Here is a 112069-nt window from a genome sequence, read left to right on the forward strand (position 1 = left end):
CGAACCTCGCACTTCGCTGGCTTCATCCACCTCGCCGCAGCAATGATCTGGAACCAATGAATGTCGATCGGCCCTAGTGTGGATAAGAGCTGGTCCGGCACCGCCTCCGCGGTGCTTAACTCGGCACGGCAGGCGGGAGGCGCGCTCGGCGTGGCCGTGTTCGGTGCGCTGATTGCGGGCGGCAACGAACACATCGTCTCAGGCTTGCATAGCGCCGCTATGCTTTCCGCGGCCCTGCTGACGGCCGCCGCCGCCATCGCCTGGACCGGCATCCGCTGAACGCGCCACGGAAATTTCCCTGATCGAAAATCGGTCGATCACGATGCCGGCAATTCCACGCCCAGGCGGCGGAATTGACGCCCCGTGTCCATGCCGGCATGGGCCAGCGAATGGATATTCACCGTATCGCCCGCGAAATACGCCCGCGCCACTTCGCAGAAGCCGGTGATATCAGCGCTCGAGGCCCCTGGCTTTCTGGAGACGGAAATCTGAATCTTGCCCAAGGGCGGCAGACCCTGTGCGGGGCTGATGATCCTGATCCACGGATCAACGACGGACAGCGGCAGAATTGACACGGCAACGCCCGCCTTGACGAGCGCAATGACCCCCGCGAGATGACTGCTGGCGCAGACGACCTCATGATCGATCTTGGCATCGAGTAGGCTCTGGATCGCCGCAGCCCGGTCGAGGCAGCCGTCCCCGAAAAGGGCAAGCGGCAACGGGCGCATCTGGTGAACGCTGGAGTGCTGCGCGCTCACCCATACCAGCGGTTCGACATACAGCATTTCGCCGGGCACTGAGTCCGGGCGCGCCTGTGTGATCGCCATGTCGATTGTTCCTTCCGCGAGGCGACGCCATATCGCAGGGCTGTAGTCGCACACCAACTCGGTCCCCACATGGCCGAATGTGTCGTTGTAGCCTTTGAGGATGCGGGCGAGATGATGATGCGCGTAGACATCGGAGGTGCCGATGGTGAGCTTTTTCCTGCTGCCCTTTACCACCAGCCTGCCAACGGTCTCATCGTTCAGATCGAGCAACTTGACCGCCATAGGGTATAGCGTTTCCCCCAATGTAGTCAGTTCGAAGCCGCGCCTGGTCCTGCGGAACAGGGGAGCACCGACCTGTAGTTCGAGCTTCTGGATCTGCTGGCTGATGGCCGATTGCACCCGGTGCAGGCGCTGGGCCGCCTTTGATGCGCTCTTGAGGTCGGCAACCGCGATGAATGAGCGCAACAGTGTGAGGTCCAACGTGGCTGGCATGGCGGTTACCGCTTGCAGGTCTGTCCCAGTACAGTCACGCGCAGTGGAGATGCTCTGTCGAAACTGCGAGATCCGATGATACCGGTAAATTGGGCGGATAGCGTGGTCAGGCCTTTCAAAGTGAGGCGGCCGCTCAGCATATCTGCATTGAATGCAATGCCGGAATTGCAATCACGATCTTTTGGCGGGCGGAATAAAAAACGGCGGATCTTGCGATCCGCCGTTTTGGTTTTCGGACTCTGCGAAGCGAGGCCTTAGCTGCGCTTGGCGATGTCCACATAGTCGCGGCGGGCTGCGCCGGTATAGAGCTGGCGCGGACGACCAATCTTCTGCTGCGGATCGCCGATCATTTCGCTCCACTGGCTGATCCAGCCAACGGTGCGCGCAACCGCGAACAGCACGGTGAACATCGAGGTCGGGAAGCCCATCGCCTTCAGCGTGATGCCCGAATAGAAGTCGACGTTCGGGTACAGCTTGCGGTCGATGAAATACTGGTCCGACAGCGCGATCTTCTCGAGCTCCATCGCAACGGCGAGCATCTCGTCGCCGCCGTGGCCGGTTTCCTTGAGAACCTCGTGGCAGGTCTGCTGCATGATCTTCGCGCGCGGATCGTAGTTCTTGTACACGCGGTGACCGAAGCCCATCAGACGGACGCTGGAATTCTTGTCCTTCACCTTGGCGATGAAGTCAGGAATCTTGTCGACGGTGCCGATCTCGGCCAGCATCTGCAGCGCAGCTTCGTTAGCGCCGCCATGCGCGGGACCCCACAGGCAGGCGATGCCGGCGGCGATACAGGCGAACGGATTGGCGCCGGATGAGCCGGCAATACGAACCGTCGAGGTCGAGGCGTTCTGCTCGTGGTCGGCGTGAAGCGTGAAGATCTTGTCCAACGCCCTGGTGAGCACCGGATTGACCTTGTAATCCTCGCACGGCACGGCGAAGCACATCTTCATGAAGTTCGCCGCGAAGTCGAGCGAGTTGGTCGGATACACGAAAGGCTGACCGATCGTGTACTTGTAGGCCATCGCGGCGAGCGTCGGGATCTTGGCGATCATGCGGATCGACGCGATATCGCGCTGCTTCGGATCGTTGATATCGGTTGAGTCGTGGTAGAACGCGGCGAGGGCGCCGACCGATGCGACCATCACGGCCATGGGATGCGCGTCGCGGCGGAAGCCCTGGAAGAAGCGGCTCATCTGGTCGTGAACCATCGTGTGGTTGGTGACCAGCGCGTCGAACTCTGTCTTCTGCTTCTTGGTCGGGAGTTCCCCGTACAGCAGCAGGTAGCAGGTCTCGAGGAAGTCACCCTTCTCCGCGAGCTGCTCGATGGGGTAGCCGCGGTATTCGAGGATACCGGCATCGCCATCGATATAGGTGATTTTGGACTGGCAGCTGCCCGTCGAGGTGAAGCCCGGATCGTAGGTGAACATCCCGGACTGGGCGTAGAGCTTGCCGATGTCGATGACATCAGGGCCGACGGTCCCGCTGTGGATCGGCAGGTCGAAGCTCTTGCCGTCGACTGTCAGCGTTGCGGATTTGGTATTGGTTTTTGCGTCCATCGCGTGGTCCCCGATGAGATCGTTGAGGGGCCGGCAAACCACCGACATTTCAGGAGAAATGGGGAGGCTAGCCGGGAATTCCAGAGCATTCGCCAGAATGCGTAGCGTATTGCTGTGTGCGCTGCAAGGCGGGCAAAAGCGGCCTACAGCTATGCTAAATAGATGCCTGATCGGCCAGCCGGTCCAGACATTCCTGCCGCCCCAATACTGCCAGAACGTCGAAGATTCCGGGCGAGGTGGTCTTGCCGGTCAGCGCGACGCGCAGCGGCTGTGCGGCTCCGCCGAGCTTGATGCCTTCGGCCTCGGCAAAGGCGCGTGTCGCCGCCTCGGTATTCGCAGCGGTCCAATCCGTAACGCTCTCCAGCGCCGTGCGCAGTTTGCCGATCAACACCCGGGTTTCCGGCGTCAAGGCGGCCTGCGCCTTCGGCTCCATCGCCAGCGGGCGATCGGCAAAGATGAAGTTGGCGCCGTCGATCAGTTCGATCAACGTCTTGGCGCGTTCCTTCAGGCCCGGCATGGCGCGCAGCAATTGGGCGCGGGTGGTGTCGTTGAGCTTCGGCTTCAGGTCTAGGCCGCCGGGGACGTAATTCAGTACGTCCTCGAACATGGTCACGAGGGATTGATCGTCGGTGTGACGGATGTAGTGACCGTTGAGATTTTCGAGCTTGGCGAAATCGAAACGCGCGGCGGAACGGCCGATCCCCGACAGGTCGAACGCGTCGATCATCTCCTGGGTCGAGAAGATTTCCTGATCGCCATGGCTCCAGCCGAGCCGTACCAGGTAATTCCGCAGGGCGGCCGGGACATAGCCCAGCGCGCGATAGGCTTCGACGCCAAGCGCGCCGTGGCGCTTCGACAGTTTCGAGCCATCCGGTCCGTGGATCAGGGGAATGTGCGACATGCTGGGGACGGTCCAGCCGAGCGCGTCGTAGATCTGCTTCTGGCGGGCGGCGTTGATCAGATGGTCGTCACCGCGGATGACATGGGTCACGCCCATGTCATGGTCGTCGACCACCACGGCCAGCATGTAGGTCGGGTTGCCGTCGCCGCGCAGCAGCACGAGATCGTCGAGGTTCTCGTTCTGCCAGACCACGCGGCCCTGTACCTGATCCTCGATCACGGTCTCGCCAGTGAGCGGCGCCTTTAGGCGAATTGTCGGCTTGATATCGGGGCGCGGATCGGAGGGATCGCGATCACGCCATAGCCCGTTATAGAGCTTGGACTTGCCCTCGGCGCGGGCCGTCTCGCGCATCTGCTGCAGCTCCTCGGCACTGGCATAGCAATAATAGGCCTTGCCCTCGGCGAGCAATTGCTCGGCGACCTCGCGGTGCCGGCCGGCACGGGCGAACTGGAAGACCGTGTCGCCATCCCAGTCAATGCCCAGCCACTTCAACCCGTCGATAATGGCGTCGATCGCGGCATCCGTGGAGCGCTCGCGGTCAGTATCCTCGATCCGCAGCAGCATCTTGCCGCCGGTCTTCTTGGCATAGAGCCAGTTGAACAGCGCGGTGCGTCCGCCGCCGATATGGAGGAAGCCGGTCGGCGAGGGAGCGAAACGGGTAACGACGGGAGTGGTCATAGCAAAGGGTTCGATCAATTCGGGGGTGACTGTTGGCGGGCGTTTATCACAACGACAGGGCGCTGTCTCACGGCGAATAAATGCGGATTTTGGGCCGGAACCGGATCGGAAAATGCCCTTTCGCGGGATCCGGCGCCTGATCCGGCCCTTGGCGCGGCCTTCCGGATTTGGCACATAGGGCGCAGCTTGAAAGGCAGCAAATGACAGACGAATCGGTATCCGACGCAGGCCGTGACTTCATCCGCGACATCGTTGCGGCGGACCTGCAATCCGGCAAGCACAAGAGCGTGGTGACGCGCTTTCCGCCGGAGCCCAACGGCTACCTGCATCTCGGCCATGCCAAGTCGATCTGCCTGAATTTCGGCGTTGCCGAGGAATTCGGCGGCCACTGCAACCTGCGTTTCGACGACACCAATCCGACCAAGGAAGAGCAGGAATATATCGACGCGATCCAGCGCGATGTGCGCTGGCTTGGTTTCGACTGGGGCGAGGGCAACCTGCATTTCGCCTCGGACTATTTCGAGCAGCTTTATGCCTGGGCGCAGGACCTGATCCGCGCCGGCAAGGCCTATGTGGACGATCAGTCGCAGGAGGAAATCCGCGTCAAACGGGGCACGCTGACCGAGCCCGGTCAGAACAGCCCGTTCCGGGATCGCAGCGTCGAGGAAAACCTCGACCTGTTCACCCGCATGCGCGCAGGCGAATTTCCGAACGGCGCACGTGTGCTGCGCGCCAAGATCGACATGTCGTCGGGCAACATCAATCTGCGCGATCCCGTGATCTACCGCATCCTGCATGCGCATCATCCGCGCACCGGCACGGCATGGAGCATCTATCCGTCCTACGACTTCGCGCATGGCCAGTCTGACGCCATCGAGCATGTGACGCATTCGATCTGCACGCTGGAATTCGAGGACCACCGTCCGTTGTACGACTGGTGCCTGGAAAACCTGCCGGTGCCGTCGCGCCCGCACCAGTACGAATTCGCGCGCCTCAACATGACCTACACGCTGCTGTCGAAGCGCGTGCTGACCGAACTCGTGCGCGGCGGCCATGTCACCGGCTGGGATGATCCGCGCATGCCGACGCTGGCCGGCTTGCAGCGCCGCGGCATTCCGGCCGAAGCGGTGCGTGAATTCATCAAGCGTATCGGCGTCGCCAAGGCCAACTCGACCGTCGATATCTCGATGTTCGATTTCGCCGTGCGCGAGACGCTGAACCGCACGGCGCAGCGCCGCATGGCTGTGCTGAAGCCGCTGAAGGTGGTGATCGAGAACTATCCCGAGGGACAGGTCGAGCAGCTCGAAGCGGTCAATCATCCCGATGATGAAGCGCTGGGCACGCGGCAGATCCCGTTCGGCCGCGAACTCTACATCGAGCATGACGACTTCATGGAAGAGCCGCCGAAGAAATTCTTCCGCATGGCACCGGGCCGCGAGGTCCGTTTGCGCTACGGCTATTTCATCACCTGCAAGAGCGTCATCAAGAACGATGCTGGCGAGGTGGTCGAACTGCGCTGCACCTATGATCCGGAAACCCGGGGCGGTAATGCGCCGGACGGCCGCAAGGTCAAGGCGACGATCCATTGGGTGAGCGCCGCGGATGCCGTGCCGGCGGAAGTGCGTGTCTATAACCAGCTGTTTGCCGATCCGCAGCCCAATGCGGCCGAGTTCGCATCGCAGATCAATCCGGAGTCGCTGGAGACACTCAGCGGCGCCATGCTTGAGCCGGCGCTGGCGAGTGACAATACGAGCGACGTCGTGCAGTTCGAGCGTCAGGGCTACTTCTGCCGTGACAAGGATTCAGCGCCGGGCAAGCTCGTTTTCAACCGCACCGTCGGTCTGCGCGACAGCTACGCCAAGCTCGCCTGAGCTCAGGTGTCGGATGGGTAAAGCACCGGGGCGCTTGCGCCGGTGCGAAACCCATCACGGTCATGTTTGGTGTTGATGGGTTTCGCGAAGACGCTCTACCCATCCTACGGCCCTCGGCAGCCCCAGGGATTAGTTTTCGGATTCTGCATCCGTTCCGCTAGTCGCCGGCAGCCCTTCCGATAGCATTCGGGAGGGCGAGCGTGGCGTGCGGGCGTTCGATGGCGCGGGGCGGGGATCAGCAACAGCGGCGGGGCCGATCCGGTACGGCGACCACATGGCCGCCGCCGGCCACGGCAGGCACTGCTCTTCCGTCAGCGTCGTCGTCAACTTTGCGCTTCGAGAAGCTCCGGACATGGGTGCAGGCCGAAGCCGGTCCCGGTCGTTTGCTGCCCTGGGTGCCGATCGCTTTCGGCACCGGTATCGCGCTGTATTTTGCCGCCGAGCGCGAACCGGTGGCCTGGGTTGCCGCCGCGACAGCGAGCCTTCTTTGCTTGGCCGCGTTTCTGCTGCGGCGACAACGATGGTTTCCACCGATCATGCTTGTTGCAGCCATCGCAGCCGGCTTTGCGGTGGCCGCCGTGAAGACCTCGCGCGTGGGGCATGAGGTTCTGGCGAAGCCGCTCTATTCCGTCGCGTTGACCGGCTTTGTGGAAACCCATGAAGAGCGGGAGCGCACGGATCGCTTCGTGCTGCGCGTCGCGACGATGGACAGCCCGCGCGCCGCACCAAAGCTGACGCGTGTCCGGCTCTCGGTGAAGAAAGGGACGGCGCCTGCCGTCGGTCGTTTCGTCGAATTGAAGGCAAGGCTGCAGCCGCCGCTGTCGCCGCTCCGGCTGGGCAGCTACGACTTCGGACGCGATCTGTATTTTCAAGGGATCGGCGCGTCCGGTTTTGTGACGGGCGGCATCAAGGCCGTCGATCCGCCGATACAGCCGAGTGTGACGCTACGCTATTCGGCGACCATGCAGGGGCTGCGCGACGCCATCGACGCACGAATCCGTACCGCGCTTACAGGCGACAACCGCGCTATTGCGACAGCGCTGCTCACGGGGCGCCGCGATGCAATTTCCACCGACGTCAACGACGCGATGTTCATCTCCGGCCTCGGTCACGTACTTTCGATCTCCGGCTATCACATGGCCGTCGTCGCCGGCGTGGTGTTCTTCGCGATACGCGCGCTGCTGGCGCTGATCCCCGTGCTGACGGTGACATTCCCGATCAAGAAGGTCGCGGCAGCGGCGGCGCTGTTCGCAGCGCTGTTCTATCTGCTGCTGTCCGGCGGCGAGGTCGCGACGCAACGTTCGTTCTTCATGACGGCCGTGGTGCTGATCGCCGTCATGGTCGATCGCCGCGCGGTGACGTTCCGCACGCTGGCGGTAGCCGCGATGATCGTACTGATCGTGGCGCCCGAAGCGTTGATTCATCCGAGTTTCCAGATGTCATTCGCCGCGACGCTGGGGCTGGTCGCATTGGTGCAGATTGGCATGCCCGCGCTGTTTGCCTCGCCCGATCATTCCGCGACAGCGCGCGTGGCGCTATGGGGTGGACGCGAGATTGCAATGCTCGTGCTGGCCTCGCTGGTGGCAGGCCTCGCCACGACGCCCTATGCCGCGTTTCACTTTCATCGCGTCACGCCTTACGGCGTCCTCGCCAATCTGCTGGCGATGCCGGTGGTCTCCGCGCTTGTGATGCCTGCCGGCATTCTCGGGCTCGTGGCCATGCCGTTCGGCTTTGACGGCGTGTTCTGGGGGATGATGGATCTCGGCATCCAGTGGATGATCGTGGTCGCGCAATGGGTCGCCGCGTTGCCCGGGGCCATCGGCCGGATGCCGGCCTTCGGGACCGGACCACTGATATTAGCCAGTATCGGCATCATCGTCCTCGGACTGCTGCGCACGCCGTTGCGCTTCGTGGGGGCTGGCGTGCTGGCGCTCTCGATTGTCTGGGCGTTGCTAGTCAAGCAGCCGGATGTGCTGATCTCGGGTGACGGTCACAGCGTCGCGGTACGGGGCAGGGACGGGCTTCTGCGCGTGATGCGCAGCGCCAAGGATACGTTTCTGCTGAAAGAGTGGCTCGCCGGCGATGCAGATGCGCGTCTGCCGACGGATGGCTCTCTCAGCCATGGCGTGTCCTGCGACCGCGACGGATGCATCACGCCGCTCGCTGATGGTGCTTTGGTGGCACTGGTGCTGCAGCCGGGGGCATTCACAGATGACTGCGAGAAAGCGGCGCTCATCATCACGACGAAACAACCGCCAAAGGATTGCCGTGCGTTGGTGATCGATCAGGATCGCCTGCAACGAAATGGTGCGATGAGTGTGCAGCGAACGGCGAACGGCTTTGCTATCGACGCTGTGCGGCCGCGCGGCCTGGATCGCCCGTGGTCGCGTGCCATTCCCGATGAGCCATCACCCGACACGCCACAGACGGGGCGTCCGCGGCAAAGCCGGCCGCTCGATGCGACGCCGGCGGAAACTGATCTTCAACCCGAAGATCAGTAGCCCGCCGATGCGACATCCTCAGTAGCGCCGGTACAGGCCGATCAGCTTGCCCTGAATGCGGACCCGGTTGGGTGGCAGGATGCGGACTTCATAGGCGTCGTTGGCCGGCTCCAGCGCGATCGACGCGCCGCGGCGACGGAAGCGCTTCAGCGTGGCTTCCTCGTCGTCAATCAGGGCCACCACGATGTCGCCGGTGTCGGCGCTCTCGTTGCGCTGGATCAGCACGGTATCGCCGTCCAGAATGCCGGCGTCCTGCATGGAATCGCCGCGCACTTCGAGCGCGTAATGTTCGCCGGAGCCAAGCATGTCCGCGGGCATGCTGATGGTGTGACTGCGGGTCTGCAGGGCCTCGATCGGCGTACCTGCCGCGATCCGGCCCATCACCGGGATGGCGACAGTCCGACCGTTATCATCATCGCCGCTACCGATGCTGGCGGCCGGACGCACCCTGCCGAGCGTGCCTTCGATGACACTGGGTGTGAAGCCGCGGCGGCCGGTACCGCCAGTAACCGGCGCGCCGAGCTCTGGCAACTTGATGACTTCGATGGCGCGGGCGCGGTTCGGCAGCCGGCGGATGAAGCCGCGTTCTTCCAGCGCCGTGATCAGACGGTGAATGCCGGACTTGGAGCGCAGGTCGAGCGCATCCTTCATTTCGTCGAAGGAGGGCGGGACGCCGGCTTCCTTCAGCCGTTGATCGATGAATCGCAGGAGTTCGTATTGTTTGCGCGTGAGCATCTGAAGCCATCCTCAGTTGACGGTGTCGGCCGCCGCGTGCGTTTCAAAGGGCCTTCGAACGGTGAGCCTCCATCCAGAGGCGATCATTCGAAGATCGGTTGCGCGAGTTCGGGCACTCTCAAACTACTCAAAGCCACAGAATCTCGAAACAAATCATGAACGAACACTATATGTTCCATATGTGTTCCGCAATGCTTAATTTGCCGTCAACGGAAAGCGCGTTGAGCGCGGCTGAGGGCTGTTCCTGGCCGGTCGTCGATCTCTTGCCGGATACCGAAAACCTCCTGCCGTAGCTTGCGCTATGCGGACGTCACGCGCCCGACGGGCGGCGGCGGAGTCGTGGAGCCGGTGGCCAGCGAGCGCTGAACCATAATCGTGTCGGCCCAGCGGCCGGAGCGATAGGCGACACCGGGTAGCAGGCCCACGCGGGCAAAGCCGAAGCTCTCATGAAGGCCTAGCGAGGCCGTGTTGTCGGCATCGATATAGCCGATGATCTGCCGGAAGCCGGCCGCCGCGCAGACGTCGATGAGTTCGCGCATCAACAGTCGGCCGATGCCCTGGCCGACGTGTCCGTGGTGGATATAGATCGAATGCTTGACCGTGTAGCGATAGGCCGGTCGTTTGCGGAACAGCACCACATAGGCGTAGCCCACGACCTCGCCGCCTTGCGTGGCGACGAGATGCGGGAACCGTTTGCTGCGCAGGTTCTTGCGCCGGTCCCTGAGATCGTCGGGCTGCGGCGTGTCGGAGTCGCTGACGCCTTCCTCGACGCCTTGCCGGATGTGCCGGCGATAGATCGCCAGCATGGCATCGACGTCGGTGTCGCGTGATGGTCGAATGACGACCGGCTGTTCGAGTTCCGTTGGCAAATCAGGCTCCTTACGTGCTCCCTATTCGGAGACCACGTAAGTGTAAAGCCGGATCCGGCCATTGGCGTCGACCTTGCGGTAGATGCCCTGAATTTCGACGTCGAAGCCCGGGAAGGTGTTGAAGCAGGTCTCGAACATCCGGAGATAGTCGATCATCGGCTTTGAGCGGTCGGTGAGCCGTTCGCCGGGGACGATCGTCGCGATGCCGGGCGGATAGACAACGAATGGCGTCGTCGCGACGCGCCCGAATATTTCGTCGATCGGGAGGTAATCGACGTCGTTGCGTACCAGACAGCGCGCGGCATCGTGAGGTGACATGGCGATCTCCGGCAGATGGTCAGCGGAGAATTGCTTGGTCTGGAGTTCGCTCACATTGGCCTCGCGGAAGAACCGGTGCATGTCGCCGCACAGATCCCGTAGACGTATGCCCGCATAACGCGCGGGCCTGCGCCGGGCGAATTCCGGGATGACGTCTTCAAGCAGCGCGTTGTCGTCATGAAATTTCTTGAAGGCGACAAGGCCCGATATCAGCGTGCCGGCCTTGCTGGCTTCCACACCGGGTGTCAGCAGGAAGAGCAGCGAGTTGAGGTCGTTCTTCTCGGGGACGATACGGTTCTCGCGCAGGAACTGAGCGACCACCGGAGCAGGGATACCGTGATCGGCATAGGCGCCGGTGGTGCGATCGAAGCCCGGCGTCAGCACCGTCAGCTTGTTCGGATCGGTCATGGCGAAACCAGCGACCATGCCGGGGAAGCCATGCCAGGCGGCGTCAGGTGCGAGCTGCCAGTAGGACGGATTGGTGGCCAGCTGGTCGGTGCCGATGCTTTCCCAGGGCACATTGTGAACAGCGCCTTCGCTGGCTGCGTCGGGAATGGCGACGCGCTCGGGCACGAAGGGTTCGAAAAACCAGCGGCGCTCGGCGCGGGTTTCCTTCTCCTCGAACTCGCGGCGCACCGCGCGCATCTTCTTGCGCAGTTCGATGCCAAGGCGGATCGTGTCGTCCCACAACACTTCGCCGGAGCGGCCCTTCATCATCTGCGCGCCGACATCCAATGATGCGAACAGCGGATAGAATGGTGAGGTCGAGGCGTGCTGCATGAAGCTTTCGTTGAAGCGCCGATGCTCGACGCGGCGCTTCTGCCCGCGGATATGCCGATCCTTCATGTGGATCTGCGACGCCTGCGAAAAGCTGGCGAGCTGCTTGTGGGTCGACTGCGTGGCAATGATGCCTGGCGAATCGGGGCCGAGCTCCTTGAGCCCCATGGCGAAGCGGCCAGCATAGAGCGGGTGGAATTTCATGAAGCCGGCCCAGGCTTCGTCGAACAGGATGTAATCGCAGAGATGGCCGATGCGCGCGATGATCATCTCGGCGCTGTAGATGGTGCCGTCATAGGTGCACTGTTCCACGACCGCGACACGGAAAGGGCGCGGGCGTTTCCACGCCTCGGGATCGGTGACGAGCGGATTGGTGCGGATGCGCTCGCGCAGCGCGGCCTCATCGGTGGCGTCCCAGTCCATCGGGCCGATCAGGCCCCATGGATTGCGCGACGTCGGCACATAGATCGGCACACCGCCCGAAATCATCAACGCGCCGTGCAAGGCCGCCTTGTGGTTGTTGCGATCGAACAGCACCAGATCGCCATCGGTTACCAAAGCCGACAGCGCGACCTTGTTGGAGGTCGAGGTGCCGTTGAGCACGAAATAGGTCTTCTCCGCGCCAAAAATCTGCGCGGCTTCCTTCTGCGCCTGCAGCGCAGGACCCTCATGAGTCAGCAGGTCGCCGAGATCGAGCACGGAATTGTCGAGGTCATCGCGAAATACCGCTTCGCCGAGATGTTCCATGAACACGCGCCCGATCGGGCTGCGGCTGTAGAACACGCCGCCATTGTGCCCCGGACAGGTCCAGAGCTGGTTGCCTTCCTCGGCATAATCCACCAGCGCGCCGAAGAACGGCGTCTTCAGCGTCTCGGCATATTGCTTGAGGCGGCTGATCAGGTTCTTGGCGATGAACGGTGGCGTTTCTTCGGAGAGGAACACATAGCCGTCGATGAAATCGAGCACCTCGACCGGGACGTCCTCGAACCGTTTGCGGCGGATCAGCAGGATGATGGGAAAGTCCAGGCCGCGTTTGCGCATCAGGTTGATCAGTGCCGCGGTCTTGCCTTCGAGGCCCTTCTTGCCCCAGTCGACTACCATGCAGCCAATCGCCGCGTCGGTCTGGACTGCGATCGTGGCGTCTTCAAGCTTGCGCGCCTTGACGACCTCGAAGCCGGAGCGCTCGATCTCATCGACGATCTGATTGAGGCGAATGCCCTCGAGATCGTCGGCGTCGAATGTTGGCATCGCAAACAGGAAATTGAAGCGTTTGAAATAGTCCATTTGTCCACCGATCTTGTTTCGCTGCGATCTCTCGCTGCGTTACGTGACAATTCAGTGACTGAAACCGCGTTGAGGTATCTCAGTCAGGAAAAAGCTTTTGGGAATATGCCGTGAGCAGGAGTTTCGACGGCGGCGGCGTTCTGTGAGGTGTTTTGTCAGCTAGATTGGCAGACGAATGATCGCACAGGAATCGCCGGCAACCGCGGCCGGTGCGAATGGCTTGCGGATCAGAAGTCCTTCGGCAACAGCCAGATTTCCCAGCAGCGATGAGTCCTGTTTCATCACCGGCGTCGCCACCACGGTGCCGTCCGCGCGCGTTTCCAAACGCGTGCGCAGATAATCTTCGCGCTGGTCGTTGGCGGCGAGGTCCCGTCCGAGCACCGCCGGTTCGAGCGCGTGAGCGATTTCGTTTCGGCCGGATAGCGCGCGCAGCAGCGGCACCATGAACAGGAAACCGCAGACATAGGACGAGACGGGATTGCCAGGCAGGCCGATGACGCGCATTCCCTGGCGGCGCCCGTGCATCATCGGCTTGCCGGGGCGCATGGCGATGCGCCAGAACGCCATCTCGACGCCGGCATTGATCAGGGATTGCTGCACGAGGTCGTGGTCGCCGACCGACGCGCCGCCGGTGGTGATCAGCACGTCGGCCCTCAGATCGATCGCGCGCTGAATGGCTGCCGTGGTCGCCTCCAGCGTATCCACGGCGATGCCTAGATCGACCACCTCGGCGCCTTCGGCACGGGCCAGCGCACGCAGCGCGAAGCCATTGGAGAGCACGATCTGGCCGGGGCCGGGGACCGCGCCGGGCATCACCAGTTCGTCGCCGGTGGCAAGCACGGCAACGACCGGCCGTCGCCGCACGGGCAATGACGGATGGTTCATGCCCGCGGCAAGCGCAAGGTCGCGATCGGTGAGGCGGGTGCCGGCGCGCAGCAGCACGTCACCTTCGTTGAAATCGACGCCGGCCGGGCGGATATGCTTGCCGGAGATGGCGGCCTCGTTGATCTCGACGACGTCGCCATCGCGCGCGGTGTCTTCCTGGATTACGACGGCGTCGGCACCAGCGGGCAAGACGCCGCCGGTGAAAATTCGCAGGGCTTCGCCGGTCTGCAGCGGGCGGTCGAACGGCTTGCCCGCGGCGATCTCTCCGATGACCCGGAGCTTGGCGCCCAGTATCGCATCGGCAGCGCGCACAGCATAACCGTCCATCGCTGACATCGGCTCTGGCGGCTGCGTTCGCAGCGAAGCGATGTCGCGGGCGAGCACGCGGTGGAACGCGTCTTCCAGCGGCACCATCTCCTCAGGCAGCGCATCGGCGCCCGCGAGAATCGCGGCCATGGCATCGGTAACCGGCATCAGGGCCATCGCGGGGATCTCCGGCAGTGTGGGCGCCCGTCATAGCGGAGAGCGGGAGCGGACGCAAAACCACGGTAGCTTTGGCAAGGCCGGGAAACACGATAGACATCGGCGATCATGACCGACAACCACGCTGAAACCGACGATGAAGCGCCTGTCTGGCGGGCAGATGTCGATGCGCTGGCATTCCGGCCGCCCGGCCATCGCGGGCTGTGTATGGTGCACCGTCATGCGTTCCGGACGCTGCTCCGGCGCTACCCGTCGCCGGAGGAATGCGCAGCCTATTTCCGCGACCACAGAGGGGTGTTCCAGGCGGCGGCCGGCGCCAAGCTCGTGCGTGCCTCGGTGGAGGCTGATGCGAATTTCCATCTGACCAGCCGCGATCTGGCCCGCGCGATGCAAAATTAGCGGTCGCGCCGCCGGTACAACTCGGCTAAATTGACCTTCTATTTCGCGAGGATTCCGATGCAACAGACCCAGACCGCCCAGATCTCCGCCGTCGCCACCGACGTCAATGTCGTCGTGCAGGCCGTTCTGGCCATGGCGCTCGGTCTGTTCATCGTCGGCGTGGTCGGGTTCTCGCATATCAGCGCCGTCCACAATGCGGCCCATGACACGCGCCACGCCAACGCGTTCCCCTGCCACTGAGATATGTCCGTCTTCAGGTCGATCGTTTTCTCGGCAGCGCTGGCTGGCGTGATCACTGGCGCTGCCGTCACCGGCGCACAGATGGTCGGGACCATTCCGCTGATCCAGAAAAGCGAAGTCTATGAGCGCAAGGCGGAAGCTCCGGCTGTTGTTGCGCCGACGGCTTCTGCGCAGCCCGCCCATACGCACGATCACGGTTCGGCCGCCCATAGCCATGAGGCCGAATGGGAGCCCGCTGAGGGCTTTCAGCGCAATGCCTTCACCACCGGCGCCAATATCCTGACTGCCATCGGTTTCGCATTGCTGCTGGCCGGAATCTTCGCGCTGCGTGGCCGTGCGGTCGAATGGCGCGAAGGACTGTTCTGGGGCCTCGGTGGCTTTATCGTGTTCACCATGGCGCCCGGACTTGGCCTGCCGCCGGAGCTTCCGGGCATGCCCGTCGCCGACCTGACGCTGCGCCAGACCTGGTGGATCGGCACCGCCTGCGCCACCGCCGCGGGGCTTGGCCTGCTGGTGTTCCGCAAGGCGTCATGGGCTGCCATTCTCGGCCTCGGCCTGATCGTGCTGCCGCATCTGATCGGGGCGCCGCAGGCACCTGCGGGCCACACCGATGTCCCGGAAGCCCTGTCGCACAGTTTCGCGGTTGCGGCGACGCTGACCAGCCTGCTGTTCTGGGCACTGCTCGGCGTGCTCACCAGCATCGCCTTCCAGCGCATCTCGCGGGCTTAAAGCCCGAGTGCCGTCAGCGCCTCGGCGACGGAAGTCGGCGAGGTGACGTGGACGGCCTGCAATCCGCAAGCGCGGGCAGCGTCGATATTATCGGCAAGATCATCGAAGAACACGATGCGGCCGGCGGGGATGCCGATTTGCGCGATGACGTGCTCATAGGATTCTGAGTCGGGCTTGCGAAGCCCGATTGAGGACGACAGAAACACCGTTTGGAAGTGGCCGAGCAGATCGGCATGGTGTTCCGAGAAATGTGTGACATGCGCGACATTGGTGTTTGAGAACGCGTAGAGCGGCCAGCGCTTCGCGGCACGCGCGAGGAGTTCGGCGATGCCCGGCATCTCCCCGACGAAGATCGCGTTCCAGCCTTCGAGAAATTGTGCCGGCGTCAGATCGATACCGAGTGTGTCGTGCAGATGCGCAAAGAATACGTCGTCGGAAATCTCGCCGCGCTCGTGTCGCATATAGACGTCGCCGCGTGCAAACCGACTCACGATGTCGTCCGGCGCACAATGCGCATAGTCCGACCAGACCTTCAGCACGCGCGTGAAATCGATGTCCAGCACGACGCGACCGAGGTCGAACAGCAGGGCGTCGGCGGAATTTGGCGTAAGCGGCATCGTCATCTGTCTCTTTTGGGTCAACGATTGAACATGCTGCAGCGCAGGTTAGCGGATGGTGGCAGAAAATCCTTGCCCCTCGTGACAAACCGTCCCGATAATTTTTGTTGCCGAGGCAACTAATTCATGAGAGCCTTTCCAGAGAGGGCGCGTAAGAGAGCAGTCAACTGCCGCGCCCCGCAGGGAGAGGAACGATGGTGGACCGCTTGTGCGGGACAGCGCCTGATGCTGCGTGCGCGATCCGTCCCGGCTTAACCGGTCACAGCGCCGAGATTGCTGTGAATGCGTCGCAGCAGGTCGACGAGCACTTCGCGTTCGCTTTCCTCCAGACAGGACAGCAGCTTTCGCTCGCGTTCCAGCGCGGTCACGATGACGGCGTCATGGGTCGTGCGCCCCTTCGTGGTCAGCGTAATCGAATGGGTCCGCGCGTCGTCCGGGTCGGCGTTGATGGCGACCAGGCCGCGCTCTTCCAGCATGGCCAGCGTGCGGCTGACAGGCCCCTTGTCGAAACCGATGACGTGGCAGATGCGCGAGGCGGGAATGCCGGGCTCGATCGCCAGCAGCGACATGATGCGCCACTCGGTGACATTCACGCCAAACCGCTTCTGATAGAGGACGGTCGCGTTGCGCGAGAGCTTGTTCGCAATGAAGGTGATGAAGGCCGGCACATAGCGCTCGAGATCGAGCAGTTGCCCGCCTTTGGAAGCGGGCGCTCTCGCGGCGACAGTCCTGACATTGGCCTTTGTCGCTTTCGCCTTGGCGGGCTTTCGAGCCGATTTGCCCGATCCAGTCTTGCTCATGCGCCACGATCCTGCCTGCCTGCGTGATGCCGTCGAAATCGGCGAGATCACGTGGTCCTGAGGAATAGAGATACGCAGCCGCAATTGCCAACAAGAAAATACGGGAGGTTTACATGGTTGCCACGGTTACGACGGCGCCGCCCCACACCACGCAGGTGCTGTCTTTTGGCAGCCCGATGCCGAACGGCGCGGGACCCCAGCCTGTCGTCCATCTCGACGTCGATCCCTTCGCCATGGACTTCTTCGCCGATCCGCATCCCACCCACGAGGTGCTGCGTGAGGCGGGACCGGTGGTGTATCTCGACAAATGGAACGTCTATGCGGTCGCCCGCTATGCCGAAGTTCATGCGGTGCTGAACGATCCCGCGACGTTCTGCTCGAGCCGCGGCGTGGGTCTCAGCGATTTCGCCAAGGAGAAGCCGTGGCGGCCGCCGAGCCTCATTCTCGAAGCCGACCCGCCGGCGCATACGCGTACGCGCGCGGTTCTCAACAAGGTGTTGTCGCCGGCAGTGATGAAGCAGTTGCGGGCCGGGTTTGCCGCGGCGGCTGATGCAAAGGTCGATGAGCTCCTGGAGCGGGGCAGTTTCGACGCCATCGCGGATCTCGCCGAAGCCTATCCTTTGTCGGTGTTTCCCGATGCGGTGGGCCTGCAGCAGGAGGGCCGCGAAAACCTGCTGCCCTATGCAGGTCTCGTCTTCAATGCCTTCGGCCCACCGAACAAATTGCGTCAGGACGCCATCGAACGCTCGGCACCGCATCAGGCCTATGTGCAGTCGCAATGCCAGCGCGAGAATCTCGCGCCCGGCGGCTTCGGCGCCTGCATCCATGCGCGGGTCGACACTGGCGACATCACCGCGGACGAGGCGCCACTGCTGGTGCGCTCATTGCTGTCGGCAGGACTGGACACGACGGTGAACGGTATCGGTGCCGCGGTCTATTGCCTGGCGCGCTACCCGCAGGAATTCGCGCGGTTGCGCAGCGACCTGTCGCTGGCGCGCAACGCCTTCGAGGAAGCGGTGCGTTACGAAAGCCCCGTGCAGACCTTCTTCCGCACCACGACGCGCGACGTCGAGATCAGCGGCTGCCGCGTCGGTGAGGGCGAGAAGGTGCTGATGTTCCTGGCCGCAGCCAACCGCGATCCGCGCCGCTGGGCCGATCCCGAACGGTACGACATCACCCGCAAGACATCGGGCCATGTCGGCTTCGGCTCCGGGATCCATATGTGCGTGGGGCAACTCGTGGCCCGGCTCGAGGGCGAGGTGATGCTGTCCGCACTGGCGCGCAAGGTCGCAGCCATCGAGATCATCGGCGAGGTCAAGCGCCGTTACAACAACACGCTGCGCGGACTGGAAAGCCTGCCGGTTAGCTTCACGCCTGCCTGAGGATTCCATGCCGAGCATTACGTTCATTCATCACGACGACCGCGCCGAGACAGTCAGTGCCAATGACGGCGACAGCGCCATGTATACGGCGCTGCTGCATGGCATCGACGGCATCACGGGGGAATGCGGCGGCGGCGCGGTCTGCGCCACCTGCCATGTCTATGTCGACGACAGCTGGCTGGGCAAGGTTGGCGCAGTCGGTGCCGACGAGGATGAGTTGCTGGAAGGTGTCGCCAGCGAGCGGCTGCCGAACAGCCGGCTGTCGTGCCAGATCAGGATCACCGAGGCGCTCGACGGCCTCGTGCTCCGGCTGCCGGAGCGACAGGTGTAACTCGCAAGCAAGACCGCGACCGGCAACGTCCGGACCCGCGTAACAAAGTCAGAGGGGGAAGACGACAATGAAGGGCTTGAAGACAGTTCTGGCGGCTGCGGCATCCTGCGTGATGGCGACGGCGGTGCAGGCGCAGGTGTCCGACGATGTGGTGCGGGTCGGTGTGCTCAACGATATTTCCGGCGTGTTCCAGGACACCAACGGAATGGGCTCGGTGGAAGCCGCGCGCATGGCTGCCGAGGATTTCAACGGCGGCGGCAAGAACATCAAGGTCGAGATCGTCTATGCCGACCATCAGAACAAGGCCGATGTCGGTTCCGCCATCGCGCGCAAATGGCTCGATGTCGAGAAGGTCGATGCCATCGTCGACGTGCCGAATTCGTCGGTCGGTCTCGCCATCAACAATATTGCCCGCAACACCAGGATGACGTTCCTGGCATCGTCGACAGCGACCTCGGACCTTACCGGCAAGGACTGCTCGCCGAACACCATCCAGTGGGTCAACGACGCATGGGCCACAGGCAACACCACGGCGGCAGCGATGATGCAGCGGGGCGGTGACGACTGGTACTTCCTCACGGTGAACTACGCGCTGGGGCAGGGCATCGAGGCCGAAGCCACCAATTACATCACGAAGAATGGCGGCAAGGTGCTGGGGTCGTCGAAGCACCCGCTCGGCACCTCCGATTTCGCCTCGCTCTTGCTGCAGGCGCAGAGCTCTAAGGCCAAGGTGATCGGCCTCGCCAATGCCGGCGCCGATGCCATCAATGCGGTGAAACAGGCCAGCGAGTTCGGCATGCAGGACGGCCCGCAGAAACTGGTCGCGTTCCTGATCTTCATCAACGATGTTCACGGCATGGGCCTGAAGACCGCGCAGGGCCTGTTGCTGACGGAATCCTTCTACTGGGACATGGATGACGACACCCGCGCTTTTGGCAAACGCTTTGCGGCGCGGCCGGGCATGAACGGCAAGATGCCGAGCGCCAATCAGGCGGGCGTCTATGCCTCCACGCTGGCCTATCTCAATGCCGTGGCCGCCAAGGGCAGCGACGATGCCAGTGTTGTCGTACCGCAGATGAAGACCTTCAAGGGCAAGGACAGACTGTTCGGCGAGGTCACCATCCGTGCCGATGGCCGCGTCATCCACCCGATCTATCTGTTCGAGATCAAGAAGCCGGCGGAGTCGAAAGGACCGTATGACTATTACAAGCTGCTCTCGACCATCCCGGCCGAAAAGGCGTTCCGGCCGATGGCCGAAGGCGGCTGCCCGATGATCAAGTAGCCAATTGCGCACCGATGCCGGCAACGCGTGTTGTGTCCGGCCGCAGCGGAGCCGGCCACGTCTCGTGCGTAAACATCGCGATGACACCGATCGCTGAATCCGCCCCTATTGAGGTTACCGCAAAACTTACAATGCGCGCGCGTAACTATGTAGCGCGCATTCACACCAGGCCTCGTCCGGCTTGGTAATGCAGATCCCGCCACGAGAGCCAGCCTGGATGTCTCATCCGTCCGGGTTGGTCGCTTGATGTGGCCCGGGACCGCCGCCAAACACCCCCCATGTCGCGCGCGGTCCCGGTTATTGTTCGTAAACAAGATCGACGATGGCGCAGGATCGCGATTTCGCAGCGATGATGCGCTCTGGAACTTCATGAGAAGTTGCGCGTCCTGCTCGCCGCGAAGATCGCCGCGCAGCGGCGGCGGCTCGATGAGAGCGGCTGCGCGATGTCGAACAGTTTCGGTGTCCCTGGCGATCATCGGGAATTATTTGCGGCAACCGGGGTTCTGAGGATGGGGGCCCACACCTGCGACAGGAGTGTGCCATGCTCAGGAAAATGTTGATCGGACTTGCCACAATTGCGGCCATCGGCATGACGTCCGTGCCGATGGATGCTTCCGCGCGCGGCGGCGGGGGCGGCCATGGCGGTGGTGGTTTCCACGGTGGTGGTGGTTTTCACGGAGGTGGTGGTTTTCACGGAGGTGGCTTCCATGGCGGCGGTATGGCCATGGGCGGCCTGCGCGGCGGCGGGTTCGGTGCAACTCGTTTCGCCGCCATGCCCGGTGGAGCACATTTCGCCGGAGTGTCCAATCGAGGCTTCAACCACTTCGGTCACCACAATCGCCACTTCCGGAATTTCGCGCCGTTTGCGATCGGATTCGGTTCGTCCTACGCCTATATGGGCTATCCGTATTACGACAACTGCTATGACGTTGTACGGGTACGGACTTATCACGGTTGGCGATGGCGGCGCGTGTATGTCTGCGGCTGACGCCGGGCGACCGCGGGGTATTCAATTCGCGGCGTTGTCCGTCACCAGATAGTGCCCGGACTTGCCCCCCTTTTTCTCGACGAGGTGGATGCCCTCGATGCGGACACCGCGCTCCACGGCCTTGATCATGTCGTAGATCGTCAGGCACGCGATCGACACCGCAGTGAGCGCTTCCATCTCGACGCCGGTCGGGCCACTGACCTTGACGGCGGCACGGACGCGGCAGCCCGGCAGTTTCTTGTCGGGCGTGATGTCCAGGGTGACTTTCGACAGCGCCAGCGGATGGCACAGCGGGATCAGGTCCGATGTGCGCTTTGCCGCCATGATGCCGGCGATACGCGCCGTGCCGAGCACATCGCCCTTCTTGGCATTGCCGGAGACGATCATGTCGAGCGTCGCCTTGCTCATGATCACCAGACCTTCGGCCACCGCGATGCGTTCGGTCGCCGGTTTCTCTGACACATCGACCATGCGGGCTTCGCCCGAGGAATCGATGTGGGTGAGGGCGGGGGCCTGCTTCGAGTTCTTCGTCTTGCCGGCCATGATCAATGCGTTCCGTTCGCGCGCTTGAGCAGCGTTTGCGTTGCCGCCGTCACATCCGCCTGCCGCATCAGGCTCTCCCCGACCAGGAAGGTGGAGATGCCGACGCGCTCGAGGCGCGCAAGATCGTCCGGCGTGAAGATGCCGCTTTCGCCGACCTTCAGACGATCCCGGGGGATCATCGGCGCGAGCGTTTCGCTGGCGGTCAGCGTGGTCTCGAAGGTGCGCAGGTTGCGGTTGTTGATGCCGATCATCGGCGAGCGCAGATTCAGTGCCCGCTCCAGCTCCGGCTGGTCATGGATTTCGATCAGCACGTCCATGCCGTGGTCGATGGCGGCGTCCTCGATATCACGCGCCTGCGCATCGTCGAGTGCGGCCATGATGATCAGGATGCAATCGGCACCGTGGGCACGCGCCTCGACCACCTGATAGGTGTCGAACATGAAGTCCTTGCGCAGTACCGGCAGTTTGGTCGCGGCGCGCGCCGCGACCATGAAGTCGAGATGGCCTTCGAACGACGGCGTATCGGTCAGGACCGAGAGACATGCGGCGCCGCCGGCCTCATAGGCCTTGGCCAGCGTCGGTGGGTCGAAGTCTTCGCGAATGAGCCCCTTGGACGGCGAGGCCTTCTTGATTTCGGCGATCAGCGCGAACTCGTTCTTGTCGAGCTTCCTGTGGATCGCGGTCATGAAGCCGCGCGGCGCCGACGCAGCCCTGGCCAGCGCTTCGACGGAAGCGATGGGATGGGCGCGTTTCGCCGCCGCGATTTCTTCGCGCTTGTAGGCTTCGATCTTGGTCAGGATGTCGGACATCGTTGTCTCACACCTTGGCGTTGGAGACGGCGACCAATCGCTTCAGCTTCTCCAGCGCCGCGCCGCTGTCGAGCGACTTCTGACCGAGTGCCACGCCTTCCTTCATGTCCTTGACCTTGCCCGCCACGATCAATGCCGCGGCTGCATTGAGGAGCGCCACGTCACGGAAGGCACTCGGCTTGCCGTCGAGCACGGCCTGCAGTGAGGCGGCGTTTTCCTGCGCGTCGCCGCCCTTCAGGGAATCCGGACCGGTGCGCGGCAGACCAGCGTCCTCGGGCGAAATCTCGAAGCTGCGGATATTGCCGTTTTCCAGCGCCGCCACGAAGGTCGGGCCGGTGAGGGTGATCTCATCGAGGCCGTCGGAGCCGTGCACCACCCAGGCGGATTCCGAACCGAGGTTCTTCAACACCTGTGCGAGCGGCAGCACCCACTGCCGCGAGAACACGCCGACCATTTGCCGCGTGACGCCGGCGGGATTGGACAGCGGCCCAAGCAGATTGAAAATCGTGCGGGTAGCGAGCTCGACGCGGGTCGGGCCAACATTCTTCATGGCCGGATGATGCGCCGGCGCAAACATGAAGCCGATGCCGGTTTCCATCAGGCAGCGGCTGACATCCTCGGGGGTGAGGTCGATCTTGACGCCAAGGGCCGCCAACACGTCTGCGGCACCAGAGCGCGATGACAGCGCGCGATTACCGTGCTTGGCAACTGGCACGCCGCAGCCGGCGACGATGAAGGAGGCGCAGGTCGAGACGTTGACGGAGCCGGAGCCATCGCCGCCGGTGCCGACGACATCGACAGCGCCGGCCGGTGCGTCGACCCGCAGCATCTTGCCGCGCATCACCTCGACCGCGCCGGTGATCTCGTCCACGGTCTCGCCGCGCACGCGCAGTGCCATCAGCAGGCCGCCCATCTGCGACGGGGTGGCTTCGCCCGACATCATGCTGTCAAAGGCCGCCGAGGCTTCCTCACGCGAGAGGGAGGCGCCGGTCGCGACCTTGGCGATGATTGCCCTGAGATTGTCCATCGAATGCTTTCAGAGTGATGCAATGAGGCCTTGTAGGATGGGTAGAGCGTTAGCGAACCCCATCACCTGCGATGCGGGGAGATGGCTTTCGCCTTCGGCTCTACCCATCCTACAGCCTAATTGGTGTTGCTGTTTGCGGCGCCGGTGGCGATCGCAACGGCTTCTGCGTTGATCTTGGTGCCGATCTGCGTTTCGAGCCTGGTGACATACTGCGCGACCTGTTCGTCGGTCAGTCCGCGCTGCAACGTCTCCTTCAGCTTCTTGGCATCTTCGGACGCCATGTCGACCGTCGGTGCGGTGATATCGGTGATCCGGTAGACGATCCATTCCGACGGCGTGGCGCCCTGAGCCTGTCCGGCCGAATCCTTGACGCCGCGGAACACGGACTGGATCACGCCAGCCGACAGGGCAGGGTCGCTCGCGTCACGCTTGAACGGCGCAGAGGTGACGACCTTGAGTCCGGCTGCAGCGGCTTCGTCGGCGAGCTTGGCGCCGCTTTCGAGCTTCTTCGCCATATCGACGGCCTTGTCGCGCAGGCGCGTGGTGATCTGCTCTTCGCGCCAACGCGCCTCGACCTGGGCCTTCACTTCGTCGAGCGTGCGGTCGCGCGCCGGCGTGACGCCGAGCACGTCGTACCAGATGTAACCCCCACCGGCCTGCAATGCGTCGTTGTCGACGCCGACATCGCTGTTGAAGGCCTGGGTCACGACGTCCACACCCGCGGGCAGGCCCGCAACTGGCTGGCCGTCCGGCGCCCGGCCGGAGCGATCGACGGCCTCGATGGTGACGGCGGTGAGGCCAAGCTTCTTGGCGGTATCGACGACATTGGCGCCGCCGCCGCGTTCGTCCTCGATCTTGTTGTGCATGTCGGATACGACGGCACGTGCGCGTTCGATGGCGATATCGCGCTTCAGGTTGGCGGCCACACTGTCATAGCTCGGCGTCGTTCCGGCCTGAACCTTGCCGACCTTGACCACCGTGACGCCGAATCGTCCGGTGATCGGCTGGCTGATGCTGTCCGGTGCCAGCGAGAAGGCGGCATTGGCGACGGAGGGGTCGAGAATACCCGCTTTGGCAACCATGCCGAGATCGATGTCGGAGGCGGACAGGCCGCGTTCCTTGGCGAGATCCTCGAACTTGAACGTATCGTTCAGCTTGGCGCGACCGGCTTCAGCGTCTGCCGCGTTCGGGAAGACGATCTGCGAGATCTGGCGCTGCTCCGGCGTGGAAAGCTTGTCCTTGCGCTCCTCGAACACTTTCCGGGCGTCGTCGTCCGACACTGTCGACCACTTCGCCATCTCATCAGGCGTCAAGGCGAGGAAGGCGATCTTGCGATATTCGGGCGCACGGAACTGGGTCTTGCGCTCGTCGAAATAGGCGGCGAGGGCTTCGGGCGAGGGCGCCTCAATGGTTCCGGCCTGCGCGGCATCGAGCTTCACGTAGTCGATGGTGCGGGTCTCGTTCTGATAGCGGCTCAGCGCCTCGATCATCGTCTTCGGCGGCTCGACGCCGGTAGTCACGGTGCCGGCGATCTGGCGGCGCAGCGAAACCTTGCGCTGTTCGGCGATATAGCGCTGTTCGGTGAAGCCGAGCGAACGGATCAGCTGCTGGAAGCGCGGCGCATCGAAGCCGCCGGTGGGACTCTGAAAGTTCGGATCCGCAACGATCTGCCGCATCACCTCGGCATCCGCCACACCCAGACCCTTGCGGCGCGCGTCCTCGTCCAGAGCGGCTTCGGCGACAACCTGCTGCAGCACCTGGCGGTCGAGGCCGAAGGCTCGGGCCTGATCCGAGGTCAGCGGGCGGCCGAACTGGCGGCCGATCTGCTGCAGCTTGTCGTTATAGAGCTGGCGGAACTGCTCGGTCGTGATCTCGGTCGAGCCGATGGTCGCGAGCTTGGATTGGCCGTAGCCCTTGAATGCGTCGGCGATGCCCCAGATGCCGAAGCTCACGATCAGCACGCCCATCACGACGGCCATAATCGTCTTGCCAATCCAGTTGGATGAGGCTTTGCGCATTCCTCGAAGCATAGGGTCTTCTTATCTGTCAGGAGGGGAATCGGCTCGCACCAGCAGCCCATGGGGCCGGAGGGCGTCGCCAAATAGGAGGCGCATCATAAAGTGGCAAAAGCCCCGTCGCAACCGGCTGGGACGGGGCGGATTGAAGCGGTTTCCGGCGCTTCGGCGGGACGTTACCGGCAGATGGAACTTTCCGGCCTGCTGCCGCTTTGTTGAGAGGGGCTGTCTTGGCCTGTCGGGGAGGGATCATGCGGGTCGGATGGCGATCGGGAGTTGCCGCCTGCGGCATCTGGATGGTGTTGATGCCTGCATGTGCACAGCAAAATCCTGCGATGCAGAACCCCGCTGTGACCGAGTCTACGAAGTCGCAGGCGAAAACAACGACGCCACCCCTTCCCGGAGCCAATAGTTTCGCTGAGGGGCAGGCCCGCAAGCTCTTGGAGTCTCAGGGCTATGCTGAAATTTCGCCGCTGGTGAACGACAGCCAGGGGATCTGGCGCGGCACCGCCATGAGCGGATCCAGGAAATTCCATGTCAGCGTCGATTACAAAGGCAACGTCTCTGCCACTCCGGAATGACCACAGGGACAGCACGATGAGCAAGGTGACGATCTCCCGACTGTTCGATGATTATGCCGACGCGCAGACGGCGGTGGTCCGTCTGCGTGAGGCCGGCGTGGCCGAGGACGACATCAGCATCATCGCCAACAATGCCGACAAATGGTACGCGCCCGACTATGCCGCAGGTGCCAGCAAGGGCGCCGCGATCGGCGCTGGTTTCGGCGGCTTCGGCGGGCTTCTCGCAGGCCTTGGCTTGCTGGCGATTCCCGGCCTCGGGCCGGTGGTCGCGGCGGGGTGGCTCGCCGCTGCAGCGGCGGGCGCGGTAGCCGCAGGCGCTGCCGGTGGCGTAATCGGAATGCTGGCGGAAGCCGGTGTTGCCGTGAACGATGCCGAAGTCTATGCCGAGAGCATCCGCCGCGGAGGTAGTTTGGTCAGTGCCAAGGTGGAGGTGGCCGACAGGGATCGGCTTGAGGCGCTCCTGCATCCATCCTCCGTCGATATCGCCAAGCGCCGCAGCGATCTGGCCTTAACGGGCTGGAGCAAGTTCGATCCTTCGGCGCCTGACCTCACGGCTGACCAGATCAAGCAAGAGCGCGGGTTGAGGGGCACTAAACCTGCCTAAGCTGCGAGTCAGCTTGAGCTGACGGATCGCCTCTGTTAGCTCAAACAACCTCTTTCAATCACAGGATACTCTCATGACTGATGCCGTTCGGCCGCTGATCGCTGGCAACTGGAAAATGAACGGCCTCAAGGCGTCAATGACCGAGTTCGAGGCGATGCTGCGCGGTGCGCCCGATGTGCTGGACAAGGCCGACCTGCTGGTCTGTCCGCCGGTCACGCTGTTGGCGATGTTTGCGTCGAAGGCATCGAGCTTTGGACAGGAGGGCAATCATGTCGTCTCAGTCGGGGCGCAGGATTGCCACAAGAAAGTCTCAGGCGCGCATACCGGCGATATCGCGCCGGAAATGCTGGCAGATGCCGGCGCAATCGCGGTTATCGTTGGACATTCCGAGCGCCGCGCCGATCACGGCGAGACCGACGCTGTGGTTCGCGAAAAGGCGCTCGCCGCCTGGCGCGCCGGGCTGACCGCCATCGTCTGCATCGGCGAGACCCAGGCCGAGCGCGATACCGGCAAGACGCTCGACGTCTGCGGCACCCAGCTCCAGGGCTCGCTGCCGGACGATGCCACCTCAGGCAACCTGATCGTGGCCTATGAACCGGTCTGGGCGATCGGTACGGGATTGACCCCGACAGCCCAGGATGTCGAGCAAGTTCATAAGTTTATCCGGGATCGTTTGATTGAGCGCTTTAAGAGCGAGGGGGTCTCGATCCGCATTCTCTATGGCGGTTCGGTCAAGCCATCCAACGCCAGGGAGTTGATGGCGGTTCCTCACGTGAATGGTGCGCTGGTGGGCGGCGCCAGCCTGAAGGCTGCCGATTTCCTTGCGATCGCGGCGGGCTGTCCTTAACTAGCTCGAATTGCTGGACTACGCGGGAAGCAATGGCGGCTCTGGGAGCGCTCCCTTCACACGGGAGCGGTCAAAGGCTGTCCCTTCCGGGGGTGACAATCCCCCGGTCGATCGTGTAGACACCGCTGGATTCAAACCCCGCAAGCTCTCAGACTGCAGCCGGCGATCGGCGCTGCGTGCTTGCGATGGAAGGACACGATGCAAAGCGTCATTATCGTTATCCACCTCATGATCGTCGCGGCCCTGATCGGGACGGTGCTGCTGCAGAAATCCGAAGGCGGCGGCCTGGGCGTCGGTGGCGGTGGAGGCGGCGGCTTCATGTCGAGCCGTGGCACGGCGAACTTGCTGACCCGCACCACAGGTTTTCTGGCGGTCGGCTTCTTCCTGACCAGCCTGTTCCTGTCGTGGCTCGCGACCTATGAGCGCAAGCCAACGTCGATCCTGCCGGGCTCGACCGCGCCGGTGTCGCAGCCGGGTTCCCCGCTGGCGCCGCCGACCTCGGGCGGCCTGCTGGATACGCTCAAGAAATCCGACGAACAGCAGGCTCCTGCAGCCCCGGCACCACCACGCTCGCAATAAAGCAGAGGCGCCATGCAGGACGGGGACTACCGTCCTGCATCAGCAGATCCCATCAAGGGGCTGCAATCATTTCGTTTTTCACGTCACCCACAGCCTCACCGATTCTCGGCTGACGGCTGCGATTCGTTTTGGCGAATCGGTTTCGGAGCCTTAAAGGTTAAGTCCCATGGCGCGGTACATTTTCATCACCGGCGGCGTGGTTTCCTCGCTCGGTAAAGGTCTGGCTTCAGCGGCGTTAGGCGCGCTGTTGCAGGCGCGTGGCTACAAGGTCCGGCTTCGCAAGCTCGACCCCTATCTCAACCTCGATCCCGGGACCATGTCGCCGTATCAGCACGGCGAAGTGTTCGTAACGGACGACGGCGCCGAGACCGATCTCGATCTCGGCCATTACGAGCGGTTCACCGGGCGGCCTGCCACCAAGCAGGACAACATCACTACCGGGCGGATCTATCAGGACATCCTCACCAAGGAACGCCGCGGCGACTATCTCGGCGCCACCATTCAGGTGATCCCGCACGTCACCAATGCCATCAAGGATTTCGTCCTGTCAGACAATGACGGCTACGATTTCGTGCTGGTGGAGATCGGCGGAACCGTCGGCGACATCGAGGGCCTGCCGTTCTTCGAGGCGATCCGTCAGCTCCGCAACGATCTGCCGCGCGGCGACACCGTGTTCGTGCATCTGACGCTGCTGCCTTACATCCCGAGCGCCGGCGAATTGAAGACCAAGCCGACCCAGCATTCGGTCAAGGAGCTGCGCTCGATCGGCATCCAGCCCGACATCCTGCTGTGCCGCTGCGACCGCGATATTCCCAAGGAAGAGCGCCGTAAATTGGGGCTGTTCTGCAATGTTCGCGAAAGTGCCGTGATCGAGGCGCGCGACGTCGATAACATCTATGCGGTGCCGGAGGCCTATCACGTCGCCGGGCTCGACGACGAAGTGCTGGCGGCATTCGGCATGACGCCGAAGGCGCTGCCCGAACTGAAGACCTGGAACACCATCAACGAGCGCGTCCGTCATCCGGAAGGCGCCGTGACCATCGCCATCGTCGGCAAATATACCGGCATGAAGGACGCCTACAAGTCGCTGACCGAAGCGCTGTCCCATGGCGGCATCGCCAACAAGGTGAAGGTCAATCTCGACTGGATCGAGAGCGAGGTGTTCGAGAATGAAGATCCCGCACCGTTCCTCGAACACGTCAACGGCATCCTCGTGCCCGGCGGCTTCGGCCAGCGCGGCGCCGAGGGCAAGATCCGCGCGGCGCAGTTCGCGCGCGAGCGTAACGTGCCGTATTTCGGCATCTGCTTCGGCATGCAGATGGCTGTGATCGAGGCGGCGCGGAATCTCGGCGGCATCAAGGACGCCAACTCGACTGAGTTCGGCGATACCAAGGAACCGGTGGTCGGCCTGATGACCGAATGGCTGCGCGGCAACGAACTCGAGAAGCGCAGCAATGCCGGCGACCTCGGCGGCACCATGCGGCTCGGCGCCTATCCGGCGACATTGACCAAGGGCAGCAAGGTCTCGGAAGTCTATGGCGGTGCCACCGAAATCTCCGAGCGCCACCGCCACCGCTACGAGGTCAATACTGTCTATAAGGACCGTCTCGAAAAGCACGGTTTGAAGTTCTCCGGCATGTCGCCGGACGGTGTGCTGCCGGAAATCGTCGAATACGAGAATCATCCGTGGTTCATCGGCGTGCAGTACCACCCCGAACTGAAGTCGCGTCCGTTCGAACCGCACCCGCTGTTTGCGTCCTTCATCAAGGCTGCAGCGGCGCAGAGCCGGCTGGTGTGATCGCGAAGAACGGATGATGCTTCGCTCGTCCGTTCTTCAGCAATCCGGAAAACGGCGTTCGCCGATCCCATGTCTGCTATCGACCGAAGTGATCGCTCACGGTTTCAGCGAAGCGAAGCGTCAGCTCGGTGAGGGGCGCGTCCAGCGGAGCCGCCTGCGACGATACCTTTGCGATGACCAATTCTTTCGCGGGCTCGACAAAGACGTTCTGACCGTGGATGCCGAGGCCGAGCGCCATTTTGCGGTCTCTCAGCACATACCATTTGTTGCGATAGTGCATCGATCGGCCGCCGAAATAGGGCGCGAGATCGCCGGCCGACCAGGCGGCCGGATCGCCGTTGGCAAGGATGTCATCGATCCACCCGGATGGAATGATGGACGTGCCGTTGCGGCTGCCGCCTTGCAGCATGAGCTGACCGACGCGCGCAAGATCCATCACGGTGGTGCAGATGCCGCCGGCGCAGCGCGGCGCGCCGAAACGGTCGACGGTGACATAGGCAGAGTATTGCGCGCCCATCGGTCGCCACAGATGCGTACTCATCAGATCCGCAAACCGCACGCCGCTCGCACGTTCCAGAATCCAGCCGAGCAGATCTGAATTGGGCGAGACATAGTGAAAGGGACCGCCATCCGGCCCCTCGCGATCTGTCAGCCCCGTCAGGAAGCTGCGCAAGTCGCTCGGACTCTCGCCCGGCCCAAGAGGGTTCCAGCCGGTCGCTTTGCGATATTCGACGATCGGGCCAGAGGTTGCGAGGTAGTTCTCGTCGAAACGAAGACCGACGCGCATGTCGAGCACGTGGCGGACCTTGGCGTCGGAATAAACGGATCCGCGCAGCTCCGGGATGATCGAGACAACCGGCTGCTCGGGATCGAGGATGCCTTTCCCGACAAGGATGCCTGCGACAAGTGCAGTCATTGATTTCGACACCGACATCAGGATGTGCGGTGTGTCCGCGCTCATGCCATTGGCGTAGCGCTCGAAGATCACTTTGCCCCGGTGCAGGATGGCGAGGCCATCTGTGTTGGTCGCATCAAGCAGTCGGTCAATCGAATAGCTGGTGCCGTCGTGTTCGACGGACAGCGATGAGAGGTCGCGGGGATCGGACTCGAACTGCCAGATGTCGCCGGGCGTATTCGGGATATCGGAGGAAGGTACGATGTCCCGGACATGATGGAATGCCCATTTGTTGTAAGGGTCGGTGCGCCAATTGGCCAACGTCGCCTGATCTTTGGGAAAGGATGGAAAGCCGGACATCAGCGCAGACGACATCAACAAAATCTCCAGTCAACGAAGCAGGGCACTCTGGCCGATTGCACCGCAGACGTCGAGAGACGTTGATCCCGCGCACAATGATGCGGAAGCACAACAGGCATGCGCAGGAGCGATGGGGAGAGAGCGTTGGCGACGGAAGCCCGGTCTGCTAACCCAGCAACCGACCGAAGGAGATTTTCATGCGTGCTTTCTATCACCCGGAGCAGGCGCTTCATTCGCCGCAGCAGTTCATGCGCTATGGCCGCTTTGTGCCCGTGAAGGACTCGCCCGTTCGCACCGAGCGATTGCTGGGCGCCCTGGCGCGTCATGGAATTAAGCCTGAAGAGCCGGCTGCCTATGGCACGGCGCCGGCGCTCACGGTTCATACGCCGGCCTATGTCCGCTTTCTGGAAACGGCCTGGGAGAACTGGGCGCAATTGCCGGATCATGGCCCCGAAGTCTGGCCACAATATTTCCCCTACTGGAGCGGGCGTCCGGAAGATGCTGCGCGGCCCGATTGCCCGGCCACGGGCTTCATCGGTCAGGTTGGCTGGTATCTCGGCGATCTGTCGGTGCCGATGGGACCAGACAGTTGGGGCTCAATTCTGCGCTCGTCGGAAACGGCCACCGCGGGCGCCGATGCCATCCTCGCGGGTGACCGTGCAGCCTATGCATTGTGCCGGCCATCCGGTCATCATGCCCGCGCCGATCGTGGCACCGGCTTCTGCTATCTGAACAACAGCGCGATCGCGGCGCAGCGCTTGCGCAGCCGCTTCGGCAAGGTCGCGATCATCGATGTCGATGTTCACCACGGCGATGGCACGCAGCAGATTTTCTATACGCGGTCAGATGTTCTGACGATCTCGGTCCACGGCGATCCGACCGACTTCGGGCCCTATTATACCGGTTATGCGAACGAGACCGGCTATGGTGCTGGGGAAGGCTTCAATCTTAATCTGCCGCTGCCTCCCGGCGCTCGCGGCGCCGAGATGAATGCAGCCCTCGATACGGCGATCGAACACGTTCGCGCATTTGGTGCCGATGCCCTTGTCGTGGCGCTCGGCTTTGATGCCCATCGCGATGATCCGATCGGCATCCTGAAGCTTGACGCAAAGGACTTCGGGAACGTCGGGAGCAAGATGCAATCGCTGGGTCTGCCGACGCTCGTCGTGCAGGAAGGTGGTTATGGGATCGATGCGATACAGGACTGCCTTGATGCGTTCCTGACCGGCTTCAGGCAAACGTAGCCTGCGTGGCGCGTAGGGCAGAGTACGCATCGCTCATCTGCGCTGGGCCGGCTCAGCTCTCGAAGGCCGTCGCCGGCTTGCAACAACGCGGAACGCCTCGTTGATACGATCCACTCCGATGCCGGAGGAGATGGTCGTCCGGTTTCACTTGCAGCCCGATGTGCTGTCTCCGGCACGGGCCATCGGCTTGCCGTTGATGAACACGCCAGTGCTGCCGGAGATTGTCTTGCCGCCACATTCGGTGCTGCCGCCGACGACGGCTGCAGGCTTGCCGTTGATGTAGACGCCTTTCGCGCCTTCGATGATCTTGCCATCGGTCGTGGTGTCGCCGACGCGCGCCGCCGGCTTGCCATCGACCATCACGCCGGTGGCGCCAGACGTGATCTTGCCGGGCTGTTGCGCAGCCGCAGGCATCGTCAGGATCATCAAGGCGAGTAGCGACAGCAGGGGCTTTTGCATCGTGAGTCCAAGTCCATTTGCCAAGTCAGTTGCGCCAGTGGCGGCATGATGTAAGCCTGACGGTACGCAGGCAAGGGACGATGCCGCAACGAGCCATGCGTTAGAGCCCGATAAGGCCGACAAAAGGGAAGGAACCAAAATCGATGATCTATGAATTGCGCGTGTATCGCTGTTTGCCGGGGCGTTTGCCGGCGCTGATGAAGCGATTTGAATCGGTCACATTGAAGCTGTGGGAAAAGCACGGGATCCGGCAGTCCGGCTTCTTCACTACGGTGATCGGCGAATCCAATCAGGAACTGACCTACATCCTCAAATGGGAATCGCTCGCGGAGCGCGAGAAGGTGTGGACTGCTTTCATGTCCGATCCCGAGTGGATGTCGGCGCGCGCCAAGTCCGAGGAGGACGGCCAGATCGTCGGCAATATCGTCAGCCAGCTGCTGGCGCCGACGGCCTTCTCGGCGCTGAAATAAGCCTGGTCCCGGGGGCAGGCCGGTCCGGCCGGTGCTGAGGCCGCCCTGGTCGGGTTGGAGGCGGCTTCCGCCGCAACCCTGATATTCCGACGGGCGGGATGGGCCTGATCCGGCTTGCATCCCGCCCGGTCCTGCGGTCATGGTCGCCGGAATAAGGAGACCATTTTGACCGCATCGTCCACAGCCGCGCCCGTCGTCGCACTCGGTACCGTCCGCTTCGGCAACAGCTTGCCGATCTCGGTGATCGCCGGGCCATGCCAGCTGGAAAGCCGGGCGCATGCGCTCGAAGTGGCATCGGCACTGAAGGAGATCGCGATCCGGCTCAAGATCGGCCTCGTCTTCAAGACCTCGTTCGACAAGGCCAACCGCACCAGCGCCTCCGCAGCGCGCGGCATCGGCCTCGATGACGCGCTGCCCATCTTTGCCGAGATCCGCGAGACGCTGGGCCTGCCTGTTCTCACGGACGTGCATGAGAACGATCAATGCGCCCGTGCCGCCGAGGCGGTGGACGTGCTGCAGATTCCGGCCTTCCTGTGCCGGCAGACCGATTTGCTGCTGGCCGCGGCAGCGACCGGCAAGGTGGTCAATGTGAAGAAGGGGCAGTTTCTTGCGCCTTGGGACATGGCCAATGTCGTCAGCAAGCTGACATCGTCGGGCAATGACAAGGTGCTGGTGACCGAGCGCGGTGCATCCTTCGGCTACAACACGCTGGTCTCCGACATGCGGGCGCTGCCGATCCTGGCGCGCACCACCGGGGCGCCGGTGATCTTCGATGCCACGCATTCGGTGCAGCAGCCGGGCGGCAAGGGCACGTCATCGGGTGGTGAGCGCGAATTCGTGCCCGTGCTGGCGCGCGCGGCCGTTGCCGTTGGCGTCGCCGGTGTCTTCATCGAGACCCATCCCGATCCGGACAACGCGCCGTCCGATGGGCCGAACATGGTGCCGCTGCGTGACTTCGAGGCGCTGGTGAAGAACCTGATGGCATTTGATGCGCTGGCCAAAGAGACGGCGGCAAAGGCCTAATATGCAATTCCGGTCCGCGGCGCTGGCAGCGACCTGATGCCCCCCGTTCTCAACATTATCGCACTGGCATCCTTCGCCGCCGCGCTGTCGATGCGTGCGCTCGACCCGGTACTGCCGCATGTCGCAGACGATCTGTCCATTACGGTGGCAGTCGCCGCGGGCCTGGCATCAGCGCTGGCCTTCACCTTCGCCATCGTGCAGCCGGCGCTTGGTGCCGCTGCCGACCTGTTCGGCAAACCGCGCCTGATGATCGTCTGTCTGGTGCTGCTCGGCATCGCCAACATCCTCGGCGCGATCACCACCGACTATCCGCTGCTGCTGGCGACGCGCGTGCTGGCCGGCATCGGGGCAGGCGGGGTGTTTCCGGTTACCCTCAGCCTCACCAGCGATCTGGTCGGGCCGAAGCTGCGTCAGGTGGCACTCAGCCGCGTGATGGCCGGCGCCATGACCGGCAATCTGCTGGGTTCGACGGCATCGGGCGTTATCGGCGATTTCTTCGGCTGGCGCGGCGTGCTGGTCATTCTCGGCGGCCTCGCGATCGTAGCGTCAGTTGCGGTGGCGTACGGCTTCAAGGGTGCCGCGATCATCAAGCCGACTGTGAAGGCCGACTTCGGCAAGCTTGCCCAAGGCTACAGGGTGATCTTCCGCAACCCGAACACGCTGATTGTCTACAGCGCGGTGTTCATCGAAGGCTGCTGCATCCTCGGCCTGTTTCCCTATATCTCGTCATTCCTGTTCGATCGCGGCGTCACCAGCCTCTCAATCGCGGGCCTCGTGATCGCCTGCTTTGCCGTCGGCGGCCTGTTCTATACGGCGACCGTGTCGCGCATGCTGGCACGGCTCGGCATCAACGGCATGATGATCTATGGCGGCATCGTGATCGCGATCCAGCTCGCCGCCACGGCCTTCAGCCCGAACTGGCAGATCCAGGCGCTGAGCCTGCTGCTAATGGGCTGGGGCTTCTACATGCTGCACGGCTCGCTGCAGATATTCTCGACGGAGCTGTCACAGGAAGCCCGCGCCAGCGCCATGTCGCTGCACGCCTTCTGCTTCTTCATGGGCCAGTCTGTCGGCCCTATCGCCTACGGCTTCGGGCTCGCCCATGCTGGCAAGATGCCGACGCTGCTGATGAGCGCAGCGATCGTCTTTGTGCTCGGCTTTGCGGCCGCGAAGCTGCTGAAGCAGCGCAAGCCTGCGGATGCCATCGAGCCTGTCTGACCAAGTTGATTGAGGTGGCGTCGGGTCAGTCGTGATCGAGCAAGAGCTCGCCACGCAACATCAGCTGTGCGGCCTCCGCCTTCAACAAACGAACGAATTCATCGGCCGCAGGCGATAGTGAGCGGCTGACGCGATGCGCGACCTCGATCTGGCGGGTGACGGATGGTTCCACCAGCGGGCGCGCAACCAGCGTGTCTTTCGCTAGCGCGGTGATGGCATAGAGCGGCAGGACGGTGACACCGAAGCCAGCGTCGACCATAGCGACGATGGTTGTCAGTTGATCCAGTTCGAATGTCGGTTCTGCAGCGAGGCCCGCTGTCGCAAATCCGCGTTCGAGTTGCTCTCGAATGCCGTTGCCGCGGCGAATGGCGATCAGGGGAATGCCTTCCAGATCCCGCCAGCGCACCTGCGCAAGGGCGGCAAGCGGATGGTCGGGCTTACACAGCAGGGCAAATTGATAGGGTACGAGCGGGATGCGGGTAATCGCGTCCTCGTCATGCCGGAACGTGCCAACAGCCAGATTGATCTCGCCATCGAGCAGCAGTTGATAGATCGCCGACACCGCGCGATCGATCAGGGTCACGCTCACGCCCGGTGAGGATTGCGCGAATTCCGCCATCACCGGCGGCAGCAATGCAGCTGCGAGCAAAGGCGGCGCGCCGACGATGATGCGGCCGCGCTGGCGCTTTGCAACTTCGCGCGCCCGGCGAATGGCGGCATCCATATCCCCCGTCAGTCGCTTGGCGTCCTGGAGGAATTCGGTCGCAGCTTCGGTCAACTCCACACGCCGAGTCGAACGGTCGAACAGCCGGAAGCCGACTTCGGTCTCGAGATCGCGGATGAGACCCGACACCATCGGCTGCGCCATTCGCAGCCGCTCCGATGCGCGCGTGAAATTCTGAGTCTCCGCCACCGCGAGAAGGGCTTGGAGCTGGCGAAGGGTCACACTCATGGCTCACGCCCGTGATGTTGATTTATATCAATTTCATATCACTTGATCAATGAAAGCCGAATTGTCAAATAAATAACAGCGGCTTAGCTTCCCCACAGCGCGGATCACAACGGCGCATGGGAGGAAGAATGAGCAGTTCGGCCGTAGAAGAACGTCTCGCCTCATCGATAGGTCAGGATCGCGCGTCCACCGGATGGTGGGTGGTGTTTGGTTCGACGCTGGCGCTGATCGTCGGTAACGGGCCGATCATTCTGTTTACCTTCGGTGTGCTGTTGCAGCCGATCAGCGCAGAGTTTCACTGGCCACGCGGCGCGCTCGCCGCTGCAGTGGTCACGTCTCACGTCGCCGGTGCGCTGATGATGCCGTTCGTCGGCATTTTGATCGATCGTTTCGGCGTCAAGCGCATCGCGCTGCCAGCGATCACGCTATTCGCTGCGACGACGGCCTATGCCGGAACGCTGGGTAACAATCTCACGGCGTTCATTGCACTCTACGGATTGCTGGGAGTTTTCGGTGCCGGACATTCCACGCTGATCTATGCCCGCGCCGTCTCAACCTGGTTCGATGCGCAGCGCGGACTTGCGCTCGGGATCACGCTGGCTGGCATCGGCATCGGCGCCGCCGTTGTTCCGAAATTTACGCATTACTTCGTCGGCAGCTATGGCTGGCGCGAAGCCTATTTCGCGCTCGGCGCGTTGCTTTTCGTCGTGGGCTTCACATCGGTTTCGTTGTTCGTGAAAGATCGTCCCGTCCAGAGCAAGGCTGACGTGGCATTGCTCGAAGGCCTGACACTCAAGCAGGCGCTGACCGGATATCGCTTCTGGTTTGCATCACTGGCGATGATGTTTGCCGCCGCGGCCATCAACGGAACCATCGCGCATATCGTGCCGGTGCTGTCCGACCGCGGCATTGCGGCTGGCACTGCGACCACGGCCGTTGCCGCGTCCGGGCTGTCGCTGATCATCGGGCGGATGTTGTCAGGCTTTGCGATGGATCGCTATCAGGGACCGCACGTCGCCGCGTTCTTCTTTCTCATTCCGCTTGTCGGGATGGCACTGCTTGGCTTCGGCGCGATCGGTCCGACGGCCATCGTCGCTGCTGTTCTTCTCGGTCTGGGCATCGGCGCCGAAGGCGACATCATGGCGTACCTCACCGGTCGCTATTTCGGCATGAAACATTACGGCCTGATCTATGGCTGCGTCCTTGCGTTCTTCACGCTGGGCTCGGGCCTCGGGCCCTGGCTGATGGCTCACGCATTCGATCTCTATCACAGCTATGCCATCGGACTTATCGGCCTTGGTCTGACACTTTCCGCAGCCGTCGTGCTCGTCGCGACGCTGGGCGCCTATCCGTATCCGCCGCGGCAACGCTGACACACAGACAACGACTGGAAGAGAGAGTGTCATGAAGCACAACGAGAACCCGATTCCAAAAATCCACGCTGCCATCGTCGGAGGAGGCATTTGCGGGCTCGCAGTGGCGAACGCGCTCAGGTTTCGCGGCATCGACGTCACGGTGTTCGAGCAGGCGCCCGCACTGGGGGAAGTCGGTGCCGGCGTGTTCATCTACCCGAACAGCCTTCGCCAGCTGGAGCGGATGGGTCTGGGCGATGCGCTCGCGCGGGTCGGCGCGAAAGTCGGACCGGGGTCGCAGTACTATCGCATGGACGGTACGGTCGTGGGATCGATCCTCACCACTGACTCCGCCGGCTGGAACGGCATGTACGGCATGCACCGTGCCGACCTGCTGAACACCCTTGCTGCAGCATTACCGCCAAGCGCGGTGCGCACCGGGCATCGCTGCATAGGTTTCGAACAGACCAGCGAATCCGCACGGCTCACATTCGCCAACGGCGCCGTATTCGACGCCGACATCGTCATCGCCGCGGATGGCATTCAGTCGACGCTGCAAAAATACGTTGTTGCGCCGCAGCCGCCTGAATATTCCGGATCGCGCGCCTATCGCGGTCTGATCGCGCGCGACAAGCTCACGGACTGGCGTCCCGAGGCGCATCAGGTCTGGATGGGCGACGGAAAGCACTTCATGGTCTTTCCGGTGCGCAGTGGTCACCTTCTGAATTATGTCGGCTTCGTTCCGACGACGGATCAAACCGTCGAGTCGTGGTCTGCAGTCGGCGATCGCGACGAACTGGCGTCATCCTTCGCCGGTTGGGATCCGCGGGTGGTGGATCTGCTCGGCAAGGTCGAGACCTGCTTCTGGTGGGGGCTGTATGATCGCAGGCCGTTGCCGACTTGGACCAACGGTCGCCTCGTGCTGCTCGGCGACGCCGCCCATCCAATGCTGCCGCATCTGGGGCAGGGCGCCAATCAGGCCATCGAGGACGGTGTCGCGCTCGCCAAGTTTCTGGAAGGCCGGAGTCCCGACGAGATCGTTGGCCTGTTGCCGCGCTACCAGCAATTTCGGCGCGTGCGCACGGACATGATCCAGGCCGAGGCACGCCAGAACGGTCTGCGCTACGACTCCAAGTACAAGAGCCTGGAGCAGCGTGACAAGGAGATCGCCAATTCGGCGGCGTTCCGCAAGTCGCTGTACGACTACGATGTCGAAAAGGCCGCTGTCGCAGAGCTAGAAGACAACAACGTCCCGGCACTCTGACGGACACGGGTGCGCGAGACGGCGTTCACCCCCGCCCGCGATAGGGCGCAACGCCCTGCTCGGGGACCCAGACGCCCTTGGGCAGCGTTCCGGTCTGCCAGAACACGTCGATGGGGATGCCGCCGCGGGGATACCAGTAGCCGCCGATGCGCAGCCATTTCGGCTTGATGGCCGAGGCCACGCGTTTGCCGATCTCGACGGTGCAATCCTCATGGAAGGCGCCGTGATTACGGAATGAGGCGAGATAGAGCTTGAGCGACTTTGACTCGACCAGCCACTGGCCCGGCACATAGTCGATCATCAGATGGGCGAAATCCGGCTGGCCGGTGATCGGGCACAGCGAGGTGAATTCCGGCGCCGTGAAGCGCACCACGTAATTGGTGTCCTTCTGCGGATTTGGTACCCGGTCGAGTTTGGCCTGTTCGGGGGAGGTCGGCCATTCCACGGCACGGCCGAGCTGCAGGTCATCAGGCAATTTCGGGGATTTGCGGGGTGTTTTTGACATAAATATCTCCGTTACGGCGGTTCATAGCCAATCCCGGGGCCGCCGTCACGCCAAGCGGGGTTTTCCCGCCGGGAGGCTTGCTGTAGAAGCGGCGCCAACCACCCACCCCCAGCACAAAGAGGGCATCCATGACCGCCATCGTCGACATCATCGGCCGCGAAATTCTCGATAGCCGCGGTAACCCCACGGTTGAAGTCGACGTCGTCCTCGAAGATGGGTCGATGGGCCGCGCCGCGGTTCCGTCGGGTGCCTCCACCGGCGCCCATGAGGCGGTCGAGCTGCGCGACGGCGACAAGTCCCGCTATCTCGGCAAGGGCGTGCAAAAGGCTGTCGATGCCATCAATGGCGAGATCTTCGACGCCATCGGCGGCATGGATGTCGAGAACCAGGTCCAGCTCGACGAGATCATGATCGAGCTCGATGGCACCCCGAACAAGTCGCGTCTTGGCGCCAATGCCATCCTCGGCGTCTCGCTGGCCGCTGCCAAGGCGGCAGCGGAATCCTTCGACATGCCGCTGTATCGCTATGTGGGTGGTACCTCGGCCCGCACGTTGCCGGTGCCGATGATGAACATCATCAATGGCGGCATGCATGCCGACAATCCCATCGACTTCCAGGAATTCATGATCATGCCGGTCGGCGCGTCCTCCTTCGCCGAAGGCCTGCGCTGCGGCGCCGAGATCTTCCATACGCTGAAGAGCGAGCTGAAGAAGGCCGGCCACAACACGAACGTGGGCGACGAAGGCGGTTTCGCGCCGAACATCGGCTCGGCCGAAGCGGCGCTGGATTTCGTGATGGCCGCCATCGGCAAGGCCGGTTACTCCGCCGGGAAGGACGTGATGCTGGCGATGGACTGTGCCGCCACCGAGTTCTTCAAGGATGGCGCCTATGTCTATGGCGGCGAGAACAAGACCCGCAACATCTCCGAGCAGGCCAAGTATTTGGCGCAGCTCGTGGCCAACTATCCGATCGTCTCCATCGAGGACGGCATGTCGGAAGACGACATGGACGGCTGGAAGCAGCTGACCGATCTGATCGGTTCGAAGTGCCAGCTGGTTGGCGACGATCTGTTCGTTACCAACGTCACGCGTCTTGCCGACGGCATCAAGAATGGTCGCGCCAATTCGATCCTGATCAAGGTCAATCAGATTGGCTCGCTGACCGAGACGCTGAGCGCCGTCGAGATGGCCTACAAGGCTGGTTATACCGCGGTGATGTCGCACCGTTCGGGTGAGACTGAAGACTCCACGATCGCCGATCTCGCCGTCGCCACCAATTGCGGACAGATCAAGACCGGCTCGCTGGCACGCGCAGACCGGACCGCCAAGTACAATCAGTTGCTGCGCATCGAGCAGCAGCTCGGCACCCAGGCGAAATATGCCGGCAAGGCTGCCCTGAAGGCGCTCGCGTAACGCGCGCCGCGGCTGCCTCGGCGGCGGAAATCTACGTGATCAACGCCGTTCGCTGAAAGTGCGAGCGGCGTTTTTCATTGAATGTCCCTGACCGCGCAAGTCGACAACGCTATTCAATTTGTAGACGTCATCATGATACCCCATTGCGGTCGCGAAGGTATCACGTTGCGAGTTCAGCCTCCCCAGGCAATGCCGATGGGAGAGCGCAAATGCCCAACATCTTTAAGGTCCAAGGTTTCGGTGCACTGTCGGAGTGGAATGGACAGTTCTCCAGTGCGTCGGCCGATCAGGCGTTTCAGACGATAGCGTCACTCGGATCGAATTCGATCGCGCTGACGACGCGGATATGGACCGACAGCCGAACCGGCAATGACGTGCTCGCCGTGCCGGCCAAGACCGAAAGCGATGCAAGCCTGCTCGCTGGTTTTCAGAACGCACATGCCGCTGGGCTGGACGTTGTTTTCAAGCCGGGCATTACAGGTCTCGACGGTACGATCTCCCACAGTCTGGCGCCGTCGAATGTCGATGCATTCTTTGCGTCCTACAAGGCAGAGATCGTTCACCTGGCTGAAATTGCAGAGCAGGGCGATGTCGCCAGTTTCGCCATCGGCAATGAGATGAGCAGCCTGTCGGGCGAGGCCTATCGCAGCTACTGGACCGATATCATCTCGGCCGTGCGCGGCGTCTATCATGGCGAAGTCACTTACGCGGCGGCAACCGACGAGGCCTCCAAGGTCAGCTTCTGGGACCAGGTCGACACGATCGGCATCAACGCCTATCCGCCATTGACGTCGAGTACGACGCCGACGGTGGCCGATCTTGTGCATGCCTGGAACGAGGTGCCGTTCAATCCGTATTACGCCAAAGCTTTCGGTTACCAGTCGCCCGTCGATTTCTTTCACTCGCTGGCATTGGACTACGGCAAGCCGGTGCTGATGACCGAGGTCGGCTATCGCAGCATCGATGGCACCGCGATCAATCCTGGCGGCGGATCATCCAAGGCACCTGCGGATATTGCGGAGCAGGCTGATGCCTATAACGCGTTCTTCCAGGTCTGGAGCGCGCATGGCGGCAGCTGGCTGAAGGGCGTTGAGTTCTGGCAGTGGGATCTCAACAACTTCTACTCCGAGACCGGCTATTCGGTCATGGACAAGCCGGCGCAGGACATTATCGATCAATACTTCCACGGCAATGGCACGATCCCCGGCCTGACGGTGACGGGGTCATCGATCGGGGACACCATCGATCTGGGGAGTGGCAATAACGTTATCTACGGCGGGCGCGGTCATGACGAAATTCGCACCGGCGCCGGTAACGACATCATTGTTGCAGGACCAGCGACGGCGGAAAAGCTGACGAGCACGACGATTACGCTGACCGGCTATGGCTCCGTGGTCGACGGCGTTGGTGCGCAAGCGCAGATCATGGTGAACGGCCAGCCACTCTCTGGCATGCATGAGTTTACTTCGGCGACGGACCCGTCCGGCTATCAAACCTGGACGGTGACGTTCGACAATCCGGCGCAAATCGCCAGTATCGACGTCAATCTGGCGAATTCTGCGCCGGGGAGAGCCTTGCACTTCAAAGACATCGCCATCAACGGGGTTGAACTCCATCCGAGCGACGGCACCAATGCCAGTTCGCCCGGCTCGTTTGATCTCTATGTGCGGAGCATCCACTTTGATACCGCCCAACATCAGGACTGGTTCTTTGGGGCGTCGAGCGACAATGATGTCATCCGCGCCGGCGCTGGCGACGACATCATTACGGGTGGTATCGGCAACGATATTATCAACGGCCAGGCTGGTATCGATACTGCGGTGTACTCCGGCAATTTTGCTGACTACACGATCAGTCACAGTGGAAACCAGATCGTCGTCGCAGATGGGGTCGTAGGCCGTGACGGCACCGACTATCTCATGAATGTCGAATTGATGAAATTCGCCGACGGTACCTATGCCACCGACACGCTGGCGAAACAGACCGGGGCATCGACAACGACCGCCGCGACGCCAGTCGCACCGGCGGCTACGGTCACTGCGAGTGACGTCATCAGTCGGGCTGCCAGCGATAACTTCGCGTTCAAGCCATCAGTGACGTCTAACATCGTTCCACACGGTGAGACAGGTGCGGTGCATGCGGTCGATGCCACTGCGCTGGTTTCGAATGTCGGGATCAATGCGGCGCTTCATACCGACGCCGCGCCAGATCACCTTGTTGATCACACGGCTTCGGATTCTCCGAGTGAGGCGGCAGCGTCAACGACCCATCACGACGTCTTTCTCGTATAGGACAGCTCGCGGCGGGGCTGGAATCAATCAGCCGAGGTGATGGCCACCTCGGCTGATTTTCAGTCAGGACTTTTTGAGCGGCTATTGTGCCGGAGCGGCCGAGACTTGTGCAGGCTTCGGCGTGGCTGGTTTGCGGCGGATGCCGCTGCCGGTGACGGCCAGCACGCGGGCGATCGCCTGGCGCTGCAGGCTGTCGTCCTTGTCGATCGAGAAGTGATTGGTGGTGCTGCTCTCGTTGACATTGGCAAGCTTGCCCTTGAAGCGGGGATCCGCAGACACCGCGCGTCCCCACCCAGCGGGTACGTAATAGTTCACGATCTGCTTCACGTTGTTGGGGACGGCATCCGGCGCCACCGGATCGAAGTTCACGATCAGCGCCACCGGAACATTGTATTGCGCGAGCTTGCGGGCGACCGAGATGGTCGCATCGGCGCCGGCCGAATGGCCCATCAGGATGATCGGTTCACGGTTACCGGCCTTGTACTTGGCGATCATGTCGTCCGCCTGGCCGCTCCACAGCGTATGATTGCTGACAGAAGAGGCGACGCCAGCAGCCTCGAGCTTGTAGGCAAGCTGATCCATGCCGAGCGAGAACACGTTCATGAGGCCACGATAGAGATAGACATGGCCGGGGCGGCGCCCGGGTGCGGCATCGGCATCCCCGGAACTCGCGAGCGCGGCCGCAAAGAGCGACGACAGAATCAGCAAAACGGCCGCCGGAGAGGTCCACGACGGCCGTTTGAAGCCCTTGAGAGCAATCGACATAGTGCTTTCTTTCTTCGAAAAAACCCGCGACATGTTCAGACATAAGACCCTGCCGTCAATCACAGTCCTGCCTCGATTCCCGAAATTGTGATGGGAGCAGTTGCAAAAGGGGGGCTGTGTGACCTGCGGGCGACAAAATCCTGCCTGACGCTTCCGTTTTGGGCATGGGCAGGTGTTTGTCGGCGCGGGCGAATTTGCTATGCACCGGATCAGAACGGTGTGTGATGCACTCGGGAGCGAACGGACGATGATCGCGCGGCGGCATGTCTTCCACATTGGCGGGTACGACCCGATTCTGCCGGACACGCAACTCGAGCGGTTCCGCCGTTCGCTGTCGAGTTTCGAGAAGACGTGGAGCGTGTCCGCGAAGGCGTCCGGCGTGCTTGACGCTACGGATGTGAGCGCATCCTGGCGGGCCGAGACCTCCGGGCCGAACTGGACGACAGAAACCACCTACGAAATGCTGCGCTGGGATGACCTGATCCTGCAGGATCACAGCCGGGGCATGCTGTCGCGATTGGGCGCCGCCTTTGTCACGCTGGGCGACTGGCTGGTGACGGGAACCCTGTTCCGATTCTTTTATGCGAGCTGGAAATATGCCGGCTTCTTCCTGTTCTCTTACCTGTGGATCGCGGGCTTCGCTGCGGGTGGCGCGGCGGTCGGCTATGGGTTGACTTGGCTGCTCGGTATCTCAGGCGCGGCTGGATGGATCGGCGGCGGCGTCGTGGCCGCAGCCGTGTTCACGGCGCTCCTGCATCATTACGGCTGGCGCAAACCGATCAATCACGTGTTCGACGACTGGATCTTCTCGCGCCAATATGTCCACGGCCAGCGCCCAAAGATGACGGCGCGCGTCGATGAATTCGCCAGGGTGATCGCGGCGCGCGCGCAGAAGGCCGATGTCGACGAGATCGTGATCGTCGGGCATTGCCTTGGCGCGGCGCTGGTGATGGAGGCGGTGGCCCGCGCACTCGCGCTCGACCCGGATCTCACCAAACACGGCCCGACAATCTGCGTGATGACGGTGAGCGCTACTATCCCGAAATTCGCGTTGCATCCCGCCGGCAAGAGCGTGCGCGCGGCGACGCGCCTCGTCGCCGATACCCCGGCGATCCGCTGGACTGAATATCACGCCCGTGACGACGTCATCAGTTTCTACCGCTTCGATCCGGTGACCTTGAAGCGTCGCAGCCGCGATCGCGACGAGGGTCGGCCGAACATCCGGCGCGTCCAGATGCATGCGATGATGGGCATGGAGCAGTTCAAGCGCTATCGCTTCAACTTCATGCGCATCCATTATCAGATGGTGATGGGCAATCAGTGCCGCGCGCCTTACGATTATTGCATGGTGATCTGCGGTCCTCTTGATTTCGAAGAGATCACCGCGGGTGAAGGTGGCCTCAAACGCTTTGGTGCGGACGGCGCGTTGCTGGACACGCCGCTGTCCAAAATCACTTCCTCTCAATCGCAAGCCGGGGCATCCGTGAATGCCGCATGATGGCTTGAACGGACCACAATGACCGCGTCACTTCTTGGAACATATGTCTGGGCGATCGGTCTGATCGCCTGGTTCATCATTCGCTATCCCTATGCGCGCAAGGCACGCCGTACGGCGACGCTGCGCGCGGTCGGCTGGAGCCGCGAACGCATCCTGCTGGCGATCGCCACCATCGGCCTGTTCGTGGTGCCGCTGATCTGGCTGGTGACCGGCTGGCCGGTCGCGCTGAACTATCAGCTGAATTATGCGGCGGTCGTGGTTGGCGCTGCGCTCTATGTGCTGTCGCTCTGGCTGTTTCGCCGGTCGCACAAGGATCTCGGCCGGCAGTGGTCGGCAAGCCTGGAAATCCGCGAGGCTCACCAGATCGTGCGTGCCGGCGTCTATCGCAGCATCCGCCATCCGATGTATGCCTCATTCTGGTTGTGGGCACTGGCGCAGGCATTCCTGCTGCCGAATGCCATGGCCGCGCTGGGTGGGCTGGTCGCAATCGCGATCCTGTTCTTCACCCGCATCGACTATGAAGAGCGGATGCTGATCGAAGCATTCGGCGACGACTACCGAGCCTATATGCGCGAAACCAAGCGTATCATTCCGGGCATCTACTGACGCGGCATCAGACCGCCGGACACATTGAGGGGGATCGACGATGACTGACATCACCACCGGACTTGAACTGCGCTCGCTCATCAAGAGCAGCGGCGAACTGGAAATTTCGCTGCAGCAGGTGACGATCCCGGCGCCGGGTCCCGACGAGGTCGTGGTGCGCATCGAGGCTGCGCCGATCAATCCGTCGGATCTCGGTCTCCTGCTCGGAGCGGCCGATCCGGCGAGTGCGAAAGCCTCCGGCTCTGGCGCGTCTTCGGTGGTCACCGCGACCGTGCCGCAGGCCAATATGAAAGCGATGGGCGGCCGTCTCGACGAGTCGATGGCGGTCGGCAACGAAGGCGCTGGCACGGTGGTGAAGGCCGGATCGTCTGAAGCCGCGCAGGCGCTGCTTGGCAAGACCGTCGCGATGATCGGCGGCGCCATGTATGCGCAATATCGCGTCATCAAGGCCAAGGAATGCCTGTTGCTGCCGGATGGCACCACGGCGGCCGAAGGCGCATCCTGTTTCGTCAATCCGCTGACCTCGCTCGGCATGGTCGAGACCATGATGCGGGAAGGGCACACCGCGCTAGTGCATACCGCAGCCGCGTCCAATCTCGGCCAGATGCTCAACAAGATCTGCCAGAAGGACGGTATCGATCTCGTCAACATCGTGCGCAGCGAGGAGCAGGAGAAGCTGCTGCGCGGGATCGGCGCAAAATATGTCTGTAATTCGACGTCGCCGAATTTCATGGAGGACCTGACAGCTGCATTGATTGCCACCAATGCGACGCTGGCCTTCGACGCCACCGGCGGCGGCAAGCTGCAGGGCCAGATCCTGCAGGCGATGGAAGTCGCGGCCGTCAAGGCCATGAAGGTCTATAGCCGCTATGGCTCGACGACGCACAAGCAGATCTACGTCTATGGCCGGCTGGATACGCGTCCGATCGAATTCGTCCCCGCCGGCATGGCCTGGGGCATGGGCGGCTGGCTGCTGTTTCCGTTCCTGCAGAAAATCGGCGCGGCCGATGCCGCCAGGCTCCGCGCCCGCGTGGTCGCCGAACTCAAGACCACCTTCGCCAGCCACTACACCAAGGTGATCTCGCTCGAAGGCGTGTTGCAGCTCGACAATCTCCGGGCCTATGCGAAGCGTGCCACCGGCGAGAAGTATCTGATCAATCCGAACATGCCGGGATGACACTCGCCGATCAGTCTGCCGGCGTCGTCACGGATGGTGCACGGCTGTTGCTGCGCCATCCGCCGTATCTGTACTACATGGTGTCGCGCAGCTTCTCGCGTTTCGCTTCGCAGATCGCCGCGGTCGCGGTCGGCTGGCAGATTTATGATCTGACCGGCAGCGCGTTCCAGCTTGGCATGGTCGGCCTCGCGCAATTCGTGCCGATGCTGGCGTTGGTCTTCGTCGCCGGCCATATCGCCGACCGCTACGACCGCCGCCGCGTGGTGCAGATCTGCCAGATGCTGCAGGGGCTGACGGCAATCCTGCTGGCCTGGGGCACCTATGCCGGCTGGATCACTGTGCCGCAGATTTTCGTGGCGCTGGTGGTGATCGGCGCGGCGACCGCCTTCGAGGCGCCGGCCGGTTCGGCGTTGCTGCCGGGCGTCGTGCCCGAAGGCCATTTGCAGAAGGCGACCGCGCTCTCGACCGGCGTGTTTCAGGTGGCAATGATCTGCGGCCCCGCGCTTGGCGGCATTGCCTACGCGCTATCGCCTTCGACGCCCTATGTGCTGATGGCAGCATTCTGGCTGATCGGCGGCCTGCTCAACAGCGCCATCAAACTTGCGCGCGAGGTTGCGGTGAAGGATCCGCCGTCGCTGCGGACCTTGTTTGCCGGCGTCGGCTTCGTGCGGAGCAATCCGGCGATCCTCGGCACCATCTCGCTCGATCTGTTCGCGGTGCTGCTCGGCGGCGCCACCGCGCTTCTCCCGATCTATGCCCGTGATATCCTGCAGACCGGTCCGTGGGGCCTCGGCCTCATGCGCGCGGCGCCGGCAGTCGGCGCGCTGCTGACGACCGTCGTGCTGACGCGCTGGTCGATCAATCGCCGGGTCGGCATGCGGATGTTCCAGGCCGTCATCATCTTCGGCCTCGCGACGGCGGTGTTCGCGGTGTCGCAATGGCTGTGGTTGTCGGTCGCCGCGCTCGCGGTACTCGGCGCCGCCGATACGGTCAGCGTGGTGATCCGGTTCTCGCTGGTGCAGCTCGCAACTCCTGACGACATGCGCGGCCGGGTCGGCGCGGTGAACTACCTGTTCATCAACACCTCGAACCAGCTCGGCCAGTTCGAGAGCGGCGTCACCGCGGCGCTGTTCGGCACGGTCCCTGCCGCACTGATCGGCGGCCTCGGCACCGTTGCCATAGCGTTGCTGTGGATGCGGCTGTTCCCGACGCTGCGCAATGTCGAACGGCTGGAATAGGCAGCGTCAACGCTCGGCGAAGGCCAGCTTGGCACCTAGCGCAGCAAACGCGCCGGCAAAACTGCGCCGCATCCAGGTCAACACCCGTGGTCGTGTGATCACGTGGTTGCGGATCGATGCCGCGAACAGGCCGTAGAGCGCGAACACCACGAAGGTCATCAGCATGAACACAGCGCTGAGCAGCAGCATCTGCGACAGCGGATGCGCTTCGTCGGCACTGATGAACTGCGGCAGGAAGGCGAGGAAAAAGATCGACAGTTTCGGATTGAGGATGTTGATCAGGATCGCTGTGGTCGTGACCTGCAGCGCGGACTGCGGGCTGTTGTCGGTTTCCACCTTCAGCGTGCCATGCTCCTGCAGCATCTTCCACGCCATATAGAGCAGGTAGGCGATGCCGACATATTTGAACACCTGAAACGCCAAGGCGCTGGCGTGCAGCAATGCCGCGAGACCAAGGATCGCGGCGGCCATATGCGGAACGATGCCGAGCGTGCAACCGAGCGCGGCGACGACGCTGCTCCGGCCACCGCGCGAAAATCCGGTTGCCAGTGTGTAAAGGGCGCCAGTGCCCGGCGACGCCACCACGATCAGCGAGGTGATGAGAAATTCGATGGTCACGATGACGGCTCCGGCTCGCAAATTTGGATCGTCAGAATGTCGTTTGCGATCCCGTCAGGCAAGCACGTCGTCAGTTGCACACCTCGACATTGGTGAGGCCGATCCGCACGTCGCGCGACACCAGGCGGCAGCCGGGACGTACCGGACGGCAGCCGGCATTGTCGCAGACGATCCGGGAGGATGGCTGCGCGCGTGGCGTGCGGGCCTGAGCCTGCGGACGGTCCAGGTTCTCGCGGTCGGGACGCTCCCGGCACTCTCTGCAGGTTCGACCGCAGCGACGTTCCGCGCGTCATCCATTTGAGCGATATCAGCATAACGAAGATGTGTCTGGGCGAGCGAGGCGGTCGTGCCGGTTTGGCCCGATTGCGGCAGTCAAATGCAATTCATGCACTTGCATCTTTTGCCGGGATAGGTGACAGGTTCCAGATGCGCTCCGCGCTTTTGGAAGCAGTTATTCAGGGGATATCTCATGACCACCTCCCGCGTTGCCGTCATTGTCGGCAGCCTCCGTAAACAGTCATTCTCGCTCAAGGTTGCGCACGCATTAGCCAAACTGGCGCCGGCGTCGCTGCAGCTCAATATCGTGACGCTGAACGATCTGTCGTTCTTCAATCAGGATCTGGAAGCTGCCCCGCCGGCTGACTGGGTCAAGTTCCGTGAGACCATCCAGTCGTCTGACGCTGTCATTTTCGTCTCGCCGGAATATAATCGTTCGGTTTCGGGCGTCCTGAAGAACGCCATCGACGTCGGTTCGCGGCCGTATGGCAAAAGCTCGTTCCTCGGCAAGCCCACCGGCATCGTGGTTAGCTCGCCCGGTCCGATCGGTGGCCTGGGTGCAGCCCTCAGCTTGCGCCAGAGCCTGCCGGGAATTGTCGGTCCCATCATGCAACAGCCTGAAATCTATCTGAATGCCATCGGCGATGCATTCAACGAACAGGGCGAAATCGTCAAGGAATCGATCCGGCCGGTGCTGCAGGCCTATATCGACGCCTTCGCCGTCTGGGTCGACAGGCTGAAGAAATAAGCCGCGCAAATTCAAGCTGCGGCCCGGTTGTTAGGCTAGCCTTAACCGGGCCGTCGCATTTTCGGGCATGGTCAAGCATACCCGCCTCAAATCGATCCTCACCGGGCTCGTGCTCTATGCACTGGCCGCGATGATGATCAGCTATTTCGGGGTCAATGCCTATACCGGCAAATACGGCCTCAATGCCCGGCAGGAGCTCGATCAGGAGATCGTGGCGCTGACCTCCGAACTGGTGCAGTTGAAGAAGGAATGCACCAAGGCCGAGCAGCGCGTGGCGTTGCTGCGATCTGGCGGACTCGATCCCGACATGCTCGACGAGCGCGCGCGCTACCAGCTCGACTACGCGCATCCACGCGACCTCGTGAAGGTCATCAAACCAAACTGAGATTGTCTCTTCGGCGGCGAGTCGTCCTCGCGTGAAGCAACACAGCTTTGCATCAAAGCTATGGATCGCTTGCGCCTGCTCATCGTGACAGCAACGTGACCACGACACGCGCTTTCATTCCTCAAATTACAAAACCGATCCAATTCGGTTTCGAAAGTTTCGCGTCTTCGCTGCAGTGCGAAACAGCCGTGTGGCATTCCGCCCGACGCAATCCCTTTCATGGCGCAAACACTTGGAGTAGGAAGAACCATTCACTCTCGCATCCGGAATTTTCATGGCCGCACCAAAGAAAAGCGTCGCTCCCGCAGGGCAGGCAACGAGCAATGGCGCAACCCCGTCATCGCCGCCAGATTTCACCCGCGATCAGGAGATGCACGCGCTTCGCGACATGCTGCTGATCCGACGCTTCGAGGAGAAGGCTGGCCAGCTCTACGGCATGGGTGCGATCGGCGGTTTCTGCCATCTCTATATCGGCCAGGAAGCCATCGTCGTCGGCATGCAGATGGCGCTCAAGGAAGGTGATCAGGTCATCACCGGCTATCGCGACCATGGTCACATGCTGGCCTGCGGCATGGACGCCAAGGGCGTCATGGCCGAACTCACCGGGCGCAAGGGCGGCTACTCCAAGGGCAAGGGTGGCTCCATGCACATGTTCAGCCGCGAGAAGAATTTCTACGGCGGTCATGGCATCGTCGGCGCGCAGGTCTCGCTCGGTACTGGTCTGGCTTTCGCCAACCGCTACCGCGGCAATGACTTCGTCAGCCTCGCATACTTTGGCGATGGCGCGTCGAACCAGGGCCAGGTCTATGAGAGCTTCAACATGGCCGAGCTGTGGAAGCTCCCGGTGATCTACATCATCGAGAACAACCGCTACGCCATGGGCACCTCGGTGACGCGCTCCTCGGCACAGACCGACTTCTCCAAGCGCGGCGTCTCGTTCAACATTCCCGGCGAGCAGGTCGACGGCATGGATGTCCGGGCCGTGAAGGCTGCCGGAGATCGTGCGGTCGCCTGGTGCCGCGCCGGCAAGGGGCCGTTCATTCTGGAAATGCAGACCTATCGCTATCGCGGCCACTCGATGTCCGATCCCGCCAAGTATCGGACCCGCGAGGAAGTGGACAAAGTGCGTCACGACTCCGATCCGATCGAGCAGGTGCGCAACCGCCTGCTGGCCGCCGGTGTGACGGAGCAGGACCTCAAGGCGATCGACGCTGAGGTGCGCGACATCGTCAATGCTTCCGCCGATTTCGCGCAGCACGATCCCGAGCCGGACGCGTCCGAGCTTTACACCGATGTCTACCGATAAGCGCGCAGCTTAAGACTGATCCGGAGTTACAATGGCCATTCAAGTTCTGATGCCCGCGCTGTCCCCGACCATGGAGAAGGGCAACCTCTCCAAATGGCTCAAGAAGGAAGGCGACACCATCAAATCCGGCGACGTGATCGCTGAAATCGAAACCGACAAAGCGACGATGGAAGTCGAGGCGACCGATGAAGGAACGCTCGGCAAAATCCTGATCGCGGAAGGTACCAACGACGTCGCAGTTAACACGCCGATCGCGACCATCCTCGCCGATGGCGAAGATGCATCTGCCGCCGCAAGTGCACCGGCACCGGTCAAGCAGGAGAAGGTCGCAGAATCCGCGTCACCTGCCACGGAAGCAAAGTCTGCTCCGGCTCCGAAGGAAGAGGCTGCTGCACCGGCCGCTCCAAAGGCGTCGATTTTGCCCGATCCCGAAATTCCTGAAGGCACCGAGATGGTGACCATGACCATTCGCGAAGCTTTGCGCGATGCGATGGCTGAGGAAATGCGCAGGGATGAAGACGTCTTCATCATGGGCGAGGAAGTCGCCGAATATCAGGGCGCATATAAGGTCACCCAGAACCTGCTGCAGGAATTCGGTGCCCGCCGTGTGATCGATACGCCGATCACCGAGCACGGCTTTGCCGGCGTCGGCGTCGGCGCGGCGATGTCCGGTCTGAAGCCGATCGTCGAATTCATGACCTTCAACTTCGCGATGCAGGCGATCGACCAAATCATCAACTCGGCTGCCAAGACGCTCTACATGTCCGGCGGCCAGATGACCTGTCAGATTGTGTTCCGTGGTCCTAACGGCGCAGCCGCCCGCGTCGGTGCGCAGCACAGCCAGGATTACTCGGCCTGGTACTCGCAGATCCCGGGCCTCAAGGTCGTCGCGCCCTATAGCGCCGCCGACTACAAGGGCCTGCTCAAGGCCGCGATCCGCGACCCGAACCCGGTGATCTTCCTCGAAAACGAAATGCTCTACGGGCATTCCGGCGAGGTGCCGAAGCTCGACGACTACATTGTGCCGATCGGCAAGGCCAAGGTCGCGCGCGCGGGCAAGGACGTGACGCTGATCTCGTGGTCGAACGGCATGACCTATGCACTGAAGGCTGCGGAAGAACTCGCCAAGGAAGGCATCGAGGCGGAGGTCATCGATCTGCGCACGCTGCGCCCGCTCGACACTGACACCATCATCGAGTCCGTGAAGAAGACCTCGCGCGCCGTGACGGTGGAAGAAGGCTGGCAGCAGTCCGGTGTCGGTGCCGAAATCGCGGCGCGGATCATGGAGCATGCCTTCGACTATCTCGATGCGCCAGTCGCGCGCGTGTCGGGCAAGGACGTGCCGATGCCTTACGCCGCCAATCTTGAAAAGCTGGCGCTGCCGTCGGTGGCCGATGTCGTGGCTGCTGCCAAAGCCGTTTGCTATCGGTGAACCATGGCGGGTCCGAAGGAACAGCCACTGCCGCCGGATGTCATGGACCGCGAGGACGCCACCGAGGTGTTGCGTGCGTTCGTTCTCGACGGCGGGCTGTCCATCGCCTTCATGCGCGCCTTCGAGGAGCCCGATATGTGGGGGCTGCTGCTGGTCGACATCGCGCGCCATGCCGCACGCGCCTATGCGCGTGAGGCCAACTATTCCGAAGACGAGGCGCTGAACCGCATCGTCGAAATGTTCGAAGCTGAAATCGCGCGTCCGACTGACATGGGCAACACCACGCCGCGGTCGCAACAAGGTCACTGACAATGCCAATCAACATTCTGATGCCTGCGCTGTCGCCCACCATGGAAAAGGGCAACCTTGCCAAGTGGCTCAAGAAAGAGGGCGACAAGGTCAAGTCCGGCGACGTGATCGCCGAGATCGAGACCGACAAGGCGACGATGGAAGTCGAAGCCGTCGACGAAGGCACCATCGCCAAGATTCTGGTGGCGGAAGGTACGCAGGATGTTGCGGTGAACGCCATCATCGCGGTGCTCGCTGCCGATGGCGAGGACGTGAAGGCTGCGAGTTCGGGGGCAGGGGCCGACAAGCCGAAGCCCGCGCCTGCTGCCGAGGCTCCCGCGCCGAAGCCCGCGGCTGCTGCACCCGCCCCGGCTGCTGCTTCCGCAGCGAAAGCAACGGCACCGGCGGCTGCGCCAGCTCCGCAGCCGGCCGCTGCACAGAGCAATGGCGCGCGTGTATTCTCGTCACCGCTGGCGCGTCGTCTCGCCAAGGATGCCGGCATCGAACTCGGGCGTATTGACGGGTCGGGTCCGCATGGTCGTGTGGTCGCTGCGGATGTCGAGAAGGCGAAGTCCGGTGGTGGCCTGAAGGCGCCTGCCGCTCCTGCTGGTGCTCCCGCAGGTGCAACTGGCGCGATCGGTGCACCCGCAATGTCCGATCAGCAGATTCTCGGGCTGTACGAGCAGGGCGCTTACGAGAGCGTGCCGCATGACTCGATGCGCCGCACGATTGCGCAGCGTCTCACCGCCGCGACCAATTCGATGCCGACCTTCTATCTCACCGTCGATTGCGATCTCGGCAAGCTCTCCTCCGCGCGCGAGGAGATCAACGCCGCGGCCGGCAAGGATAAGGACGGCAAGCCGCTCTACAAGCTCTCGGTCAACGACTTCGTCATCAAGGCGATGGCCGTCGCGCTGCAGAAGATTCCGGAAGCGAACGTGTCGTGGACGGAAGCTGCGATGCTCCGCCACAAGCACTCCGACATCGGCGTCGCGGTGGCGCTGCCGTTCGGCCTGATCACGCCGATTATCCGCCAGGCCGAGATCAAGTCGATTTCGTCAATCTCCAACGAGATGAAGGAATTGGCCGCGCGCGCCAAGGCCAAGAAGCTCAAGCCGAACGAATATCAGGGTGGCGCGTCATCCGTGTCCAATCTCGGCATGTTCGGCATCAAGGACTTCACGGCGGTGATCAATCCGCCGCAGTCCTCGATCCTGGCGGTCGGCACGGGCGAGGAACGGGCCGTGGTGAGGGGCGGTCAGATTGTGGCGGCGACCATGATGAGCGTGACGCTGTCCTGCGATCACCGCGCCATCGATGGTGCGCTCGGCGCGGAACTGATCACTGCATTCAAGAAGCTGATCGAAAATCCCGTGATGATGATGGTGTAAGTGCGCGAATTTCGCGCGCCTCACATTTTCACCGGCTACCAAACACATCGAGTGAGTCAAAATGGCTGATACATCCTTCGACGTCGTCGTCATCGGCTCCGGCCCCGGCGGCTATGTGACGGCCATTCGTGCCGCGCAGCTCGGCTTCAAGACGGCGATCGTCGAGAAGGCTTATCTTGGCGGCATCTGCAACAACTGGGGCTGTATCCCGACCAAGGCGCTGCTGCGCTCGGCGGAGATCTATCACTACATGCAGCATGCTGGGGATTACGGCCTCTCGGCGGACAACGTATCCTTCGACATCAAGGCGGTGATCGCGCGCTCGCGTGGCGTGGTGAAGCGCCTCAGCGGCGGCGTCGAATATCTGATGAATAAGAACAAGATCTCGATCATCTGGGGCGACGCGACGCTGGATGCGCCGGGCAAGTTCACGGTGAAGAAGTCGGAAGCCGCAGCACCCAAGGGCGCGCTCGGGGCAGGCAGCTACGCTGCCAAGCATATCATTGTCGCCACCGGCGCCCGCCCGCGCGTGCTGCCTGGACTCGAGCCGGACAAGAAGCTGGTCTGGACCTATTTCGAAGCGATGAACCCCGACAAGATGCCGAAGTCACTGCTGGTGGTCGGCTCCGGCGCCATCGGCATCGAATTCGCGTCGTTCTACAAGACCATGGGCGCCGACGTGACCGTGGTGGAAGTCCTGCCGCAGATCCTGCCGGTGGAAGACGCCGAGATTGCCGGCTTCGCCCGCAAACAGTTCGAGAAGCAGGGCATCAAGATCATGTCCGGCGCGAAGGTGACCAAGCTCGACAAGAAGTCGGATTCGGTCACCGTGACCATCGAGGATGGCAAGGGAGCTATCCAGCAGCTCACGGTCGACCGTGTGATCTCGGCGGTCGGCGTCGTCGGCAATATCGAAAGCTTTGGCCTCGAGAAGCTTGGTGTGAAGACCGAGCGCGGCTGCATCGTGATCGACAAATACGGCAAGACCAACGTGCCCGGCATCTACGCCATCGGCGACGTCGCCGGCCCGCCGATGCTCGCCCACAAGGCCGAGCATGAGGGTGTGATCTGCGTCGAGGCGATCAAGGGGATGAACCCGCACGGGATGGACAAAAGCCTGATCCCCGGCTGCACCTATTGCCATCCGCAGGTGGCCTCGGTCGGTCTCACCGAAGCCAAGGCCAAGGAAGCCGGCAAGGACATCCGCGTCGGCCGCTTCCCCTTCGTCGCCAATGGCAAGGCGATCGCCCAGGGCGAGGACCAGGGCATGGTGAAGGTGATCTTCGACAAGAAGACCGGCCAGCTGCTCGGCGCCCATATGGTCGGCGCGGAAGTGGTCGAGATGATCCAGGGCTTCGTGGTTGCCATGAACCTGGAGACCACCGAGGAAGAGCTGTTCCACACCATCTTCCCGCATCCGACCATCTCGGAGACGATGAAGGAGGCGGTGCTGGATGCTTACGGCCGGGTGCTGAACACCTGAGCCGTTCCGCACGATCCTGATATTGAACGCCGCCTCGAAAGGGCGGCGTTTTCGTTTTCACCCGTGCGCCTCCAACTTTGATACAGCTCTAAAGGGTTGCCGGCGCGCAACGCATGTGTCTCTGCCGCCACAGTTCCCCAAGATTTAACCCTGTCATGCTGTGGGCATTGTAACCGCCGCTATTTGGCCACACGCCTTCGTGAAATCATTTATCGACAGCCAGAAGGCTGGAGCGCTTCGTAGGTCGGCGGGATGTCAGTGGGACTGTCCCGGATCGCCGAAGCGGCCTGAGAAACCAGGTTCGCGATGGACGTCAAGACGAACATCAAGTCGCGTTTGCCTAGCCGTCATATGACGGAAGGCTGGGAGCTGGCGTTGCGTGGCGCGCTCCCGTCCGCGACGACTCTGACTTCGCTGCAGGGCGAACGGCCCGTCGCCGGTCACGAGCTGCGCGCGGAAGAATCTCGCTCCGTCGAAATCTTCAAAAAGACACCATATAGCACCGGTTTGAAGCGGGTAAGCCGTTATGTCGCCAAAGACATATTGGAAGTTGCCGACATACCGTTGCTGAAGACAATATTGCTCGATCACGGCCGGTTGCAGGGAGATTGCCTCGCTGCGACAGGGCGGATGATTGCGGAGAGCTCGAAGACCGTGAAGTGGAATTCCCACCAGGGCGTCATGCGTTCTGCCGACAAGTCGATCACCGTTGCCGGTGACCTTGTTGGATCGAAGGGGACTCTGGCTCCTGGCGCCTTCGAATTGATGGACGGTAGCACCATCAGGCGCGAAACGGATGAGCGCTGCCTTAACATAAAATTGACCTACAAAGAATTGGCCGCGCGCCCGACCAAAGGGAAGCGTCGCGCGACTAACCATATGTCAGGGACGCTGTGGACATATGCCCAGCAGGTTGGATCGGCCATTAGTGGCACCGTGACCGAACCCGGCCGGGCCCACGAGAAATACTGCTATGCGGATAGTTGAGCGTACCATTTTTGTAGCGTTTGTGTTGGGTGCCGCGTCCGTGGCCGCGCCAGCGTTTGCCTTTGATGGCGCGCCCGTTGGCAGCAGCGACGCAGCCCTGCCGGTTGTGACGACCATTCCCGGTGCTGCGCCGGTCTTGAAGAAGTCCGCCAAGCCCGACACCTCGCTGACCGCACTCCAATACGCCGCCGAAGGCGGTCATCCGATCGCCCAGTGGAAGCTCGGCCGGATGTATGCCGACGGGAACGGCGTGGCGCAGGACGACCTGCGCGCCTTCGAATATTTCAGCCGCATTGCCAATGCCCATGCCGAGGACAGCCCATCCGCGCCGCAGGCCACCATCGTCGCCAACGCCTTCGTGGCGCTCGGCCGCTATTACCTCGACGGTATTCCGAACTCGAAGATCAAAGCCGACACCGAACGTGCGCGTGAGATGTTCTCCTATGCCGCGTCCTATTTCGGCAATGCCGACGCGCAATACGATCTGGCCCGGCTGTACCTGAAGGGCATCGGCACCCCGCGCGACACCAAGTATGGCGCCCGTTGGCTTGGTCTCGCTGCACAGAAAGGCCAGCACCAGGCCCAGGCGCTGCTCGGCCAGATGTTGTTCAACGGTGAATCGCTGCCACGGCAGATGGCGCGCGGCCTGATGTGGCTGACGCTGGCCCGTGACAATGCCGGCCCCGACGACACCTGGATCCGCGACAGCTACAACAAGGCCATCGCCAAGGCCTCCGAAGACGACCGTGCCATGGCGCTGCAGATGCTCGAGCACTGGGTGTCTGGCAAGCGCGACTGAGGGGTGGGCGAGGACTGGATCGCCCGGTCAGCCGGGCGATGAGAGCCTGTATGTAGGGCCCGGCGACGGGCCGCTATGCCGCTTCCAGATCCAGATCGACCCAGACCGGCACGTGATCCGAGGGCTTCTCCCAGGCGCGTACATACTTGTCGATACCGACGTCGATGAGCTTGTCGCTGGCCTGTGGTGACAGCAGCAGGTGATCGATGCGGATGCCCCAGTTCTTCTGCCAGGCACCGGCCTGATAGTCCCAGAACGTGTACTGGCCGGGCTCGTCGGTGACGGCGCGCAGGGCGTCGGTCATGCCCAGTCCGAGCAGGGTCTGGAAGCTCGCGCGGGTCTCCGGTTTGAACAGCGCGTCGTTGATCCAGGCTGCCGGATTATAGGCGTCTGCTGCCGCCGGGATGACGTTGAAGTCGCCGGCGAGAATCAGCGGTTCCTCAGTCTTGAGCCGCATCCGGGTGAACTCCTGCAGCCGGGACATCCATTTCAGCTTGTAGGGATATTTCTCACTATCGACCGGATTGCCGTTCGGCAGATACAGGCAGGCCACCCGGACCACACCGGATTTCAGCGACACCACGCCTTCGATAAAGCGGGCGTGGAGATCTTCGTCGTCCCCCGCCAGCCGTGGCGTGGCTTCCTCCAGCGGATATTTCGAGAGCAAAGCGACGCCGTTGAAGGTCTTCTGACCGTGGGTGACGACATTGTAGCCGAGCGCCTCGATGGCCTCGCGCGGGAATGCCTCATCGACGCATTTGATCTCCTGCAGGCAGACGATGTCCGGGGAGCAGTCGCGCAGCCAGGTCAACAGGTGGTCCAGCCGCTGGCGGACAGAGTTCACATTCCAGGTGGCAATTCTCATCTACTGGGATTCCGGTAACAACAATGGCAAAAATACGTCAACGTGGCATACCATCATGCCTGTCAACATGATAAGCTTTAAGCCTAAAGCGCATAGACGCTGTCTTTAAAGCTGCCACGGGCGGGAAACGGGGGCGACCCGATCTTCTGTACCAGGTGACATGGACCATATGAAGAAACGCACATCGATCGCTCTACTCGTTCTCGTCGGCGCTGCCGCGGTTGCTGCCTATGTGACGCGCTCCTCGTGGACCGGTGGCAATACGAATGCACAGGCCCCGCAGCGCGCGCGGATAGTTTCGGTCGAGATTGCCAAGGCTGAACGCAAACCGGTCCCGGTCGATGTCGACTCGATCGGTACAGTAACGCCGATTTCGAGTGTCGCGCTCAAGTCGCGGGTGGAAACCACCATCACCTCGGTTCATTTTGAAGACGGCGCCAAGGTCAAGGAAGGCGATCTGCTGTTCACCCTCGATTCGCGGCAGATCGATGCCCAGATCGAGCAGGCCGAAGGCACGTTGGCCCGCGATCAGGCTCAATTGGCCGGTGCGGAGCGCGACGTGCGGCGCTTTACGGACTTGATCGGGAAGGGCGCGACTACGCAGGTCAGCGTCGACAATGCCAAGACGCAGTCCGACATCCTGGCCGGAACCATCCGGGCCGATCAGTCAGCGCTCGACAATCTCAAGGTCCAGAAGAGCTATACCATCATTCGCGCGCCGTTCTCCGGCCGGATCAGCGCGGCCAATGTGAAGGTCGGCAACTTCGTTCGCCCTGCGGACACGGCGCCGCTCGCAACCATCAACCAGATGGCTCCGGTCTATGTGTCCTTCGCCGTGCCGCAGCGGGTGCTTGGCGATCTGCGCGAGGCGATGGCGGCGGGATCGACCTCGGTCATCGCGACCATCCCGAACAGCGGCCGTTCTGAAACCGGCAAGGTGGCGATGGTGGAAAACGCTGTCGATTCCACGACCGGCATGGTCACCGTACGCGGCATCATGAGTAATCCGAACGAGACGCTATGGCCGGGCATTCTGGTCCAGACCAAGCTGATCGTGCGCACGGAGGACGGCGTTGTTGTGCCCACCGTGGCTGTGCAACGCAGCCAGACTGGCAACTTCGTGTTCACGGTGAAGGACGGTGTCGCCCATGTTCAGCCCGTCGAGGTTGATCGCACCTTCCAGGGAGTTTCGGTGATCACGTCAGGTCTGAAGGGTGATGAGGATGTCGTCGTCGATGGCCAGCTCTTGCTGATGCAAGGCACACGGGTCGAGGCCCGGGCCCGCAGGGCCGGGGCATAAAACATGACCCTTTCGGAGCTCTGCATCCGTCGCCCCGTGATGACCACGCTCATCACGGCGACGATCATCGCGTTTGGCATTTTCGGTTTCCGGCTGCTGCCGGTGTCGGCGCTCCCCAAGGTGGATTTTCCGACCATCGCGGTGACGGCGACGCTGCCGGGTGCCAGTGCCGATACGATGGCGGCCTCGGTCGCGGGTGTTATTGAGCGCCAGCTGTCGACGATTGCCGGCATCTCCTCGATGTCGTCGAGCTCGTCGCAGGGAACGACCCAGATCATCATTCAGTTCGATCTCAATCGCAATATCGATGCCGCGGCGCTGGACGTGCAGACTGCGCTGACGATAGCGCAGCGCCGGTTGCCGATCGAAATGACCATCCCGCCGAGTTTCCGCAAGGTGAACCCCGGCGACTTTCCGGTGCTGTTCATTGCGCTGAGTTCATCGACGCTGCCGCTCTCGGCCGTCAATGAATTTGGCGATATCACCATCGGACAGGCGCTGTCGCAGATCCCCGGCGTGGCGCAGGTGCTGATCTATGGCACGCAGAAATTCGCCATTCGCGTCCAGGCCGATCCGGAGGCTGCCGCGGCCCGCGGGCTATCGCTCGAAGACATCCGCACAGCGGTGTCGCGCGCCAACTCCTCCACGCCGGTTGGAACGCTGAACGGACCGAAGCAGGACATTTCGCTGCAGGCCTCCGGCCAGATGTCCAAGGCCGCCGACTATGGTCAGGTCGTCGTTGCCTGGCGCAACGGCTCGCCGGTCAAGCTGAACGAAGTCGCCAAGATCTATGACGCCGTCGAAAACGACAAGATCGCGACCTGGCTGAATGGCGAGCGCGCCATCGTGCTGGCGATCCAGAAACAGCCCGACGCCAACACGGTTGCCGTGGTCGATGGCGTCCGCGCCAAGCTGCCGTCGCTGCGCGCGCAATTGCCGCCGTCGGTCGAAGTCAATGTGATGATGGACCGCTCGGTCTCGGTCCGCGAAGCCGTCGCCGACGTCGAGGAGACATTGCTGATCGCCGTCGTGCTGGTGATCATCGTCATCTTCCTGTTCCTGCGATCGGCCTCGGCAACCTTCATCCCGGCGCTGGCCGTGCCGATCTCGATCTTCGGCACCTGCGCTGCGATGTATATGCTGGACTACTCCATCAACAACATGACCCTGCTGGCGTTGACACTGTCCGTCGGCTTCGTGGTCGACGACGCTATTGTTATGCTGGAGAACATCGTCCGGCACATCGAACTCGGCATGAAGCCGTTCGATGCGGCGCTGAAGGGCGCGCGCGAAATTGGCTTCACCATCGTTTCGATCACCTTCTCGCTGATCGCGGTGTTCATTCCCGTGCTGCTGATGGGCGGAATTGTCGGCCGCGTGTTCCGTGAATTCGCGGTGACGATTGCGGTGGCGATCATCGTCTCCGGCTTTGTATCGCTGACGCTGACCCCGATGCTATGCGCGCGGGTGCTCAAGGCCCACGATCCCGAGCACAGGGAGAACTTCATCCTGCGTGGTTTTGAGCGCATGTTCGCGGCCTGGCTGCGCGGCTACGAATGGGCGCTCGACCATGTCTTGGCGCACAAGGCGCTGATGTTGGTGGTTACCCTCGCGACGCTCGGCGGCACCGTCTATCTCTACATGATCGTGCCGAAGGGGTTCTTCCCGCAGGAGGATACCGGCTTCCTCACCGGCATTACCGAGGCCGCCACCGATACGTCGTTCGAAGCGATGTCCGCGCGTCAGCAGGTGCTGGCCGCGTTGCTGAAAACGGATCCCGCGGTCGAGTACATCAACAGCACGGTGGGTTCCGGCGGCCCGAATGCGACGGGCAATTATGGGCGCCTGTTCGTGGCGCTGAAGCCCGCGAAGGAACGTGAACCGGCACAGGTGGTGATGGCCCGGCTGCGGCAGAAGTCGCTGGCCGTTCCCGGCCTGCAAGCTTTTTTCCAGAGCATCCAGAACCTGAACATCGGCGGCCGTCCGTCGAAGAGCCAGTACCAATATGTCCTGCAGGGCAGCGATACCGACACGCTATATCGCGTATCGCCGGAGATGCGTGATCGCATCGCCAAGGTGCCAGGTCTGCTCGATGTGACCACCGACCTTTACATCAAGAACCCGCAAATGACGGTCGATATCGACCGCGAGAAGGCGGCAGTCTACGGCATCACGGTCGATCAGGTTCGCAATCAGCTCTACAACGCATTCGGCTCGCGTCAGGTCGGCACCATCTATATGCCGACCAACGACTATCAGATCATCCTGGAAGCGCAGCCGCAGTTCAGGATCGATCCGAGCGATCTCTCCAAGCTTTACATGAAGACGTCGAACAACCAGACCATTCCCCTGAGCGCGGTCGCGCGTCTTGTGCCGACGGTTGGGCCGCTGCAGATCAACCATCAGGGGCAGCAGCCGGCGGTGACAATCTCGTTCAACCTGGTGCCGGGCTATTCGCTGGGGTATGCGGTCGATCAGATCACGCAGATCGAGGCTGATGCCAAACTGCCGGTCACGATCGCCACGGGCTTCTCGGGCACCGCGCAAGTATTCCAGGATTCCTTGCGCGGGCAGGGCGTGCTGATCCTGGCTGCCGTGTTTGCGGCCTTCGTGATCCTTGGCATTCTCTATGAGAGCTTCATCCACCCGATCACGATCATTTCCGGCCTGCCGTCGGCCGGCATCGGTGCCATCCTGACCTTGATGCTGTTCAAGATGGAGATGTCGGTCATCGCCATGATCGGCATCGTGATGCTGGTCGGCATCGTCAAGAAGAACGCCATCATGATGGTCGACTTTGCGCTGGAACGTCGCCGCGTCGGCCTGTCGGCCGAACACGCGATCCGCGAGGCCGCGCTGCTGCGTTTCCGCCCGATCATGATGACAACTTTTGCGGCTATTTTCGGCACGCTGCCGATCGCCCTTGGTGCAGGTGCCGGCGCCGAATTGCGTCAGCCGCTCGGCGTTGCCGTGGTCGGCGGTCTGTGTGTCTCGCAATTGCTGACGTTGTTCATCACCCCCGTTATCTACATCTATCTCGACCGCATCGACCGCAAGCTGAAGCGCAAGCTGCAGCCGCAACTCGAGGACGAAGAGCACGACGATCGTCCCCGCATCGTAGCTGCGGAATAGGGACGTCTCGATGCTGGTGAGAACACTTACTGCGTCCGCTTTGCTGGCCGCACTCGTTGTTGCGCCGGTATGTGCCGACGATCGGATCGAAATCTTCGACGCCCATATGCATTACAACTGGGAGCCGAAGCCGTATTATCAGCCCGACGAGGTGCTCGAGGTTTTCAGGAAGAACCGCGTCACCGGGGTTCTCGCCACCAGCCGCCCGAACACTGGCACGCATGTGCTGATGGACGACAAGGCGAAGGGCAAGTCGGGCGATCTGCAGGTTGTGCCGTTCATCCGGCCGTATCGTATCCGCGCCGATATCGGTAGCTGGTTCAACGATCCGGTGATGTTCGATCTGGTGCAGGAGGAATTCAAGCGCGGCTATTATCGCGGCGTCGGCGAATTCCATCTGACCGGCAAGGCGGCCGATACCGAGATGGTCAAGAAGACCGTCGACTTCGCTGTCGCCAACAATCTCTATCTGCATGCCCATGCTGACGACGAGGCCGTGGAGATACTGATGCGGCACAATCCGCGCGCGCGGGTGATATGGGCGCATACCGGCTTCAGCCTTGCACCGGACCGTGTCGCAGCGATGCTGGCAAAATATCCGAAGCTCTGGGGTGAGCTATCTTACCGTAGCGGCATTGTGGACGTGGCAGGCCGATTGACGCCGCAATGGCGGGTGCTGTTCGAACGCTATCCGGATCGCTTCCTGCTGGGCTCCGACACCTGGGTGCCGGAACGCTGGGCGAGCTATGGCGATATCATGGATGCCTATCGGGCCTGGCTGGCGCAGTTGCCGCCGGCGGTCGCTAAACAGATCGCACACGGCAATGCGCGGGCCCTGTTCGCCGAGAAATAGACCAATCTAGATGAGTCGAAGAGGGATCAGATCGAGAAGCTGGTCCCGCAGCCGCAGGACGCCGTCGCATTCGGATTGACCACGCGGAACGAAGCGCCGATCAGGTCATCGACAAAGTCGAGTTCAGAACCGGCCAGGAACGGCGCCGAGGAGGGGTCGACCAGTACCACGGCGCTGTCGCGTTCAATCAGGATGTCGTCTTCTGCCTTGGCGCGTTCGACGTCGAACTTGTACTGGAAGCCGGAACAGCCGCCGCCTTCGACCGATACCCGGAGCATCGCGCCGTCGCCTTCGGTCTTGAGGATCTCGCCGATCCGGCGCGCAGCACGCGCGCTTACGGTGAGGGGGGGCTCGGTGACTGCTGTATCGGTCATATCTCTCTCCGGGCTGGATTCGAACCATTTGAATCTGCCGCTGCCCATAGTTAAGTGCGGCGGGCTCAGGAATCAATTGGATCAAGGATAAACACGCCGTGTCGGTCGGAATGGCTGCTCCTCGCGCCCCCTATGCCTGCGACCCCGATCGCAGTCGCGGACGGCTGTTTTCCGAGGCTCCGAGCCGGACCCGCAGCGCATTTCGCCGGGATTGCGACCGGGTCATCCATTCGACCGCGTTTCGGCGCCTCAAGCACAAGACCCAGGTCTTTGTGTTCCATGAAGGCGATCATTACCGCACAAGGCTCACCCACACGCTGGAAGTGGCGCAGATTGCGCGCGCGGTGGCCCGACAACTGGGCCTCGACGAAGACCTGACCGAGACGCTGGCCTTGGCCCATGACATCGGCCACCCACCGTTTGGTCATGCTGGCGAGCGGGCGCTCGATGCATGCCTCGAAGCTCATGGCGGCTTCGATCACAACGCCCAGACCCTGCGCCTCGTGACGTCGCTTGAGCATCGGTACCCGGAATTCGACGGCCTTAACCTGACCTGGGAGACCCTCGAAGGCATCGTCAAACACAATGGGCCGCTGACGGATGCGTCAGGCGCGCCTGTGGGACGCTATGCCACCCACGGCGTGCCATTCGGGGTCATCGAATACGACCGCACCTTCGATCTGGAGCTGTCGAGTTTCGCGTCGCTGGAGGCCCAGGTCGCAGCAATTGCCGATGATATCGCCTATGACGCCCATGACATCGATGACGGCCTGCGCGCCGGTCTGTTCACCGTCGATGACCTCAAGGCAATGACGCTGACGCAAGGCATGATCGCCGAGATCGACAGGCGCTATCCCGGACTTGATGAGAGCCGGCGCGGTGCCGAACTGGTGCGCGAGCTGATTTCATATCTGATCGGCGCAGTCGTCGGCGAGACGGAGCAACGACTAGGCTCATTGCGGCCGGAGTCCGCCGAGGACATTCGTCGCTGCGGCCGAAGGCTCGCCGCGTTTCGTGCCGATGCGGCGGAGGCGGAGGCGGGGATCAAGGCCTTTCTCTGGCAGCGGATGTATCGCCATGAACGCGTCATGCGGGTGATGGTCGAGGCCGAATGTCTCGTCACTGATCTGTTCGCGCGCTATCAGCGCTCGCCTGAGGTTCTGCCGGCCGAATGGCTGCCGCCTGAGGGTGCCGAGCCGGAATCAGAGGGCGAGCAGGCGCGCCGGATTGGCAATTTCATCGCCGGAATGACTGACCGGTTTGCCATTACCGAGCATATCCGGCTCTTTGACTCGACCCCCGAATTGCGTTAGGCGATCCCTGTAAGTGCCTTTTGGGGCTACGAATTTTGCGATTTTCAGAAGTCTGTATCTGTTTGAAATCAAACAAGTGCAGCGGAACGCATACGAAACCGCTATCCATCCTTGACGCAATCCAGCCGGGAACAGTCCCGGCGCAAGTTCCGGTTCCTGTACAGTCATGGCCACATCCGCTCCGACCCCGCATCTGTTCGCCAATATGCTCACGCGTGTTCATGCGATCTGCAATGCCCTCACGACCGAGGGCGTCCTGCCGACTGGCATCGATCTGTCGCGCATTGTGGTGGAGCCGACCAAGGACGCGTCGCATGGCGACATGGCGAGCAACGCCGCGATGGTGCTGGCGAAGGAAGCCAAAGCCAAGCCGCGCGACCTCGCCGAAGCGATTGCCGCGAAGCTGCGAACGGACGAACTGGTGACTTCGGTCGATGTCGCCGGACCGGGGTTCATCAACCTCACCTTGAAGACCAGCGCATGGGCGAATGCGCTTCGCGCGGTGCTGCGCGATGGCGATGCTTATGGCCGCAGCCTCGTCGGCGCCGGCGAGAGGGTGAATGTCGAATATGTCTCAGCCAATCCGACCGGTCCGATGCATGTCGGCCATTGCCGCGGCGCCGTGTTCGGGGATGCGCTGGCGAGCCTGCTCTCGACGGCGGGCTACGACGTCACCCGTGAATACTACATCAACGACGCCGGCGCACAGGTCGACGTGCTCGCGCGCTCGGCACACCTGCGGTACCGCGAGGCTCTCGGCGAGACCATCGGTGAAATCCCGGAGGGGCTCTATCCAGGGGACTATCTGGTCCCGGTCGGGCAGGCGCTGGCAAAAGAGCATGGCGACGCGCTCAACCAGATGACCGAGGACAAATGGTTGCCGGTCGTGCGGCCAAAGGCCATTTCCATGATGATGGAGATGATCCGCGGCGATCTCGCCGCGCTCAACATCACGCATGAAGTGTTCTTCTCGGAGCGTTCGCTGATCGATGGCGGTATCGACATGGTCGGCGCAACTATCGAATTCCTGCGTGCCAAGGGGGACGTCTATATCGGCCGGCTGCCGCCGCCGAAGGGGAAACCTGTCGACGACTACGAAGACCGTGAGCAGACCCTGTTCCGCGCCACGGCCTATGGCGACGACGTCGATCGTCCGCTGCTGAAGTCGGATGGCGGCTACACGTATTTCGCCTCCGACATCGCCTACCACAAGACCAAGTTCGATCGCGGTTTCCTCAATATGGTCGATGTCTGGGGTGCCGACCACGGCGGCTACATCAAACGCGTTCAGGCGGCGATCAAGGCGGTGACGGCAGGGAAGGCCGACCTCGACGTCAAGATCGTGCAGCTGGTGAAGTTGCTGCGCAACGGCGAGCCGGTGAAGATGTCGAAGCGCTCGGGTGATTTCGTCACCTTGCGCGAAGTGGTCGACGAGGTCGGTTCCGACGCCGTGCGTTTCATGATGCTGTTCCGCAAGAATGATGCGGTGCTGGATTTCGATCTCGCCAAAGTCATCGAGCAGTCCAAGGACAACCCGGTTTTCTACGTCCAGTACGGTCACGCCCGCGGTCATTCGATCTTCCGTAATGCGCGGGAGATGCTGACCGACCTGCCTCTGGAAACCGGAGCGCGCATTACCTATCTGGAAGACGCGGTGATGGAGCGGCTCGACGATGTTGCCGAGTTGAGCCTGATGCGGCAGTTAGCATTGTACCCACGGATGATCGAATCCGCGGCAGTGGCGCACGAGCCGCACCGCATTGCTTTCTATCTGTATGATCTCGCCAGCGAATTTCATGCGCTCTGGACGCGCGGGCGCGATATGCCTCATTTACGCTTCATTATCACTAATGATGCAGAACTTACCAAAGCGCGATTGGCACTCGTCCAGAGCGTCGTCTCAGTCCTGGCTTCGGGCCTCGCCGTTCTCGGCGTCACCGCACCGGACGAGATGCGGTAGATTGGGGACGACCGCTCACATGGGGATCTGTGGGTGGTTCTTGATAGCAGCTGTTTCGTTTGAAAAGCGGGTTGGCGGCTTTCCCGAAGGGGATGCGACATCACAATGGCTAATCGATACCAGAACCGACCTTTCCCACCGGATGACGATTACGGCCGCGACCCTCAATCGCGGCCGAACGGCGAGGGCGATCCGCTCGCCGAACTCGCGCGGCTGATCGGGCAAACCGACCCGTTCGCCAGTAACAGCCGTCCGGCGCCCGCGCCACGTCAGGCTGAATCGGCCTATCAGGACGAGCCGGAATATGAGGAAGAACCCGCGCAGCCCGGCCCGCCGCCGTGGATGCAGCGTGCGGCGTCCCATGAGCCGCAGCAGCGGGAATTCGAGAGCCTTCATCCAGTGCAGCGTTACGGTGCTCAGCATCAGGAGCAGCAGCACTCGGAGTCGGAGGCCGATTATCATCAGGCGCCGGGCTTTGCCGCGCGTGCGGACCATCAGGCGCACGACTATCGCGGTCAGTACGATCAGGCTCACGAACAACCCGATCCCGATCGCTACGACGATGCCCTGTATGGCCACGCCGATGGTGCGCAGGCCCAGCATCCGCAGGACGGTCAATACCAGGACGACCCCTACGCCTATCAGGACGGCTATGCCGAGCAGGAGGAAGCGCCGAAGCGTCGCGGTGGCATGGCGACCGTCGCGATCGTGCTGGCGCTCGCCGTTGTCGGCACCGGCGCTGCCTTCGCCTATCGCTCCTTCATGGGATCGTCGCGCACCGGCGAGCCGCCAGTGATCAAGGCCGAGCCTGGTCCGAACAAGATCGTCGCGCCGTCCGCAACGGCCTCTGCTGATGGAAAGCCGATCCAGGATCGTCTCGGTGGCGCAGCCCCCGAGCGGCTGGTGTCGCGCGAAGAGCAGCCGGTCAACGTGCAGGACGCCACCAAGGCTGGTCCGCGTGTGGTGTTTCCTCCGCTGAACCAGAATGCCAACCCGCCATCCACGGCCAGCGTCTCGCCAAGCAACAAGCCCATGGTCGGCAACGGCGCGATGCAGGGCGGCGACGAGCCGCGCAAGATCCGCACCTTCGCCGTCAAGGGCGACCAGTCCGACGCCGGGACCACGCCGGCCGCGCGTCAGGCGCCGGCCCGCATCGCAGCTCCGGCTCAGATGCCCGCAACAGCACCTGTCGCGGCACCGCGCGCGACCAATGCCAACGCATCGGTCAACGCCCCGATGTCGCTCTCGCCGCAGGCCGCGCCTCCGGCTGTAGCGGCTGCTCCGGCGCCTTCACGGATGGCCTCGACCAACCCGACCCAGCAAACGGCCCCGGTAGCCTCCGGCGGCTATGTGGTCCAGGTCTCGTCCCAGCGGTCGGAGGGCGATGCGCAGGCATCGTTCCGTGCTCTGCAGGCCAAGTTCCCCTCGGTGCTGGGATCGCGGGCTCCGTTGATCAAGAAGGCCGACCTTGGCGACAAGGGGACCTATTATCGGGCCATGGTTGGACCGTTCGGTTCGCAGGATGAGGCCTCGCAGGTCTGCGGGAACCTGAAATCTGCTGGCGGACAGTGCGTCGTCCAAAGGAATTAGCGGCCGTTTCCTTGACCCTGGGCGTTGATGGGGGCTAATCGGCCCCATGAGCACACGCGCATTCATCACCGGTGTATCTGGGCTGGAACTGACCACTGAAGAGCGCACATTCCTGCGCGCCGAGCGGCCATGGGGCTTTATCCTCTTCAAGCGTAATATTGATAATCCGGTCCAAGTGGCTCGGCTTGTAGAGGAAATGCGCGGGGCGACCGGAGACATGGATGCGCCGGTCCTGATCGATCAGGAAGGTGGCCGTGTGCAGCGTCTGGGACCGCCGCATTGGCCGGTCTATCCGCCCGGCGCCGTGTTCGGCGCACTCTACGATGCTGATCCGGAGGCGGGCCTCAGAGCGGCCTGGCTGAGTTCACGGCTCATTGCGAGTGACCTTGTGGACCTCGGCATCACCGTGGACTGCCTGCCGCTAGCGGACGTTCCCGTGGCAGGCGCCGATGCCGTGATCGGTAATCGCGCCTACGGCACCGAGCCCGGCAAGGTCGCGATCATCGCTCGGGCCGTGACCGAAGGTCTGTCGCAGGGTGGCATTCTACCGGTCCTGAAACACATTCCCGGCCATGGCCGGGCCACCGCCGATACTCATTTCAAATTGCCGATCGTGGATAACTCGAAGAGTGAGCTCGAAGCTTCTGATTTTGAAGCGTTTCGTCTGCTTTCTGACCTGCCGATGGCGATGACTGCACATGTTGTGTTTAGCGCTCTGGATGCCACCCAACCGGCCACGACTTCTGCGACAATCATTGAGCAGGTGATTCGCGGCAGTATCGGGTTCCAGGGTTTGTTGATGAGTGATGACGTGTCCATGAACGCCTTAGCGGGATCAATCGCGGAGCGGACGCGGGCGATCGTCAGTGCCGGATGCGACGTGGTTCTGCATTGCAACGGCAAGCTGGACGAGATGCGCGACGTTGTCAGCGAGACCCCGGTTCTGGCGGGCAAGGCGCTCGAGCGCGCACAGACTGCTGTTGCTGCCCGCCGCCAGCCGCAGCCGTTCGACCGCGCGGCCGGACGCGCGGAACTGGACGCCTTGATCGCTCGAGCAGGAGCAAGTGCATGAGCGCTGAGATTTTGTCGTTTGAAACTGGACTGCCGGCCGAGGCTGTTCCCGACGACGAGCCGGCGCTGGTCGTCGACGTCGAAGGCTACGAAGGCCCGCTCGATTTGCTGCTCGCGCTTGCACGGCAGCAGAAGGTCGATCTGCACAAGATTTCGATCCTGGCGCTGGCCGACCAATATCTGCTGTTCATCGAAGCGGCCCGGAAGATCCGTCTGGAACTCGCCGCCGACTATCTGGTGATGGCGGCGTGGCTGGCGTTCCTGAAGTCGCGTCTGCTGTTGCCGGACACGACCGTGCCGGGCGAGGGCCCGAGCGCCGAGGATATGGCGACCGCACTGGCCAATCGCCTGCGCCGGCTTGAAGCGATCCGCGAAGCGTCGAACCGACTCATGACCCGGCCGCAGCTCAATCGCGACATCTTCCCGCGCGGCCTTGCCGAGGGAATCGCCGAGATCAAGCATCCGCGCTTCACGGCAACGCTCTACGACCTGTTGTCGGCCTATGCGACCCAGCGTCAGGCCCGCGTACTGACGCGCGTGCATCTGGCCAAGCGCACCGTCTGGTCGCTGAGCGAAGCGCGTGCGTCGCTGGAGCGGCTGGTCGGCATGGCCGAGGATTGGAGCCGTCTCGACGAATATCTGCTGGCTTACGTCGCTGACCCCGCGCAGCGCGCGACGGTGATGGCCTCGAGTTTCGCGGCTGCGCTCGAACTCGTCCGTGAGGGCACGCTCGACCTCAGCCAGAAAGAAGCATTCGCGCCTTTGTATTTCCGCAAGCACATCGCCCAGCCTGTGCAGGTGGGGCCGGAAGTTCCGGCCGAGTAAGTGGAAGAAGGAGATCCAGACATGGCAAGCCTCGCCGAGAAACGCATCGACGATGTCGAGGATCAGATCGTGCAGTCCGAGGGACAATCCGAGGTCCAGTCGGAGGCACGCCCCGAAGAATTGCGCCTGCTTGAAGCGCTGTTGTTTGCGTCCACCGAACCGCTCGACCAGTCGGCGCTGGCCAAGCGCATGCCGGATGGCGTCGACATCAAGGCGGCGCTGGCCCGGTTGCAGGCCGATTACGCCATGCGTGGCGTCAATCTGGTCCGTGTCGCCAACAAGTGGACGTTCCGCACCGCCGGCGACCTGTCCTGGTTGATGACCCGCGAGACCACCGAGACCCGCAAGCTGTCGCGTGCGGCCATCGAAGTGCTCGCCATCGTCGCCTATCATCAGCCGGTGACGCGCGCCGAGATCGAAGATATTCGCGGCGTCATCACCTCCAAGGGCACCCTCGATGTGCTGCTGGAAACGGGCTGGATCAAGCCGCGCGGCCGTCGCAAGACGCCGGGCCGGCCGCTGACCTTCGGCACCACCGAGAGCTTCCTGTCGCAGTTCAGCCTGGAGGCGCTTGGCGATCTGCCTGGTCTCGAGGAACTCAAGGGCACAGGTTTGCTGGACTCGCGTCTGCCGTCCGGCTTCAGCGTGCCAAATCCGTCCGACGATCCGACGCTCCGCGAGGACGAGGATCCGTTGGAGGGTGGCGAGCTGGAACTGGCGCTGTCGGCGCCCGATCCGGAATTCCCGGAACTGCAGATCAAGGAACCGGAGACCGGCGCCGTCGAATTCGCTGGTGAGGCCCAGGCATTTGCCGAGGCCAAGGCTGAATTCGCCGAAGTGGCCGAATTGACCGAGACGGCGGATGACGTCGAGCCTGAGGGCGACGTGGCCGAAGTCGCGGAACTCGAAACCGGCGATCTGGACGTGATCGCGCCCGAGCAGGAAGAGACCGAAGCCGAAACGGCCGAGGTCGCAGAGGATGGGTCGGACGAAAACGAGACAGCAGAGCCCGAAACTGCCGAACTCGACGACGATGCGGAAGATTCGGACGACGCTGAAGACGATGACTCCGACGAGGACGATCAGGACGAAGATGAGGCGGATGACGCCGAGCCGGACGCAACCGGCCAGGACGACGACCACAAAGGCTGATCGCGGCATTAACGCTCGCGGCACTGCGCCGCGACATCCGCGATTCCACGAGGGTTAAGTCCTTGTTTTTGACACCCCCGCAGCCTACGTTCCGGTCAGATCAGGCCGGGCGACTGGCCGCGTGTTTGGAGGATTAGCAGGATGGGTTCACTCAGCATTTGGCACTGGATCGTCGTGATCGGAGTGGTCCTGCTGTTGTTCGGGCGCGGCAAGATTTCCGACCTGATGGGCGACGTTGCGCAGGGCATCAAGGCCTTCAAGAAGGGCATGGCCGACGATGACAAACCAGCCGACAAGCCGACCGAGCCGGTTCGCACCATCGACCAGACCCCGCCGGCGCCGACCGCCAACCGTACGGACGTGGGCAGCAAGGCTGTCTGAGATCCCGAGGGAATTGTCCTGAGGGGTCGCGGAAGCCATTGAAGGAGACGCGGGCGCATCGAGCCCCGCGTGAGCGGAATTTTACATGTTCGACATCGGGTGGAGTGAACTGGTCGTCATCGCGGTCGTCGCGCTGATCGCCATCGGCCCGAAGGAATTGCCCGGCGTGCTGCGCATGGTCGGGCAGTGGATGGGCAAGGCCCGCAGGATGGCCTCGGAATTCCAGGGCCAGTTCAACGAGGCGATGCGCGAAGCCGAAATGGCCGACGTCAAGAAGGCCTTCGACGACGTCAAGGATGCCGCCTCCGGCTTCACCACCAATAACATCATGGCGTCGCTGACCAAGGACGTCAGCGACACCAATTCTTCAGTCGATATGACAATCGACAAGGTCGACAATCTCGATACGCCGCCGGCCGGGCCCAACACGCCGGAGCCGCCGACGCCCGAGACCTTCATTGAGGCCGAGACGCATGCTCAGGAAATGGCCGTGAACGAGCCGCTGGCCATTACCCGGGAAGTTCAGCCGTCGCCGGTCGAAACACACGCTGCCGCCAATGATGGTGCAGCCGCCCCCGACGCGGCCCATCCCGACGTTCTGAAGGACGCCAAAGCGTCATGAGTGCCGAAGATATCGAAGCCTCCAAGGCTCCCTTGATGGACCACCTGATCGAGCTGCGGTCCCGGCTGATCAAGGCGCTGCTCGCATTTGCCGTGGCCTTTATCTTTTGCTTCTTCTTCGCCAAGCAGATTTACAACGTGCTGGTCTGGCCGTTCGTCTGGGTCGCCGGCCCCGAGAACTCGAAATTCATCTACACTGCGCTGCTGGAATACTTTCTGACCCAGCTGAAGCTGGCGATGTTCGGCGCTGGTTTCATCTCGTTTCCGATCATTGCCGCGCAGGTCTACATGTTCGTGGCACCCGGCCTCTACAAGCACGAGCGCGGCGCGTTCCTGCCATATCTGATTGCGACGCCGTTCTTCTTCGCGCTGGGCTCGCTGCTGGTGTATTTCCTGGTGCTGCCAATGCTGATCCGGTTCTCGCTGGGCATGCAGCAGACCGGGAGCTCCGAGACCGCGCAGATCCAGCTGCTGCCGAAAGTCGGCGAATATCTCTCACTGATGATGTCGCTGATCTTTGCCTTCGGCATCGCCTTCCAGCTCCCCGTCATCCTGACACTGCTTGGCCGCATCGGCATCCTCACGTCGAAGCAGCTGCGCGAAAAGCGCCGCTACTTCATCGTCATCGCCTTTGTCATCGCCGCGGTGCTGACGCCGCCCGACGTGATCAGCCAGGCCTCCCTCGCGATCCCGCTGCTGGTGCTCTACGAGGGCTCGATCATTGCCGTCAGCATCGTCGAGAAGAACGCTGCCAAGGCCGCTGCGGCGAAGGCTGCGGAGACCGGTACGGACGTGACGCCGGCGGAGTAGGAGTGTCGCCTCCTTGCAATCACAACCTTAGAAATCTACTTTGGGTTGTGTTTGGTCTGGTGCTGGGGAGGTGATTGTGGCCTTTGCATTTGATACACTCGGCTATTCGAAGCGTCTCCGCGAAGCGGGGATCGCGGATAAGCAGGCCGAGGCACACGCTGAAGCGGCACGGGATTTCATCATGACCGAGCTAGTGACGAAATCTGACTTGCTTGGAGTGAAGTTGGACCTGGAGTCCAGATTGCTTACCACACGGAATGATTTGCAGGCCGCTATCGAGAAATCTTCACTGCAGATGACGTTACGTCTTGGCGGCATCGTCGCGGTTGGCATCGGTATAGTGGCGGCTCTCCAGCGCATGCATTAACGGGCCGCTGGCCCATTTCATGTTCCAAATGCTGGCTATTCGGGGTACTCAGAGCCGCTTTCGCTCAGGAATCCCGCCATGCACGACATCAAATCGATCCGCGACAATCCCGAGGCATTCGACGCTGCGCTGAAGCGGCGGGGGCTGGCGCCGCTGTCGGCATCGCTGCTGACGATCGATGAGGCGCGCCGGACCGCGATCCTTGCGTCCGAGCAGGCGCAAGCTCGTCGCAACGCGGCGTCAAAGGAAATCGGCGAAGCCAAGAAGAACAAGGATGAGACGCGCGCCAATGCGTTGATGGCCGAGGTCACTGAGCTCAAGACCACGATGCCGGCGATGGAAGCTGCGGTGAAGGACGCCGAAGACCAGCTCAAGACGGCGCTGGCCGGAATCCCGAACCTGCCACTTGAGGACGTGCCTGAAGGTGTCGACGAACACGGCAATGTCGAGCGCCATCACTTCGGTGCCAAGCGTAATTACGCGTTCGCGCCGAAGGCGCATTACGACATCGGCGAAGCCATGGGCTTCATGGATTTCGAGGCTGCGGCCAAACTCTCGGGCGCACGCTTCGTCGTGCTGAAGAAGGGCCTTGCACGGCTGGAGCGTGCCATCGGGCAGTTCATGCTCGATTTGCATACGAATGAGCATGGCTACACGGAAGTGAACCCACCGCTTCTGGTTCGCGACGATGCGATGTTTGGCACCGCGCAGCTCCCGAAGTTTCGCGATGATCAATTCGCGGCCGGTGCGATCGGCAATGAGGGACAGGGTTATTGGCTCATCCCGACCGCCGAAGTCCCGCTCACCAACCTCGTCCGAGAATCCATCCTCGACGAAAAGGAACTGCCGCTACGCATGACGGCGCTGACGCCGTGTTTCCGCGCAGAAGCCGGCGCAGCCGGTCGTGATACGCGGGGCATGATCCGTCAGCACCAGTTCACCAAAGTCGAGCTGGTCTCCATCACTACGCCCGAAGAGAGTAAGAATGAGCACGAGCGCATGCTGTCCTGCGCCGAGGAAGTGCTGCGCCGGCTTGGCCTGCATTACCGCGTGATGACGCTGTGCACCGGCGATATGGGCTTCGCAGCGCAGAAGACCTACGACATCGAGGTCTGGATGCCGGGCCAGGGCGAGGGCGGTGCCTATCGCGAGATTTCATCCTGCTCGGTGTGCGGCGATTTCCAGGCGCGTCGCATGGATGCGCGTTCGCGTGGACCGGACGGCAAGCCGCGCTTCGTGCACACGCTAAATGGCTCAGGCACGGCCGTTGGTCGTGCGCTGATCGCCGTGATGGAAAACTATCAGCAGGAAGACGGCTCGATTGCCGTTCCGGATGTGCTGCAGCCCTATATGGGCGGCCTCAAGGTGGTGCAGGCCGGCTAAACCACGTCAGGGCCAGCCGCGTTCAGGCGCGGCTGGCGGTCACCAACGCGCATTTGGCTTTCTCGGCTTTTATGTTGACAAAGCCCATATGCGTCATCGGAAACGCCTTACGGCTTTTCATGCTGACGGTCTCCGCGATAACGCGGCGGCGTTCCGTCACATAGCGACCATCCCGGCTGCGGAAGGCACAGGCGATTTCGAGATCCTTGACCGGATAATCATTGGCGTTGCGGATGGTGAAAGTCATCAGTGCCCGGGAGCCGAAACCACCGCGGCGAAACGATTGGCGGGTCAGGCTGAGACGGTTGAGTTCTGCGGCGTCGGGGACGCTGACGAGTTGCGACGGCGTGGGATTGGCAAAGTCTTCTTCACTCAGTTCGTCAGGCATTGTTGCCACTACCGCCGTATTGAGGGTGAGATCGGGCTTGGTCTCGGCCCATCTGGGAAGCAGCAGCCACCCCGTCAGACCGACAACCGCGATCGCCGGCAATCCGATGATCAACACCCGTTCAAGCTGTCTCGCCATCTCCGTCGCCCTATGGCGCGCTACAACCAAGGCCATCCGGGTCGAGCGCGCATGCTTCTGACGCAATTGGCACTCACCTACCTAAGCTAAAAATCCCGGCGACGTCGAAATGTTCCGGCCCGCGGGAAAAATCGCCTTCGGGACAGCCTCGGCAGCGCATGCGCGGCGCCCAAAATGGGGGTGGCAAAAGCGGGCACATGCTGGCAAAAACCGATGCCGGCCAGCGGCCCTCCCGATCGAAAAGGCACCTCAAGAATGCGCATTCTCTGCACCAATGACGACGGCATTCATGCCCCCGGCCTGAAGATCATCGAGCAGATCGCCAAGGAATTGTCGGATGACGTCTGGGTGGTGGCACCCGAACTCGATCAGTCCGGTGTGTCGCATTCATTGTCGCTGAACGATCCGCTGCGCCTGCGCGAAGTCGGCCCCCGGCACTATGCCGTGCGCGGCACGCCGACTGACTGCGTGATCATGGGCGCGCGGCACATCCTCAAGGATCAGCAACCTGACCTGGTGCTGTCGGGCGTCAACAAGGGCCGCAACGTCGCCGAAGATGTGGTCTATTCCGGCACCATAGCCGGCGCGCTAGAAGGCACCATTCTCGGTTTCCCGTCGGTCGCGCTGAGCCAGGAATTCTCGATGGAAACGCGTCACAACCCGCAATGGGAGACCGCGTTGAAATACGGGCCGGACGTGCTTCGCAAGGTCATCAAGGCGGGCGTGCCAAAGAACACGGTGATCAACGTCAACTTCCCGGCCTGCGCGGCCGACGAGGTGAAGGGCGTCGTCGTCACCCGGCAGGGCAAGCGCAATCAGGGCTTTCTGCGCGTCGATGAGCGGCGCGATGGCCGCAACAATCCGTATTTCTGGATCGGTTTCGAGCGCATCGTCGCCGCGGAAGCCCCGCTGGAGGGCACCGATCTCGCAGCCCTTGCTGCGCGCTATGTCTCGGTCACGCCGCTGCGTCTTGATCGCACGGACGATGAATTCTCCGACGCGCTGACCAAGGCGATGGGCTGAGATTTTGAGATCGGCGAGTGGGTCGCCTAGACCGCGACGCCCTTGAGCGTCGTGGACAACACCTGTGCCAGCGTTTCCATCTGGAACGGCTTCTGCAGCGTTGGGCGGTCGCGGAATTCTTCGGGTAGGCCCTGGGCGCCGTAGCCGGTTGCGAAGATGAACGGGCGGTTGCGCGATGCGATCACTTCGGCGACCGGCGAAATCACCTTGCCGTTGACGTTGACGTCGAGGATTGCAATGTCGAACTTGGCAGTACCAGCCAGCTTGATCGCTTCATTGATGTCACCGGCTTCGGCGGCCACGCTGTAGCCGAGTTCCTCGAGCATATCGGCGACCATCATGCGGATCATGACCTCGTCTTCGACAAGGAAGACGGAGCCGCCCGGCGGGTTCGTTGCAGTCATGGCCGGTTTCCTTGCCCCAATCTTCTGAACAAAATCGCAAATTCTCGGGTTGAACGCAATCTCGACGCATTGCCGTTTTCGTGACCCCAAGACGCATGTTGCGTGTTCGGTGCCACATAGAGCGAGATTGGATGAGCGCCCCGCCCATAACGGGCTAGTATGTTGCTGGTTCCGCGCGCGGAACAATAAAGGTTATCGTTGGCCTGTCCCGGTTCCGATCGCAGAATACGTCAATCTATCTTTGCTAGATCGATCTGTTTCTAACCTGTGCTGCGTGAGGCATTTCCATGATTACCGTCGGGCAACCGCCTGAACAAATGGCGTTTCAGCTCGGTTTGCGGCGCCGTGGGATCAGCGATCGGCTGGTGCTGCGCGCGATGGAAGATATTCCGCGTGATCGCTTCGTCGAGCCGAACGATCGCGCCCACGCCTGGCGGGATACGGCCCTGGCCATTGCCTGCGGTCAGACGATCAGCCAGCCCTTCGTGGTGGCCTATATGACCGAACAGCTGCAATTGAATGCCGGTCACCGTGTGCTCGAGGTCGGCACGGGATCGGGCTACCAGGCCGCGATCCTGTCTAAACTCGTCCGCGACGTGCTTAGCATTGAGCGTTATCGCACGCTGGCCGATGCCGCCCGGACCCGGTTGGAGGCGCTCGGTCTCCATAATATCGAGGTCATGCTCGGTGATGGCCTCAACCCGGCTGCCAATCTGGGATCGTTCGACCGGATCATCGTGACCGCTGCCGTGGAGGAGGTGCCCGCGGCGCTGACCGATCGGCTTGCGGAGGACGGTATTCTGGTTGCGCCGGTCGGTCCTCACAATGGCGTCCAGACCCTGGTCCGGATCCGCAAAACCGGAGGTGGATTGGAGCGAAAAGACCTTGTGGACGTGCGTTTCGTCCCGGCGCTTCCAGGCATCGCGCGCGAACTCTGAAAAAAGTTCGTGAGCGACTGTCACGTGTTGGTCGCAAGGTTAAAGGCTTGGTAACGGAGACGGTGTTTACTCAATTCAGTTGTTTGTTGCGTATGAGTGAGTAACCAATGTCCAGCGTTGTCGAGTTGCTTTGCTCGCGCCGCGCTCCGCAAGTTGCGGTGCTGGCGCTGATGTCTATCGGTTTTGCAGGCTGCAGCGCCGACATGCAGACGCGCCTATCTCAGAATCCAAGTTTTGACTCGGGTCAGTCCCGTGGCTTTGGCTGGCAAGGCGAAGCCACCGGCTCTGTGCCACAGCGAGCGCCACGCGCGCCGGTCGAGCGCCAGGAACTGCCGCAATATCAGCGCCCAGCCTATAATCCGCAGCCGCAATATCAATCCCAGGCTTTGCCGCCGCCGATCTCGGCGCCGCAATCCTATCCGACATCTCGCCCAGTTGCGTCGGCTGCTCCCGTCAGTGGGGGCGGTAGCGGTATGTATACGCCGCCGCCGGCGCGTGCGCCGATCGAAACCACCGGCTCCACGGCGCCGCGCTCGGTTGCAGCAACTAACGGCCTTGCCCGCGACGGCGGCACCTCAATCATCGTCGGCACCAGCGATACGCTCGATGGTCTGGCGAAGCGCTACAACGTCTCGTCGGCTGCGATCCTGCAGGCCAATGGCTACAAGGGGCCGCGCGCGCTGTCGCCCGGCCAGTCGCTGATCATTCCGCGCCACGGTAACGCAGCGCCGGCGCCGGCCGTCGCTGCTGCTCCGAGCAAACCTGCCGTCGGCACATCGACCACCCATTTCGTCAATCGCGGCGATACGCTGATGAGCATCTCGCGCCGGAATAACGTGCCGGTCGCCGAACTCGCGCGCGCCAATGGCCTGGCGCCGACTGCCCAGCTGAAGCTCGGTAGCAAGATCACTGTGCCTGCTGCGCGTATGGCTGCCGCCGCTCCCGCAGCAGGACCGCTTGCTGCGCCGGCTCCGGCAGCCGTTGCCGCGGCGCCTGCCGGCGCTGTCACGACCGCGCCGGCGACTCGTGTTGCTGCTACCGAACCCGCACAAAAGGCGCGTCTCGCAAGTGCGACGACCACGCCCGAAGAAACCACGCCGGAATCGCCGACTAAAGCCGCTGACGCAACCGGCGCTTTGCCGACGTTCCGTTGGCCGGTGCGCGGCCGCGTGGTCACAGGCTACGGCGCCAAGACCAATGGCAAGTCCAATGACGGCATCAACGTCGCCGTGCCCGAAGGCACGCCGATCAAGGCCGCCGAAGATGGCGTCGTTGCCTATTCCGGCAACGAGCTGAAGGGCTACGGCAATCTGGTCCTCGTTCGTCACTCCAACGGCTACGTCACCGCATATGCCCATGCGAGTGAGCTGATGGTGAAGCGTGGCGAGACCATCAAACGCGGGCAGGTGATCGGCAAGTCCGGCCAGTCCGGTGAAGTCACTTCGCCGCAGCTTCACTTCGAGATCCGCAAGGGATCGTCGCCGGTCGATCCGCTGCAGTTCCTCAACGGAGCGTAAGCGCTTTTGGCTCAGCGAAGTTGCAACAAAAAGGCGCCGCCTCACTGAGGCGGCGCCTTTTTGTTTGACGCGTAGTCGATTGTTATTTCGTCGTCAGCTTCACGCCGAGGCGGCCGGCGAGTTCCTGCACGAACTGCCAGGCGACACGGCCGGATCGCGAGCCGCGGGTGGTCGACCATTCCAGCGCGTCGCGTTCCAGCCCGGCAGCGTCGGTCTTGATACCGTAGTGGCTGCAATAGCCGCGGACCATGTCGAGATATTCGTCCTGGCTGCATTTATGGAAGCCGAGCCACAGGCCGAAACGATCCGACAGCGACACCTTTTCCTCGACGGCTTCGCCGGGATTGATCGCGGTCGAGCGTTCGTTCTCGATCATCTCGCGCGCCAGCAGATGGCGGCGGTTCGAGGTCGCATAGAGGATCACGTTGTCCGGCCGGCCTTCGATGCCACCTTCCAGCACGGCCTTGAGCGACTTGTAGGAGGCATCATTGCCGTCGAAGGAGAGATCGTCGCAGAACACGATGAAATAGAAGTCCGAGGCGCGGATCTGTTCCATCAGCGCGGGCAGGCTTTCGATGTCCTCGCGATGGATCTCGACCAGCTTGAGACGGCCGGCGACGGATTTGCTGGCATTGACCGAGGCATGGGCGGCCTTGACCAGCGACGACTTGCCCATGCCGCGCGCGCCCCACAGCAGCGCGTTATTGGCGGGCAGGCCGTTGGCGAAGCGCCGGGTGTTCTCGATCAGGGTATCAACCTGCTGGTTGATGCCCTGCAGCAGGCCGATATCGACCCGGCTAACCTTGGGCACCGGCGCAAGGCGGCCGTCGGGATGCCAGATGAAGGCGTCGGCACTGGCCAGAGAATCGGCATTGGAGCGCTTCGGCGCTGCGGCGGCCATGCCCGCGGCAATGGTTTCGAGTGCGAGCGCGATCCGTTCGTCGATCCGGGGGGCGGCGGCTGGTCGCGGACGTTTTGCCGCGGTTGGGCGGACAGTCTTTAACGTGCGGGTCGCGGGGGCCTTTTGGGCGGGGCGGCGGCTTGTTTTATTGGGCTTTTTTGACATTTTCGACTTTCCTCGGCGCGCACCCATATCGAGCCCGGAACACATCCGCAAGCGGTACAAATCGCAGACAAATCAGTGGGTTTACCGGCGTTGCAATTGGGACGCCGGCCGCTATAGTCCGCGCGAATTTGCCCGAACCGGCCGAACGCCGACGCGTCGCCGGTTATTCCCCAGCGTTCACGAGGACTTCCGATGTTTATTACTCCTGCGTTTGCCCAGGCTGCAGCCGGCGGCGACACCAACAGCATGCTGATGTCACTGCTGCCGTTCGCGCTGATCTTCGTGATCATGTATTTCCTGATCCTGCGCCCGCAGCAGAAGAAGGTGAAGGACCACGCCGAGATGGTGAAGAACATCCGCCGCGGCGACACCATCGTCACTTCGGGCGGTCTGGTCGGCAAGGTCACCAAGGTGGTCGATGACGAGCAGGTCGAATTCGAACTCGCCGAAGGCGTTCGCGTGCGCCAGCTCCGTACGATGATCTCGGGTGTGCGCACCAAGGGTGAGCCCGCCAAGGAGAAGGCGGACAAGTCCGAGGCCAAGGACGACTCGACTGCGAGCTGACGCGTCTACGCGTCGCCATTTCAAGAATCTGACGGGTCATTTCGATGTTGTATTTCACGCGGTGGAAGGCGCTGGCGGTCATTCTGACGGCGCTCGTGGTCTGCCTGTGCGCGGTTCCGAATTTCTTCCCCGAAGCCACCGTGAAAACCTGGCCGAAATGGGCGCAGCGCCATCTGGTGCTGGGCCTCGATCTGCAGGGCGGTTCGCACATCCTGCTCGAAGTGGATGCCAATTCGGTCAAGAAGGACAAGCTCGATCAGGTGCGTGACGACGTTCGCCGTACGCTGCGTGACGCCAAGATCGTCTATACCGGCCTCGGCGTTCGTGGCGACAATGTCGAAGTCCGGATCACCAAGGACACCGACTATCAGACCGCGCTCACCAAGTTGCGCGAGCTGTCGCAGCCGCTCGGCGGCCTGATGGGGCAGAGCGGCCAGCGCAGTCTGGACGTTTCGGACGCCGGCAACGGCCTGATCCGCCTTTCGGTGCCGCCGGCCGCGATCAATGACCGCATTCGCCAGTCGGTCGAACAGTCGATCCAGATCGTGGAGCGCCGCGTCAACGAACTCGGCACCGTCGAACCGCTGATCCAGCGTCAGGGTCTCGACCGCATCCTGGTGCAGGTGCCGGGTCTGCAGGATCCGACCCGCCTCAAGGAATTGCTCGGCAAGACGGCGAAGCTGGACTTCCGCATGGTCGACACCTCGATTCCGGCCGAACAGGCGCAGGGCAGGGTGCCGCCTGATTCCGACCTCCTGATGAGCTCGCAGTCACCGAAGACGCCGTATCTGGTGAAAAAGGAAGTACTGGTTTCCGGCGCTGACCTGACCGACGCGCAGCCGGGTTTTGATCAGCGGACCAATGAGCCGATCGTTTCGTTCCGCTTCAACACGTCTGGCGCACGCAAATTCGCAGACGCGACGGTGAAGAACGTCAATCTGCCCTTCGCCATTGTGCTCGACAACGAAGTGGTCTCCGCCCCGGTCATTCGCGAGCCGATCACCGGCGGCTCCGGCCAGATCTCCGGCAGCTTCACGGTGCAGGGCGCCAACGATCTCGCGATCCTGCTGCGTGCCGGCGCGCTGCCTGCGCCGCTCAGCATCATCGAGGAGCGTACAGTTGGCCCCGGCCTCGGCGCCGACTCGATCGCAAAGGGCGAACTCGCCGCCTATGTCGGCTCCATCCTCGTCATTGTCTTCATGCTGCTGACCTACCGCCTGTTCGGCCTGTTCGCCAATATCGCGGTCACCATCAACGTGCTCATGATCTTCGGCATCCTGTCGCTGCTCAACGCCACGCTGACGCTGCCCGGCATCGCCGGCATCGTGCTGACGGTCGGCATCGCCGTGGACTCCAACGTGCTGATCTATGAGCGTATCCGCGAGGAACTCCGCGCCGGCCGCACTGCCATCTCGGCGATCGATGCCGGTTTCAAACGCGCGCTTGCGACCATTCTGGATTCCAACATCACGACCTTTATTGCGGCTGCGGTGCTGTTTTACATCGGCACCGGACCGGTCCGCGGCTTCGCCGTGACCTTTGGCATCGGCATCATCACGACGGTTTTCACGGCCTTCACCGTGACCCGCCTGATCGTCGCCGGCTGGGTCAGGTGGAAGCGGCCGACCAGCGTGCCGATTTGAGTTTACGGAGCAGACTTTGACAACGACACAAATGGTTCTGGCAGGTCTGGGTGCGCTGATCGTCATTCTGTCGATCGTGGCGATCTTCGATCTGTTGCCGTCGCTCCGCATCGTTCCTGACGATACGAAGTTCGATTTCACGCGCTTCCGCCGCATCTCATTCCCGATCTCGGCGCTGCTCTCGATCCTCGCCATCACACTGTTCTTCACGCACGGGCTGAACTTCGGTATCGACTTCAAGGGCGGCACGCTGCTGGAAGTGCAGGCCAAGTCCGGTACCGCCGATATCGGTGCGATGCGCACGACGCTCGCGGCCCTGCAACTCGGTGACGTGCAATTGCAGCAGTTCGGCGGCGCGGCCGACGTGCTGATCCGATTGGCCGAACAGCCGGGTGGCGATGCTGCGCAGCAGGCTGCCGTGCAGAAGGTTCGCGCGGCGCTCGGTGACAGTGTCGAATATCGCCGCGTCGAGGTGGTCGGTCCGCGCGTGTCCGGCGAATTGCTGGCTTACGGCATGCTCGGCCTGATCGTCGCGATCATGGGCATCCTGATCTATCTCTGGTTCCGCTTCGAATGGCAGTTTGCCCTCGGTGCCATGATCGCCAACGTCCACGATATCGTGCTGACCATCGGCTTCATGTCGATCACGCAAGTCGACTTCGATCTCACCAGTATTGCGGCGCTGCTGACCATTCTCGGCTATTCGCTGAATGACACCGTGGTCATTTACGATCGTATTCGCGAGATCCTGCGTCGTTACAAGAAGATGCCGATGCCTGAACTGCTGAACGAGTCGATCAATTCGACGCTGTCGCGTTCTATCATCACCCACGTCACCGTGACGCTGGCGCTGCTGGCGCTATACGCGTTCGGCGGCCAGGCGATCCACTCGTTCACCGCTGTCATGATCTTTGGCGTCGTGCTGGTCGGCACCTACACCTCGATCTTCATCGCCGCGCCGCTGCTGATCTATCTTGGCGTCGGCGAACACCGTGAAGACGCCGACAAGCCGGCCGCGAAGCCGAAGCCCTGAGATGCCGGTCGACCCCGAAGCGCCGCACCTTCCGCGCTCGGCCGCCATCGAAGCCTACGGCAAGGGCGGCTTCCACTTCGATACCATGTCGCATCAGGGCTCGCTGCTTTGCCTGCCTGATGCGGTGTGGGCATGGTCGGTGACCAAGGCCAGTGACATCGATCGCCATTCGCTGCGGCGCGTATTCGAAGGCGCTGCAGGCATCGATACGCTGATTATCGGTACCGGCAACGAGGTCTGGATCGTGCCGAATGATTTGCGGAACGCCTTGCGCAATCTGCATGTGGTGATCGATGCGATGCAGACCGGTCCTGCGATCCGCACCTATAACGTTATGCTGGGCGAGCGCCGCCGCGTCGCTGCTGCGCTGATTGCGGTGCCATGAGTGGTGCTGATCAGAGCTCCGCGGCGTTCTGCGCGGAACTGGTGCGCAGCCACGACTTCGACCGTTACGCATCGACGTTGTTCGTGCCGGCCGACAAGCGCCGCTCGCTGCTGGCGCTCTATGCGTTCAACACCGAGATTGCGCGCGTTCGGGAGCTGGTGAAGCAGCCATTGCCCGGCGAAATCCGGCTGCAATGGTGGACCGACATGCTGGCCGGCGTAGGTCATGGCGATGTCGAGCAGAACCCCGTCGCCGCCGAATTGCTGCTGGCGGTCCGCACGCATGATCTTTCCGTCGATCGGCTATCGAAGCTGGTCGATGTGCATATTTTCGATCTCTACGACGACCCGATGCCGGATCTGGCACTGCTTGAGAGCCATTTTCGCGATACGCTCGGCACGTTGCTGTTTTCGTCGGCCGGGATCCTCGGCGATGGCTCGGAGGCCAGCGCGCATGTCGCGGAGCATGCGGGGCTTGCCCAAGGTGTCGTGCAGATCATTGCGCGTCTGCCCTATGATACGATGCGGCGGCAATTGTTCATTCCGCAGGACATGCTCCTGCAGAACGGTAGCAGCGCCGATCAGATGTTTGCCGGCAAGATGACGCCGGGCATCCGCGCAACGCTGGATCAGTTGATATCAGGCGCGCACGAGCAGCTCGCGACGGCGGACGCGATGCTAGCGGATGTGTCTGCGGCTGCGCGCGCGGCGTTCCTACCGATGGCGCTGGCGAAGTACGATCTGGAGCAGATGGCGCGGCCGGATCACGATCCGTTTGAACTTCATATCAGATCGCGGTTGCGGACCCTCTGGACGCTGTGGCGCGCATCGCGTTCAGTGTGATGTCAGTTTCTGATCCGCCGTTTCGAAGTTGAACCGATCCCGCAGGTTCTTCCGCGACTCCAGAATGCCCTTCAGGAAAGCGCGGTCGGCATCGCTGGTCATCAGCGGCTCCAGCAGATCGACCTGATTCATCGCGACGAGCTGCAGCACCTCAGTGCGAATGCGGCCTGAGGCGTCGCGGGGCAGGGCTGTTACGACCTGCAGATGCTCCGGTGGCTTCGCAGCCTTTGCAGCAGCCAATTCGCCCTGCAGCTTCATTTCCAGTGTGACGTCATCGGCCTCCACGAATGCATAGAGCCCGACGCCGGTGCGGCGATCGGCAAAGGCGACGATCGAAGCGTCGCGCACTGCCGGGTTCTGCTTGATGATCTCGAGCAGCGGCGGCGCGTCGTTAACCAGCCGCTTGCCGCCGCCTTCGCGGTCGGTGAAGTTGAAGATGCCGCGAGTGATGGCGCGATAGACCTTCTTGCCGGTCATCAGCCAGATCCGCGCCGGCAGCGACTTCTTCGCAAGGATCGCCTTTTCCTTCGGCGTCAGCAGCTCTGGCGCATAGGTGCGCTTGTGCTTCAGGAGATGACGCAGGTCTTCATAGGCAGCGACGCGAAACAACTGGCTGCGGGACTTGAAGCAGACCGCGAGCTGGAAGTCGGTCACATAAGCCAGCCCGTCGCTGCCGCGCAGCCAGTTTTGCTCCTTGGCGAGATCGTTATGACACACCCCCATGCGATGCAGCTTGCGCAGTGCCAGCTTGGCCGATTTGAAATAGCGCACGTCATGGTGTGGTTTTGCGAGATGCAGCGCGACGCCGTCGATGAAGCCGCGCACCAGCGCGCGGTCGCCGGCCCACAGCAATTCCGGCCCGACGCGCAGATCGCGCGCCAGCGTCAGTGCACGGCGCTCCCGCGTGAACAGATGCAGCGCCAGCAGATAGGACCACCACGGCACCTGGTCGAGCCGGCGCAGCACCGCATCGACTTCACCCGATGACGTGCGATAGCGGCCGCGCTCGACGGTCGAGAACACGTCGCGTTTCAGCAACACGCCTTCGGTCCAGGTCTTGGACAGCGCAGCGGCGTCCTGTGGCGGCAAACTCATCGCACAATCCTGAAATTCAAATCGCCGGTGTCATGCCGCGGCTGCGACGGGCAGGCTGGCAGCAATCCAGCTATCCATATCCGCCAGCGCCCGCGCGCTCATCGCCTGCTTCTTGGCAACGGTCTTCTCGTTGCCACGCAGCCGCGAGCCATCGGGCTTTTTGGTTGGCGCTTGAGCCAGTGGCGGGAACAGGCCGAAATTGATGTTCATCGGCTGGAACGAGCGCGGGCCGGCATCGACGGTTTCGATGTGCCCGCCAGTGATGTGGCCGAGCAGCGAACCCAGCGCCGTTGTCACGGGCGGCGGCGCCAGCGACTGGCTCTTGGCGTCTGCTGCTGCATAGAGGCCGGCGATCAGGCCGACACTGGCCGACTCCACATAGCCTTCGCAGCCGGTCATCTGACCGGCGAAACGCAGGCGAGGCTGCGCCTTCAGGCGGAGTTGCTCATCGAGCAGTTTTGGCGAGTTCAGGAAGGTGTTGCGATGCAGGCCGCCCAGCCGCGCGAATTCGGCGTTCTGCAGGCCGGGGATCATCCGCAATGCCTGCTGCTGCGGGCCGTATTTCAGCTTCGTCTGGAAGCCGACGATATTGTAGAGCGTGCCGAGCTTGTTGTCCTGACGGAGCTGCACGATGGCGTAGGGCTTCACGAGAGGATCGCGCGGATTGGTGAGGCCGACCGGCTTCATCGGCCCGTGACGCAGCGTTTCGCGGCCCCGCTCGGCCATGACCTCGATGGGCAGACAGCCGTCGAAATAGGGCGTGTTGGTTTCCCACTCCTTGAAGTCGGTCTTTTCGCCGGCCAACAGCGCATCGATGAAGGCGTCATACTGTTCGCGGGTCATCGGGCAGTTGATGTAATCGGCACCGTTGCCCCCGGGCCCGACCTTGTCGTAGCGCGACTGGAACCAGGCGATTTCCATATCGATCGATTCTTTATGGACGATCGGGGCGATGGCGTCGAAGAAGGCCAGCGCGTTCTCGTCTGTCAGCCCGCGAATGCCGTCTGCGAGCGGAGCGGAGGTCAGCGGTCCCGTTGCGACGATGACGTTGCGCCAGTCGGCAGGCGGCAGGCCTGCCACTTCGGCGCGGTCGATGGTGATGAGCGGGTGGTCGTTCAACGCCTTGGTCACGGCATCGGAGAAGCCATCGCGATCTACCGCCAGCGCGCCACCGGCGGGCACCTGGTTGGCGTCGGCGCAGCGCATGATCAGCGAGCCCAGCTTGCGCATTTCTGCGTGCAGCAGGCCGACAGCGTTGTTGAGCGCGTCGTCAGAACGGAAGGAATTGGAGCAGACCAGTTCGGCGAGGCCATCGGTGCGATGGGCCTCGGTCATCTGGTGCGGCCGCATCTCGTGCAAGATCACGGGAACGCCGGCATTGGCGACCTGCCAGGCGGCTTCCGAGCCGGCGAGGCCCGCGCCGATCACATGGACGCAGTCGTCTGAGTTTGGGGCTGTTGTCATGGCCCCGCATGTAGCGCGTTTTGGCGCGAAGTGGAATTCGCTTCGCGGAAATTTGGCCGGTTAGCCAAAGCTTTGAAGACGCTTGGCCTTGAAGGTGTCTGGCTCCGAAGATGGTGGTCTTCAGGGAACCACGATTGCGCCCGCGCGAGGCGGGCGCAATCCGTGAAACGTCAAACTGGACGGGTTAGCCGCCCGGACGGATCAGCCGTTGTAGGCGCCAGAAGCAACACGCGGAATGTCCGAACGGTCGAGACCGATGTCGGAAAGCTCGCGATCGCTGAGCTGGGAGAGTTCGGCAACGTTGCGCTGATAGTCGCGGAACGCCTGGATCATGCGGATGAATGAAAGCAACATTTTGGTTCTCCTTCGTTAAGTGATTCATCTCTTGCGAGGTGCTTCGCTGTTGAAGTGAATATAGATAACGATATCGCAGTGCAGCAGTGGAGATGTTGCGATGCAGCTACTCGGGGATTGCATAGCTCCTGCAAGGAATGATTAACCTCTTGGCGCTGGCAGGTGATTTTACAGGCATCGTGCGTATTAGGGCACCTCCCGTCGCAATTTTCGGGTTTAATTAGTCAGTTAAATCATGCGGTTGGGGCGGTTCCATTGGCTGGATGCGTTGGCCGATGAAGGGGGCGCCGGAGCGAGCCGTTCTCTCCAAAATAGATGGCTGGATCGGACGGTTCTTCAAGAGGCCATAGCCACCGTCGCCATGCGCGAATCGCATGCGTAGAATAGATATGAATATAAAATCATCCTTATCTGGGCCTGATCAGAAGCTTGTCCCAAAAATACAACCGCGTGAGGATGTTTGTACCTGCAACTCGAAATTTCCAGGCAGCAGCGATCATGTGCTCGCGCTGCGTCGGGTTCGGCGAGACGGATGCGCGTTCAAGTAATCCGATTGCGGACATGAGATCGGTTCGTGTTTCGGTGCATAACGCGAAGAGCCGACACCGCGACATGCGCTATCCCTACGCGAATTACATTTCTGTAAGTTTGTTACCCGTGATGTCTGGAGCGGCCAAAAGTTGAGTGTTCTTGGTGGCGATCACAACCGCCTCACGTTCAATTCACTGCGGCTGTTATTTCCCGGATCACAGCTGGACGTATCAATTCCTTCTACAGAATCCGGCAATGATGCCGGTTCTGTTGCGAAGGACAAACAAGATGATCACAAGATTACTGGGAGCGGCCGCCATGGCTGCTGTTGTGTTCGCTGCGGTGCCGGCTTCGGCTGCGCGTATGGAAGGCTGCAGCGGCAGCAACCTGATGAAAACCGAAACCGCCGTCGAGGCGATGCCGGACGGTGATGCGAAGTGGGTTGCGTTCAAGGAGATGACCGACGCGCAGACCGCGTTGCTCGACAACAAGATGGGCGTGTGTGCTGTCCATCTGACCAGGGCCATGCATGTCGGCATGACGAAGTAGCAGATCACGGGAGGGGCCGCTTGCTGAGGAGCGGACGGCCCTTCCATCATCGCCGCGCGCCGCTTACGGCTCCTTGGCGAGCTGGCTGGCGAAGTAAGCGATGGTCTTCGAATAAACCTCGCTCTTGTTCCATTGCTGGATGACCGCGAAATTCGCAGTCCCCGGCGCAAAATCCTGATCGCGCTTCCAGCCATGGCTGGCGAGATAGTTTGCCGTTGAGGCCAGTACATCGGGCGCACTGCGCAACAGGTCGCGATGGCCATTGCCGTCGAAGTCGACGGCGAATTTCAGATAGGACGATGGCATGAATTGGGTCTGGCCGATTTCGCCGGCCCAGGCGCCGTGCATCTCGGCAGGCGCCAGATCGCCGCGGTCGACGATGCGCAGGGCATCGAGCAATTCAGCACGAAACATCTCGGCGCGGCGGCAATCATAGGCGAGCGACGCGATGGCGCGGATTGTGGGGAATTTGCCGATGTTCACGCCATAGTCGGTCTCCAGTCCCCAGATCGCCACCAGCACCGGACCGGGTACGCCATATTGCTGCTCAATGCGTCCGAGCACCGAGCCGTAACGCTTCAGCATGTCGCTGCCCCGACGCAGCCTTGGTGGCACCATGCGTCCGGAGAATTCCTCGAAGCTTTGCTTGAAGACCTGCTGGCCGCGATCGCGCGACAGCACGCTGTTGTCTAGGGTAACGCCGGTCAGGGCTGCATCGACTGTCTTTTGCGAAATGCCTTTGCCAACTGCTTCCGTCTTGAAGGCAGCGAGCCATCCATCGAAACTGCCGGTGCCGCAGGCAGGCGCAGCAAGGGCCGGCGCGAGCGGCGAGATCAGGACAGTACCAAGCAGGAACGTACAAAGCAGGGGGCGCATGGTCTCAAGGCTCTCATTCGCTATTGAAATGATGTCGCGAAAATAGTGCGCGACGAGCCTTCCGGTGAACCACGGCTAAAACAAGGCTTGCGGGGTGATATCAAAATCGCGCGCCGACCTCTCGCGCAATTCTGCGAGAGGCCGGCGGTTCGGCAGGAATCAGACGACCTTGCCTGTATTACTTGTCACTGCGCCATTGAAACAGCGTGACGGGAAAATCCGCGGCCGAGCGCTTGATCTTGTTGCGCGGCTGGGCACAGCCTTGAAGTCTTGCCAGCCGAGCCGCAATGCGTCGGTCAGTTCGGCGGAGATGATGGTGTGAATGGCGGGCGCGGCGGTGGCGGCGGTGGCGTCGGTTGCGCCGTGAGCGAAGTCGGCGACACCCCCTTGTCGCGCTCAAAGGGAGCGTGCAGGCTGCATTGGTATCGATCGCGAACAAACCAGACGCGCGCGTAACAAAGGTGCCGAAAGAGCTGGTCTTGCCGCAACCTGTGAAGTGACCCTACGCTGATGCCATGGCGCCGTGGCTCGCGCTTCGGTGAAAATGTCGTCTGACATTCACAGCGCTGCAATGCAGCGGCCGGGCTTTCGCCTCAATTCAGACGAACCTTGCGACCGACATCAAACGATCTGCCGATGAATTTGGCAGTTGGTTTGAAATGTCTCTTCCCGTAGTCGGCTGTGCCGCATTGGCAAGCCGGATGCGGGCGGCTACAAATACGGACCGGCTGGTGCAGCCGGAACAAACGCTGCACGAATTCTTCAATCTGTCACGGAAGCTATTGGGAGCGACAAATGAGCATTTTCGGAAAGATCATGGGCGCGATTTTCGGCACCAGCGCCAGTGCAGCAACCCCTGATGCCGCTCCGGCAGCTGGCGGTTCGGCCCCGGCTGCAGGTGCCGCGCCGATGGACTCAGTCGACGTTGCGGCGATCCTCGACAAGGCCGTGGCCGCCAAGGGCGAGAAGCTGGAATGGAAGACCTCGATCGTCGACCTGATGAAGGCGCTCGACATCGACTCCAGCCTGACGGCCCGCAAGGATCTCGCCAAGGAGCTCGGCTATACGGGCGACACCAACGATTCCGCCAGCATGAATATCTGGCTGCACAAGCAGATCATGACCAAGCTCGCCGACAATGGCGGCAAGCTGCCGGCTGACATCAAGCACTAGGTTCTTCATCTTCGAATGAAGCTGAAGGCCCGCGCTCGCGCGGGCCTTTTTGCTGTGGTATGCCAGCGTGCATAAAAACAAGACCAGAAAAGCAAGACAAAACATACGAGGAGAAACGCCATGGACCCCATCAACCGCAGAACGATTCTGACCACCGGTGCCGTTGCCCTGGCCGGCAGCGCCTTGGCCGGCGAGGCCGCGCAGGCCCAGGCCGGACCGAAGAGCATTTTCACGGTCGCAGCGGTGACGATCCCCATCGTCGGCGAAACCGACGTGTTTCCGGTGCGTCGTATCTATTGCATCGGCCGCAACTACGCGGCGCATTCCCGCGAGATGGGATCGGACCCGACGCGCGAGCCGCCGTTCTTCTTCCAGAAGCCGACCGATGCGATCCAGAACGTCAAGATCGGCGAGGTGGCCGATCATCCGTATCCGTCGCTGACCAAGAATTATCATTACGAGGTTGAACTCGTCGCCGCGCTGAAATCCGGCGGCACCAATATCCCCGTCGATAGAGCGCTCGACCACGTCTATGGCTACGCCCTCGGCCTCGACATGACACGCCGCGATCTGCAGCGCGCCATGGGCGACGAGAAGAAGCCATGGGAGATCGGCAAGAGTTTTGACCACGCCGCAGTCATCGGCCCTATCCATCCGGTCGCCAAGACCGGCCACATGACCAAGGGTCCGATCTCGCTCGCGGTGAATGGCACCGTGAAACAGACCTCCGATCTCGACAAGATGATCTGGAGCGTCGCCGAGCAGATCGCCAAACTCTCCGAAGCCTTCGAGCTGAAGGCTGGCGACATCATCTATTCCGGCACGCCGGAAAATGTCGGTCCGGTCGTGAAGGGCGACGTGCTGCTCTGCAAGATCCAGGGCTTGCCGGACATGTCGATCAAGATCGTTTGAGACCCAAACTCGTCATTCCCCGCCACTCCAGTTGGAGTGGTGGGGGAATGACCGGGTGTGACCCAATGTGGCTTACCCCGTCAAATCCGCATAGTCCGGATGCCGATCGAGATAATCCACCACGAACGAACATCCTGCGACGACCTTCATCCCGTCGGCCCGGATCAATGCGAGTGCGCCCTTGATCAGCTCCGACGCGATGCCGCGGCCGCGCAGGGCCGGTGGCGTTTCGGTGTGCGTGATGATGACGCGATCACCGGCACGGCGATAATTCGCAAAGGCGATGGATCCGCCGACATCCAGTTCGAAGCGATTGAGCGCCTTGTTGTCGCGAATAGCGGTCATGCCGCGTCTTTCAGCAGATCCTGATAGTCCGCGTGCTTCGCGATATAAGCCGCAATGAAGGGGCACTGTGCCACGACCTTCAATCCCTCTGCCCGGACTGCATCGAGCGCGCCGCGGGCAAGCTGTGAGCCGATACCTCTGCCGCCCAATTCCTGCGGCACAACGGTGTGGATGAAGGTGATGGTATCGGACGTCCGGGTATACTCGGTGAAAGCGATATAGCCGTCGACCGCGAGTTCGAAACGGTGGAGCGAAGTATTGTTGTAAACTGCGTTGCTCATTGTCATTCCATTCACAGGTGTCCGGGAGAAGGTAGCAATCATCCTCAGGCGGGTGCAATGCAGCTCCTGCGTCATTCATCGGGACCGGGTTCACTCCAGGCGGCCGGGCGGGGCGTTTTGTCGATCCGCACGCCATGAAAAATGGCTTTGGCGTGGCCTTGCAAAGGCAAAGCGGGTTCCTACGTCATTTACAGACATACGCCCCGAAGCGGCCGGATTGGTCGTTTGACAGTTGGAGTGTCATGCCAACGGCCGCTGACGTATGCCTCTTTTAAGAGGAGGTCACGATGTCAGACTCTCGTTTTCTCGGCACGCATCGCACATGGGAAGACTGGTTCGGCATGGCGCTTGGCGTCCTGATCGCTCTGTCGCCCTGGTTTCCTACGCAGAACGGTCATGAATATACCGGGGCGAACCCCAGCGCCGCGATCATTAACGCGGTGGTGGTTGGCGTGCTGGTGTTTGGCCTTGCCCAGCTTCAATACGTTGCGCTGCAACGCTGGGAGGAGGTGGCCGCGATCCTTCTTGGCCTGTGGCTGATCGTCTCGCCACTTTTCCTTGGCTACGCCGGCGACGGCATGCTCAGATTCATCCATACCTGCCTCGGCGGCCTCGTGGTGCTGCTGGCAACACTGCAGTTGTGGCAGGACTGGGATTTGAGCGACGGGGAAATGGCCCAGCACGGGCAATGACAACACGCGATCAGGCCCGCCGGTCTTGTCGTGAGATCGGCGGGTCTCGTCTGTCTGTCACCGGCCGTTAGCGTCGGGGAACAGCCAGCGCCGCGATCACCTCGTCGATCCGGGAAAACAGATAATTGGGCGCGCGCGCTTCCAGCGCCGCTCCGCTCGTATAGCCCCAGGTCACCGCCCCGAAATCGATACCGGCCTCGCGCGCGGCGTCGATGTCACGGATTTCGTCGCCGATCGAGATCGTGTCATCGACCGAGATGCCGGTGAGGTCGAGGATGCGCTGGAACTTGGCCGTCTTGCCGAACAGGCCGGCGCCACAGGCGAAATAGGCCACGTGCTGCTCGAGATCGCCGAGCACGTGACGCACATTGTCCTCGCTGTCTGAGCTGACGATCGCAATCGTCATGCCGCGCGCTTTCAATTCACAGAACATGCGATCGACGCCGGGAAACAGATTGATGCGATCGATTTGCTGCGCCTTGCGCTTGCGCATGTCGCGGGCGATCAGCGGGATCCGCCATTTGGCGACACCGAGCAGCCGGATCAGTTCGCCGGCACCAACACTCCGCAATTCATCGATACGGTCGCGTTCGACGCGTTGAAACTTGTGCTTGTCTGCGACGGAATTGATGACGCTGAGAAACCACGCAAAGCTGTCCGACAGCGTGCCGTCGAAGTCGAAGATGGCGAGCTTATAGGGCATGGCTGGCGGGCGGGGAGGTGACCGGGGTCTTGGTTGGGTGTTTGGCAGTGGCGGTCACGGGCTGCTCTCGTCTGAGTCGTGGCCGATATGCGACCCGCCCAAGGATGATCCCATCAGACCCGCTTTTCAACCCGCATCCGCGCGGCGAAACGATGCACGAGCTGCGCGCAAGCGTGCTAAGCCCGTCATTACCCGTTTCATGTCACCCGCAGGAGGCCCTCATGGCAGACGATAGAGCGAACCAGAAAGGCCCCAACACCAAGAAGAAGCAGAAGTGCAAGAATTGCGAAGGCAAGGGCCTGCTCAAGAAGGGCGAGAAGGTGGTGAAGTGCCAGAGGTGTCACGGGACGGGGCTGAGGTAAACGAGAAGGATAGGCACGGACAGGTCTCGCCGCATTTGCTATGTTTAGCTAGCGATGCTTCCGGCCGGTTCTTTAAGATGAACGACCTCTCGAAGCGAATTACAATTGATCCCGACCGCATGCATGGACGCCCCTATATTGAGCTTACGGCTTGAGGATTCCCCGACGACGTGATTGTCACACCGCCGGCTCCTTTATTCCGCCGCCTCGCTCGCCTGCTTCCGCTTCTTCGGCTTGCCCGCCTTTTCCAGCACGGGCTTCAGGAACTTGCCGGTATAGCTCCTCGGCGCCTTGACGATATCTTCCGGTGGGCCCCAGGCGACGATCTCGCCGCCGCCGTCGCCGCCTTCGGGGCCGAGATCGATGACCCAGTCGGCGGTCTTGATGACTTCGAGATTGTGCTCGATCACCACCACCGTGTTGCCCTGTTCGACCAGCTCATGCAGCACTTCGAGCAATTTTGCGACGTCGTGGAAGTGGAGTCCCGTGGTCGGTTCATCGAGGATATAGAGCGTGCGGCCGGTGGCGCGCTTGCTCAATTCCTTGGCGAGCTTCACGCGCTGCGCTTCGCCGCCGGACAGCGTCGTCGCCTGCTGGCCGACATGGATGTAGTCCAACCCGACGCGATGCAGCGTCTTGAAGGTCTCGCGCACGCGCGGCACCGCCTTGAAGAAGTCGGCGGCTTCCTCCACGGTCATGTCGAGCACGTCGGCGATCGACTTGCCCTTGAACAGGACTTCGAGCGTTTCGCGGTTGTAGCGCTTGCCCTTGCAGGTGTCGCAGGTGACATAGACGTCGGGTAGGAAGTGCATCTCGATCTTGATGACGCCGTCGCCCTGGCAGGCCTCGCAGCGGCCGCCCTTGACGTTGAACGAAAACCGCCCGGGCTCGTAGCCGCGTGCCTTGGATTCCGGCAGGCCGGCGAACCATTCGCGGATTGGTGTGAAGGCGCCGGTATAGGTCGCTGGATTGGAGCGCGGCGTGCGGCCGATCGGCGACTGGTCGATGTCGATGATCTTGTCGATATGCTCCAGGCCCTCGATGCGGTCATGCGGTGCGGCGCCTTCGCTGGCGCCGTTGAGTTTGCGCGCGATGGCCTTGTAGAGCGTATCGATCAGCAGCGTCGACTTGCCGCCGCCGGAGACGCCGGTGATGGCGGTGAACAGGCCAAGCGGCACTTCCGCCGAGACGTTCTTGAGATTGTTGCCGCGCGCATTGATCACCTTGATGGTGCGGCGATGGTTCGGCGGGCGACGCTCCGGCACCGGCACCGACATTTCGCCGGTGAGATATTTGCCGGTCAGCGATTTCGGATTCTTCATCACCTCCTGGGGCGTGCCTTGGGCGACGATGTTGCCGCCATGGGTGCCGGCGCCGGGGCCGACATCGACCACGTAATCGGCCGCGATCACCGCGTCCTCGTCATGCTCGACCACGATCACGGTATTGCCGAGATCGCGCAGTCGTCGCAGCGTATCCAGCAGCCGCGCATTGTCGCGCTGATGCAGGCCGATCGAGGGTTCGTCGAGCACATAGAGTACGCCGGTTAGGCCCGAGCCGATCTGCGACGCGAGGCGAATGCGCTGGCTCTCGCCGCCGGACAGCGTGCCGGAGGAACGGGCGAGGGTGAGATAATTGAGGCCGACATCGAGCAGGAAGGAGAGGCGCTCGCGGATTTCCTTGAGGATGCGGACGGCGATCGCGTTCTGCTGCTTGTTGAGCAGGCCCGGCACAGTCTCGAACCAGTCGCCGGCCTTGCGTACCGACATTTCCGAGATGTTGCCGATATGCTTGCCGCCGATCTTCACCGACAGTGCTTCCGGCTTCAGCCGATAGCCCTCGCAGGCATCGCAGGGCACGTCAGAGAAATATTTGCCGAGCTCCTCGCGCGCCCATTCGCTTTCGGTTTCGCGAAAACGACGGTCGATATTGGTGACGACGCCCTCGAACGGCTTCTTGGTGTCGTAGGAGCGGACGCCGTCTTCATAGGAGAACTTGATCTCGTCATCGCCGGAGCCGTGCAGGATGGCGTTCTGCGTCTTCTTCGGCAGGTCCTTCCATTTGGTATCGAGCGTGAACTTGTAGAACTTGCCGAGCGCCGTCAGCGTCTGCACGTAATAAGGCGACGACGACTTCGCCCAGGGTGCGATGGCGCCCTTGCGCAGCGTCAATTCCTTGTCGGGAATGACGAGATCGGCATCGATGGTCTGCTCGACGCCAAGGCCGCCGCATTTCGGACAGGCGCCATAGGGGTTGTTGAACGAAAACAGCCTGGGTTCGATCTCGGGGATCGTGAAGCCGGACACGGGGCAGGCGAATTTCTCGGAAAACAAAATCCGCTCGGCGCCGGTCTTGTCGTGAATCTTCGCGACCTTCTTGTCGGACTTCTTCTCGTCCGCGGGCGCCGCGGGTGCGTCGGCATATTCGATGACGGCAAGGCCTTCGGCGAGCTTCAGCGCGGTCTCGAAACTTTCAGCGAGGCGCTGGCCGATATCCGGGCGCACGACGATGCGATCGACGACGACGTCGATGTCATGCGGAAATTTCTTGTCGAGTACGGGCGCTTCGGCGAGTTCGTGGAAGGTGCCGTCGATCTTGACGCGCTGAAAACCCTTCTTGAGATATTCGGCCAGCTCCTTGCGGTACTCGCCTTTGCGGCCGCGCACCACAGGCGCCAGCAGATACAGCCGCGTGCCTTCCGGCAGTGCCAGCACGCGGTCGACCATCATCGACACCGTCTGGCTTTCGATCGGCAGGCCCGTCGCCGGCGAATAGGGAATGCCGACGCGCGCCCACAGCAGGCGCATATAGTCGTAGATCTCGGTGACGGTGCCGACAGTCGAGCGCGGATTCTTCGAGGTGGTTTTCTGCTCGATGGAGATGGCCGGCGACAGGCCATCGATCTGGTCGACGTCCGGCTTCTGCATCATTTCGAGGAATTGCCGCGCGTAAGCCGACAGCGACTCCACATAGCGACGCTGGCCTTCGGCATAGATCGTGTCGAAAGCGAGGGACGATTTGCCGGAGCCCGACAGGCCGGTGAACACCACCAGCTTGTCGCGCGGGATCGTCAGGTCGACATTCTTGAGATTGTGCTCGCGGGCGCCGCGGATGGTGATGCTGCGCTGGTTCGCCGCGGCCTGCTGCCGCTTCGCCTTGATGATCTCGTCCATAACAGGCAATTCCCCAGCGCGCGGTGCGCGCACATGCGGGCGCGCACCGCCGGCCGGGCCGGGATCAACGCCGATTGATTGTCATCGGAACATAGGAAGAACGCGAACGGATTTCCAGTGCTCCGCACCAGCCTTCAACGGTTTGTTGTGCGAGCGGTTGCGAGGCAGGTTCGCAAATCGAATAGTGGGCACAGGACGGGTCTTCCGCAGGACGGGTCTTGCGGTATCGGGCTCGCGCCAGCGGACCGCCAATCGGGTACGCATCGGGCCTGAGCCAGGTTCCAGCAAAAAGCCCGGCGCGAGGCCGTGCTGAGTTTGCTCTGGAGCGAGAGAAGGTGGTCGCAGTTCTCAGTATTTGGCGACGATGGGGGCCGCCCCACTTGTAGTTGATGCGGGCGGTGACGACGTCGACGTCCTGGCTGATGCGATCGATGCGCGAGTTTGCGCCGGGAAGGGCAACAGCGGTGAAGCTGTTGCTGCTGGTCTCCATGAACAGATGGTCGTATTCGACGGCAAAGGACCAGTTCGGCGTGAAGCCATATTCCAGGCCGACGCCGCCCGCAGGCGATTGATCGGTTCGCTCTTATCTCCCCTGGGATCCGGTCATCCGGCAAAACGAAAAAGGCCGGCGTTTCCGCCGGCCTTCCCGTTATCATGAACCTGAGATCAGGCGCGAAGCTCAGTACTTCGCGACGACCGGGCCACCCCAGTTGAAGCGGTAGTTCAGGCCGGCCTTGACGGTGTGCTCGTCGTTGCGGGACGACACGCCAGCCAGCGCGACCGGGGTCGTGAAGGTGGTCTTGCCGAAGTCGTAGTACTGGTACTCAACCTTGCCCGACCAGTTCTGGGTGAACAGGTATTCGAGGCCGGCGCCAACGGTGTAACCGTCATGCTTGGTGCCAGCTGCGAAGGCAACCGGAGTGCCGACGCCGGTCAGGACCAGCGATTCGCTGTAGTCGGAGTAGGCGTAGCCGCCCTTCACGTAGAGCAGTGCCGGACCCCAGGTGTAACCGATGCGACCGGTAACCGAGGCGAGGCCCTTCTGGTTCAGGTTGTAGGTGACGCCAGCCGGAACGAAAGCGACGTTGGTGTTGTTCGAACCAACCCAGCTGTACTGACCTTCGATACCGACGACCCAGTTCGGAGCGAACTGGTAGTCAGCGCCGATCTGCAGACCGCCGAGGAAACGGCCATCCGAATTATCGGAGGTGCCGCCGAAGCCGTTGCTGCCGTTGAAGGCGCCGCCGACGTGACCGCCGATGTAGAAACCGGTCCAGTTGTAGATCGGGGCGGGAACGTAGGCCGGAGCCTTGGTGTAGGGACGAGCGGCGAGGTCAGCAGCCATTGCCGGAACCGAAGCGCCCAGAGCGATCAGGGCAACCGTGCCCAACAGAAACTTCTTCATGTGAATTCTCCCCAAAATTGCTTCGCGTCAGCGAAGCCTCGTGTCCCGGCGCAGGCGCCAAAAGCAATTCAGTGATCGAAATATACGCAGTTCTGCCAAAAAGTCCGTCACCCAAATAACACACTCGACCGCGATGTTTGGTTGTTTCTAAGTTAATGAAAGGTATATGGATTTTCTATGAGGGCGGGTTCCCCTCGGGTTCCATTGTTGCTCTGCACACACATAGTGAAGACGGCTCGGTACTTCGACGTCGCCCAACGATTCACCAAGAGGTCTTGTTGAGAACAAAAATGGAACATGCTATATGGAGCGACGATCAAGGACGACCAACTAAGAGACGTGGATAACCCGGTTACAGGGGCCTGCGCGGAGCGCGGACCGTATAGGGTCCCATTATCAGCGGCGTTTGCGCGCGGGCCGGGGCCTGCGCTGGCGCCCAATCAGCAAATTCAGATTCGAGAGTAGGAGAGTGGCATGGCGGGTAGCGTCAACAAGGTGATTTTGGTCGGCAATCTCGGCAAGGACCCCGAGGTTCGCCGGATGCAGAACGGTAACCCGGTCGTCAACCTGACCGTCGCGACCTCGGATACCTGGCGTGACAAGGGCACCGGCGAGCGCAAGGAAAAGACCGAATGGCATCGCGTCGTGATCTTCAGCGAAGGTCTCGCCAAGGTCGCCGAGCAGTATCTGAAGAAGGGCGCCAAGGTTTATATCGAAGGCGCGTTGCAGACCCGCAAATGGACCGATCCGCAGGGTGTCGAGAAATACTCCACCGAGATCGTGCTGCAGGGCTTCAATTCGACGCTGACCATGCTCGACGGCAAGGGCGGCGGCGCAGGTGGTGGCGGCGGCTATGGCGGTGACGACATGGGCGGCGACTTCGGCTCCAGCGGCCCGTCGAGTGCGCCGCCGCAGCGCCGCGTGGCCGCACCGGCAGGTGGCGGCGGCCGCGGCAGCGACATGGATGACGACATCCCGTTCTGATCTGCTGTTAGAACGTCCTGAATTTCTGCATCGCGCGCTGTGAGCTGATTGCTTACAGCGCGTTTTTCTTTTTGAGGGTGCGGTTAGCTGCGGCAACGTGCGGGCAATACGATCTTTACAATGGAAGATGTCTGCGACAATGAGCTGGCACTGCTTGCTGAATGCGAGGGCCACCATGTCGCTCCAGCCGCTGCTTGATGCCGTTGCCCCGATCCCGCTGCATGCTTTTGCGGCCATGACCGCATTCGTGGTCGGTGTCGTTCAATTGATCGCGCCCAAGGGCACGCTGCCACACAGGACGCTCGGCTGGATCTGGGTGGCGCTGCTCGCCACCGTTGCGATCAGCTCATTCGGGATCCATGGCCATAGCTACCGGCTGTGGCGAGACTGGAGCCCCATCCATCTGCTGTCGATCATTGCGCCGGTGATGCTGGTGGTCGGAGTGATCGCCGCGCGCCGGCACCGCGTCAGGGCGCATGCAATCACCATGATTTCGATCTTCGCCGGCGCCCTGGTGATCGCCGGTGTGTTTACCCTCGTGCCCGGCCGGGTCATGCACACCGTTGTGTTCGGTCGCTAGATTGCCGCAAGACGGCCGCAGGATTTCGCAAGATTCGGCTGCTTCGGGCTGGCTTATTCGAGGTCACTTCACAAGCCCCGTGAGCCTCGCGTAAGCATTTGAAAAATCAGCAAGAAAATAGGGCTTCATGCGTTGCCGACGGGGTGGCTTGAAGGCGCGCGATGCGCTATATGATTCCCAGCAAAACCTGACCGGAAACCATCCTTGTCCGACACTGAAGACCAGAAGCCTGGGGAGCCACCAGCCCCCTCGGATATTCGTCCCGTATCCATCCTCGATGAGATGAAGCGTTCGTATCTCGATTACGCCATGAGCGTGATCGTGGCGCGTGCGTTGCCGGATGCGCGTGACGGCTTGAAGCCGGTACATCGGCGCATTCTCTACGCGATGTACGAGAACGGATTCGAGTGGAACAAGCCATATCGCAAGTCGGCGCGAACCGTCGGCGACGTCATCGGTAAGTATCATCCGCACGGCGACCAATCGGTCTATGACGCCATGGTCCGCATGGCGCAGGACTTCTCGATGCGCGTGCCGCTGATCGACGGTCAGGGCAATTTCGGTTCGGTGGATGGCGATCAGGCTGCCGCGATGCGATACACCGAGTCGCGCCTGACCAAGATCGCGCAGTCGCTGCTGGACGATCTCGACAAGGACACCGTCGACTATCAGGACAACTACGACGGCTCGTTCCGTGAGCCACGCGTATTGCCGGCGAAGTTTCCCAATCTGCTGGTGAATGGCGGCGGCGGCATTGCCGTTGGCATGGCCACCAATATTCCGCCGCACAATCTCGGCGAAGTCATCGACGCCTGCGTCGCGCTGATCGATGATCCGTCACTCAGCATCGACGATCTGAACAAGATCATCCCGGGTCCGGATTTCCCGACTGGTGGCATCATTCTCGGCCGCGCCGGGATTCGTACGGCCTATCACACCGGCCGCGGTTCCATCGTGATGCGTGGCAAGGTCTCGATCGAGCCGACGCGCAAGGACCGCGAAGCGATCATCATCTCGGAAATTCCGTACCAGGTGAACAAGGCCACCATGGTCGAGCGCATCGCCGAACTGGTGCGCGACAAGAAGATCGAAGGCATCTCCGATCTCAGGGACGAATCCGACCGTGACGGTTTTCGCGTCGTCGTCGAATTGAAGCGGGACGCAGTGCCGGAGGTGGTGCTGAACCAGCTCTACAAGTTCACGCCGCTGCAGACCAATTTTGGCGCCAATATGGTGGCGCTCGACACCGGTCGTCCGTTGCTGATGAACCTGAAGGACCTGCTGACGATCTTCGTCGCGTTCCGTGAACAGGTCATCACGCGCCGTACCAAGTTTCTGCTCAACAAGGCGCGCGACCGCGCGCATATCCTCGTTGGCCTCGCCATCGCTGTGGCGAATATCGACGAGGTCATTCGTGTGATCCGGACCTCGCCGGATCCGACCACTGCGCGCGATATCCTGATGGAGCGCCGCTGGCCGGCGCAGGACGTGGCGACGATGATGACGTTGATCGACGATCCGCGTCATCGTCTCGAGGAAGACGGGACCGCACGCCTGTCCTTCGAACAGGCCAAGGCCATTCTCGATCTGCGGCTGGCTCGCCTGACAGCTCTGGGCCGCGAGGAAATTTCTGACGAACTCGACAAGCTCGCCATCGAGATCGCCGACTATCTGGAAATCCTGCGCTCGCGCGCGCGCGTGCAGGGCATCATCAAGGATGAGCTCGGTGCGGTGAAGTCGGAATTCGCCACGCCGCGCAAGACCGTGATTATGGAACAGGAAGGCGAGGTCGAAGACGAAGACCTGATCCAGCGCGAAGACATGGTGGTGACGGTGTCGCATCATGGCTACGTCAAGCGCGTGCCGCTCTCGACCTATCGGGCGCAGCGCCGCGGCGGCAAGGGCCGTTCGGGCATGGCGACGCGCGATGAGGATTTCGTCTCGCGGCTGTTCGTGGCCTCGACCCATACGCCGGTGCTGTTCTTCTCGTCGCGCGGTCAGGTCTACAAGGAAAAGGTCTGGCGTCTGCCGATCGCGCCGCCAAACGGCCGCGGCAAGGCGATGATCAACATCCTGCCGCTTGAGCAGGGCGAACGCATCACCACGATCATGCCGCTGCCCGAGGACGAAGCGACGTGGGAAACCCTCGACGTGATGTTCGCGACCACCGGCGGCAATGTTCGCCGCAACAAGTTGTCGGACTTCGTCGATGTCCGACGCTCCGGTATCATCGCGATGAAGCTCGACGAGGGCGAAGCCATCGTCGACGTGCAGATCGCCACCGAACATGACGATGTGCTGCTGACCGCTGCCGGTGGCCAGTGCATCCGTTTCCCGGTGACTGACGTCCGCGTATTCCAGGGCCGCAGCTCCATGGGCGTGCGTGGCATCTCGCTGGCGGAGGGCGACAAGCTGATCTCGCTGACGATCCTGCGCCACCTCGAGGCCAATTCCGACGAGCGTGCGGCCTATCTGCGCCGTGCCAATGCGGTGCGTCGCGGCGGTGCCGAGGAGCGTGCGGATGTCGCGGACGAAACGGCAGCGGCCGTGGAGACTGAAGAGGCGACCGGCGCCATCGAGCTCGGCGAGCAGCGCTATGTCGAGATGTCGGCATCCGAGCAGTTCGTGCTGACCATCAGCGAAAACGGCTATGGCAAGCGGACCTCGTCGTTCGAGTACCGCACGACCGGACGCGGCGGTAAGGGCATCGTTGCGATGTCGGTCAACAACCGCAATGGCAAACTGATCGCCTCGTTCCCGGTCGAGGACAGCGACCAGATCATGCTGGTCACCGACAAGGGACAGCTCATCCGCTGCCCAGTGGAAGGTATCCGCATTGCCGGCCGTTCGACCCAGGGCGTCATTGTGTTCAACACGGCTGACGACGAGCACGTCGTGTCGGTCGAGCATATCGGCGAGGCGGGCGAGGGCGAAGAGGGCGAGAACGGCAACGCTGCGCCGGTGGCGGAAGGCTGAGGCTCTCCGCAGGAGCTTCTGACACGTGAACCAAAAAGCCCGCAGTCATGCCGCGGGCTTTTCCATGCAGACGCGTTGAGCGTAGAAACTGGTGAGCGAAGCGATACCCTTCGGATCTATCGCTGAACGGAAATTCTGACCGATTGGCCAACTGTTCCGCTACCGAGGATCTGGACGCTCACCCAAACCACTCGGGACGGCATCGCCAGCTTCCTGAGAGATGAAGCCTTGTCAGGACTACGGCTCGGCAGCCGCTCCTAACGCGCTCGTATCTGTGCTCTCCGCATTCGCCGCCCTCGTCCTGAAGAACGGGCTCGGCTCTGGCGTTTCAGCATTGCCGCGCAGCAGCTTGCGGCCGGCCTCTAAGCCGCCGATGACTTCCAGCTCGACACGTTGTGCGTCGCGGTCGCGGACATCGGCGATGGCTTCGCGGGCCTCGTCTTCGTCGAGGCCGAGCCCGGTCAGGACGGCTTCGCTGAACAGCAGTGCGGATTCGAAAGTTTCGCGGATCTGGAAATCGACCCCGGCATGAATGAGGCGCAGCGAATGGCCGCGGTCGTACGAGCGGACATAGAGTTTGGCGAGCGGAAATTCCGAGCGGCACAGTTCGACGATGTGATCTGCTGCCTCCGGTTTGTCGACACAGATCAGGATCGCTTCAGCGGTGCCTGCGCCGGAGGCGTGCAGCACGTCGAGGCGGGTGCCATCACCATAGTGGATCTTGAAGCCGAAATTGCCGGCGGCGCGGATCATGTCCACATCGGTTTCGATCAGCGACAGTTCGATGTTGCGCGCCAGCAGGGCCTGGCTCGCCACCTGCGCGAAGCGGCCGAAGCCGATGAACAGCACTTTTCCGCGCAGGCCGTCGGCTTTGTCGATGCCGTCCATGGAGACCGGCGTGCGCTGCCGCATCTGCGCGTGGATCAGCAGCACGATGGGCGTCAGTGCCATCGACAGGATGACGATCGCGCTCATGACAGCCGAGACGCGGGTGTCGAAGATCCCCGCGGTCCCCGCCGCCGCATAGAGGACGAAGGCGAATTCGCCGCCTTGCGCGAACAGCGCGGCGCGGTGGGTGGCGGCGGCGTGATCGGACTTTGCGAGGCGTGCGATCACATAGATGCCGATCGCCTTGACGATCATGAAGGCCACGACGCCGCCCAGCACCATGATCCATTCACTGGCGACGATGCTGAGATTGAGCGACATGCCGACGCTGAGGAAGAACAGGCCGAGCAGAATACCGCGGAACGGTTCGATGTCGGCCTCGAGTTGATGCCGGAAGTTCGATTCCGAGAGCAGCACGCCGGCGAGGAAGGCGCCCATCGCCATCGACAGGCCGACGCTCTGCATGAAGACGGCGGAGCCGAGCACGACCAGAAGCGCGGCGGCGGTTAACACCTCGCGTGCGCCGGCCTTTGCGATAATGCGGAAGAACGGGTCGAGCAACCAGCGGCCCGCGGCCAGCAGCGCGGCGAGGCCGGCCAGCGCGATGGCGGCGCTCTGCCACATCGGTTTTGTCGTCGCGGCTGTCGGGGCCTCGGCGGCGCCCCAGATGGCGACCAGCGCGAGCAGCGGCACGATGGCGAGATCCTCCAGCAGCAGGATCGCGATGGCGCGCTGGCCCTCAGGCGTCGTGGTCTCTTCGTGCTCCTCCAGCAGGTGCATGATGACGGCGGTGGAGGACAGCACAAAACCCATGGCGCCGATCATGGCGACGGGGAAAGCGAGGCCGGCGGCCATGCCGACCAGCGTGAGCAGGAAGCCGCAAGTGACGACCTGCGCGGCGCCGAGGCCGAAGATCTGGCGCCGCAGCTTCCACAGTTTCGACGGGCGCATCTCCAGTCCGATGATGAACAGGAACATGACGACGCCGAGTTCGGCCGTATGCAGCAGTGTCTCGGGATCGTTGAACAGGCCAAGGCCGAACGGTCCCACGGCGAGGCCGGCGGTGAGATAGCCGAGCACGGAGCCAAGCCCCAATCGTTTGAACAATGGCACTGCGACGGTGGCTGCACCCAGCAGGACAATTGCGTGTCCCAAGCTAAAACCGGAAGCGTCCGCCATTTCACCTCTTTCGTCGATCGGCCGGATTTCTCAATCCGGCGTGCCCTGCACCTAGCTGCACGTGTTCGCGCACTATGTCGCGGGCACAGTAGATGACTTTGGCGGCTTTGTCCGATGCCGCCATGTATGCGGCAATTCAACGCGTCAGGCTCAGATCGTGTAGAGCGATGTCATGTGCTGCACGATCAAAGGGGAGCGTTTCTCATGCCTTCGATTGCACTGCCCGAATGATCGGCGCGACTTCACTGCCTAACAGTTCGATCGAACGTTTCATCGCGGCGGTTTCGAGCGAAGCAGTGCTCATCTGGAAGGTGATGCGCGAGACGTCACCGAGGGTTTCGCTCGCGTGACGCATCTTGGCAGCAACCGTCGCGGGGGCACCGACCAGGAACGCGCCTTCCGGGCCGGCCATGGCATCGAATTGCTGGCGCGACGGCGACGACCAGCCGCGTTCGCGACCGATCTTCGCCGTCAGATGCGCCCAGCCGGGGAAGAATGCATCCCTGGCTGCCGCATCGGTCTCGCCGACAAAGCCCATCGCATGCACGCCGACCTTGAGCTTGTCGGGACTGTGTCCGGCACGGCTGCCGGCCTCGCGGTAGAGATCGACCAGCGGGCGAAAGCGCGCGAACGTGCCGCCGATGATCGCGACCATCAGTGGCAGGCCCAGCGTGCCGGCGCGCGCAAAGGATTCCGGTGTGCCACCGACGCCGATCCAGACGGGCAGCCGTGGCTGATGGGGACGGGGATAGACACCCTGGCCCTTGAGTTCAGCACGAAAGCGACCTTTCCAGATCGGATGCTTGGTCTCGCCAAGCTTCAGGAACAGCGCGAGCTTCTCGGCGAACAGTTCGTCGTAGTCCTGCGGTTCCATGCCGAACAGCGGATAGGCCTCACCGAATGATCCTCGGCCGACGACGAGTTCGGCGCGGCCTTTCGAGATCAGATCGAGGGTGGCGAATTCCTGAAACACCCGCACGGGATCGGCGGCGCTCAGCACTGTCACGGCGCTTGTCAGCCGGATTTGCTGCGTGCGGGCTGCTGCTGCTGCCAGAATGACGGTGGGCGCGGAATCGAGGAACTCAGCGCGGTGGTGCTCACCGATGCCGAAGACATCGAGCCCAACCCGGTCGGCGACCTCGACCTCATCAAGGAGGTCCGCCATGCGATCGGTCGCTGAAGGCAGCTTGCCGGTCGCTGGATCGGGAAGGATGGCTGCAAAACTGTCGATGCCGATTTCCATGAGAACTCCTTGTTCAATCGTCGATCAGGTCGTGTCACAGCTAGAAACGGAAGTTCGCCATCACGCTGATCAGGGTTATGGTCTGTGCGGGTCCGGTGTCCGATATGAAACGCCCGGCTTCGAAGGCACTCAACGATGCAGACAGATTGAGTTCGGCCGTAGCCTGCCATGCTACGGACAGCTCGACCTGATGTCCGATATAGCGCGCATCGCTGCCTTTGCCGCTTCTCACGAGATTTCCGGGGACCCCGTAGATCCCGTCGGCCGTGCTCTGTCGCCAATAGGCCGCTCCGGTGAGCGCGATTGCGACATCTTTGCGCGGATAGACGGTGATCGACGGCCGGACCTGAATGAGGTTGCGCGGGCCGACCGGAGACAGAGCACCGAAATACTTGCCCCTCGGAAACAGAGGGTTGAACGTCCCGAGCTTTGAATCGTCCGGGTTGCCGTCTCCCGAAATGACATCGGACATGAACCGGAGTTCGGGTTGAAGTGGCGTCTGGAGGAAGCGATAGCCGAATTCACCACCAATACCCCATGCTTCCACGCGTTGCGTTCCGAAAGTCCCACGCTGGAGGGCGCCTTCGACATTCCAGAACCAGGCGCCGGTGTCGCCGAAGATTCGCGTTCCGACTGTATGCGCGAGTTCCCTGCCGCGGCCTTGATCGAAAACCGCATCGCGGTCCAGCAAACCCAGATAATAGACATCGACACCGACCGACTTATTCTCCCGCAGCCATTGCGTTGCATAGGCGCCCCAGACGGATTTTTGGTGCGACATGCGATCATCAAAATCGCCCGGAAAATTGTCGACGGGACGGGCGTAAAACAGCGTCATCTGGCGACCAGGTCCGGTGACGATCGCGTCGAGACCGTCAAAGGCCTGCGGGACATTGGGACCGTAGCGGGTGTCAATGAAGCGGCCAGCGCCCAGCGACATCAGCTTGCGTCCCGCCGACATCCGCAGCGTGCTGCGGTCTCCGACATTTATTTCGATCTCGCCGAACGCCTGAAGCATATCGGCGCCAGTCGTATCGACCGGACGCTCGGGCCGGCTGGTGCCGGTGATCGCCGAAAAGATGGGTTGGGTGAAAAACCGCACCTTGCCGGCGTGAAGGTCGGCATAGGGCATGAAGCGGTGCCAGATATAACTGTCATTCGGCACGGATCCCCAATTGACGTTGGTATAGCTCTCGTAGCGCGATCGGGCTTCCATGCCGGTCGCGAGATAAATCCACGCTTGCTCCTGCAACGGGATATATTTGAAGGGCTCCGTCCAATGGCCGGTTCGCTTGGATGGATCCGCGAGATAGGACCAATCCTCGCGATATCTTTCGTTCGTCAGCGTTGGCGCGCGCTCGACGTCAGTGCCGACCTGTGCCTGTACGACTGTAGTCGTCGCGACTGTTGCCGCAAGAACGAAGCTCAACTTGATCATCAGGCGTTTTCATGGACGGTGGCAGTCAGATCACCGGACAGCACAGCTCCTTCCCGCTGCACTCGGGCGTTGCTTTTGTGCTGAGGGGACGGCGAATCCGCGATGAGCGGTCGATGCTCGCACGGTCACGCCGTCCTTCGTCTCAGTTAGCTTTTCGGCACGGGCGTGTTGAGCAGTTGCTGCTCCCACACATAGGCGATGCCGCTGCCGCCGCCGTGCTGTATCATGAGCTCCGTCAATCCGGGCACCGTGTCTAGCCGGGCCCAGTCGCGCTGCCATTCAGCAGCCACCGCGAACCAGGTCATCATGTTGGCGCCGGCTCGGATCATGCGTTGGATCGCGACCTCGTGAGCCTCGACCGATATGCCGCCGGACGCGTCGGTGACGACCGTGACGTCCCAGCCCTCGCCGAGCGCCTGGATCGTGGGCATCGCGACGCAGACTTCGGTCCACAGGCCAGCGATGATCAGTTGCTTGCGGCCCGTCGCCTTCACCGCGTCGACCGCCTTTGGATCTTGCCAGGTGTTGACCCAGGTCCGGTCGATCACCTCCTGGCCGGGGAAGACATCGGTGATCTGTGGGAACAGGATGCCGCCACGTTCAGCGAGCACGCTCGTCAGGATCGTGGGGACACCGAAAATCTTGGCGGCCTTGGCCAGACCTACCGTGTTGTTGATCACCATCTGCGGTTCGTGGCTGTTCAGGTTGGCGAGCTGGAACGGCTGGTGGTCGATGAGAACGAGAACCGAGTCTTCGGGACGAAGAAGCGACGCAAGGCCATTACGAAAGGTCATGAATACATCCTCTGCTGCCGTTGTAAGTGAGGTGGGTTGGGGACATGCGCCAACGGCGACGTTGCCCGACGGAGGTATTGCCGTTCGGATCGGTAATGCGATAGTGCCCGCTCGTGCCAAGCTGTGTCGCGGAACGGGGAACGCCGAATTGGATATCGAAGAGCTCAGAACCTTTGTGGAAGTGGCCGATGCTGGCGGCGTATCGCCCGCCGCGCGCCGGCTTGGCGTCTCCAAGTCGATTGTCAGTCGGCAGCTCGCCCGGCTCGAAGCGGAACTCGGCGTCCAGCTTCTGGCGCGCACCACGCGCGGCGCTGGTCTCACGGAAGCCGGGGTCGCATTTCGCGACCATGCAGCGCGTGCCTGCGCCGAGATCGACACGGCGAGGGACATGCTTCTGCCGGACGGCGAGCTTTGCGGTCGCCTGCGCATTGCAGCGCCGCTGACATTTGGCCCAACTCACCTGGCGCGAGTGCTCGCGGACATGGCGCGACGCCATCCGCAGCTCCACGTCCATACGTCCTACAGCGATCGCTTCGTCGATCTCATCGGAGAAGGTTTCGATTGTGCGATCCGGTTTGGCTATCTTCAGGACTCAAACCTGATTGCGCGGCACGTCGGACCCATCTATGGAAAGTTGGTCGCGAGCCCGGACTATATCAAAGCGCATGGCTCACCGGAGGCACCGGACGAACTCGTCGCCCATCAGGCTCTCATGCAGGGCACCGAAGCCTGGCAATTCATGGATGGTGACAAGACAATCACGGTGCGCCCGCAGGGGCGATTCAAGGCCGACAACGGCGCAGCTCTTGTCGCCGCAGCATTGGCAGGACTCGGTATCGCCTGGCTCCCGGATGGCATCACCGACGACTACATCGCCTCCGGCGCGCTGGTTGCGGTCATGACACGCCATCCACCACCGCCGGCAGGTGTCTATGTTATCCGGCCGCCAAGTCCGCATCCCGCGCGAAAGGTGCGGGTTCTTACCGAAATGCTGATCGCGTGTTTTGAAAAGGCTCCGCCCCCTGCGGGGGTCGGTCACTAACGCACGAACCAAACGGATGGTGCGCAGCGGCCGGCCGAGGCTCAAGTCGCGCGGTTTAAATCTCGATTTCGGTGCCGAACTCGACGACCTGTCTGGTCGGCACGCCGAAGAATGCTGCGGAGCGTTCGGCGTTACGTTGCAGGAACGCGAATACGGTTTCGCGCCACACCGCCATGCCGGCGACTTTGTCGCTGGGAATGATGGTCTCGCGGCCGATGTAGTAGGTGATGTCGGCGAGGTCGATGCCGGGCAGCTTGCCCTGTTCGCACGCCAGTCTCAGCCCGTCGGAGATCGTTGGATACTGCATGAATCCGTAATGCAGGATGACACGCGTGATCCCTTCGATGACTTCGATAGTCTCGGCGCGATCGGCTTCCGGGACGCGCGGCACTTCGGAGATCAGCACAGTCACCAGAATGACGCGCTGATGCAGAACGTGGTTGTGCTTGACGAATTGCGTGAGCGCCAGCGGCACGCCGTTGGGCATGGATGCCAGAAATACCGCGGTGCCATTGAGGCGGGCATGGCAACGACTCACAGCTGTCTCGATCAGGTCTTCCTCGGGCTGGCGCAGTTTGGCCCGGGCGCTTTCGACGAGTTTGACACCACTGCGCCATGTCAGCATCAGGAACGCCACGGCAGCCGCCAAGAATAGCGGAAACCAACCGCCCTCGAAAACCTTCGCTGAATTGGCGGCGAAGAAGATGCAATCAATGACGAAGAAGAATCCGTTCACCGATACGACGAGGATCGGCGAATAGCCCCATTGCAGTGCGACCAGTGCGGCGAGCAGCGTTGTGATCGCCATCAGCAGCGACACGGCGATGCCATAGGCGCCTGCCAGCGCGTCCGATGTGCCGAAGCTGAGAACGGCGGCCAGTGTCGCGGCCGCCAGCAGCCAGTTGACCAGCGGCACATAGATCTGGCCGATCGCGTGGCTGGTGGTGTGTCGGATCTGC

At 62.1% G+C, this 112069-nt stretch carries 107 protein-coding genes (1 of these 107 cut by a window edge); 67 read left to right on the forward strand and 40 right to left on the reverse strand.

Annotated elements, in window-relative coordinates; translation table 11 throughout:
- The first annotated feature begins 60 nt into the window (after positions 1–60).
- The gene (locus AC1RLZ_RS14385; RefSeq protein ID WP_493189139.1) at positions 61–279 is read left to right on the forward strand and encodes a hypothetical protein; all 219 of its coding nucleotides are present in this window, start codon (positions 61–63) and stop codon (positions 277–279) included.
- Positions 280–317: 38 nt separating this feature from the next.
- Here AC1RLZ_RS14385 and AC1RLZ_RS14390 read toward each other — a convergent pair whose 3' ends face one another.
- The 3 genes from AC1RLZ_RS14390 to gltX form a co-directional block, all read right to left on the reverse strand.
- Entirely contained in the window at positions 318–1247 is a 930-nt protein-coding gene (locus tag AC1RLZ_RS14390) for a LysR substrate-binding domain-containing protein (RefSeq protein WP_493189140.1), read from the reverse strand.
- 266 nt (positions 1248–1513) lie between these two features.
- Entirely contained in the window at positions 1514–2818 is a 1305-nt protein-coding gene (gene gltA / locus AC1RLZ_RS14395; protein ID WP_371422712.1) for a citrate synthase, read from the reverse strand.
- A 154-nt stretch (positions 2819–2972) separates the two neighbouring features.
- Positions 2973–4397: a glutamate--tRNA ligase gene (gene gltX, locus AC1RLZ_RS14400; RefSeq protein ID WP_493189141.1), complete on the reverse strand. Its 1425-nt coding sequence runs from the start codon at positions 4395–4397 to the stop codon at positions 2973–2975.
- A 200-nt stretch (positions 4398–4597) separates the two neighbouring features.
- Here gltX and AC1RLZ_RS14405 point away from each other — a divergent pair, with 200 nt between their 5' ends.
- On the forward strand, positions 4598–6268 hold the full coding sequence (locus AC1RLZ_RS14405) for a glutamine--tRNA ligase/YqeY domain fusion protein (RefSeq protein ID WP_493189142.1): 1671 nt from the start codon (positions 4598–4600) through the stop codon (positions 6266–6268).
- A 218-nt stretch (positions 6269–6486) separates the two neighbouring features.
- Entirely contained in the window at positions 6487–8769 is a 2283-nt protein-coding gene (locus tag AC1RLZ_RS14410) for a ComEC/Rec2 family competence protein (protein ID WP_493189349.1), read from the forward strand.
- A gap of 18 nt (positions 8770–8787) precedes the next feature.
- On the opposite strand, the gene lexA is transcribed toward AC1RLZ_RS14410, so the two are convergent.
- The 4 genes from lexA to AC1RLZ_RS14430 form a co-directional block, all read right to left on the reverse strand.
- Positions 8788–9504, reverse strand: coding sequence for a transcriptional repressor LexA (gene lexA / locus AC1RLZ_RS14415; protein WP_493189143.1), 717 nt, complete (start codon positions 9502–9504; stop codon positions 8788–8790).
- A gap of 299 nt (positions 9505–9803) precedes the next feature.
- Positions 9804–10373, reverse strand: coding sequence for a GNAT family N-acetyltransferase (locus AC1RLZ_RS14420; protein WP_493189144.1), 570 nt, complete (start codon positions 10371–10373; stop codon positions 9804–9806).
- 21 nt (positions 10374–10394) lie between these two features.
- The gene (locus AC1RLZ_RS14425; RefSeq protein WP_493189145.1) at positions 10395–12752 is read right to left on the reverse strand and encodes an Orn/Lys/Arg family decarboxylase; all 2358 of its coding nucleotides are present in this window, start codon (positions 12750–12752) and stop codon (positions 10395–10397) included.
- A 159-nt stretch (positions 12753–12911) separates the two neighbouring features.
- A complete protein-coding gene (locus AC1RLZ_RS14430) occupies positions 12912–14120 on the reverse strand; it encodes a molybdopterin molybdotransferase MoeA (protein WP_493189146.1) in 1209 nt (402 codons plus the stop codon).
- Between the two features lie 108 nt (positions 14121–14228).
- On the opposite strand from AC1RLZ_RS14430, the gene AC1RLZ_RS14435 reads away from it, so the two are divergent.
- The 3 genes from AC1RLZ_RS14435 to AC1RLZ_RS14445 are packed head-to-tail and all read left to right on the forward strand — an operon-like array spanning position 14229 to position 15488.
- Positions 14229–14519: a hypothetical protein gene (locus AC1RLZ_RS14435; protein ID WP_493189147.1), complete on the forward strand. Its 291-nt coding sequence runs from the start codon at positions 14229–14231 to the stop codon at positions 14517–14519.
- Positions 14520–14576: 57 nt separating this feature from the next.
- Positions 14577–14759 carry a CbtB domain-containing protein gene (locus AC1RLZ_RS14440; protein ID WP_493189148.1) on the forward strand — a complete coding sequence of 61 codons (183 nt, stop codon included), beginning with the start codon at positions 14577–14579 and terminating at the stop codon, positions 14757–14759.
- Between the two features lie 3 nt (positions 14760–14762).
- Positions 14763–15488: a CbtA family protein gene (locus tag AC1RLZ_RS14445; protein ID WP_493189149.1), complete on the forward strand. Its 726-nt coding sequence runs from the start codon at positions 14763–14765 to the stop codon at positions 15486–15488.
- Here the strand turns inward: AC1RLZ_RS14445 and AC1RLZ_RS14450 are convergent.
- Positions 15485–16111, reverse strand: a complete 627-nt coding sequence (locus tag AC1RLZ_RS14450) for an HAD-IA family hydrolase (protein WP_493189150.1) — start codon at positions 16109–16111, stop codon at positions 15485–15487. The two genes, AC1RLZ_RS14445 and AC1RLZ_RS14450, sit on opposite strands and share 4 nt — an antisense overlap.
- A gap of 245 nt (positions 16112–16356) precedes the next feature.
- On the reverse strand, positions 16357–16905 hold the full coding sequence (locus AC1RLZ_RS14455) for a MarR family winged helix-turn-helix transcriptional regulator (RefSeq protein ID WP_493189151.1): 549 nt from the start codon (positions 16903–16905) through the stop codon (positions 16357–16359).
- A gap of 176 nt (positions 16906–17081) precedes the next feature.
- Here AC1RLZ_RS14455 and AC1RLZ_RS14460 point away from each other — a divergent pair, with 176 nt between their 5' ends.
- The 4 genes from AC1RLZ_RS14460 to AC1RLZ_RS14475 all read left to right on the forward strand — a co-directional run bounded on the left by AC1RLZ_RS14460 (position 17082) and on the right by AC1RLZ_RS14475 (position 20888).
- Positions 17082–18287 carry a cytochrome P450 gene (locus AC1RLZ_RS14460; protein ID WP_493189350.1) on the forward strand — a complete coding sequence of 402 codons (1206 nt, stop codon included), beginning with the start codon at positions 17082–17084 and terminating at the stop codon, positions 18285–18287.
- Between the two features lie 7 nt (positions 18288–18294).
- Entirely contained in the window at positions 18295–18618 is a 324-nt protein-coding gene (locus AC1RLZ_RS14465; protein WP_493189152.1) for a 2Fe-2S iron-sulfur cluster-binding protein, read from the forward strand.
- A gap of 67 nt (positions 18619–18685) precedes the next feature.
- Positions 18686–19900: an ABC transporter substrate-binding protein gene (locus AC1RLZ_RS14470; RefSeq protein WP_493189153.1), complete on the forward strand. Its 1215-nt coding sequence runs from the start codon at positions 18686–18688 to the stop codon at positions 19898–19900.
- Between the two features lie 541 nt (positions 19901–20441).
- Positions 20442–20888 (forward strand): hypothetical protein, encoded by a 447-nt coding sequence (locus AC1RLZ_RS14475; protein ID WP_493189154.1) that lies wholly within the window; start codon positions 20442–20444, stop codon positions 20886–20888.
- 21 nt (positions 20889–20909) lie between these two features.
- On the opposite strand, the gene moaC is transcribed toward AC1RLZ_RS14475, so the two are convergent.
- From moaC to AC1RLZ_RS14495, 4 genes are all read right to left on the reverse strand, one after another.
- A complete protein-coding gene (gene moaC / locus AC1RLZ_RS14480; protein WP_493189155.1) occupies positions 20910–21431 on the reverse strand; it encodes a cyclic pyranopterin monophosphate synthase MoaC in 522 nt (173 codons plus the stop codon).
- Positions 21432–21433: 2 nt separating this feature from the next.
- Positions 21434–22240 carry an indole-3-glycerol phosphate synthase TrpC gene (gene trpC / locus AC1RLZ_RS14485; RefSeq protein WP_493189156.1) on the reverse strand — a complete coding sequence of 269 codons (807 nt, stop codon included), beginning with the start codon at positions 22238–22240 and terminating at the stop codon, positions 21434–21436.
- 7 nt (positions 22241–22247) lie between these two features.
- On the reverse strand, positions 22248–23267 hold the full coding sequence (trpD, locus tag AC1RLZ_RS14490; protein ID WP_371422696.1) for an anthranilate phosphoribosyltransferase: 1020 nt from the start codon (positions 23265–23267) through the stop codon (positions 22248–22250).
- 116 nt (positions 23268–23383) lie between these two features.
- Positions 23384–25297, reverse strand: coding sequence for a peptidylprolyl isomerase (locus AC1RLZ_RS14495; protein ID WP_493189157.1), 1914 nt, complete (start codon positions 25295–25297; stop codon positions 23384–23386).
- Between the two features lie 236 nt (positions 25298–25533).
- On the opposite strand from AC1RLZ_RS14495, the gene AC1RLZ_RS14500 reads away from it, so the two are divergent.
- From AC1RLZ_RS14500 to pyrG, 5 genes are all read left to right on the forward strand, one after another.
- A complete protein-coding gene (locus AC1RLZ_RS14500; protein ID WP_493189158.1) occupies positions 25534–25863 on the forward strand; it encodes a PepSY domain-containing protein in 330 nt (109 codons plus the stop codon).
- A 16-nt stretch (positions 25864–25879) separates the two neighbouring features.
- On the forward strand, positions 25880–26467 hold the full coding sequence (locus tag AC1RLZ_RS14505; protein ID WP_493189159.1) for a general stress protein: 588 nt from the start codon (positions 25880–25882) through the stop codon (positions 26465–26467).
- Positions 26468–26540: 73 nt separating this feature from the next.
- On the forward strand, positions 26541–27314 hold the full coding sequence (tpiA, locus tag AC1RLZ_RS14510; protein ID WP_493189160.1) for a triose-phosphate isomerase: 774 nt from the start codon (positions 26541–26543) through the stop codon (positions 27312–27314).
- Positions 27315–27512: 198 nt separating this feature from the next.
- Positions 27513–27893, forward strand: coding sequence for a preprotein translocase subunit SecG (secG, locus tag AC1RLZ_RS14515; RefSeq protein ID WP_116663544.1), 381 nt, complete (start codon positions 27513–27515; stop codon positions 27891–27893).
- A 166-nt stretch (positions 27894–28059) separates the two neighbouring features.
- A complete protein-coding gene (gene pyrG, locus AC1RLZ_RS14520; protein WP_493189161.1) occupies positions 28060–29691 on the forward strand; it encodes a CTP synthase in 1632 nt (543 codons plus the stop codon).
- Positions 29692–29767: 76 nt separating this feature from the next.
- Here pyrG and AC1RLZ_RS14525 read toward each other — a convergent pair whose 3' ends face one another.
- The gene (locus AC1RLZ_RS14525) at positions 29768–30961 is read right to left on the reverse strand and encodes a serine hydrolase domain-containing protein (protein WP_493189162.1); all 1194 of its coding nucleotides are present in this window, start codon (positions 30959–30961) and stop codon (positions 29768–29770) included.
- Between the two features lie 182 nt (positions 30962–31143).
- Between AC1RLZ_RS14525 and AC1RLZ_RS14530 the strand changes: the two genes are divergently transcribed.
- The gene (locus AC1RLZ_RS14530; protein WP_493189163.1) at positions 31144–32190 is read left to right on the forward strand and encodes a histone deacetylase family protein; all 1047 of its coding nucleotides are present in this window, start codon (positions 31144–31146) and stop codon (positions 32188–32190) included.
- 144 nt (positions 32191–32334) lie between these two features.
- On the opposite strand, the gene AC1RLZ_RS14535 is transcribed toward AC1RLZ_RS14530, so the two are convergent.
- Positions 32335–32649 carry a PAAR domain-containing protein gene (locus tag AC1RLZ_RS14535; RefSeq protein WP_371422688.1) on the reverse strand — a complete coding sequence of 105 codons (315 nt, stop codon included), beginning with the start codon at positions 32647–32649 and terminating at the stop codon, positions 32335–32337.
- Between the two features lie 143 nt (positions 32650–32792).
- Here AC1RLZ_RS14535 and AC1RLZ_RS14540 point away from each other — a divergent pair, with 143 nt between their 5' ends.
- The 3 genes from AC1RLZ_RS14540 to AC1RLZ_RS14550 all read left to right on the forward strand — a co-directional run bounded on the left by AC1RLZ_RS14540 (position 32793) and on the right by AC1RLZ_RS14550 (position 35360).
- Positions 32793–33119 carry an NIPSNAP family protein gene (locus AC1RLZ_RS14540; RefSeq protein WP_149530538.1) on the forward strand — a complete coding sequence of 109 codons (327 nt, stop codon included), beginning with the start codon at positions 32793–32795 and terminating at the stop codon, positions 33117–33119.
- Positions 33120–33284: 165 nt separating this feature from the next.
- Positions 33285–34142: a 3-deoxy-8-phosphooctulonate synthase gene (gene kdsA, locus AC1RLZ_RS14545; RefSeq protein WP_493189164.1), complete on the forward strand. Its 858-nt coding sequence runs from the start codon at positions 33285–33287 to the stop codon at positions 34140–34142.
- A gap of 36 nt (positions 34143–34178) precedes the next feature.
- Positions 34179–35360 carry an MFS transporter gene (locus AC1RLZ_RS14550; protein WP_493189165.1) on the forward strand — a complete coding sequence of 394 codons (1182 nt, stop codon included), beginning with the start codon at positions 34179–34181 and terminating at the stop codon, positions 35358–35360.
- Positions 35361–35385: 25 nt separating this feature from the next.
- Here AC1RLZ_RS14550 and AC1RLZ_RS14555 read toward each other — a convergent pair whose 3' ends face one another.
- Positions 35386–36312 carry a LysR family transcriptional regulator gene (locus AC1RLZ_RS14555; RefSeq protein WP_493189166.1) on the reverse strand — a complete coding sequence of 309 codons (927 nt, stop codon included), beginning with the start codon at positions 36310–36312 and terminating at the stop codon, positions 35386–35388.
- Positions 36313–36440: 128 nt separating this feature from the next.
- Between AC1RLZ_RS14555 and AC1RLZ_RS14560 the strand changes: the two genes are divergently transcribed.
- Positions 36441–37685 (forward strand): MFS transporter, encoded by a 1245-nt coding sequence (locus tag AC1RLZ_RS14560; RefSeq protein ID WP_493189167.1) that lies wholly within the window; start codon positions 36441–36443, stop codon positions 37683–37685.
- A gap of 31 nt (positions 37686–37716) precedes the next feature.
- Positions 37717–38928, forward strand: a complete 1212-nt coding sequence (locus tag AC1RLZ_RS14565) for an FAD-dependent monooxygenase (protein WP_493189168.1) — start codon at positions 37717–37719, stop codon at positions 38926–38928.
- Positions 38929–38953: 25 nt separating this feature from the next.
- On the opposite strand, the gene queF is transcribed toward AC1RLZ_RS14565, so the two are convergent.
- Positions 38954–39433, reverse strand: a complete 480-nt coding sequence (gene queF, locus AC1RLZ_RS14570; protein ID WP_089264508.1) for a preQ(1) synthase — start codon at positions 39431–39433, stop codon at positions 38954–38956.
- The gene (locus AC1RLZ_RS14575; protein WP_493189169.1) at positions 39396–39572 is read right to left on the reverse strand and encodes a hypothetical protein; all 177 of its coding nucleotides are present in this window, start codon (positions 39570–39572) and stop codon (positions 39396–39398) included. The genes queF and AC1RLZ_RS14575 overlap by 38 nt, the downstream gene beginning before the upstream one ends.
- Here AC1RLZ_RS14575 and eno point away from each other — a divergent pair.
- Together eno and AC1RLZ_RS14585 are read left to right on the forward strand one after the other, a co-directional pair.
- The gene (eno, locus tag AC1RLZ_RS14580; RefSeq protein ID WP_320444029.1) at positions 39562–40845 is read left to right on the forward strand and encodes a phosphopyruvate hydratase; all 1284 of its coding nucleotides are present in this window, start codon (positions 39562–39564) and stop codon (positions 40843–40845) included. The two genes, AC1RLZ_RS14575 and eno, sit on opposite strands and share 11 nt — an antisense overlap.
- A gap of 209 nt (positions 40846–41054) precedes the next feature.
- Positions 41055–43136 (forward strand): glycoside hydrolase family 113, encoded by a 2082-nt coding sequence (locus tag AC1RLZ_RS14585; protein ID WP_493189170.1) that lies wholly within the window; start codon positions 41055–41057, stop codon positions 43134–43136.
- 81 nt (positions 43137–43217) lie between these two features.
- On the opposite strand, the gene AC1RLZ_RS14590 is transcribed toward AC1RLZ_RS14585, so the two are convergent.
- On the reverse strand, positions 43218–43901 hold the full coding sequence (locus AC1RLZ_RS14590; protein ID WP_493189171.1) for a hypothetical protein: 684 nt from the start codon (positions 43899–43901) through the stop codon (positions 43218–43220).
- Positions 43902–44148: 247 nt separating this feature from the next.
- Here AC1RLZ_RS14590 and AC1RLZ_RS14595 point away from each other — a divergent pair, with 247 nt between their 5' ends.
- Genes AC1RLZ_RS14595 through AC1RLZ_RS14610 form a run of 4 tightly spaced genes read left to right on the forward strand, consistent with a single transcriptional unit; the run spans position 44149 to position 48420 of the window.
- Positions 44149–45399: a hypothetical protein gene (locus AC1RLZ_RS14595; RefSeq protein WP_493189172.1), complete on the forward strand. Its 1251-nt coding sequence runs from the start codon at positions 44149–44151 to the stop codon at positions 45397–45399.
- Between the two features lie 18 nt (positions 45400–45417).
- A complete protein-coding gene (locus tag AC1RLZ_RS14600; RefSeq protein WP_493189173.1) occupies positions 45418–46005 on the forward strand; it encodes a protein-S-isoprenylcysteine O-methyltransferase in 588 nt (195 codons plus the stop codon).
- Between the two features lie 40 nt (positions 46006–46045).
- Entirely contained in the window at positions 46046–47182 is a 1137-nt protein-coding gene (locus tag AC1RLZ_RS14605) for a zinc-binding dehydrogenase (protein ID WP_493189174.1), read from the forward strand.
- On the forward strand, positions 47179–48420 hold the full coding sequence (locus AC1RLZ_RS14610) for an MFS transporter (protein ID WP_493189175.1): 1242 nt from the start codon (positions 47179–47181) through the stop codon (positions 48418–48420). The genes AC1RLZ_RS14605 and AC1RLZ_RS14610 overlap by 4 nt, the downstream gene beginning before the upstream one ends.
- A 6-nt stretch (positions 48421–48426) precedes the next feature.
- Here the strand turns inward: AC1RLZ_RS14610 and AC1RLZ_RS14615 are convergent, their stop codons facing one another.
- Entirely contained in the window at positions 48427–49038 is a 612-nt protein-coding gene (locus AC1RLZ_RS14615) for a LysE family translocator (RefSeq protein ID WP_493189176.1), read from the reverse strand.
- A gap of 469 nt (positions 49039–49507) precedes the next feature.
- Between AC1RLZ_RS14615 and AC1RLZ_RS14620 the strand changes: the two genes are divergently transcribed.
- From AC1RLZ_RS14620 to AC1RLZ_RS14660, 9 genes are all read left to right on the forward strand, one after another.
- A complete protein-coding gene (locus tag AC1RLZ_RS14620) occupies positions 49508–50062 on the forward strand; it encodes an NADPH-dependent FMN reductase (protein WP_493189177.1) in 555 nt (184 codons plus the stop codon).
- A 67-nt stretch (positions 50063–50129) separates the two neighbouring features.
- Positions 50130–50447 (forward strand): FtsB family cell division protein, encoded by a 318-nt coding sequence (locus AC1RLZ_RS14625; protein ID WP_493189178.1) that lies wholly within the window; start codon positions 50130–50132, stop codon positions 50445–50447.
- 274 nt (positions 50448–50721) lie between these two features.
- On the forward strand, positions 50722–51753 hold the full coding sequence (pdhA, locus tag AC1RLZ_RS14630) for a pyruvate dehydrogenase (acetyl-transferring) E1 component subunit alpha (RefSeq protein WP_371422673.1): 1032 nt from the start codon (positions 50722–50724) through the stop codon (positions 51751–51753).
- Between the two features lie 31 nt (positions 51754–51784).
- Positions 51785–53185 carry a pyruvate dehydrogenase complex E1 component subunit beta gene (locus AC1RLZ_RS14635; protein ID WP_493189179.1) on the forward strand — a complete coding sequence of 467 codons (1401 nt, stop codon included), beginning with the start codon at positions 51785–51787 and terminating at the stop codon, positions 53183–53185.
- Positions 53186–53188: 3 nt separating this feature from the next.
- Positions 53189–53494 carry a DUF5076 domain-containing protein gene (locus AC1RLZ_RS14640; protein WP_068730814.1) on the forward strand — a complete coding sequence of 102 codons (306 nt, stop codon included), beginning with the start codon at positions 53189–53191 and terminating at the stop codon, positions 53492–53494.
- A gap of 2 nt (positions 53495–53496) precedes the next feature.
- Positions 53497–54864, forward strand: a complete 1368-nt coding sequence (locus AC1RLZ_RS14645; protein WP_493189180.1) for a pyruvate dehydrogenase complex dihydrolipoamide acetyltransferase — start codon at positions 53497–53499, stop codon at positions 54862–54864.
- Positions 54865–54925: 61 nt separating this feature from the next.
- Positions 54926–56347, forward strand: coding sequence for a dihydrolipoyl dehydrogenase (lpdA, locus tag AC1RLZ_RS14650; RefSeq protein ID WP_493189181.1), 1422 nt, complete (start codon positions 54926–54928; stop codon positions 56345–56347).
- A gap of 306 nt (positions 56348–56653) precedes the next feature.
- Positions 56654–57334 (forward strand): hypothetical protein, encoded by a 681-nt coding sequence (locus tag AC1RLZ_RS14655; RefSeq protein WP_493189182.1) that lies wholly within the window; start codon positions 56654–56656, stop codon positions 57332–57334.
- Positions 57321–58133 (forward strand): tetratricopeptide repeat protein, encoded by an 813-nt coding sequence (locus AC1RLZ_RS14660; RefSeq protein ID WP_493189183.1) that lies wholly within the window; start codon positions 57321–57323, stop codon positions 58131–58133. Before AC1RLZ_RS14655 ends, AC1RLZ_RS14660 begins: the two co-directional genes overlap by 14 nt.
- Positions 58134–58206: 73 nt before the next feature.
- On the opposite strand, the gene xth is transcribed toward AC1RLZ_RS14660, so the two are convergent.
- Positions 58207–58998, reverse strand: a complete 792-nt coding sequence (xth, locus tag AC1RLZ_RS14665) for an exodeoxyribonuclease III (RefSeq protein WP_493189184.1) — start codon at positions 58996–58998, stop codon at positions 58207–58209.
- Between the two features lie 169 nt (positions 58999–59167).
- Between xth and AC1RLZ_RS14670 the strand changes: the two genes are divergently transcribed.
- From AC1RLZ_RS14670 to AC1RLZ_RS14680, 3 genes are read left to right on the forward strand one after another with little or no spacing between them, the layout of a single operon-like run.
- A complete protein-coding gene (locus AC1RLZ_RS14670; protein ID WP_371423987.1) occupies positions 59168–60298 on the forward strand; it encodes an efflux RND transporter periplasmic adaptor subunit in 1131 nt (376 codons plus the stop codon).
- Positions 60299–60301: 3 nt separating this feature from the next.
- Positions 60302–63430 carry an efflux RND transporter permease subunit gene (locus AC1RLZ_RS14675; RefSeq protein ID WP_493189185.1) on the forward strand — a complete coding sequence of 1043 codons (3129 nt, stop codon included), beginning with the start codon at positions 60302–60304 and terminating at the stop codon, positions 63428–63430.
- A gap of 10 nt (positions 63431–63440) precedes the next feature.
- Positions 63441–64283, forward strand: coding sequence for an amidohydrolase family protein (locus AC1RLZ_RS14680; protein ID WP_493189186.1), 843 nt, complete (start codon positions 63441–63443; stop codon positions 64281–64283).
- A gap of 26 nt (positions 64284–64309) precedes the next feature.
- Here the strand turns inward: AC1RLZ_RS14680 and erpA are convergent, their stop codons facing one another.
- On the reverse strand, positions 64310–64657 hold the full coding sequence (erpA, locus tag AC1RLZ_RS14685) for an iron-sulfur cluster insertion protein ErpA (protein WP_493189187.1): 348 nt from the start codon (positions 64655–64657) through the stop codon (positions 64310–64312).
- A gap of 98 nt (positions 64658–64755) precedes the next feature.
- Between erpA and AC1RLZ_RS14690 the strand changes: the two genes are divergently transcribed.
- The 11 genes from AC1RLZ_RS14690 to serS all read left to right on the forward strand — a co-directional run bounded on the left by AC1RLZ_RS14690 (position 64756) and on the right by serS (position 76130).
- Complete coding sequence (locus AC1RLZ_RS14690) at positions 64756–65970, forward strand: deoxyguanosinetriphosphate triphosphohydrolase (protein WP_493189188.1); 1215 nt, start codon at positions 64756–64758, stop codon at positions 65968–65970.
- 166 nt (positions 65971–66136) lie between these two features.
- Positions 66137–67930 (forward strand): arginine--tRNA ligase, encoded by a 1794-nt coding sequence (argS, locus tag AC1RLZ_RS14695; protein ID WP_493189189.1) that lies wholly within the window; start codon positions 66137–66139, stop codon positions 67928–67930.
- A 105-nt stretch (positions 67931–68035) separates the two neighbouring features.
- Positions 68036–69520 carry an SPOR domain-containing protein gene (locus tag AC1RLZ_RS14700; RefSeq protein ID WP_493189190.1) on the forward strand — a complete coding sequence of 495 codons (1485 nt, stop codon included), beginning with the start codon at positions 68036–68038 and terminating at the stop codon, positions 69518–69520.
- A 46-nt stretch (positions 69521–69566) separates the two neighbouring features.
- Positions 69567–70592 (forward strand): beta-N-acetylhexosaminidase, encoded by a 1026-nt coding sequence (gene nagZ / locus AC1RLZ_RS14705; RefSeq protein WP_493189191.1) that lies wholly within the window; start codon positions 69567–69569, stop codon positions 70590–70592.
- Positions 70589–71416: a segregation and condensation protein A gene (locus AC1RLZ_RS14710; RefSeq protein WP_371423979.1), complete on the forward strand. Its 828-nt coding sequence runs from the start codon at positions 70589–70591 to the stop codon at positions 71414–71416. Before nagZ ends, AC1RLZ_RS14710 begins: the two co-directional genes overlap by 4 nt.
- Positions 71417–71437: 21 nt before the next feature.
- A complete protein-coding gene (gene scpB, locus AC1RLZ_RS14715) occupies positions 71438–72568 on the forward strand; it encodes an SMC-Scp complex subunit ScpB (RefSeq protein ID WP_493189192.1) in 1131 nt (376 codons plus the stop codon).
- 141 nt (positions 72569–72709) lie between these two features.
- Positions 72710–72949: a twin-arginine translocase TatA/TatE family subunit gene (locus AC1RLZ_RS14720; RefSeq protein WP_092142544.1), complete on the forward strand. Its 240-nt coding sequence runs from the start codon at positions 72710–72712 to the stop codon at positions 72947–72949.
- Positions 72950–73034: 85 nt separating this feature from the next.
- Positions 73035–73571, forward strand: a complete 537-nt coding sequence (tatB, locus tag AC1RLZ_RS14725) for a Sec-independent protein translocase protein TatB (RefSeq protein ID WP_493189193.1) — start codon at positions 73035–73037, stop codon at positions 73569–73571.
- On the forward strand, positions 73568–74380 hold the full coding sequence (gene tatC / locus AC1RLZ_RS14730; protein WP_371423976.1) for a twin-arginine translocase subunit TatC: 813 nt from the start codon (positions 73568–73570) through the stop codon (positions 74378–74380). The genes tatB and tatC overlap by 4 nt, the downstream gene beginning before the upstream one ends.
- A 76-nt stretch (positions 74381–74456) precedes the next feature.
- Positions 74457–74747, forward strand: coding sequence for a hypothetical protein (locus tag AC1RLZ_RS14735; RefSeq protein WP_493189194.1), 291 nt, complete (start codon positions 74457–74459; stop codon positions 74745–74747).
- A gap of 78 nt (positions 74748–74825) precedes the next feature.
- Complete coding sequence (gene serS, locus AC1RLZ_RS14740; protein ID WP_493189195.1) at positions 74826–76130, forward strand: serine--tRNA ligase; 1305 nt, start codon at positions 74826–74828, stop codon at positions 76128–76130.
- A gap of 22 nt (positions 76131–76152) precedes the next feature.
- Here the strand turns inward: serS and AC1RLZ_RS14745 are convergent, their stop codons facing one another.
- Positions 76153–76656 (reverse strand): hypothetical protein, encoded by a 504-nt coding sequence (locus AC1RLZ_RS14745; protein ID WP_493189196.1) that lies wholly within the window; start codon positions 76654–76656, stop codon positions 76153–76155.
- Positions 76657–76911: 255 nt separating this feature from the next.
- On the opposite strand from AC1RLZ_RS14745, the gene surE reads away from it, so the two are divergent.
- Positions 76912–77679 (forward strand): 5'/3'-nucleotidase SurE, encoded by a 768-nt coding sequence (gene surE / locus AC1RLZ_RS14750; RefSeq protein WP_493189197.1) that lies wholly within the window; start codon positions 76912–76914, stop codon positions 77677–77679.
- Positions 77680–77705: 26 nt separating this feature from the next.
- On the opposite strand, the gene AC1RLZ_RS14755 is transcribed toward surE, so the two are convergent.
- Positions 77706–78083 carry a response regulator gene (locus AC1RLZ_RS14755; RefSeq protein WP_089264477.1) on the reverse strand — a complete coding sequence of 126 codons (378 nt, stop codon included), beginning with the start codon at positions 78081–78083 and terminating at the stop codon, positions 77706–77708.
- Between the two features lie 287 nt (positions 78084–78370).
- Between AC1RLZ_RS14755 and AC1RLZ_RS14760 the strand changes: the two genes are divergently transcribed.
- Together AC1RLZ_RS14760 and AC1RLZ_RS14765 are read left to right on the forward strand one after the other, a co-directional pair.
- The gene (locus AC1RLZ_RS14760; protein WP_493189198.1) at positions 78371–79021 is read left to right on the forward strand and encodes a protein-L-isoaspartate(D-aspartate) O-methyltransferase; all 651 of its coding nucleotides are present in this window, start codon (positions 78371–78373) and stop codon (positions 79019–79021) included.
- 107 nt (positions 79022–79128) lie between these two features.
- Positions 79129–80538, forward strand: coding sequence for a peptidoglycan DD-metalloendopeptidase family protein (locus tag AC1RLZ_RS14765; protein WP_493189199.1), 1410 nt, complete (start codon positions 79129–79131; stop codon positions 80536–80538).
- Positions 80539–80620: 82 nt separating this feature from the next.
- Here the strand turns inward: AC1RLZ_RS14765 and AC1RLZ_RS14770 are convergent, their stop codons facing one another.
- The gene (locus AC1RLZ_RS14770) at positions 80621–81604 is read right to left on the reverse strand and encodes an ATP-binding protein (protein WP_493189200.1); all 984 of its coding nucleotides are present in this window, start codon (positions 81602–81604) and stop codon (positions 80621–80623) included.
- Between the two features lie 192 nt (positions 81605–81796).
- Between AC1RLZ_RS14770 and yajC the strand changes: the two genes are divergently transcribed.
- From yajC to AC1RLZ_RS14795, 5 genes are read left to right on the forward strand one after another with little or no spacing between them, the layout of a single operon-like run.
- Positions 81797–82168, forward strand: coding sequence for a preprotein translocase subunit YajC (yajC, locus tag AC1RLZ_RS14775; RefSeq protein ID WP_149530498.1), 372 nt, complete (start codon positions 81797–81799; stop codon positions 82166–82168).
- 44 nt (positions 82169–82212) lie between these two features.
- Entirely contained in the window at positions 82213–83811 is a 1599-nt protein-coding gene (gene secD, locus AC1RLZ_RS14780; RefSeq protein WP_493189201.1) for a protein translocase subunit SecD, read from the forward strand.
- A gap of 31 nt (positions 83812–83842) precedes the next feature.
- On the forward strand, positions 83843–84844 hold the full coding sequence (gene secF, locus AC1RLZ_RS14785; protein ID WP_371423993.1) for a protein translocase subunit SecF: 1002 nt from the start codon (positions 83843–83845) through the stop codon (positions 84842–84844).
- Between the two features lies 1 nt (position 84845).
- Complete coding sequence (locus AC1RLZ_RS14790) at positions 84846–85229, forward strand: Mth938-like domain-containing protein (RefSeq protein ID WP_089264470.1); 384 nt, start codon at positions 84846–84848, stop codon at positions 85227–85229.
- On the forward strand, positions 85226–86071 hold the full coding sequence (locus AC1RLZ_RS14795) for a phytoene/squalene synthase family protein (RefSeq protein WP_493189202.1): 846 nt from the start codon (positions 85226–85228) through the stop codon (positions 86069–86071). The genes AC1RLZ_RS14790 and AC1RLZ_RS14795 overlap by 4 nt, the downstream gene beginning before the upstream one ends.
- Here AC1RLZ_RS14795 and AC1RLZ_RS14800 read toward each other — a convergent pair.
- The 3 genes from AC1RLZ_RS14800 to AC1RLZ_RS14810 all read right to left on the reverse strand — a co-directional run bounded on the left by AC1RLZ_RS14800 (position 86063) and on the right by AC1RLZ_RS14810 (position 88984).
- Positions 86063–87166 (reverse strand): serine/threonine protein kinase, encoded by a 1104-nt coding sequence (locus AC1RLZ_RS14800; RefSeq protein WP_493189203.1) that lies wholly within the window; start codon positions 87164–87166, stop codon positions 86063–86065. The two genes, AC1RLZ_RS14795 and AC1RLZ_RS14800, sit on opposite strands and share 9 nt — an antisense overlap.
- A 30-nt stretch (positions 87167–87196) precedes the next feature.
- Positions 87197–88630, reverse strand: a complete 1434-nt coding sequence (gene trmFO, locus AC1RLZ_RS14805) for a methylenetetrahydrofolate--tRNA-(uracil(54)-C(5))-methyltransferase (FADH(2)-oxidizing) TrmFO (RefSeq protein WP_493189204.1) — start codon at positions 88628–88630, stop codon at positions 87197–87199.
- A 201-nt stretch (positions 88631–88831) separates the two neighbouring features.
- Positions 88832–88984 carry a DUF1127 domain-containing protein gene (locus AC1RLZ_RS14810; RefSeq protein ID WP_081421766.1) on the reverse strand — a complete coding sequence of 51 codons (153 nt, stop codon included), beginning with the start codon at positions 88982–88984 and terminating at the stop codon, positions 88832–88834.
- A gap of 693 nt (positions 88985–89677) precedes the next feature.
- On the opposite strand from AC1RLZ_RS14810, the gene AC1RLZ_RS14815 reads away from it, so the two are divergent.
- Positions 89678–90064: a hypothetical protein gene (locus tag AC1RLZ_RS14815; protein ID WP_493189205.1), complete on the forward strand. Its 387-nt coding sequence runs from the start codon at positions 89678–89680 to the stop codon at positions 90062–90064.
- Positions 90065–90127: 63 nt separating this feature from the next.
- Here the strand turns inward: AC1RLZ_RS14815 and AC1RLZ_RS14820 are convergent, their stop codons facing one another.
- Positions 90128–90940: a lytic murein transglycosylase gene (locus AC1RLZ_RS14820; RefSeq protein ID WP_493189206.1), complete on the reverse strand. Its 813-nt coding sequence runs from the start codon at positions 90938–90940 to the stop codon at positions 90128–90130.
- Positions 90941–91735: 795 nt separating this feature from the next.
- On the opposite strand from AC1RLZ_RS14820, the gene AC1RLZ_RS14825 reads away from it, so the two are divergent.
- Together AC1RLZ_RS14825 and AC1RLZ_RS14830 are read left to right on the forward strand one after the other, a co-directional pair.
- The gene (locus tag AC1RLZ_RS14825; protein WP_493189207.1) at positions 91736–92113 is read left to right on the forward strand and encodes a DUF3597 domain-containing protein; all 378 of its coding nucleotides are present in this window, start codon (positions 91736–91738) and stop codon (positions 92111–92113) included.
- Positions 92114–92233: 120 nt separating this feature from the next.
- Positions 92234–93025, forward strand: a complete 792-nt coding sequence (locus AC1RLZ_RS14830) for a fumarylacetoacetate hydrolase family protein (RefSeq protein WP_493189208.1) — start codon at positions 92234–92236, stop codon at positions 93023–93025.
- Positions 93026–93097: 72 nt separating this feature from the next.
- Here AC1RLZ_RS14830 and AC1RLZ_RS14835 read toward each other — a convergent pair whose 3' ends face one another.
- Positions 93098–93370, reverse strand: coding sequence for a GNAT family N-acetyltransferase (locus tag AC1RLZ_RS14835; protein WP_493189209.1), 273 nt, complete (start codon positions 93368–93370; stop codon positions 93098–93100).
- Positions 93367–93651 (reverse strand): GNAT family N-acetyltransferase, encoded by a 285-nt coding sequence (locus tag AC1RLZ_RS14840; protein ID WP_493189210.1) that lies wholly within the window; start codon positions 93649–93651, stop codon positions 93367–93369. Before AC1RLZ_RS14840 ends, AC1RLZ_RS14835 begins: the two co-directional genes overlap by 4 nt.
- A gap of 287 nt (positions 93652–93938) precedes the next feature.
- Between AC1RLZ_RS14840 and AC1RLZ_RS14845 the strand changes: the two genes are divergently transcribed.
- Positions 93939–94343, forward strand: a complete 405-nt coding sequence (locus AC1RLZ_RS14845; protein ID WP_493189211.1) for an SPW repeat protein — start codon at positions 93939–93941, stop codon at positions 94341–94343.
- A gap of 67 nt (positions 94344–94410) precedes the next feature.
- Here the strand turns inward: AC1RLZ_RS14845 and AC1RLZ_RS14850 are convergent, their stop codons facing one another.
- Positions 94411–95046 (reverse strand): HAD-IA family hydrolase, encoded by a 636-nt coding sequence (locus AC1RLZ_RS14850; RefSeq protein WP_371423955.1) that lies wholly within the window; start codon positions 95044–95046, stop codon positions 94411–94413.
- 221 nt (positions 95047–95267) lie between these two features.
- Here AC1RLZ_RS14850 and AC1RLZ_RS14855 point away from each other — a divergent pair, with 221 nt between their 5' ends.
- Positions 95268–95408, forward strand: a complete 141-nt coding sequence (locus AC1RLZ_RS14855) for a hypothetical protein (protein WP_371423954.1) — start codon at positions 95268–95270, stop codon at positions 95406–95408.
- A 194-nt stretch (positions 95409–95602) separates the two neighbouring features.
- Here the strand turns inward: AC1RLZ_RS14855 and uvrA are convergent, their stop codons facing one another.
- From uvrA to AC1RLZ_RS14870, 3 genes are all read right to left on the reverse strand, one after another.
- The gene (gene uvrA, locus AC1RLZ_RS14860; protein WP_493189212.1) at positions 95603–98581 is read right to left on the reverse strand and encodes an excinuclease ABC subunit UvrA; all 2979 of its coding nucleotides are present in this window, start codon (positions 98579–98581) and stop codon (positions 95603–95605) included.
- A 64-nt stretch (positions 98582–98645) separates the two neighbouring features.
- Complete coding sequence (locus AC1RLZ_RS14865) at positions 98646–99071, reverse strand: hypothetical protein (protein ID WP_493189213.1); 426 nt, start codon at positions 99069–99071, stop codon at positions 98646–98648.
- 189 nt (positions 99072–99260) lie between these two features.
- On the reverse strand, positions 99261–99986 hold the full coding sequence (locus AC1RLZ_RS14870; protein ID WP_493189214.1) for an outer membrane protein: 726 nt from the start codon (positions 99984–99986) through the stop codon (positions 99261–99263).
- 474 nt (positions 99987–100460) lie between these two features.
- On the opposite strand from AC1RLZ_RS14870, the gene AC1RLZ_RS14875 reads away from it, so the two are divergent.
- From AC1RLZ_RS14875 to gyrA, 3 genes are all read left to right on the forward strand, one after another.
- Positions 100461–100970, forward strand: a complete 510-nt coding sequence (locus tag AC1RLZ_RS14875; RefSeq protein ID WP_371426238.1) for a single-stranded DNA-binding protein — start codon at positions 100461–100463, stop codon at positions 100968–100970.
- Between the two features lie 175 nt (positions 100971–101145).
- Positions 101146–101550, forward strand: coding sequence for a DUF2306 domain-containing protein (locus AC1RLZ_RS14880; protein ID WP_493189215.1), 405 nt, complete (start codon positions 101146–101148; stop codon positions 101548–101550).
- A 204-nt stretch (positions 101551–101754) separates the two neighbouring features.
- Positions 101755–104526 carry a DNA gyrase subunit A gene (gyrA, locus tag AC1RLZ_RS14885; protein ID WP_493189216.1) on the forward strand — a complete coding sequence of 924 codons (2772 nt, stop codon included), beginning with the start codon at positions 101755–101757 and terminating at the stop codon, positions 104524–104526.
- A gap of 237 nt (positions 104527–104763) precedes the next feature.
- Here the strand turns inward: gyrA and AC1RLZ_RS14890 are convergent, their stop codons facing one another.
- The 4 genes from AC1RLZ_RS14890 to AC1RLZ_RS14905 all read right to left on the reverse strand — a co-directional run bounded on the left by AC1RLZ_RS14890 (position 104764) and on the right by AC1RLZ_RS14905 (position 110068).
- Positions 104764–106593, reverse strand: coding sequence for a monovalent cation:proton antiporter-2 (CPA2) family protein (locus AC1RLZ_RS14890; RefSeq protein WP_493189217.1), 1830 nt, complete (start codon positions 106591–106593; stop codon positions 104764–104766).
- Positions 106594–106795: 202 nt separating this feature from the next.
- Positions 106796–107836, reverse strand: a complete 1041-nt coding sequence (locus AC1RLZ_RS14895; RefSeq protein ID WP_493189218.1) for an LLM class flavin-dependent oxidoreductase — start codon at positions 107834–107836, stop codon at positions 106796–106798.
- A 40-nt stretch (positions 107837–107876) separates the two neighbouring features.
- The gene (locus tag AC1RLZ_RS14900; RefSeq protein ID WP_493189219.1) at positions 107877–109274 is read right to left on the reverse strand and encodes an alginate export family protein; all 1398 of its coding nucleotides are present in this window, start codon (positions 109272–109274) and stop codon (positions 107877–107879) included.
- 146 nt (positions 109275–109420) lie between these two features.
- Positions 109421–110068 carry a hydrolase gene (locus AC1RLZ_RS14905; protein WP_493189220.1) on the reverse strand — a complete coding sequence of 216 codons (648 nt, stop codon included), beginning with the start codon at positions 110066–110068 and terminating at the stop codon, positions 109421–109423.
- A gap of 148 nt (positions 110069–110216) precedes the next feature.
- On the opposite strand from AC1RLZ_RS14905, the gene AC1RLZ_RS14910 reads away from it, so the two are divergent.
- Positions 110217–111110, forward strand: a complete 894-nt coding sequence (locus tag AC1RLZ_RS14910) for a LysR family transcriptional regulator (protein WP_493189221.1) — start codon at positions 110217–110219, stop codon at positions 111108–111110.
- Between the two features lie 55 nt (positions 111111–111165).
- On the opposite strand, the gene AC1RLZ_RS14915 is transcribed toward AC1RLZ_RS14910, so the two are convergent.
- Positions 111166–112069, reverse strand: the final stretch of a protein-coding gene (locus tag AC1RLZ_RS14915) for a potassium transporter Kup (protein ID WP_493189222.1). Its footprint extends 1004 nt past the window's final position; only the last 904 of its 1908 coding nucleotides appear in the window; the start codon falls outside the window, past its right edge; the stop codon is at positions 111166–111168.

This window comes from Tardiphaga sp. GW822-FHT04G09 (assembly GCF_058800725.1).

Excerpts from the sequence above, each read along its gene's own strand:
- AC1RLZ_RS14385 (WP_493189139.1), top strand. The coding sequence starts at position 61 with ATGTCGATCGGCCCTAGTGTGGATAAGAGCTGGTCCGGCACCGCCTCC.
- gltA (WP_371422712.1), bottom strand. The coding sequence starts at position 2,818 with ATGGACGCAAAAACCAATACCAAATCCGCAACGCTGACAGTCGACGGC.
- gltX (WP_493189141.1), bottom strand. The coding sequence starts at position 4,397 with ATGACCACTCCCGTCGTTACCCGTTTCGCTCCCTCGCCGACCGGCTTC.
- AC1RLZ_RS14405 (WP_493189142.1), top strand. The coding sequence starts at position 4,598 with ATGACAGACGAATCGGTATCCGACGCAGGCCGTGACTTCATCCGCGAC.
- AC1RLZ_RS14410 (WP_493189349.1), top strand. The coding sequence starts at position 6,487 with ATGGCGCGGGGCGGGGATCAGCAACAGCGGCGGGGCCGATCCGGTACG.
- lexA (WP_493189143.1), bottom strand. The coding sequence starts at position 9,504 with ATGCTCACGCGCAAACAATACGAACTCCTGCGATTCATCGATCAACGG.
- AC1RLZ_RS14425 (WP_493189145.1), bottom strand. The coding sequence starts at position 12,752 with ATGGACTATTTCAAACGCTTCAATTTCCTGTTTGCGATGCCAACATTC.
- AC1RLZ_RS14430 (WP_493189146.1), bottom strand. The coding sequence starts at position 14,120 with ATGGCCCTGATGCCGGTTACCGATGCCATGGCCGCGATTCTCGCGGGC.
- AC1RLZ_RS14435 (WP_493189147.1), top strand. The coding sequence starts at position 14,229 with ATGACCGACAACCACGCTGAAACCGACGATGAAGCGCCTGTCTGGCGG.
- AC1RLZ_RS14440 (WP_493189148.1), top strand. The coding sequence starts at position 14,577 with ATGCAACAGACCCAGACCGCCCAGATCTCCGCCGTCGCCACCGACGTC.
- AC1RLZ_RS14445 (WP_493189149.1), top strand. The coding sequence starts at position 14,763 with ATGTCCGTCTTCAGGTCGATCGTTTTCTCGGCAGCGCTGGCTGGCGTG.
- AC1RLZ_RS14450 (WP_493189150.1), bottom strand. The coding sequence starts at position 16,111 with ATGACGATGCCGCTTACGCCAAATTCCGCCGACGCCCTGCTGTTCGAC.
- AC1RLZ_RS14455 (WP_493189151.1), bottom strand. The coding sequence starts at position 16,905 with ATGAGCAAGACTGGATCGGGCAAATCGGCTCGAAAGCCCGCCAAGGCG.
- AC1RLZ_RS14460 (WP_493189350.1), top strand. The coding sequence starts at position 17,082 with ATGCCGAACGGCGCGGGACCCCAGCCTGTCGTCCATCTCGACGTCGAT.
- AC1RLZ_RS14465 (WP_493189152.1), top strand. The coding sequence starts at position 18,295 with ATGCCGAGCATTACGTTCATTCATCACGACGACCGCGCCGAGACAGTC.
- AC1RLZ_RS14470 (WP_493189153.1), top strand. The coding sequence starts at position 18,686 with ATGAAGGGCTTGAAGACAGTTCTGGCGGCTGCGGCATCCTGCGTGATG.
- AC1RLZ_RS14475 (WP_493189154.1), top strand. The coding sequence starts at position 20,442 with ATGCTCAGGAAAATGTTGATCGGACTTGCCACAATTGCGGCCATCGGC.
- moaC (WP_493189155.1), bottom strand. The coding sequence starts at position 21,431 with ATGGCCGGCAAGACGAAGAACTCGAAGCAGGCCCCCGCCCTCACCCAC.
- trpC (WP_493189156.1), bottom strand. The coding sequence starts at position 22,240 with ATGTCCGACATCCTGACCAAGATCGAAGCCTACAAGCGCGAAGAAATC.
- trpD (WP_371422696.1), bottom strand. The coding sequence starts at position 23,267 with ATGGACAATCTCAGGGCAATCATCGCCAAGGTCGCGACCGGCGCCTCC.
- AC1RLZ_RS14495 (WP_493189157.1), bottom strand. The coding sequence starts at position 25,297 with ATGCTTCGAGGAATGCGCAAAGCCTCATCCAACTGGATTGGCAAGACG.
- AC1RLZ_RS14500 (WP_493189158.1), top strand. The coding sequence starts at position 25,534 with ATGCGGGTCGGATGGCGATCGGGAGTTGCCGCCTGCGGCATCTGGATG.
- AC1RLZ_RS14505 (WP_493189159.1), top strand. The coding sequence starts at position 25,880 with ATGAGCAAGGTGACGATCTCCCGACTGTTCGATGATTATGCCGACGCG.
- tpiA (WP_493189160.1), top strand. The coding sequence starts at position 26,541 with ATGACTGATGCCGTTCGGCCGCTGATCGCTGGCAACTGGAAAATGAAC.
- secG (WP_116663544.1), top strand. The coding sequence starts at position 27,513 with ATGCAAAGCGTCATTATCGTTATCCACCTCATGATCGTCGCGGCCCTG.
- pyrG (WP_493189161.1), top strand. The coding sequence starts at position 28,060 with ATGGCGCGGTACATTTTCATCACCGGCGGCGTGGTTTCCTCGCTCGGT.
- AC1RLZ_RS14525 (WP_493189162.1), bottom strand. The coding sequence starts at position 30,961 with ATGTCGTCTGCGCTGATGTCCGGCTTTCCATCCTTTCCCAAAGATCAG.
- AC1RLZ_RS14530 (WP_493189163.1), top strand. The coding sequence starts at position 31,144 with ATGCGTGCTTTCTATCACCCGGAGCAGGCGCTTCATTCGCCGCAGCAG.
- AC1RLZ_RS14535 (WP_371422688.1), bottom strand. The coding sequence starts at position 32,649 with ATGCAAAAGCCCCTGCTGTCGCTACTCGCCTTGATGATCCTGACGATG.
- AC1RLZ_RS14540 (WP_149530538.1), top strand. The coding sequence starts at position 32,793 with ATGATCTATGAATTGCGCGTGTATCGCTGTTTGCCGGGGCGTTTGCCG.
- AC1RLZ_RS14550 (WP_493189165.1), top strand. The coding sequence starts at position 34,179 with ATGCCCCCCGTTCTCAACATTATCGCACTGGCATCCTTCGCCGCCGCG.
- AC1RLZ_RS14555 (WP_493189166.1), bottom strand. The coding sequence starts at position 36,312 with ATGAGTGTGACCCTTCGCCAGCTCCAAGCCCTTCTCGCGGTGGCGGAG.
- AC1RLZ_RS14560 (WP_493189167.1), top strand. The coding sequence starts at position 36,441 with ATGAGCAGTTCGGCCGTAGAAGAACGTCTCGCCTCATCGATAGGTCAG.
- AC1RLZ_RS14565 (WP_493189168.1), top strand. The coding sequence starts at position 37,717 with ATGAAGCACAACGAGAACCCGATTCCAAAAATCCACGCTGCCATCGTC.
- queF (WP_089264508.1), bottom strand. The coding sequence starts at position 39,433 with ATGTCAAAAACACCCCGCAAATCCCCGAAATTGCCTGATGACCTGCAG.
- eno (WP_320444029.1), top strand. The coding sequence starts at position 39,562 with ATGACCGCCATCGTCGACATCATCGGCCGCGAAATTCTCGATAGCCGC.
- AC1RLZ_RS14575 (WP_493189169.1), bottom strand. The coding sequence starts at position 39,572 with ATGGCGGTCATGGATGCCCTCTTTGTGCTGGGGGTGGGTGGTTGGCGC.
- AC1RLZ_RS14585 (WP_493189170.1), top strand. The coding sequence starts at position 41,055 with ATGCCCAACATCTTTAAGGTCCAAGGTTTCGGTGCACTGTCGGAGTGG.
- AC1RLZ_RS14590 (WP_493189171.1), bottom strand. The coding sequence starts at position 43,901 with ATGTCGATTGCTCTCAAGGGCTTCAAACGGCCGTCGTGGACCTCTCCG.
- AC1RLZ_RS14595 (WP_493189172.1), top strand. The coding sequence starts at position 44,149 with ATGATCGCGCGGCGGCATGTCTTCCACATTGGCGGGTACGACCCGATT.
- AC1RLZ_RS14600 (WP_493189173.1), top strand. The coding sequence starts at position 45,418 with ATGACCGCGTCACTTCTTGGAACATATGTCTGGGCGATCGGTCTGATC.
- AC1RLZ_RS14605 (WP_493189174.1), top strand. The coding sequence starts at position 46,046 with ATGACTGACATCACCACCGGACTTGAACTGCGCTCGCTCATCAAGAGC.
- AC1RLZ_RS14610 (WP_493189175.1), top strand. The coding sequence starts at position 47,179 with ATGACACTCGCCGATCAGTCTGCCGGCGTCGTCACGGATGGTGCACGG.
- AC1RLZ_RS14620 (WP_493189177.1), top strand. The coding sequence starts at position 49,508 with ATGACCACCTCCCGCGTTGCCGTCATTGTCGGCAGCCTCCGTAAACAG.
- AC1RLZ_RS14625 (WP_493189178.1), top strand. The coding sequence starts at position 50,130 with ATGGTCAAGCATACCCGCCTCAAATCGATCCTCACCGGGCTCGTGCTC.
- pdhA (WP_371422673.1), top strand. The coding sequence starts at position 50,722 with ATGGCCGCACCAAAGAAAAGCGTCGCTCCCGCAGGGCAGGCAACGAGC.
- AC1RLZ_RS14635 (WP_493189179.1), top strand. The coding sequence starts at position 51,785 with ATGGCCATTCAAGTTCTGATGCCCGCGCTGTCCCCGACCATGGAGAAG.
- AC1RLZ_RS14640 (WP_068730814.1), top strand. The coding sequence starts at position 53,189 with ATGGCGGGTCCGAAGGAACAGCCACTGCCGCCGGATGTCATGGACCGC.
- AC1RLZ_RS14645 (WP_493189180.1), top strand. The coding sequence starts at position 53,497 with ATGCCAATCAACATTCTGATGCCTGCGCTGTCGCCCACCATGGAAAAG.
- lpdA (WP_493189181.1), top strand. The coding sequence starts at position 54,926 with ATGGCTGATACATCCTTCGACGTCGTCGTCATCGGCTCCGGCCCCGGC.
- AC1RLZ_RS14655 (WP_493189182.1), top strand. The coding sequence starts at position 56,654 with ATGGACGTCAAGACGAACATCAAGTCGCGTTTGCCTAGCCGTCATATG.
- AC1RLZ_RS14660 (WP_493189183.1), top strand. The coding sequence starts at position 57,321 with ATGCGGATAGTTGAGCGTACCATTTTTGTAGCGTTTGTGTTGGGTGCC.
- xth (WP_493189184.1), bottom strand. The coding sequence starts at position 58,998 with ATGAGAATTGCCACCTGGAATGTGAACTCTGTCCGCCAGCGGCTGGAC.
- AC1RLZ_RS14670 (WP_371423987.1), top strand. The coding sequence starts at position 59,168 with ATGAAGAAACGCACATCGATCGCTCTACTCGTTCTCGTCGGCGCTGCC.
- AC1RLZ_RS14675 (WP_493189185.1), top strand. The coding sequence starts at position 60,302 with ATGACCCTTTCGGAGCTCTGCATCCGTCGCCCCGTGATGACCACGCTC.
- AC1RLZ_RS14680 (WP_493189186.1), top strand. The coding sequence starts at position 63,441 with ATGCTGGTGAGAACACTTACTGCGTCCGCTTTGCTGGCCGCACTCGTT.
- erpA (WP_493189187.1), bottom strand. The coding sequence starts at position 64,657 with ATGACCGATACAGCAGTCACCGAGCCCCCCCTCACCGTAAGCGCGCGT.
- argS (WP_493189189.1), top strand. The coding sequence starts at position 66,137 with ATGGCCACATCCGCTCCGACCCCGCATCTGTTCGCCAATATGCTCACG.
- AC1RLZ_RS14700 (WP_493189190.1), top strand. The coding sequence starts at position 68,036 with ATGGCTAATCGATACCAGAACCGACCTTTCCCACCGGATGACGATTAC.
- nagZ (WP_493189191.1), top strand. The coding sequence starts at position 69,567 with ATGAGCACACGCGCATTCATCACCGGTGTATCTGGGCTGGAACTGACC.
- AC1RLZ_RS14710 (WP_371423979.1), top strand. The coding sequence starts at position 70,589 with ATGAGCGCTGAGATTTTGTCGTTTGAAACTGGACTGCCGGCCGAGGCT.
- scpB (WP_493189192.1), top strand. The coding sequence starts at position 71,438 with ATGGCAAGCCTCGCCGAGAAACGCATCGACGATGTCGAGGATCAGATC.
- AC1RLZ_RS14720 (WP_092142544.1), top strand. The coding sequence starts at position 72,710 with ATGGGTTCACTCAGCATTTGGCACTGGATCGTCGTGATCGGAGTGGTC.
- tatB (WP_493189193.1), top strand. The coding sequence starts at position 73,035 with ATGTTCGACATCGGGTGGAGTGAACTGGTCGTCATCGCGGTCGTCGCG.
- tatC (WP_371423976.1), top strand. The coding sequence starts at position 73,568 with ATGAGTGCCGAAGATATCGAAGCCTCCAAGGCTCCCTTGATGGACCAC.
- serS (WP_493189195.1), top strand. The coding sequence starts at position 74,826 with ATGCACGACATCAAATCGATCCGCGACAATCCCGAGGCATTCGACGCT.
- AC1RLZ_RS14745 (WP_493189196.1), bottom strand. The coding sequence starts at position 76,656 with ATGGCGAGACAGCTTGAACGGGTGTTGATCATCGGATTGCCGGCGATC.
- surE (WP_493189197.1), top strand. The coding sequence starts at position 76,912 with ATGCGCATTCTCTGCACCAATGACGACGGCATTCATGCCCCCGGCCTG.
- AC1RLZ_RS14755 (WP_089264477.1), bottom strand. The coding sequence starts at position 78,083 with ATGACTGCAACGAACCCGCCGGGCGGCTCCGTCTTCCTTGTCGAAGAC.
- AC1RLZ_RS14760 (WP_493189198.1), top strand. The coding sequence starts at position 78,371 with ATGATTACCGTCGGGCAACCGCCTGAACAAATGGCGTTTCAGCTCGGT.
- AC1RLZ_RS14765 (WP_493189199.1), top strand. The coding sequence starts at position 79,129 with ATGTCCAGCGTTGTCGAGTTGCTTTGCTCGCGCCGCGCTCCGCAAGTT.
- AC1RLZ_RS14770 (WP_493189200.1), bottom strand. The coding sequence starts at position 81,604 with ATGTCAAAAAAGCCCAATAAAACAAGCCGCCGCCCCGCCCAAAAGGCC.
- yajC (WP_149530498.1), top strand. The coding sequence starts at position 81,797 with ATGTTTATTACTCCTGCGTTTGCCCAGGCTGCAGCCGGCGGCGACACC.
- secD (WP_493189201.1), top strand. The coding sequence starts at position 82,213 with ATGTTGTATTTCACGCGGTGGAAGGCGCTGGCGGTCATTCTGACGGCG.
- secF (WP_371423993.1), top strand. The coding sequence starts at position 83,843 with ATGGTTCTGGCAGGTCTGGGTGCGCTGATCGTCATTCTGTCGATCGTG.
- AC1RLZ_RS14790 (WP_089264470.1), top strand. The coding sequence starts at position 84,846 with ATGCCGGTCGACCCCGAAGCGCCGCACCTTCCGCGCTCGGCCGCCATC.
- AC1RLZ_RS14795 (WP_493189202.1), top strand. The coding sequence starts at position 85,226 with ATGAGTGGTGCTGATCAGAGCTCCGCGGCGTTCTGCGCGGAACTGGTG.
- AC1RLZ_RS14800 (WP_493189203.1), bottom strand. The coding sequence starts at position 87,166 with ATGAGTTTGCCGCCACAGGACGCCGCTGCGCTGTCCAAGACCTGGACC.
- trmFO (WP_493189204.1), bottom strand. The coding sequence starts at position 88,630 with ATGACAACAGCCCCAAACTCAGACGACTGCGTCCATGTGATCGGCGCG.
- AC1RLZ_RS14810 (WP_081421766.1), bottom strand. The coding sequence starts at position 88,984 with ATGTTGCTTTCATTCATCCGCATGATCCAGGCGTTCCGCGACTATCAG.
- AC1RLZ_RS14820 (WP_493189206.1), bottom strand. The coding sequence starts at position 90,940 with ATGCGCCCCCTGCTTTGTACGTTCCTGCTTGGTACTGTCCTGATCTCG.
- AC1RLZ_RS14825 (WP_493189207.1), top strand. The coding sequence starts at position 91,736 with ATGAGCATTTTCGGAAAGATCATGGGCGCGATTTTCGGCACCAGCGCC.
- AC1RLZ_RS14830 (WP_493189208.1), top strand. The coding sequence starts at position 92,234 with ATGGACCCCATCAACCGCAGAACGATTCTGACCACCGGTGCCGTTGCC.
- AC1RLZ_RS14835 (WP_493189209.1), bottom strand. The coding sequence starts at position 93,370 with ATGACCGCTATTCGCGACAACAAGGCGCTCAATCGCTTCGAACTGGAT.
- AC1RLZ_RS14840 (WP_493189210.1), bottom strand. The coding sequence starts at position 93,651 with ATGAGCAACGCAGTTTACAACAATACTTCGCTCCACCGTTTCGAACTC.
- AC1RLZ_RS14845 (WP_493189211.1), top strand. The coding sequence starts at position 93,939 with ATGTCAGACTCTCGTTTTCTCGGCACGCATCGCACATGGGAAGACTGG.
- AC1RLZ_RS14850 (WP_371423955.1), bottom strand. The coding sequence starts at position 95,046 with ATGCCCTATAAGCTCGCCATCTTCGACTTCGACGGCACGCTGTCGGAC.
- AC1RLZ_RS14855 (WP_371423954.1), top strand. The coding sequence starts at position 95,268 with ATGGCAGACGATAGAGCGAACCAGAAAGGCCCCAACACCAAGAAGAAG.
- uvrA (WP_493189212.1), bottom strand. The coding sequence starts at position 98,581 with ATGGACGAGATCATCAAGGCGAAGCGGCAGCAGGCCGCGGCGAACCAG.
- AC1RLZ_RS14865 (WP_493189213.1), bottom strand. The coding sequence starts at position 99,071 with ATGGAGACCAGCAGCAACAGCTTCACCGCTGTTGCCCTTCCCGGCGCA.
- AC1RLZ_RS14870 (WP_493189214.1), bottom strand. The coding sequence starts at position 99,986 with ATGAAGAAGTTTCTGTTGGGCACGGTTGCCCTGATCGCTCTGGGCGCT.
- AC1RLZ_RS14875 (WP_371426238.1), top strand. The coding sequence starts at position 100,461 with ATGGCGGGTAGCGTCAACAAGGTGATTTTGGTCGGCAATCTCGGCAAG.
- AC1RLZ_RS14880 (WP_493189215.1), top strand. The coding sequence starts at position 101,146 with ATGTCGCTCCAGCCGCTGCTTGATGCCGTTGCCCCGATCCCGCTGCAT.
- AC1RLZ_RS14890 (WP_493189217.1), bottom strand. The coding sequence starts at position 106,593 with ATGGCGGACGCTTCCGGTTTTAGCTTGGGACACGCAATTGTCCTGCTG.
- AC1RLZ_RS14895 (WP_493189218.1), bottom strand. The coding sequence starts at position 107,836 with ATGGAAATCGGCATCGACAGTTTTGCAGCCATCCTTCCCGATCCAGCG.
- AC1RLZ_RS14900 (WP_493189219.1), bottom strand. The coding sequence starts at position 109,274 with ATGATCAAGTTGAGCTTCGTTCTTGCGGCAACAGTCGCGACGACTACA.
- AC1RLZ_RS14905 (WP_493189220.1), bottom strand. The coding sequence starts at position 110,068 with ATGACCTTTCGTAATGGCCTTGCGTCGCTTCTTCGTCCCGAAGACTCG.